The 114,342-nt window shown below is 68.7% G+C and carries 105 protein-coding genes (2 of these 105 running past the window's edge); 68 read left to right on the top strand and 37 right to left on the bottom strand.

The features are described from left to right. The 4 genes from ABD648_RS11140 to ABD648_RS11125 all read left to right on the top strand — a co-directional run. On the top strand, window positions 1–63 hold the final stretch of the coding sequence (locus ABD648_RS11140; RefSeq protein WP_282215024.1) for an ABC1 kinase family protein. Its footprint begins 1,719 nt before the window's first position; 63 of the gene's 1,782 nt are visible here — the last part of the coding sequence; its start codon lies beyond the left edge, outside the window; it ends in the stop codon at window positions 61–63. Window positions 64–372: 309 nt separating this feature from the next. Continuing rightward, entirely contained in the window at window positions 373–2,133 is a 1,761-nt protein-coding gene (locus ABD648_RS11135) for a BCCT family transporter (protein ID WP_282215023.1), read from the top strand. 187 nt (window positions 2,134–2,320) lie between these two features. Beyond that, entirely contained in the window at window positions 2,321–2,776 is a 456-nt protein-coding gene (locus ABD648_RS11130) for a nucleotidyltransferase domain-containing protein (RefSeq protein ID WP_282215022.1), read from the top strand. Next, window positions 2,773–3,138, top strand: coding sequence for a HepT-like ribonuclease domain-containing protein (locus ABD648_RS11125; RefSeq protein ID WP_282215021.1), 366 nt, complete (start codon window positions 2,773–2,775; stop codon window positions 3,136–3,138). The genes ABD648_RS11130 and ABD648_RS11125 overlap by 4 nt, the downstream gene beginning before the upstream one ends. Here ABD648_RS11125 and ABD648_RS11120 read toward each other — a convergent pair. Beyond that, a complete protein-coding gene (locus ABD648_RS11120; RefSeq protein WP_282215020.1) occupies window positions 3,101–4,660 on the bottom strand; it encodes an SDR family oxidoreductase in 1,560 nt (519 codons plus the stop codon). The two genes, ABD648_RS11125 and ABD648_RS11120, sit on opposite strands and share 38 nt — an antisense overlap. Window positions 4,661–4,843: 183 nt before the next feature. On the opposite strand from ABD648_RS11120, the gene ABD648_RS11115 reads away from it, so the two are divergent. The 7 genes from ABD648_RS11115 (at window position 4,844) to ABD648_RS11085 (ending at window position 10,931) form a co-directional block, all read left to right on the top strand. Further along, on the top strand, window positions 4,844–5,332 hold the full coding sequence (locus ABD648_RS11115) for an SRPBCC domain-containing protein (protein ID WP_282215019.1): 489 nt from the start codon (window positions 4,844–4,846) through the stop codon (window positions 5,330–5,332). Then, window positions 5,329–5,646, top strand: coding sequence for an ArsR/SmtB family transcription factor (locus ABD648_RS11110; RefSeq protein ID WP_282215018.1), 318 nt, complete (start codon window positions 5,329–5,331; stop codon window positions 5,644–5,646). Before ABD648_RS11115 ends, ABD648_RS11110 begins: the two co-directional genes overlap by 4 nt. 55 nt (window positions 5,647–5,701) lie before the next feature. Next, window positions 5,702–6,940: an MFS transporter gene (locus ABD648_RS11105; RefSeq protein WP_282215017.1), complete on the top strand. Its 1,239-nt coding sequence runs from the start codon at window positions 5,702–5,704 to the stop codon at window positions 6,938–6,940. A gap of 143 nt (window positions 6,941–7,083) precedes the next feature. Further along, window positions 7,084–8,391, top strand: a complete 1,308-nt coding sequence (locus ABD648_RS11100) for an ABC transporter substrate-binding protein (protein WP_282215016.1) — start codon at window positions 7,084–7,086, stop codon at window positions 8,389–8,391. Window positions 8,392–8,462: 71 nt separating this feature from the next. Further along, a complete protein-coding gene (locus ABD648_RS11095; RefSeq protein ID WP_116636121.1) occupies window positions 8,463–9,335 on the top strand; it encodes a carbohydrate ABC transporter permease in 873 nt (290 codons plus the stop codon). Further along, complete coding sequence (locus tag ABD648_RS11090) at window positions 9,332–10,225, top strand: carbohydrate ABC transporter permease (RefSeq protein ID WP_282215015.1); 894 nt, start codon at window positions 9,332–9,334, stop codon at window positions 10,223–10,225. Before ABD648_RS11095 ends, ABD648_RS11090 begins: the two co-directional genes overlap by 4 nt. Before the next feature lies 1 nt (window position 10,226). After that, complete coding sequence (locus ABD648_RS11085; RefSeq protein WP_282215014.1) at window positions 10,227–10,931, top strand: alpha/beta fold hydrolase; 705 nt, start codon at window positions 10,227–10,229, stop codon at window positions 10,929–10,931. 91 nt (window positions 10,932–11,022) lie between these two features. Here the strand turns inward: ABD648_RS11085 and ABD648_RS11080 are convergent, their stop codons facing one another. The 3 genes from ABD648_RS11080 to hisD (ABD648_RS11070) are packed head-to-tail and all read right to left on the bottom strand — an operon-like array spanning window position 11,023 to window position 13,849. Then, window positions 11,023–11,766 carry an HpcH/HpaI aldolase family protein gene (locus ABD648_RS11080; RefSeq protein ID WP_282215013.1) on the bottom strand — a complete coding sequence of 248 codons (744 nt, stop codon included), beginning with the start codon at window positions 11,764–11,766 and terminating at the stop codon, window positions 11,023–11,025. Beyond that, window positions 11,766–12,524 (bottom strand): SDR family NAD(P)-dependent oxidoreductase, encoded by a 759-nt coding sequence (locus ABD648_RS11075; RefSeq protein ID WP_344709073.1) that lies wholly within the window; start codon window positions 12,522–12,524, stop codon window positions 11,766–11,768. The genes ABD648_RS11080 and ABD648_RS11075 overlap by 1 nt, the downstream gene beginning before the upstream one ends. Then, window positions 12,521–13,849, bottom strand: coding sequence for a histidinol dehydrogenase (gene hisD, locus ABD648_RS11070; protein ID WP_282215011.1), 1,329 nt, complete (start codon window positions 13,847–13,849; stop codon window positions 12,521–12,523). Before hisD (ABD648_RS11070) ends, ABD648_RS11075 begins: the two co-directional genes overlap by 4 nt. Before the next feature lie 100 nt (window positions 13,850–13,949). Here hisD (ABD648_RS11070) and ABD648_RS11065 point away from each other — a divergent pair, with 100 nt between their 5' ends. From ABD648_RS11065 to ABD648_RS11050, 4 genes are all read left to right on the top strand, one after another. Further along, the gene (locus ABD648_RS11065; RefSeq protein ID WP_282215010.1) at window positions 13,950–14,954 is read left to right on the top strand and encodes a LacI family DNA-binding transcriptional regulator; all 1,005 of its coding nucleotides are present in this window, start codon (window positions 13,950–13,952) and stop codon (window positions 14,952–14,954) included. 133 nt (window positions 14,955–15,087) lie between these two features. Next, the gene (locus ABD648_RS11060) at window positions 15,088–16,068 is read left to right on the top strand and encodes a nuclear transport factor 2 family protein (protein WP_282215009.1); all 981 of its coding nucleotides are present in this window, start codon (window positions 15,088–15,090) and stop codon (window positions 16,066–16,068) included. A gap of 41 nt (window positions 16,069–16,109) precedes the next feature. Continuing rightward, window positions 16,110–17,279: a cupin domain-containing protein gene (locus ABD648_RS11055; RefSeq protein ID WP_282215008.1), complete on the top strand. Its 1,170-nt coding sequence runs from the start codon at window positions 16,110–16,112 to the stop codon at window positions 17,277–17,279. Window positions 17,280–17,346: 67 nt separating this feature from the next. Beyond that, on the top strand, window positions 17,347–18,156 hold the full coding sequence (locus ABD648_RS11050) for a nitrilase-related carbon-nitrogen hydrolase (RefSeq protein ID WP_282215007.1): 810 nt from the start codon (window positions 17,347–17,349) through the stop codon (window positions 18,154–18,156). A gap of 49 nt (window positions 18,157–18,205) precedes the next feature. Here the strand turns inward: ABD648_RS11050 and ABD648_RS11045 are convergent, their stop codons facing one another. Then, window positions 18,206–19,132: a LysR family transcriptional regulator gene (locus tag ABD648_RS11045; RefSeq protein WP_282215006.1), complete on the bottom strand. Its 927-nt coding sequence runs from the start codon at window positions 19,130–19,132 to the stop codon at window positions 18,206–18,208. 76 nt (window positions 19,133–19,208) lie between these two features. Here ABD648_RS11045 and hisD (ABD648_RS11040) point away from each other — a divergent pair, with 76 nt between their 5' ends. The 3 genes from hisD (ABD648_RS11040) (at window position 19,209) to ABD648_RS11030 (ending at window position 27,388) form a co-directional block, all read left to right on the top strand. Next, on the top strand, window positions 19,209–20,525 hold the full coding sequence (gene hisD / locus ABD648_RS11040) for a histidinol dehydrogenase (RefSeq protein ID WP_282215005.1): 1,317 nt from the start codon (window positions 19,209–19,211) through the stop codon (window positions 20,523–20,525). Between the two features lie 216 nt (window positions 20,526–20,741). Further along, window positions 20,742–25,571 carry a DUF7507 domain-containing protein gene (locus ABD648_RS11035; RefSeq protein ID WP_344709066.1) on the top strand — a complete coding sequence of 1,610 codons (4,830 nt, stop codon included), beginning with the start codon at window positions 20,742–20,744 and terminating at the stop codon, window positions 25,569–25,571. Next, a complete protein-coding gene (locus ABD648_RS11030) occupies window positions 25,568–27,388 on the top strand; it encodes an Ig-like domain-containing protein (RefSeq protein ID WP_282215003.1) in 1,821 nt (606 codons plus the stop codon). Before ABD648_RS11035 ends, ABD648_RS11030 begins: the two co-directional genes overlap by 4 nt. Window positions 27,389–27,412: 24 nt before the next feature. Here the strand turns inward: ABD648_RS11030 and ABD648_RS11025 are convergent, their stop codons facing one another. Beyond that, on the bottom strand, window positions 27,413–29,182 hold the full coding sequence (locus ABD648_RS11025; RefSeq protein ID WP_282215002.1) for a family 43 glycosylhydrolase: 1,770 nt from the start codon (window positions 29,180–29,182) through the stop codon (window positions 27,413–27,415). Window positions 29,183–29,265: 83 nt separating this feature from the next. Between ABD648_RS11025 and ABD648_RS11020 the strand changes: the two genes are divergently transcribed. The 7 genes from ABD648_RS11020 to ABD648_RS10990 all read left to right on the top strand — a co-directional run bounded on the left by ABD648_RS11020 (window position 29,266) and on the right by ABD648_RS10990 (window position 36,173). Beyond that, the gene (locus ABD648_RS11020) at window positions 29,266–29,871 is read left to right on the top strand and encodes a helix-turn-helix transcriptional regulator (protein ID WP_282215001.1); all 606 of its coding nucleotides are present in this window, start codon (window positions 29,266–29,268) and stop codon (window positions 29,869–29,871) included. 2 nt (window positions 29,872–29,873) lie between these two features. Continuing rightward, on the top strand, window positions 29,874–31,631 hold the full coding sequence (locus tag ABD648_RS11015; protein ID WP_282215000.1) for a sulfatase: 1,758 nt from the start codon (window positions 29,874–29,876) through the stop codon (window positions 31,629–31,631). A gap of 62 nt (window positions 31,632–31,693) precedes the next feature. Next, on the top strand, window positions 31,694–33,070 hold the full coding sequence (locus ABD648_RS11010) for an MFS transporter (RefSeq protein ID WP_282214999.1): 1,377 nt from the start codon (window positions 31,694–31,696) through the stop codon (window positions 33,068–33,070). Continuing rightward, window positions 33,067–34,446: a M28 family peptidase gene (locus ABD648_RS11005; protein ID WP_282214998.1), complete on the top strand. Its 1,380-nt coding sequence runs from the start codon at window positions 33,067–33,069 to the stop codon at window positions 34,444–34,446. Before ABD648_RS11010 ends, ABD648_RS11005 begins: the two co-directional genes overlap by 4 nt. After that, window positions 34,443–34,805 (top strand): YidH family protein, encoded by a 363-nt coding sequence (locus tag ABD648_RS11000; RefSeq protein ID WP_282214997.1) that lies wholly within the window; start codon window positions 34,443–34,445, stop codon window positions 34,803–34,805. Before ABD648_RS11005 ends, ABD648_RS11000 begins: the two co-directional genes overlap by 4 nt. After that, window positions 34,802–35,149 carry a DUF202 domain-containing protein gene (locus tag ABD648_RS10995; protein WP_282214996.1) on the top strand — a complete coding sequence of 116 codons (348 nt, stop codon included), beginning with the start codon at window positions 34,802–34,804 and terminating at the stop codon, window positions 35,147–35,149. Before ABD648_RS11000 ends, ABD648_RS10995 begins: the two co-directional genes overlap by 4 nt. Window positions 35,150–35,189: 40 nt before the next feature. After that, a complete protein-coding gene (locus tag ABD648_RS10990; RefSeq protein WP_425561706.1) occupies window positions 35,190–36,173 on the top strand; it encodes a formylglycine-generating enzyme family protein in 984 nt (327 codons plus the stop codon). A gap of 87 nt (window positions 36,174–36,260) precedes the next feature. On the opposite strand, the gene ABD648_RS10985 is transcribed toward ABD648_RS10990, so the two are convergent. From ABD648_RS10985 to ABD648_RS10970, 4 genes are read right to left on the bottom strand one after another with little or no spacing between them, the layout of a single operon-like run. Beyond that, window positions 36,261–37,166, bottom strand: a complete 906-nt coding sequence (locus ABD648_RS10985; protein ID WP_282214994.1) for a proline iminopeptidase-family hydrolase — start codon at window positions 37,164–37,166, stop codon at window positions 36,261–36,263. Window positions 37,167–37,185: 19 nt separating this feature from the next. Continuing rightward, complete coding sequence (locus ABD648_RS10980) at window positions 37,186–38,628, bottom strand: amidase (protein ID WP_282214993.1); 1,443 nt, start codon at window positions 38,626–38,628, stop codon at window positions 37,186–37,188. Further along, window positions 38,625–39,989 carry a DUF3089 domain-containing protein gene (locus tag ABD648_RS10975; RefSeq protein WP_282214992.1) on the bottom strand — a complete coding sequence of 455 codons (1,365 nt, stop codon included), beginning with the start codon at window positions 39,987–39,989 and terminating at the stop codon, window positions 38,625–38,627. Before ABD648_RS10975 ends, ABD648_RS10980 begins: the two co-directional genes overlap by 4 nt. Beyond that, complete coding sequence (locus tag ABD648_RS10970) at window positions 39,986–41,269, bottom strand: MFS transporter (RefSeq protein WP_282214991.1); 1,284 nt, start codon at window positions 41,267–41,269, stop codon at window positions 39,986–39,988. The genes ABD648_RS10975 and ABD648_RS10970 overlap by 4 nt, the downstream gene beginning before the upstream one ends. A gap of 112 nt (window positions 41,270–41,381) precedes the next feature. On the opposite strand from ABD648_RS10970, the gene ABD648_RS10965 reads away from it, so the two are divergent. The 4 genes from ABD648_RS10965 to ABD648_RS10950 all read left to right on the top strand — a co-directional run bounded on the left by ABD648_RS10965 (window position 41,382) and on the right by ABD648_RS10950 (window position 44,952). Next, window positions 41,382–41,993, top strand: a complete 612-nt coding sequence (locus ABD648_RS10965; RefSeq protein ID WP_282214990.1) for a TetR/AcrR family transcriptional regulator — start codon at window positions 41,382–41,384, stop codon at window positions 41,991–41,993. A gap of 63 nt (window positions 41,994–42,056) precedes the next feature. Further along, on the top strand, window positions 42,057–42,458 hold the full coding sequence (locus ABD648_RS10960) for an ArsR/SmtB family transcription factor (RefSeq protein WP_282214989.1): 402 nt from the start codon (window positions 42,057–42,059) through the stop codon (window positions 42,456–42,458). Window positions 42,459–42,460: 2 nt separating this feature from the next. Continuing rightward, window positions 42,461–43,438, top strand: a complete 978-nt coding sequence (locus ABD648_RS10955; RefSeq protein WP_282214988.1) for an SRPBCC family protein — start codon at window positions 42,461–42,463, stop codon at window positions 43,436–43,438. A gap of 158 nt (window positions 43,439–43,596) precedes the next feature. Beyond that, window positions 43,597–44,952 carry a flavin monoamine oxidase family protein gene (locus ABD648_RS10950; RefSeq protein WP_282214987.1) on the top strand — a complete coding sequence of 452 codons (1,356 nt, stop codon included), beginning with the start codon at window positions 43,597–43,599 and terminating at the stop codon, window positions 44,950–44,952. On the opposite strand, the gene ABD648_RS10945 is transcribed toward ABD648_RS10950, so the two are convergent. From ABD648_RS10945 to ABD648_RS10915, 7 genes are all read right to left on the bottom strand, one after another. After that, window positions 44,940–45,671, bottom strand: coding sequence for a Pr6Pr family membrane protein (locus ABD648_RS10945; protein ID WP_282214986.1), 732 nt, complete (start codon window positions 45,669–45,671; stop codon window positions 44,940–44,942). The genes ABD648_RS10950 and ABD648_RS10945 overlap by 13 nt on opposite strands. Before the next feature lie 144 nt (window positions 45,672–45,815). Further along, entirely contained in the window at window positions 45,816–46,205 is a 390-nt protein-coding gene (locus ABD648_RS10940) for a DoxX family protein (protein ID WP_282214985.1), read from the bottom strand. 30 nt (window positions 46,206–46,235) lie between these two features. After that, window positions 46,236–46,964, bottom strand: a complete 729-nt coding sequence (locus ABD648_RS10935) for a ribonuclease H family protein (protein ID WP_282214984.1) — start codon at window positions 46,962–46,964, stop codon at window positions 46,236–46,238. A gap of 42 nt (window positions 46,965–47,006) precedes the next feature. Continuing rightward, window positions 47,007–47,696 (bottom strand): hypothetical protein, encoded by a 690-nt coding sequence (locus ABD648_RS10930; protein WP_282214983.1) that lies wholly within the window; start codon window positions 47,694–47,696, stop codon window positions 47,007–47,009. Continuing rightward, window positions 47,686–47,934, bottom strand: coding sequence for a hypothetical protein (locus ABD648_RS10925; RefSeq protein WP_282214982.1), 249 nt, complete (start codon window positions 47,932–47,934; stop codon window positions 47,686–47,688). Before ABD648_RS10925 ends, ABD648_RS10930 begins: the two co-directional genes overlap by 11 nt. Before the next feature lie 88 nt (window positions 47,935–48,022). Next, window positions 48,023–48,337, bottom strand: a complete 315-nt coding sequence (locus ABD648_RS10920; RefSeq protein WP_282214981.1) for a protealysin inhibitor emfourin — start codon at window positions 48,335–48,337, stop codon at window positions 48,023–48,025. After that, window positions 48,312–49,382 carry a M4 family metallopeptidase gene (locus ABD648_RS10915; RefSeq protein ID WP_282214980.1) on the bottom strand — a complete coding sequence of 357 codons (1,071 nt, stop codon included), beginning with the start codon at window positions 49,380–49,382 and terminating at the stop codon, window positions 48,312–48,314. Before ABD648_RS10915 ends, ABD648_RS10920 begins: the two co-directional genes overlap by 26 nt. Before the next feature lie 142 nt (window positions 49,383–49,524). Here ABD648_RS10915 and ABD648_RS10910 point away from each other — a divergent pair, with 142 nt between their 5' ends. Further along, window positions 49,525–50,754, top strand: coding sequence for a hypothetical protein (locus tag ABD648_RS10910; RefSeq protein ID WP_282214979.1), 1,230 nt, complete (start codon window positions 49,525–49,527; stop codon window positions 50,752–50,754). A 66-nt stretch (window positions 50,755–50,820) separates the two neighbouring features. Next, window positions 50,821–52,029, top strand: a complete 1,209-nt coding sequence (locus ABD648_RS10905; protein ID WP_282214978.1) for a hypothetical protein — start codon at window positions 50,821–50,823, stop codon at window positions 52,027–52,029. Between the two features lie 54 nt (window positions 52,030–52,083). Here the strand turns inward: ABD648_RS10905 and ABD648_RS10900 are convergent, their stop codons facing one another. Then, on the bottom strand, window positions 52,084–52,536 hold the full coding sequence (locus ABD648_RS10900) for a hypothetical protein (protein ID WP_282214977.1): 453 nt from the start codon (window positions 52,534–52,536) through the stop codon (window positions 52,084–52,086). A gap of 240 nt (window positions 52,537–52,776) precedes the next feature. On the opposite strand from ABD648_RS10900, the gene ABD648_RS10895 reads away from it, so the two are divergent. Genes ABD648_RS10895 through ABD648_RS10880 form a run of 4 tightly spaced genes read left to right on the top strand, consistent with a single transcriptional unit; the run spans window position 52,777 to window position 57,693 of the window. After that, on the top strand, window positions 52,777–54,087 hold the full coding sequence (locus ABD648_RS10895) for an ABC transporter substrate-binding protein (RefSeq protein ID WP_282214976.1): 1,311 nt from the start codon (window positions 52,777–52,779) through the stop codon (window positions 54,085–54,087). A gap of 2 nt (window positions 54,088–54,089) precedes the next feature. After that, window positions 54,090–55,052, top strand: a complete 963-nt coding sequence (locus ABD648_RS10890; RefSeq protein WP_282214975.1) for a carbohydrate ABC transporter permease — start codon at window positions 54,090–54,092, stop codon at window positions 55,050–55,052. Further along, window positions 55,049–55,993, top strand: a complete 945-nt coding sequence (locus tag ABD648_RS10885; protein WP_282214974.1) for a carbohydrate ABC transporter permease — start codon at window positions 55,049–55,051, stop codon at window positions 55,991–55,993. Before ABD648_RS10890 ends, ABD648_RS10885 begins: the two co-directional genes overlap by 4 nt. Then, a complete protein-coding gene (locus ABD648_RS10880; protein WP_282214973.1) occupies window positions 55,993–57,693 on the top strand; it encodes an amylo-alpha-1,6-glucosidase in 1,701 nt (566 codons plus the stop codon). The genes ABD648_RS10885 and ABD648_RS10880 overlap by 1 nt, the downstream gene beginning before the upstream one ends. A 3-nt stretch (window positions 57,694–57,696) precedes the next feature. On the opposite strand, the gene ABD648_RS10875 is transcribed toward ABD648_RS10880, so the two are convergent. The 7 genes from ABD648_RS10875 to chvE all read right to left on the bottom strand — a co-directional run bounded on the left by ABD648_RS10875 (window position 57,697) and on the right by chvE (window position 65,704). Beyond that, window positions 57,697–58,041 carry a UBP-type zinc finger domain-containing protein gene (locus ABD648_RS10875; RefSeq protein WP_282214972.1) on the bottom strand — a complete coding sequence of 115 codons (345 nt, stop codon included), beginning with the start codon at window positions 58,039–58,041 and terminating at the stop codon, window positions 57,697–57,699. Window positions 58,042–58,050: 9 nt separating this feature from the next. After that, window positions 58,051–59,715 carry an FAD-dependent oxidoreductase gene (locus ABD648_RS10870; RefSeq protein WP_282214971.1) on the bottom strand — a complete coding sequence of 555 codons (1,665 nt, stop codon included), beginning with the start codon at window positions 59,713–59,715 and terminating at the stop codon, window positions 58,051–58,053. 67 nt (window positions 59,716–59,782) lie between these two features. After that, window positions 59,783–60,553 carry an ATP-binding cassette domain-containing protein gene (locus ABD648_RS10865; protein ID WP_282214970.1) on the bottom strand — a complete coding sequence of 257 codons (771 nt, stop codon included), beginning with the start codon at window positions 60,551–60,553 and terminating at the stop codon, window positions 59,783–59,785. Next, window positions 60,550–61,728, bottom strand: a complete 1,179-nt coding sequence (locus ABD648_RS10860) for an ROK family transcriptional regulator (RefSeq protein WP_282214969.1) — start codon at window positions 61,726–61,728, stop codon at window positions 60,550–60,552. Before ABD648_RS10860 ends, ABD648_RS10865 begins: the two co-directional genes overlap by 4 nt. Before the next feature lie 37 nt (window positions 61,729–61,765). Next, the gene (gene mmsB, locus ABD648_RS10855) at window positions 61,766–62,944 is read right to left on the bottom strand and encodes a multiple monosaccharide ABC transporter permease (RefSeq protein ID WP_282214968.1); all 1,179 of its coding nucleotides are present in this window, start codon (window positions 62,942–62,944) and stop codon (window positions 61,766–61,768) included. Then, complete coding sequence (gene mmsA / locus ABD648_RS10850) at window positions 62,941–64,482, bottom strand: multiple monosaccharide ABC transporter ATP-binding protein (RefSeq protein ID WP_282214967.1); 1,542 nt, start codon at window positions 64,480–64,482, stop codon at window positions 62,941–62,943. Before mmsA ends, mmsB begins: the two co-directional genes overlap by 4 nt. 67 nt (window positions 64,483–64,549) lie before the next feature. Continuing rightward, a complete protein-coding gene (gene chvE / locus ABD648_RS10845) occupies window positions 64,550–65,704 on the bottom strand; it encodes a multiple monosaccharide ABC transporter substrate-binding protein (protein ID WP_282214966.1) in 1,155 nt (384 codons plus the stop codon). A 517-nt stretch (window positions 65,705–66,221) separates the two neighbouring features. Here chvE and ABD648_RS10840 point away from each other — a divergent pair. The 5 genes from ABD648_RS10840 to ABD648_RS10820 all read left to right on the top strand — a co-directional run bounded on the left by ABD648_RS10840 (window position 66,222) and on the right by ABD648_RS10820 (window position 69,229). Continuing rightward, on the top strand, window positions 66,222–66,461 hold the full coding sequence (locus ABD648_RS10840) for a hypothetical protein (RefSeq protein ID WP_282214965.1): 240 nt from the start codon (window positions 66,222–66,224) through the stop codon (window positions 66,459–66,461). A 348-nt stretch (window positions 66,462–66,809) separates the two neighbouring features. Further along, window positions 66,810–67,268 carry a hypothetical protein gene (locus tag ABD648_RS10835; RefSeq protein ID WP_282214964.1) on the top strand — a complete coding sequence of 153 codons (459 nt, stop codon included), beginning with the start codon at window positions 66,810–66,812 and terminating at the stop codon, window positions 67,266–67,268. A 333-nt stretch (window positions 67,269–67,601) separates the two neighbouring features. Beyond that, window positions 67,602–68,237, top strand: coding sequence for a hypothetical protein (locus ABD648_RS10830; protein WP_282214963.1), 636 nt, complete (start codon window positions 67,602–67,604; stop codon window positions 68,235–68,237). 132 nt (window positions 68,238–68,369) lie between these two features. After that, window positions 68,370–68,816: a hypothetical protein gene (locus ABD648_RS10825; RefSeq protein WP_282214962.1), complete on the top strand. Its 447-nt coding sequence runs from the start codon at window positions 68,370–68,372 to the stop codon at window positions 68,814–68,816. A gap of 257 nt (window positions 68,817–69,073) precedes the next feature. Continuing rightward, the gene (locus ABD648_RS10820; protein ID WP_282214961.1) at window positions 69,074–69,229 is read left to right on the top strand and encodes a hypothetical protein; all 156 of its coding nucleotides are present in this window, start codon (window positions 69,074–69,076) and stop codon (window positions 69,227–69,229) included. On the opposite strand, the gene ABD648_RS10815 is transcribed toward ABD648_RS10820, so the two are convergent. Continuing rightward, on the bottom strand, window positions 69,219–69,875 hold the full coding sequence (locus ABD648_RS10815; protein WP_282214960.1) for a GntR family transcriptional regulator: 657 nt from the start codon (window positions 69,873–69,875) through the stop codon (window positions 69,219–69,221). The two genes, ABD648_RS10820 and ABD648_RS10815, sit on opposite strands and share 11 nt — an antisense overlap. A 148-nt stretch (window positions 69,876–70,023) precedes the next feature. Between ABD648_RS10815 and ABD648_RS10810 the strand changes: the two genes are divergently transcribed. The 15 genes from ABD648_RS10810 (at window position 70,024) to ABD648_RS10740 (ending at window position 89,520) form a co-directional block, all read left to right on the top strand. Beyond that, entirely contained in the window at window positions 70,024–72,123 is a 2,100-nt protein-coding gene (locus ABD648_RS10810) for a beta-galactosidase (protein ID WP_282214959.1), read from the top strand. Next, a complete protein-coding gene (gene gcvPA, locus ABD648_RS10805) occupies window positions 72,120–73,499 on the top strand; it encodes an aminomethyl-transferring glycine dehydrogenase subunit GcvPA (RefSeq protein WP_282214958.1) in 1,380 nt (459 codons plus the stop codon). The genes ABD648_RS10810 and gcvPA overlap by 4 nt, the downstream gene beginning before the upstream one ends. Continuing rightward, complete coding sequence (gene gcvPB / locus ABD648_RS10800) at window positions 73,496–75,112, top strand: aminomethyl-transferring glycine dehydrogenase subunit GcvPB (protein WP_282214957.1); 1,617 nt, start codon at window positions 73,496–73,498, stop codon at window positions 75,110–75,112. The genes gcvPA and gcvPB overlap by 4 nt, the downstream gene beginning before the upstream one ends. Beyond that, window positions 75,109–76,452 carry an ATP-NAD kinase family protein gene (locus ABD648_RS10795; protein WP_282214956.1) on the top strand — a complete coding sequence of 448 codons (1,344 nt, stop codon included), beginning with the start codon at window positions 75,109–75,111 and terminating at the stop codon, window positions 76,450–76,452. The genes gcvPB and ABD648_RS10795 overlap by 4 nt, the downstream gene beginning before the upstream one ends. Before the next feature lie 21 nt (window positions 76,453–76,473). Further along, complete coding sequence (locus ABD648_RS10790; protein ID WP_282214955.1) at window positions 76,474–77,232, top strand: SDR family NAD(P)-dependent oxidoreductase; 759 nt, start codon at window positions 76,474–76,476, stop codon at window positions 77,230–77,232. Window positions 77,233–77,332: 100 nt separating this feature from the next. Then, entirely contained in the window at window positions 77,333–78,520 is a 1,188-nt protein-coding gene (locus tag ABD648_RS10785) for an ROK family transcriptional regulator (protein ID WP_282214954.1), read from the top strand. A 61-nt stretch (window positions 78,521–78,581) separates the two neighbouring features. Next, a complete protein-coding gene (locus ABD648_RS10780) occupies window positions 78,582–80,069 on the top strand; it encodes a M81 family metallopeptidase (RefSeq protein WP_282214953.1) in 1,488 nt (495 codons plus the stop codon). A 157-nt stretch (window positions 80,070–80,226) separates the two neighbouring features. After that, window positions 80,227–82,035 carry a peptide ABC transporter substrate-binding protein gene (locus ABD648_RS10775; RefSeq protein WP_282214952.1) on the top strand — a complete coding sequence of 603 codons (1,809 nt, stop codon included), beginning with the start codon at window positions 80,227–80,229 and terminating at the stop codon, window positions 82,033–82,035. A gap of 34 nt (window positions 82,036–82,069) precedes the next feature. Further along, a complete protein-coding gene (locus ABD648_RS10770; protein ID WP_282214951.1) occupies window positions 82,070–83,086 on the top strand; it encodes an ABC transporter permease in 1,017 nt (338 codons plus the stop codon). Then, window positions 83,083–83,961 (top strand): ABC transporter permease, encoded by an 879-nt coding sequence (locus ABD648_RS10765; protein ID WP_282214950.1) that lies wholly within the window; start codon window positions 83,083–83,085, stop codon window positions 83,959–83,961. Before ABD648_RS10770 ends, ABD648_RS10765 begins: the two co-directional genes overlap by 4 nt. Further along, the gene (locus tag ABD648_RS10760) at window positions 83,958–85,625 is read left to right on the top strand and encodes an ABC transporter ATP-binding protein (protein ID WP_282214949.1); all 1,668 of its coding nucleotides are present in this window, start codon (window positions 83,958–83,960) and stop codon (window positions 85,623–85,625) included. The genes ABD648_RS10765 and ABD648_RS10760 overlap by 4 nt, the downstream gene beginning before the upstream one ends. Next, window positions 85,622–86,611 (top strand): ROK family protein, encoded by a 990-nt coding sequence (locus tag ABD648_RS10755; RefSeq protein ID WP_282214948.1) that lies wholly within the window; start codon window positions 85,622–85,624, stop codon window positions 86,609–86,611. Before ABD648_RS10760 ends, ABD648_RS10755 begins: the two co-directional genes overlap by 4 nt. Before the next feature lie 10 nt (window positions 86,612–86,621). Further along, window positions 86,622–88,175: an SDR family NAD(P)-dependent oxidoreductase gene (locus ABD648_RS10750; RefSeq protein ID WP_282214947.1), complete on the top strand. Its 1,554-nt coding sequence runs from the start codon at window positions 86,622–86,624 to the stop codon at window positions 88,173–88,175. Between the two features lie 86 nt (window positions 88,176–88,261). Next, on the top strand, window positions 88,262–88,705 hold the full coding sequence (locus ABD648_RS10745) for a GyrI-like domain-containing protein (RefSeq protein ID WP_282214946.1): 444 nt from the start codon (window positions 88,262–88,264) through the stop codon (window positions 88,703–88,705). After that, on the top strand, window positions 88,702–89,520 hold the full coding sequence (locus ABD648_RS10740) for an AraC family transcriptional regulator (protein ID WP_282214945.1): 819 nt from the start codon (window positions 88,702–88,704) through the stop codon (window positions 89,518–89,520). The genes ABD648_RS10745 and ABD648_RS10740 overlap by 4 nt, the downstream gene beginning before the upstream one ends. A 34-nt stretch (window positions 89,521–89,554) precedes the next feature. Here the strand turns inward: ABD648_RS10740 and ABD648_RS10735 are convergent, their stop codons facing one another. Beyond that, window positions 89,555–89,893: a winged helix-turn-helix transcriptional regulator gene (locus ABD648_RS10735; protein WP_282214944.1), complete on the bottom strand. Its 339-nt coding sequence runs from the start codon at window positions 89,891–89,893 to the stop codon at window positions 89,555–89,557. Between the two features lie 76 nt (window positions 89,894–89,969). Here ABD648_RS10735 and ABD648_RS10730 point away from each other — a divergent pair, with 76 nt between their 5' ends. After that, entirely contained in the window at window positions 89,970–90,626 is a 657-nt protein-coding gene (locus ABD648_RS10730) for an FMN-dependent NADH-azoreductase (protein WP_282214943.1), read from the top strand. 272 nt (window positions 90,627–90,898) lie between these two features. Here the strand turns inward: ABD648_RS10730 and ABD648_RS10725 are convergent, their stop codons facing one another. Together ABD648_RS10725 and ABD648_RS10720 are read right to left on the bottom strand one after the other, a co-directional pair. Beyond that, complete coding sequence (locus ABD648_RS10725) at window positions 90,899–91,975, bottom strand: sensor histidine kinase (RefSeq protein WP_282214942.1); 1,077 nt, start codon at window positions 91,973–91,975, stop codon at window positions 90,899–90,901. 10 nt (window positions 91,976–91,985) lie between these two features. Next, entirely contained in the window at window positions 91,986–92,657 is a 672-nt protein-coding gene (locus tag ABD648_RS10720) for a response regulator transcription factor (protein WP_282214941.1), read from the bottom strand. 87 nt (window positions 92,658–92,744) lie between these two features. Here ABD648_RS10720 and ABD648_RS10715 point away from each other — a divergent pair, with 87 nt between their 5' ends. Genes ABD648_RS10715 through ABD648_RS10700 form a run of 4 tightly spaced genes read left to right on the top strand, consistent with a single transcriptional unit; the run spans window position 92,745 to window position 96,098 of the window. Continuing rightward, on the top strand, window positions 92,745–93,413 hold the full coding sequence (locus tag ABD648_RS10715; RefSeq protein ID WP_282214940.1) for a M15 family metallopeptidase: 669 nt from the start codon (window positions 92,745–92,747) through the stop codon (window positions 93,411–93,413). Then, window positions 93,410–94,534, top strand: a complete 1,125-nt coding sequence (gene alr, locus ABD648_RS10710; RefSeq protein WP_282214939.1) for an alanine racemase — start codon at window positions 93,410–93,412, stop codon at window positions 94,532–94,534. The genes ABD648_RS10715 and alr overlap by 4 nt, the downstream gene beginning before the upstream one ends. Further along, window positions 94,531–95,529, top strand: coding sequence for a D-alanine--D-alanine ligase family protein (locus tag ABD648_RS10705; RefSeq protein ID WP_282214938.1), 999 nt, complete (start codon window positions 94,531–94,533; stop codon window positions 95,527–95,529). The genes alr and ABD648_RS10705 overlap by 4 nt, the downstream gene beginning before the upstream one ends. A 5-nt stretch (window positions 95,530–95,534) precedes the next feature. Further along, window positions 95,535–96,098, top strand: coding sequence for a GNAT family N-acetyltransferase (locus ABD648_RS10700; RefSeq protein ID WP_282214937.1), 564 nt, complete (start codon window positions 95,535–95,537; stop codon window positions 96,096–96,098). Here the strand turns inward: ABD648_RS10700 and ABD648_RS10695 are convergent. The 7 genes from ABD648_RS10695 to ABD648_RS10665 form a co-directional block, all read right to left on the bottom strand. Beyond that, on the bottom strand, window positions 96,095–98,662 hold the full coding sequence (locus ABD648_RS10695; protein ID WP_282214936.1) for a DEAD/DEAH box helicase: 2,568 nt from the start codon (window positions 98,660–98,662) through the stop codon (window positions 96,095–96,097). The two genes, ABD648_RS10700 and ABD648_RS10695, sit on opposite strands and share 4 nt — an antisense overlap. Window positions 98,663–98,939: 277 nt before the next feature. Then, window positions 98,940–99,653, bottom strand: coding sequence for a purine-nucleoside phosphorylase (gene deoD, locus ABD648_RS10690; protein ID WP_282214935.1), 714 nt, complete (start codon window positions 99,651–99,653; stop codon window positions 98,940–98,942). Between the two features lie 14 nt (window positions 99,654–99,667). Then, the gene (locus tag ABD648_RS10685) at window positions 99,668–100,336 is read right to left on the bottom strand and encodes a DNA alkylation repair protein (protein ID WP_282214934.1); all 669 of its coding nucleotides are present in this window, start codon (window positions 100,334–100,336) and stop codon (window positions 99,668–99,670) included. Between the two features lie 54 nt (window positions 100,337–100,390). Then, window positions 100,391–101,428 (bottom strand): FUSC family protein, encoded by a 1,038-nt coding sequence (locus ABD648_RS10680; protein WP_282214933.1) that lies wholly within the window; start codon window positions 101,426–101,428, stop codon window positions 100,391–100,393. A gap of 45 nt (window positions 101,429–101,473) precedes the next feature. Then, window positions 101,474–102,115: a hypothetical protein gene (locus tag ABD648_RS10675; protein WP_282214932.1), complete on the bottom strand. Its 642-nt coding sequence runs from the start codon at window positions 102,113–102,115 to the stop codon at window positions 101,474–101,476. 52 nt (window positions 102,116–102,167) lie between these two features. Beyond that, window positions 102,168–103,466 (bottom strand): glycoside hydrolase family 16 protein, encoded by a 1,299-nt coding sequence (locus tag ABD648_RS10670; protein WP_282214931.1) that lies wholly within the window; start codon window positions 103,464–103,466, stop codon window positions 102,168–102,170. 94 nt (window positions 103,467–103,560) lie between these two features. Beyond that, window positions 103,561–104,667, bottom strand: coding sequence for an ROK family transcriptional regulator (locus ABD648_RS10665; RefSeq protein ID WP_282214930.1), 1,107 nt, complete (start codon window positions 104,665–104,667; stop codon window positions 103,561–103,563). Between the two features lie 123 nt (window positions 104,668–104,790). Between ABD648_RS10665 and ABD648_RS10660 the strand changes: the two genes are divergently transcribed. The 8 genes from ABD648_RS10660 to ABD648_RS10625 all read left to right on the top strand — a co-directional run bounded on the left by ABD648_RS10660 (window position 104,791) and on the right by ABD648_RS10625 (window position 113,932). Further along, window positions 104,791–106,113: an ABC transporter substrate-binding protein gene (locus tag ABD648_RS10660; RefSeq protein WP_344709031.1), complete on the top strand. Its 1,323-nt coding sequence runs from the start codon at window positions 104,791–104,793 to the stop codon at window positions 106,111–106,113. A 3-nt stretch (window positions 106,114–106,116) separates the two neighbouring features. Then, entirely contained in the window at window positions 106,117–107,040 is a 924-nt protein-coding gene (locus ABD648_RS10655; RefSeq protein ID WP_282214928.1) for a carbohydrate ABC transporter permease, read from the top strand. Then, window positions 107,037–107,855: a carbohydrate ABC transporter permease gene (locus ABD648_RS10650; protein ID WP_282214927.1), complete on the top strand. Its 819-nt coding sequence runs from the start codon at window positions 107,037–107,039 to the stop codon at window positions 107,853–107,855. Before ABD648_RS10655 ends, ABD648_RS10650 begins: the two co-directional genes overlap by 4 nt. Continuing rightward, window positions 107,852–109,123 carry a Gfo/Idh/MocA family protein gene (locus tag ABD648_RS10645; RefSeq protein WP_282214926.1) on the top strand — a complete coding sequence of 424 codons (1,272 nt, stop codon included), beginning with the start codon at window positions 107,852–107,854 and terminating at the stop codon, window positions 109,121–109,123. Before ABD648_RS10650 ends, ABD648_RS10645 begins: the two co-directional genes overlap by 4 nt. An 87-nt stretch (window positions 109,124–109,210) precedes the next feature. Next, a complete protein-coding gene (locus tag ABD648_RS10640) occupies window positions 109,211–109,789 on the top strand; it encodes a TetR/AcrR family transcriptional regulator (RefSeq protein ID WP_282214925.1) in 579 nt (192 codons plus the stop codon). A gap of 86 nt (window positions 109,790–109,875) precedes the next feature. Next, window positions 109,876–111,237 (top strand): cytosine permease, encoded by a 1,362-nt coding sequence (locus tag ABD648_RS10635; protein ID WP_282214924.1) that lies wholly within the window; start codon window positions 109,876–109,878, stop codon window positions 111,235–111,237. Further along, the gene (locus tag ABD648_RS10630) at window positions 111,234–112,385 is read left to right on the top strand and encodes an S-methyl thiohydantoin desulfurase family protein (protein WP_282214923.1); all 1,152 of its coding nucleotides are present in this window, start codon (window positions 111,234–111,236) and stop codon (window positions 112,383–112,385) included. The genes ABD648_RS10635 and ABD648_RS10630 overlap by 4 nt, the downstream gene beginning before the upstream one ends. Next, window positions 112,385–113,932: a hydantoinase/oxoprolinase N-terminal domain-containing protein gene (locus tag ABD648_RS10625; RefSeq protein WP_282214922.1), complete on the top strand. Its 1,548-nt coding sequence runs from the start codon at window positions 112,385–112,387 to the stop codon at window positions 113,930–113,932. The genes ABD648_RS10630 and ABD648_RS10625 overlap by 1 nt, the downstream gene beginning before the upstream one ends. Here ABD648_RS10625 and ABD648_RS10620 read toward each other — a convergent pair. Further along, window positions 113,895–114,342 carry the end of an alpha/beta fold hydrolase gene (locus ABD648_RS10620; RefSeq protein WP_282214921.1) on the bottom strand. 455 nt of this gene lie beyond the right edge of the window, so only the last 448 of its 903 coding nucleotides appear in the window; the start codon falls outside the window, past its right edge; it ends in the stop codon at window positions 113,895–113,897. The two genes, ABD648_RS10625 and ABD648_RS10620, sit on opposite strands and share 38 nt — an antisense overlap.

The following is a 114,342-nucleotide window of genomic DNA, read 5'->3' as shown; positions in this document are numbered from 1 at the left end:
GTCTCGGCGCTGCCTCTGCTGCACGCGGTCTTCGCGGGAGTCGGGCGGCGCGGGCCGCGCTGACGCGCTTCCCCAGACTCAGCGCCTCAGGGCTGGGTCCCTGAGCCTGTCGAAGGGGCATGGGAGAATGGTCTTCCATGGAGACCCCTGACGAGAAGCCCGCCGCACGCTCCGAAGGACCACCGCCGGGAACGGGCATCGTCCCGACCGCGAAGAAGATCGTCCGCGACATCGCCGCGGTTCCGCCGCGCAGCGTGCACCCGGCGCTCGTGCCCGGCGTCTCGGTCGAGGAGACCGGCCGCTCGTACCGCACGGATCCGCTCGTCTTCGGCATCGCGGTCGCTCTGACCGTCGCCTTCATCGCCTGGGGGGGTGTTCGCGGGCGACAACCTCGCCGGAACCACCCGGACCGTCCTCGACGCCGTCGTCGAGTACACCGGCTTCTTCTTCACGACCATTGCCACGGTCATCCTGGTGTTCATGCTCTTCATCGGCTTCAGCCGCTACGGTCGCATCCCGCTCGGCCGCGACGACGAAGAGCCCGAATTCTCGATGTTCTCGTGGATCTCGATGCTGTTCGCGGCCGGCATGGGCATCGGGCTCGTGTTCTGGGGCGCGGCCGAGCCCCTCACCTTCTTCGAGAACCCGCCGCCTGGAACCGTCGAGGCGAACACCCTCGAGGCGATGCACACCGCGCAGGCGCAGGTGCTCTACCACTGGGGTCCGCAGGCCTGGGCCTTCTACGCGCTCGTCGGAGGGGCCATCGCCTACGGCGCCTTCCGCCGCGGCCGCACCCCGCTCATCTCCTCGATCTTCGCGCCGCTCCTCGGCGAGCACCGCACCACGGGACCCCTCGGCCGCACGATCGATGTCTTCTCGATCATCGTGACGCTGTTCGGCACCGCGGCATCCCTCGGGCTCGGCGCCCTGCAGATCGGGCACGGCGTCGAGATCGTCACCGGGATCGGCGAGCTGGGCAACGGCATCCTCGTCGCGGCGATCGCCGTGCTGACCGCCTGCTTCATCGCGTCGGCGGTCTCGGGCGTCTCCAAGGGCATCCGCGCGCTGTCGAACATCAACGCGGTCGCCGCGCTCATCCTGGCGTTCTTCGTGTTCTTCGTCGGTCCGACGCTGCTCATCCTCAACGTGATCCCGTCGGTCGCGGTGCAGTTCCTCGGCGACCTGCCGACGATGATCGCCCGCTCGGCCTCGCAGGGTGACGAGGCCCAGGCGTTCCTGTCGACCTGGACGATCTTCTACTGGGCGTGGTGGATCTCGTGGTCGCCGTTCGTCGGCATGTTCATCGCGAAGATCTCGCGCGGACGCTCCCTCCGCCAGTTCGTGTCGGTCGTCATCGTCGTGCCCTCGGCCATCTCGCTGGTGTGGTTCTCGATCTTCGGCACGACGGCCATCCAGCAGCAGATGGACGGCGCCGGACTGAACGTCGACCCGCCGGAGGAGGTGCTCTTCGGTGTACTCGGGAATCTCCCGCTCCCGCTGGTCACCAGCATCCTGCTGATCCTGCTGATCTCGATCTTCTTCATCACCGGCGCGGATTCCGCCTCGCTGGTGATGGGCACGCTGTCGCAGCAGGGCCGACCCGAGCCCGCGCGCTGGGTGACGGTCACCTGGGGCGTGCTGGTCGGTGTGATCGCCGCGGTGCTGCTCATCTCGGGTGAGGAGGGGAGCGGACTCCGTTCACTGCAGAACGTGACGATCATCGCCGCGCTGCCCTTCGCGGTGATCATGGCGTTCATGATGGTCGCGTTCATGAAGGATCTGCGGCGCGATCCGCTGATCCTCCGCGACCGCTACGCCCGGATGGCCGTGCGCCATAGCGTCATGGCCGGACTCGAGGAGTACGGCGACGACTTCGCCCTCGTGCCGGTCGAGTACGACCACTCCGAGGACGACCTCGCCTGGATCGACGAGGACTCGGTCGACGACACCCTCGCCGAGGTCTACGAGGCCGCCACCGAGGCGATCGACATCGTCCCGACAGCGGATGCCGAACCGGATCCCGACGCAGGAGCCTCCCTCGACGGGCTCGCCGAGGAGACTGCGGAGTCGGCGGGCACCCAGGGCGCGGTGCTGGGAGAGCATCCGCGGTCGAGTGAGCGTCCGATCGACTGAGGCTCGACCCGCGGGAGGGTCGCGCCGCATCAGGCGATCACGCGGATTCAGGCAGTTTCTCGTCGCAACGGCCTGATTCCGCGCGTCCGCCTGATTCCGCGCGCTCGCCCGCCGTCGCAACGCCGCATCCTCCGCATTCGGATGCTCATTCTGTACAATCTTCTGTACAGAAGGTGAAGGAGTCGTGATGCAGGTGACCTCGGTCTCGGATGCGCGGGCGGGCCTCTCGCGCATCATCGGATCGTTTCGCGACGGATCCGACGAGCCGGTGATCATCGGGTCTCACCGTCGGCCGCAAGCGGTGCTCCTCCCGTACGACCGCTTTCTCGCGTTGACGGAGGCGGGTCCGGCGAAGATCGGTCTGGATCGGCTGCGTGCACAGCGCGCGCTCATCGAACGCCTGGCCGCGCTCTCCCATCTGGGCGATGTGCAGGTCTACGGATCCATCGCCCGCGGAGACCAGACCGAGCTCAGCGACGTGGATCTGCTGGTCACGCCGCATGCCGACGCGACACTTTTCGATGTCGCCCAGTTCGAGATCGACATGGAGGCTCTGCTCGGAGTTCCGGTGTCCGTCGTGAGCGCGGCGGCGCTGAATCCTGAGCATGATGCGATGATCCTGCGTGAAGCCGTGCGGTTGTGAATTCCGCCGATCGTGTGGATCGATGGCTCGCCGATCTTCGAGACGCCCTCGCTCGAGCCGCGGACCTCGCTGAGCGCGGTCGAGAGGCCTTCGACGTCGACCCTGCGCTGCCGCTGGCATTCGAAGCGCTCTCGAATCGCATCGGTGATCTCTCGAAGCGGCTCGTGCACGCCGATGAGGCGCGCTTCTCCGATCCCGTCTGGCGTCAGGCAGCGCGCAACCGCGACTTCGTCGTCCATCACTACGACCGCATCGACAGGGATCTGCTCTGGCGCACGGTGACCACGGCCTTTCCCGCACTCGAGGCTCACGTGCAGGCGGCGATCACGTCTGGGGCGGGAGCCCCTCGGCCGCGGCCGTGATGCGTGCCGCCATGCCCGCGAAGATGAAGCCGTGGAAGGGCAGCACCGCCAACCAGTACAGCCGTCCGCCCAGGCCGCGCGGGAAGAACACCGCGCGCTGCTCGTAACGGGCGCCCCCGCCGTCGGCGATCGCCCGCAGCTCGAGCCAAGCTTCGCCCGGCACCTTCATCTCGGCGCGCAGGCGCAGCAGCCCGGCATCCTCTTCCCCTGAATGCGGCTGCGACACCGCCTCGACGCGCCAGAAGTCGATCGCGTCGCCGATGCGCGCCGCCGTGCGGCTGCGTCGACCGCGGCGCAGACCCACGCCGCCGACCAGCCGATCCATCACGCCGCGCACCGCCCAGAGGAACGGTGACGAGTACCAGCCGTTCTCTCCGCCGATCCCGATGATCACGCGCCACAGGTCGTCGACGGATGCCCTCGTCTCGAGCGATCGGGCATCGGTGAAGACCGTCCGTCCCGCCCAGTCGGGGTCGCTCGGCAGCGGATCGCTCGGAGCGCCCGAGACCTCGGCATCCTGCCAGCTGGTCTCGATCGTGTCGGCGCCGAGGCGTCCGAGCGCGAGGGCGACCGCTCGGCGGTACGGCGTGAGCCCGTCGGCGGGCGGCGGGATGAGCTCGTCGACCGAGCGATCCTTGACGACGCACTCGTTCTGCAGCGAGGCCACGAGCGGTCGCGCGATCGATCGCGGCACGGGCGTCACGAGGTTCACCCAGTGCGACGCGAGCCAGGGGGTCAGCACCGGCAGCGAGGCGATCGCCCGCTGCGGGAGACCGGCCTCGACCGCGTAGCCGTTCATCATCTGCCCGTACCGCAGCACGTCGGGTCCGCCGATGTCGACCGCACGGTTCACGCTCTCGTCGACCCGGGCCGCCCCGAGCAGATAGTGCAGCACGTCGCGCACGGCGATCGGCTGGATGCGGTTGCGCACCCACTTCGGCGCGGGCATGTAGGGCAGCACATCGGTCAGGTGACGGATCATCTCGAACGACGCCGAGCCCGATCCGATGACGACGCCGGCCTGGAGGACGAGCGTCGGCACTCCGGAGTGCAGGAACGTCTCGCCGACCTCCACGCGCGAGCGCAGATGCGGCGACAGCTTCACGTCGTCGGGGTGCAGGCCGCCGAGGTACACGAGTCGGTGCACGTCGGCAGAGGCCGCGGCCTCCGCCACCGTCGTCGCGGCGCGATGGTCGCTCTCCTCGAACCCCTTGCCCGCGGTCATCGAGTGGATCAGGTAGTAGACGACGTCGACGTCGGTCATGGCCTCGGCCACGGCATCCGCATCGTCGGCCGATCCCTCGACGATCTCGCAGTCGGGACCCCAGGGGAAGGATGCCGCGCGCACGGCGTCGCGGGCCAGCACGCGCACCCGGTAGCCGGCGTTGAGCAGGCGCGGGGTGAGGCGGCCGCCGATGTAGCCGGTCGCCCCGAGTACCAGGGCACGGGGCGCCGTGCCGTCTTCGCGGGGGACGGCGCGCAGTGCTTCTTCGCGTCCGGTGGGCTGGGTGAGCTCGGTCATGGGTCGAGCGTATGCCGGAGGGATGACGCGGTGAAGCGGGTGGCGCACGGGAGGGCGGGCATGTATGGGAGCTGCAGTAAATGCAACTCAGGGGTTGCAGCATCCGAGATAATGTGCAACTCTGTAATTGCAGGTGAGTGGCGATCCGGCCGCTCCGCGAAGAAAGGACGCATCATGGTGAACATGACGGAGAACACTGGTTCCGTGATCGACGAGGACACCTTCTCGGTCCGGCGCACGATCCGCATCGCGGCATCCATCGACAAGGTCTGGCGCGCGGTCGCCGAGCCGGAGCACATCTCGCGCTGGTTCGGGCGCACGGTGCTCGACGGCACAGGGGTCGGAGCGACCGGCACGATGACGTTCCCCGACTACGACGTCATCCCCCTCCGGATCGAGGCTCGCGACGAGCCGCACCTCATCAGCTACCGCTGGAACAACGACGACGCGCTCGGCGAGCTCCCGGATGCGGTCGACGAGAGCACCTCGACCGTCTTCACCTTCACGCTCGACGAGATCGACGGCGGCACGCAGCTCACCGTGGTCGAGAGCGGCTTCGAGCGCACCTCCGCGCCCCTGGAGAACCTCGAGAGCCACCGCACCGGCTGGGACCTGGAACTCGACAAGATGGTCGCGCTGGTGGAATCCGAAGCAGCCGAGAGCGACGCATGACCACCGGAACGCTGATCCCGATGTTCTCGGCGCTCGCCGACGAGACGCGGTGGAGCATCCTGACGGCTCTCGGCGAGGGCGACGCTTCGGCATCCGCTCTCGCCGGGCGTCTGCCGGTCAGCCGTCAGGCCATCGCCAAGCACCTCGCGGTGCTCCAGGAGGTCGGGCTGGTCGAGCCAGTACCGGTCGGTCGCGAACTGCGGTACCGCGTGATCGGCACCGAGCTCGCCGCCACCGCGGCGAAGCTGGACGCGATCGGGCGCGAGTGGGACCGTCGCCTCGCCGCGATCAAGGAGATCGCCGAAGGCCTCTGACCGCCGACGTCTGCGAGGTCGGGGTGAGCGGAGCGCTCATGGAAAGATGGGCGCGATGGACGAGCCGAACGACGAGACGGTCACGGCCGCGCGACCCGGCCCGGATGCCGCGGCCCGGCGCGCGCGCATCGCCGTCTCCGCCCTGTTCCTGACGAACGGCGCGCTGTTCGCCAACATCCTCCCGCGCTACCCCGAGATCAAGGCGGCGCTCGGCCTCGACAACACCGCCTACGGGCTGTCGATCGCTGCGCTCCCCGCCGGGGCGATCGTCGCGGGCCTCGCCGCCGCCGTGCTGATCCGTCGCTTCGGCTCCGCGCGCCTCGCCGTGTTCGGCACCGCGCTGACGAGCATCGGCTACCTGCTCGCCGGGCTCTCGCCGACAGCCCTCCTGTTCGCGGGAGCCCTCTTCCTGACCGGCGCCTGCGATGCGATCACCGACGTCGCGCAGAACGCCCACGGCCTGCGCGTGCAGCGGCGCTACGGCCGCTCGGTTATCAACTCCTTCCACGCGATCTGGTCGATCGGCGCCGTGCTCGGCGGTGCGATGGCCGCGGTCGCGATCGCGACCGGGCTGCCCGTCGGCATCCATCTCGCGATCTCCACCACGGTGTTCGCCGCCGTCGCCGTCGGTGCGCTGCGCTTCTGCCTACCGGGGCGCGACGACGAGGCCGAGGAGGATGCTGTCGCGGCGGGTGCTGAGATCCGCCAGGCCGCGCGGCGCGGACCGGAGCTGCGCACCATCCTCGTGCTCGCGGCCCTCACCCTCATCGCGATGGCCGGGGCGGTGGGTGAGGATGCCGGCAACTCCTGGGCGACGCTATACCTCGGGGACTCGCTCGACGCGGCCGCCGCGATCGCTCCGCTCGGCTTCATCGCGCTCATGCTCGCCCAGTTCATCGGCCGCATCCTCGGGGACGGGTTGACCGACCGGTTCGGCCAGCGCCTCGTCGCCGGTGCCGGTGGGCTGATCGCCGCGGTGGGCATGGGGCTCGCGCTCGCCTTCCCCAGCGTGCCGGGGACGATCCTCGGATTCGCCGCCCTCGGCTTCGGCATCGCGACGCTGATCCCCGCGGCCATGCACGCCGCCGACGAGCTGCCGGGGCTGCCACAGGGTGTCGGGCTCACCGTGCTGTCGTGGCTCCTGCGCGTCGGATTCCTGCTGTCGCCGCCGTTCGTCGGCTTCATCGCCGACAACGAGAGCCTGCGCGCGGGGCTCCTCATCGCCCCTGTGGCCGGGCTCGTAGCCGTCCTGCTCTGCGGTGCGCTCGAGAAGCGGCGCCCACGCTCCGACTGAGCGCTGGCGGGCGTTCTCCGCCCGCCGTGCCACCGCCTTCCGCAAGGGCGGACGGGGAATCGTTACGTATACGTATTCAGTGGGAATACATTCCTAAAAAATAGGCTTCCCTAAGTTGACTGCATACGTATACCATCACCCATATGGGACTCAACAAGCATCGGGCATTGCCGGTTCTCGCACTCGCAGCCGTGGGCATCGTCGCCCTCACCAGCTGCGGCGCGGGCTCCCGCACCGACAACGAAAACTCGACGACAGTGTCATGTGACTACAAGGCACCCGAAGGCAAGACGACGGTCAACGTCCTCGCCTACAACTCCTCGGCGATCGACCCCTTCACCGACACGATGGTGTCGAGCTGCACGACCAAGGACGTCACGCTCAAGCACGACCCGATCGACTTCGGCGGACAGGTCACCAAGACCACGGCCACCCTCGCGGGCGACACCGGCACCTACGACATCATCGAGACGTACGGCTTCGTCATCCCGGGCTTCGGCGAGGAGGAGAAGCTCGTTCCGCTGAACGACCTCTGGGACAAGTACGCCGGCGATTACGGTCTCGACGAGATCAGCAAGTCCATGGTCGAGGGCATGTCGTACGACGGCGAGATCTACGCGATCCCGATGCAGGCGCAGATGTTTGTGATGGCGTACCGCACTGACGTCTTCGAGGACCTCGGCCTCGAGGTCCCCACCACCTTCGACGAGATGATCGACGCCGCCGAGGCCATCAAGGGCGCCGGGCTCATGGACTACCCGATCGCGCTGCCCTGGCTCGCGACCGCCGACGTCACCACCGGCTTCGAGGGCGCGATGAACTCTCTCGGCGCCGACTTTGTCAGCAAGGACGGCGAGGTCACGCTCGACACTCCCGAGGCCAAGCAGGCTGTCGAGGCGATGCTCTCGCTGAAGCCCTACATGGACCCGCAGGTGACGACCTTCGACCAGCCCAAGGTGCAGCAGCAGATGTTCAACGGGACGGCGGCCATGTCGATCATGTTCTCCGGCCGCATGTTCGACCTGACGCTTCCGGCCAACTCCAAACTGTCCGACTCGTTCGGCTTCGCGGGTGCGCCGAAGGTCACCGACGACGCGCAGTACTCGTACAACCGCCTCTCGATCGACGGCTGGTCCATCCCGTTCAACACGAAGCTCGACCATGACATGCTGTTCAACATGATGGCGTCCGCGGTGAGCGAAGACGCCTCCAAGGCATCCGTCCCCGCGGCCTACCCGGCCCGCGAGGGAATGGTGACGGAGAAGAACTCTCCCTACGGTGCTGCGGCCAACGACTCGATCGCGAGTGCGATGCCGCCCATCGTGTCGCCGGTCATCGCCGACATCACGAACGAGATCCGTCCGATCCTGGTCTCGATCCTCAACGGCCAGGTGTCCGTCGACGACGGACTCGCCCAGATGCAGGCCGCCGGCGAGAAGGTCGCCGGCTGACCACGGACCGACGTCCATGACTGTGGCCTGAGCGCGAGTTCAGGCCACAGTCCGTCCAAGGGAGGACGCACATGAAGGCACGCGAATTCTGGCTGCTCTTCGCTCCGAGCCTGCTGGTGATGGGTGCACTCCTCGTGCTCCCCCTGGTGCGCACGGTGCAGTGGAGCTTCGAACAGGTCCGCTACGGCACACCGGGCACGTTCGTCGGGTTGGAGAACTTCACCGACGCCCTGACCGATCCCCGGTTCCACAAGGCGGTGCTCTTCACGGTGGCCGTCACGGTCGTCACCACCGCCATCCTGCTGGTGTTCGGGTACATCATCGCCACCGGCATCAACCGCATCACCACATCCCGCCCGCTGGTCCTCGGCATCATGCTCGTCTCGTACGTGCTGCCGAACCTCGTCGGCGCCGTCGCGTTCTCGTGGCTCTTCGACGACAACTTCGGCGGGGTCGTGAACCGGCTGATCGGCTTCTTCGGCGGCTCGCAGGTGCTCTGGTTCACAGACCAGGTCCCGAACGCGATCCTCGTCATCGCGAACACGGTGTGGCACATGCTGCCGTTCGCGATGCTCATCATCCTCGCGGGCCTCCAGGGCGTGCCCAACGAGCTGAAGGAGGCCGCGAAGATCGACGGCGCCAACGGCTTCCAGACGCACATCAACGTGATCATCCCGACCATCCGGGGCGTGCTCGGCTTCGTGACGCTGATCACGATCATGGACGTGCTGCGCATGTTCGACAACCTGATCCCGCTGTCGCCGCAGGCGCAGAACATCGGGAACGAGTCGATCATGCTCTACGTCTACTCGGTGGCGTTCGCCGACGGGGCCGAGAACCTCGGTCTCGGCAGTGCGATCAACGTGCTCACCATCCTCCTGATCCTCATCATGCTGATCCCGTTCATCCGGGGCATCTTCAAGGAAGCGAAGGCCGAACGATGAGTCTCACCTCCGCAGAGCTCTCGACGAGGGCCATCGTCACGAAGGGCGCACCGAAGCGCAAGCGTCGCGGTCAGAACCGCCCGCCGTACATCACCGGTCTGCTGCTCGGCATCCTCTGCGTGGTCGTGCTGAGCCCGTTCATCTGGATGACGCTGTCGGTGACCAAGCCCACCGACGTCGCCTTCTCCAACCCGCCGGTGCTCTGGGACTACCAGCCGACGTTGCAGGCGTTCGTCGACCTGTGGCAGACGACCTACTTCGCGGACTACCTCGTGAACACCGTGGTCGTCGCCATCGTGTCGACCGTGATCGCGCTGGTCATCGGCATCCCGGCGGCCTATGCGCTGTCGCGGTTCCCGAGCTACGTCTCGGCCATCCTGCTGGTGCTCGCGCTGATCTTCCGTGCGCTGCCGCGGTTCGCGGTCGTGCTGCCGATGTACGACATCAGCCGCGCGCTGGGCATCTACGACACCACGTTCGCGCTCGCGATCGCTCTGGTCGCGATCAACCAGCCGTTCACGATCTGGCTGCTGCGCAACTTCTTCGCCGAGATCCCCAAGGAGCTCGACGAGGCGGCCATGATCGACGGCTGCACGAGGATCGGAATGCTGCGCCGTGTCATGATCCCGCTGATGGGCCCCGGCATCCTCACCGCCGGCATCTTCGTGTTCCTGTTCGCGTTCCAGGAGTACCTCACCGCCCTCGTGCTCACCGACACCTCGTCGAAGACGGTGCCGGTGTTCATCGCCACGCAGCTCGGGCAGACCCTGCCGATGCTGCAACAGGCGGGAGCCGCGTCGATGCTGCTTACGATCCCCGTGTTCGTGATCGCGTTCATCGCCCAGAAGTATCTCGTCGCGGGACTCAGCGACGGCGCCGTCAAGGGCTGACGTGTCGTCGCTGGTCCTGCTCGCCGGCATGAACTGCACCGCCGATCTGTGGGCGGATGCCGGACTCGACGGGGCGATCCAGCCGGCGCTGGATCGCCCCTCCATCCCCGACCAGGTCGAGGCGCTGCTGGCGGAGCTGCCGGAGCGCTTCGTGCTCGTCGGGCACTCGCTCGGGGCGATCGTCGCGATGTCGCTCGCGCTGGCGGCGCCCGAGCGAGTGGTCGGGCTGTGCCTGGTCTCGACCAACGCGAAGGCGCCAACAGATGCGCAGCGCGACGGCTGGCGGGAATGGCTCGCCGCGCTCGACGCTGGAACGGATGCCCGGGAGCTGCAGCGCCGCATCCTGCCGGCACTGCTCGGTGCTGCGGCGGTGCGCGATCGGCCGGACCTGGTCGAGCGGACGCTCGCGATGGGCACGGCGACGGGTGCTGTACGGTTGCGCGCCCAATTGGAGCTGCAGTTCGACCGTGGCGATCTGCTCGCACGGCTGCCTGCGCTGCGGGTTCCGACGCTCGTCGTGTCGGGGCTCGACGACGCGATCTGCCCGCCGCACTTCCACACCGAGATCGTGACGCGCATGTCCGACGCCCGGCTCGTCACCCTCGACGCCGGGCACCTGCTGCCGCTCGAGCGCGGGGAGGCCTTCGGTGCGCTGCTGCGTTCGTGGCAGGGTCAGCTGGCGGATGCCGGGGCCCGCGCGTTATGAAGGAGATCTCGCGGGATGAAGGGCGGATGCTGCGAGAGCATCCTGCATTCAGGGAGATCTCCTTCATCGCGCGTGAGCGGATGCCGGCGACTCAGCGCGCCGGCGAGGCCAGGTCGCGCAGGTGCTGCATGAGGGATGAGGCCAGGTTGTAGATGACGAGGTCGGCGCCGCCGGCGAAGGACGCTTCGGCCGCGGCACGAGTGCCGACGATGTCCATGCGCAGCGAACCCGCCGCAGCCAGGGCGCCGTGCACCGCGGCGATGGCGTCGGCCAGCGGCAGGTCGTCGGGGCCGGAACTCGCGGCCAGGTCGGCAGGGCCCACCAGGATGCCGTCGAGGCGCGGCGTCGCGACGATGCCCTCGACGTTCCGCACACCGCCCGGCGACTCGATCATGCCGAGCACCAGCGTGTTCTCGAGCCACCAGTCAAGGTGCTCGGCGGGCGGCGTCTCGCCGAAGCGACCCGCACGACTGTAGGTCGCGAAGCCACGGTGACCGACCGGCGGATACAGCGAGGCGTCGACGAGAGCGGCGGCATCCGCTGCGGTGTCGAGGTGCGGCGCGAGGATGCCCTCGGCGCCCTGGTCGAGCACCCGCAGGATCTGGCCGCGGTCGTTCTCGCCGACCCGCACGATCACGGGCACGCCGTGCACGGCCGCGAGGGCGATGTGGTTCCGCAGCGCCGTGATGTCGGCGGGGCCGTGCTCGCAGTCGATCAGCACGAAGTCGAACTCCGCGACCGCGAGCATCTCGACGAGCTCCTCCGACGGCATCCGCAGCAGAGCGCCGAGCAGCTTCTCGCCCGCTCGTGCGCGCGCCCGCAATGACGAAGCCATCAGGCGACCATGCCCGCCGACAGGTCGACGTCGGCCCCGCACATGCCCGGCATCGCCAGCATCGCGAGGACCGCGGCGCCGACCTCTTCCTCGGTGACCATGCGTCCGAGCGCGGCGCGCGAGACGAACACCTGCTCGGCGTCGTCGACCGTGGTGCCGGATCGTTCGGCCTCGAGGCGGAAGTTCCGCTCCATCCGCGGCCCCTGCACCGGGCCGGGCGAGAGCGAGTTCACCCGCACGCCCGCGGGGCCGACCTCGAACGCGAGCGTCGAGGTGAGGCCGATCACGGCCATCTTCGACGCGCAGTACGGGGTGCGGTGTGCGAGCGGGCGCTTGCCCGACACCGACGCGATGTTGATGACATCGCCGTCGCCGCGCGCGATCATGCCGGGCAGCAGCGCCTTGCAGAGCAGGTAGGTTCCGCGCACGTTCACGGCGAACACCTCGTCCCAGTCGTCGACGCCGATGTCGGTGAGCGCCGCGACCGGACCGGGGATGCCGGCGTTGTTCACGAGGATCGACACCTCGGTGTCGCCGAGCGCTTCACGCAGAGCCTCGACGGATGCCGCGTCCGACACGTCGCACGCGAGCCCGCGTGCCCGCGACCCGAGAGCGGATGCCGTTGCGGCGAGCTTCGTCTCGTCACGGCCGACGAGCACGACGTCGGCGCCGGCGGCGAGCAGCGAGCGGGCGATGGCCGCCCCGAGCCCGCTGCCGCCGCCGGTCACCACGGCTGTGCGCCCCGTGAGGTCGGTCATCGCGCTGCCGCGACGGCCTTGTGGCTGTCTTCGATCCAGTCGAACTCCGTGCCGGCATGGCGCCAGGCGCGGGCGTCGCCGGAGCGGGCGTGACCCTCGAAGAGCTCCACGCGGGCGGCGCGGCCGCACACGGCGCCGAGCTCGGCGGACGACTCCGTGTTCTGCACCTCCTGGTACGTGACCGTGCGCAGGTACTTGCCGACCCAGAGGCCGCCGGTGTACCGGGCAGCGCCGAGCGTCGGCAGCACGTGGTTGGTGCCGATGACCTTGTCGCCGTAAGAGACACAGGTGTTCTCACCGAGGAACAGCGCGCCGTAGTCGTGCATCTTTGTCAGGGCCTCGCGGGGGTTCTCGGTGAAGATCTGCACGTGCTCGAAGGCGAAGTCGTCGGCGATGCGGTAGGCCTCGTCGAGGTCGTCGGCGACGATGACCTGACCCCAGTCGCGCCAGGCGGGCCCGGCGTAGTCGCGCGTCGGCATGCCGGGGAGGATCTTCTCGATCCAGTCCATGACCTCTTCCGCGAGCGGCTGCGAGGTCGTCACGAGCACCGCGGGGGAGTCCGGGCCGTGCTCGGCCTGGGAGAGCAGGTCGACGGCGGTGAAGAACGGGTCGGCGTGCTCGTCGGCGACGATGAGGATCTCGGTGGGCCCGGCGAACAGGTCGATGCCGACCTCGCCGAAGAGCTGGCGCTTCGCCTCGGCGACATAGGCGTTGCCGGGGCCGGCGATCATGTTGACCGGCTCGATCGACTCGGTGCCGACGGCCATCGCGGCCACGGCCTGCACGCCGCCGAGGAGGTAGATCTCGTCCGCGCCCGCCATCTTCATGGCGGCGACCGTGGCGGCGGGGATCTCGCCGCGGATCGGCGGGGTGCACGCGACGACGCGAGGGACGCCCGCGACCTTCGCGGTGATGATCGTCATGTGCGCGGATGCCGTGAGCGGGTACTTTCCGCCCGGGATGTACGCACCGGCCGCCTGCACGGGGACGTGCTTCTGGCCCAGGAAGACGCCGGGGAGGGTCTCGACCTCGATGTCGACGAGGGAGTCGCGCTGCGCCTGGGCGAAGCGGCGGACCTGCGTCTGCACGAACTCGATGTCCTGGATCACCTGCGGCGAGAGCGTGCCGATGATCTGCTCGATCTCGGCATCCGACAGCCGGTAGGACTCCGGGCTCCAGTTGTCGAACTGCTCGGCATACCGCCGGACGGCGGCGTCGCCGTTCTCGCGGATGTCGCCGATGATCCCTCGGACCCGTTCGGCGACGTCCTGCTGTGCGGTGTCCGCGAACGTCTTCGTCGGCGCGGACTTCAGATGCAGGGGCATGGCCCATCCTTTCGTTGCATACGTATGCTCTGATTATGACCGCGTATGCACGGACGCGTCAAGGCGCTAGAATTTCCCCGCGTTGAGGGGGAGGCATCACATGGTCGTCACGAGTCGCGATGTCGCGCGGTTGGCAGGGGTGTCGCAACCCACGGTCTCGCGGGCCCTGCGCGACGACTCCCGGGTGTCGGATGCGACCAAGGTGCGCGTGCGCGAGGCGGCCCAGCTGCTCGGCTACGTCCCCAGCGAAGCGGGACGCGCGCTCTCATCGGGGCGCACCCGGCGCATCGGACTGCTGCTGACCGACCTCGACAACCAGTTCTACTCGCACATCATCGCGCCCGTGCACCGGGAGCTCGAGGCCCTCGGGTATCAGCTCATGCTGCACACCGAGACCGCCGACAACGACACGATCGTCGAGCGTCTGCTGGCGAACGGTCTCGACGGCCTGATCCTCGCCACCACGACGGTCGAGTCCGCGGCGCCGCTGCGTCTCAAGGACCGCGGTCTGCCGTTCGTGTACTTCAACCGGATCGGGTCGCTGATCGAAGCGGATGCCACGGTGGTCGATCCGGTGGACGGCTACAAGCAGGCGGTCGACCGTGCCGTCGAGCTGGGGCACCGTCGCATCGGGGCCGTGCTCGGCCCCACGAACACGAGCACGGCGCAGGCGCGCGAATCCGCGCTGCGCGACGCGGTCCTCTCGCACGGGCTCACGCTCGCCGAGGCGGACACGCGCAAGGTCTCCCGGTTCAGCGCCGACGAGGGCGAGGCTGCGGCGGCATCGCTCCTGAGCGCGCCCGATCGCCCGACCGTGCTCTTCTGCGGCAACGACGTGGTCGCCTACGGCGTGCTGAACGCCGCACACCGCGCGGGACTCCGCGTGCCCGAGGATCTGTCGGTCGTCGGCTTCGACGATCTGCCCGAGGCCGCCTGGCCCATCGTGGATCTCGCCACGGTCCGCTACGACATCATCGGGATGGCCGAGGCTGCGGCCGACCTCATCGTGCGCCGCATCGAGAACCGCGAGGCCCCGATCGAGAACGTGCGCTTCGCGTCGTCGTTCGTGCCCCGTCGCACGCTCGCCGCCGCGCAGGCCGGTTGACGCGGCATCCGCCTCTGACACCCGTGTGTCAGGAAAGTCTCTCTTGCACTCGTTTGTGCATACGCATACACTGACGAAGGAAGCCCGCGATCACCGACGAAACGCGGACTCATCTTCTAAGGAGTGAAACAGCGTGCCTCTCGATCCGGTCGCCTATCTGCCGTACAAGGACCCCGATGACTTCATCCGTGAGGTCACCGACCTGATCTGGGTCGATCGGTCGATCCACTACATCCGCGAGAACTACGAGCCCGACTCGATCGTGCACGGCGGTCTCGGCACCTCCTCGAACCGCGACGAGGTCATCGAGGGTTCGCTCATGCGCATCTCGGCGACCCCCGACCGCACCGGGCAGGCCGAAGACGTCATCTGGGAGGCGCGCGGCGATGACGCGTTCCTCAGCTCGCACCTCGTGCTCTCCGGTCACCTGCAGACCTCCGAGTTCAGCCGCACGATCGCCAACTGCCTCTACCGGCGCGGCCGCATGGTCGAGGAGTGGGTCGTCCGTGACACTCTCGCGGGGCCCCTCGCACGCGGCGAGGACCTCGACGAGGTCGCCAGCGCACAGACCTTCCGCGGCTTCTCCGGATCCTGGAACGAGCCGGCGCCCGCCGACCCCATCGCGAAGGGCGACTCCGGAGAGCGCCCCGACGAGTACCGCGCCGAGGTCGAGAAGGTCATCGACCTGATCAAGACCGTCTGGAACGACCGCGATCTGCAGAAGGTCGAGAAGTTCTTCGAGCGCGACCTCGTGCTCCTGACGGTCGGCAACCGCCTCGTCATCCGTCCGGAGGGCTACCGTCGCGCACTGCTGCGCTTCCTCGAGTCGTTCCCCGGCGGTCAGTTCGAGATCCGCGACATCCAGACCAACTACGACGTGCGGTACGCGGGTCTCCGCGTGGCCGTCGTGTGGAAGTTCGTCGGCGACTACAACGGCGTCCCGAACTACGGACCGCTCACGGGCAAGCCGGTCGACGTGCTGGGCATCTCGCAGTTCACCTTCCACAACGGCGCCCTCGTGAAAGAGGTCCGTCTGTGGGACGACATCGCGCTTCGCGCGCAGATCCAAGGCCAGCGAGGCGACGAGCCCGTCGCCTTCGCCAACATCTACTGATCACCAGCTGATCGACACGCTTGGAACGAGGAGAAGAAGAAATGAGCAACGCCATCGTCGACGCGACCGACGTCATCGTCGACGCCAACGAGATCGAACGCCGGACCATCCGTCGCTCCGACTGGGTGCCGTGCAACTCGGCGTTCATCGACTGCCGCACCCCGGGCTCCGACCGCAAGGAGAACTACTCCTTCATCGGCGCCGGAGTCTCGCAGAACGCGAGCCAGTACGTGAACCTCGAGGTCAACCACGGGTTCAACACCGGTGCCGCCGGCATGCCCAACGGCATCTCGAACAACCTGCACCTGCACTTCACGGCCGAGGTGTTCATCAACCTCGGCGGCGAGTTCCGGCTCCGCTGGGGCGTGGACGGCAAGCAGGGCGAGTACATCAGCCATGACGGCGACATCGTCACCATCCCGACCTGGATCTTCCGCGGCTTCACGAACGAGGGGCCGGACGACGGCATCCTCTACACGGTGCTCGGACGCGACGACAACGGCGGCATCATCTGGGGCCCTTCGGTCCTGCGCGAGGCCGAGTCCTACGGGCTCCACCTCACGGCCGACAACAAGCTGATCGACACGGTCGCCGGCGACGTGCTCCCCGACGACGTGCCCCTCATCACCCCGATGAAGCAGCACTACATCGACGAGCTCACGACGTACACGGTCGAAGACATGCGCTCGCGCGTCATCCAGCCGGGCGACCGCAAGTACTCGTCCGCGGCGCTGCTGACCTCGGCCGTCGAGGGCGGCCGCGTCGAGCTCGCCACCGTGATCGGCTACGGCATGTCGGAGAACCGCCGCCAGGTGCCGAACGTGACCGAGCCCCACTCGTTCAACCTCGCGTGGGTCAAGGCCGAGGCCGGCCAGGGCGTGCTGCGTCACCGCCACGGCAAGACGCAGGCGCTGCTGTTCAAGACCGGCCGCTGGGAGGTCACCCTCAACGGCGACCCGTCGACGACCGTGAACCTCGGCGCCGGAGACACCTTCTCCGTTCCCGAGGGGGCCTGGCGCTCGTACGTGTGCGTCGAGGGCGACGAGACCGGCTCCGGCACGGTGCTCGTGATCAACGGCGGCGACGACCGCGTCTACCTTGAGTGGGCACCGGAGGTCGTCGAGGCGGCAGCCGCGGCCGACTGGACGATCGATCCCAACGGCTACCTCGCTCCGCTCGGAGTGATGGTCACCGCGACCGAAGACGACTGATACCGACGAAGCGCGAGGGGCCGACGGCTCCTCGCGCTTCGGCGTCTCCGAAGGGAAGATGAGAGTCATGCCTGCCGCTGTCGATGAACTGCGCGTCGCCGCACTGTCGCCCGAGATCGTGATCGGCGACGTCGACGCGAACCTCGAACGCATCCGAGAGGCGATCATCGCCGCGGGGCGTCGCGATGCGCGTCTGATCGTGCTCCCCGAGCTCGCCACGAGCGGGTACGTCTTCGAAGATCGTGCCGAGGCCGAGAAGACGGCGCTCACCGCCGACGATGCGCGGTGGGATGCCGTGCGCGAGGTGATCCCTGCGGATGCCGTGGTGGTGGTCGGCTACGCCGAGGCCGCCGGCTCGCAGCTGTTCAACACCGCGGCCGTGCTGACACGTGATGCGCGGCTGGCCGACTACCGCAAGTCCCACCTCTGGGGTGCCGAGAAGCTCGTCTTCGACGTCGGCGCCGAGGCCGGACTCGTCGTCGACACCTCGTTCGGACGCCTCGGTGTCGCGATCTGCTACGACAACGAGTTCCCCGAGGTGCCGCGCCGTCTGGCGCTCGCCGGAGCCGACGTGCTGGCGCTGCCGGTCAACTGGCCCCTGGTGCCGCGGCCCGAGGGCGAGCACGCCCCCGAGCTGATCCAGGCCATGGCATCCGCCCGCTCCTCCCGCCTGCCGGTGGTCATCGCCGATCGATGGGGCTCCGAGCGCGGGGTGGACTGGACCGACGGCACTGCGATCATCGACGAGCAGGGCTGGATCGTCTCGTTCCGTGCCGTGATGGGCGCGACCGCCGTGCTGTCTCTCGCCGCCGTACGCGAGAAGTCTCTGCCGCCGCACAACCACCTGTTCGACGACCGGCGGGGCGACCTGTACTGAGTCAGGGCGTTTCGTCTCGCTTCGCTCGCTCAACGACCGGGGTGGCAGTTCAGTCGAGCGGGGTGCGCCCCTCGTGCTCGGGCAGCCTCTCGCGCAGCATCCGCTCCGCCAGTTCCGCGAGCCGCTGGGTCGCCGGCGACAGCAGCATCCCCTCGCGCTTCACCAGCGCGATCGTGTCGTGCATCGGCTCGGCGAAGGGGAAGGTGCGGATGCCGGTGGCGAAGCCCTCGGCTTCGGTGATCGACCGCGACACGATGGTGTCGGCGGCCCCCGCCGCGACGAGGCTCAGCGCGGTCTCGACGTTCTCGACCTCGACCGCGGGCTCGATCGACAGGCCGCGCAGCCGTGCGCGCTCGAGCAGCTGGCGCCGGGTCGGATCGTCCCACCCGGCGAAGGCGTCGTAGAGCACGAGCTTGGCCGCCGCGACCTCGTCGATCGTGACGGGCCCGGCGTCGGCCGGGCGGGTGGCCGAGGCGTAGAGCACCTCGTCGCGGAAGAGCGGGCGCACCTCCAGTCCATCCTCGTCGACGGGCAGCACGAGCAGGCCGGCCTCGAGTTCTCCGCTCGCGATCGATCGGGCGACGTGCGCGGAGTTGATGCCCACGAGGCGCAGCCGCACGTTCGGATGCCGGTGGTGGAAGGTCTCGGCGAGATCGGCGAGCGCGTAGTACGCCGCGTTGCGGAGCACCCCGAAGGTGCAGGTGCCGCGGTCGAGCGAGGTCAGCGCCTGGATCGTGTCGATGCCGTTCTGCACCGCGCTCACCGCCTGGGTCGCGTGCGGCCGAAGCTCGAGCGCGGCCGCCGTGGGCACGAGGCGCCGGCTGCCGCGCGTGAACAGGGTGACGCCGAGCTCGCGTTCCAGGCGGGCGACGAGCTCCGACACCGAGGCCTGCGTCATCGACAGATTCGCCGCGGCAGCAGTGAAGGAACCGTGCTCCAGAGCGGCGAGGAAGGCGGTCAGCTGGGTGATGGTCACACCCAATGGTAAACCCGATGCAATACCTCGGACCATCAGGCTTGTCGGATGGATGGGATCGATCTAGCCTTCCACCATGCGTTACTCCTCACCCGTGCTCGCCCGCCTCGACGGCGCGTTCCACCACCTCAAGACCCCGCTCATCGACGCACCGGCCGCTCAGCGCGATCCCGCCGTGATCGAGACCGTGACGAACATGCTCGCCGACATCCGCGAGCGCGGTCTCGACGCTGTGCTCGACTACGCGCGCAAGCTCGACAACTACCAGGGCACCGACATCGAGCTCACCGCCGAGCAGATCGCGACGAGCGGTGACCGCCTCGCTCCCGACCTCCGCGCCGCCATCGAACTCGGCGCGGCGCGCACCCAGGCGTTCGCGAAGGAGTCGCGCGCGCACCTGAGCGACTTCGAGACCGAGCTGGTCCCCGGCATCGTGACCGGCGCGAAGTACATCCCGGTGTCCCGCGTCGGCGCCTACCTGCCCGCCGGGCGCTTCCCGCTCACCGCGAGCGCGTTCATGACGGTCGGCGTCGCGAAGGCCGCCGGAGTTCCCACCGTGATCGCGTGCACGCCCCCGCAGCCCGACGGCAACGCGAACGACGCCGTCGTCTACGCCGCGCACCTCTCGGGTGTCGACCGCGTGTTCGTGATCGGCGGCGTGCAGGCGCTCGCCGCCATGGCGTACGGCCTGCTCGGCGAACTGCCCGTCGACATGCTCGTGGGTGCCGGCAACGCGTTCGTCGCGGAGGCGAAGCGTCAGCTCTTCGGCACCGTCGCGATCGACCTGCTCGCCGGCCCCAGCGAGGTCGCCGTGATCTCCGACGAGACCGCCGACCCCGAGATCGTCGCCGCCGACCTGCTGGGTCAGGCCGAGCACGGCCCGAACTCCCCGGCCGCCCTCGTCACGACATCCGAAGAGCATGGCCGCGCAGTGATCGCCGCCGTGGAGCGTCAACTCGAGACGCTGGCCACCGCGGAGATCTGCGGTCCGGCGTGGCGCGACTATGGCGTCGTCACCGTCGCGAAGGACCGTGAGACCGCCGCCGCCCTCATGGACGACCTCGCGCCGGAGCACCTCGAACTCATCACGGCCGACGACGACTGGTACCACGAGAACCTCCGCAACTACGGCTCGCTGTTCATCGGTCCGTGGAGCACGGTCGCCTACTCCGACAAGGGCATGGCGGGCACGAACCATGTGCTGCCGACCGCCGGCGGTGCCAAGCACAGCGCCGGTCTGTCGGTCTCGCGCTTCCTCAAGCCCCTGACCTACCAGCGCATCGCGCGCGAGGCGACGCCCGAGCTGGCGAACGCCGTGCAGGTCATCTCCGACTCCGAGGGCATGGCCGCGCACAGCGCGACCGCGACCATGAGGCTCGCCACCTACGAGTGAGCCCGCGTTCCGAAGTGCCCGTCGCCGAGAGGCGGCGGGCACTTCGTCGTTCTCGGCCCGCGGTGGGCAACACGCGGCGCAGATGGTACATAAATCATTTTTCTTGTGCGCCGGAAAGCGACGGGAGAGCCTAAGGATGTCACGCGTCAAAGTGCTGATCCGCTGAGAGTCGATCGTCTCTGGTGCCATCAGAGGGGGATGTCGATGCGTCTTCGGATGTCGGGTCGAGAGCGCATCGTCGGGCGCGCGCAGCATCGGAACACGTTCCGGCGCATTGCAGCGCTCATCCTGGCGGCAGCGGTCGTCGTCGGCGGTCTGATCGTCTTCGATGCGCCGGCGCCGGCCGAAGCGGCGGTGCGGGGAATGAGCGTGCGCTACAGCGACAACCTCGAGGGCGGAACGATCCGCGTGCTCGGCAACGCCTGGTCGACCTGCAGCACGACGGTGGGCTGGGCGACGAGCTCGTGTGCGAGCGCACGGAACTACGGAGTCACCACCGGGGACCTCACGTTCAACTCGAACAGCCCCGCGGGCGGCTCACGGAACACGATCGATGTCGACGTCGACGGGGTGAACGTCGGCACCAACCTCTCGTCATCATCGGACCTCCAGCTCCCGGCCGGTGCCCAGGTCGCCTGGGCGGGCGCGTACTGGACGTCATACCCCTCGGCGATTCCCCGCATCTCGATCGATGGGCCGGGCTCCGCGGGCATCGCGTACGAGGCATTCCCCGCGACGACGACGGATTCGGCGCCGCTCGGCGGCAACGCCGCCCTGTTCAGCCACTTCGCCGACGTGACGGCTCTCGTTCAGGCGCAGGGATCCGGCACCTACACGGCATCGCCCAGCGCGCGCGGCATGGACATCTACGGTGTGGCGGGCTGGTCGATGATGGTCGTGTATTCCGTCCCCGGCGACGTCAACCGCCAGGTCGTGATCAACGACGGCCTCGTCGCGCAGCAGACGGGAGGGACGACGGCGATCACGTTCGGCGGATTCCGCACTCCGCCCGTCGGGAACGTGCGGGCCGACATCGCCACCGTGATCTATGACGCGGACGCCGGGTTCACCGACTCGGTCTCGGTCGGGAACACGCTCGCCTCCCAGACGAAGATCGCCAACCCCGGTCCTATCGCGAACGACTACGCCAATGCGAGCATCCGCGACCTGGGCGTGCACCCGCCGAGCAATCCGGCCTACGCGAACAACTTCTCCGTCGACGCCAAGGTGACATCGACGCGCAATGCCATCGGCAACAGTCAGACCTCGGCCGTCGCCGTGTTCGATACCCGCGGCTCGAACGAGTTCGAGTTCCCGGCGGTCATCGGCATCGCGGTCGACAACTACCTCGCATCCGTCACGGCCGACAAGACCGTCACGGATGAGAATGGCGGCGCCGTCCGACCCGGCGACTTCCTGACGTATCGGCTCGCGGTGCAGTCGACCGGGTCCGAAGCCAGCACCCTCAGCATCCTCCGTGATCGGCTTCCGACGGGCGTCGTGTACGTCCCGGGCAGCCTGAGCATCACGCAGGGGGCCAACCCGGGCGCGAAGACCGATGCGGCAGGCGACGACCAGGCGGAGTACGACGCGGCGACCCGCGAGGTCAGCGTCCGGCTCGGAGTGGGAGCCACGGCGACGACCGGCGGCGTGCTTCCGCCGCGGCCGAACAGCCCGGTGCAGGAGGTGACGTTCCGGACGCGGATCAGCGACACCCAGAGCGGTGCGCCCATCGTCAACACCGCGGTCCTCAGCGGCACCGGCGGCGAGACGAGTCTGCCCTTCACGGAGCCGAGCACCCCGGCCGGCGTCACTCCGGTGCTCAGCCCGGCGATCGCGATCGACAAGGCGGCGATGCTCGACGACGCCGACCGCGATGGTGCCGCGGACCCCGGCGACAGCATCACCTACGGATTCACCGTCACGAACACCGGCGACGTGGTTCTCAGCGCCGTCGCCGTTGCCGACCCCGCCCTCGGCGCCGTGACCTGTGCGGTGTCGACCCTCGCGCCCGCGCAGAGCACCACGTGCTCCGCGCCACCGCGTTCCGTGTCGCAGGCGGATCTCGATGCCGGGGCGCCGCTCACGAACACCGCGACCGCCACCGCCACCGCGTCGAACGGCGCGAGGGTGAGCGCCGCCGACGGCACGTCGACCCCGATCGCCGACGCTGCGCCCCAGCTGGAGCTCCGCAAGGTCGCCGGCTTCTCCGACGACGACGGCGACGGCGCTCTCGACGTCGGCGAGACGATCCGATGGTCCTTCGTCGTCAGGAACACCGGCGAGGCGACGGCCCGGGATCTCGCGATCGCGGATCCGCTCGCCGGCCCCGTCTCCTGTCCCGTCGCCGAACTCTCCCGGGGCGTGACCACGCAGTGCGTGGCCGACGGTCCGTACGCCATCACCGACGACGACGTCTTCGCGGGCGCCGTGCGCAACACGGCCACCGCGACGGCGATCAACCCTCGCAGCGGGGCGACGGTGGTCTCGAACGCGTCGTCGACGCAGACGCCGACGATCGCGCAGCCCTCGATCGACATCGCCAAGACCGCGACGGTCGATCCCGCGGAGCGCCAGGGCGGGGCGGCCGCCGGCGATGCGATCACGTACACGTTCGTCGTCACGAACACCGGCAACGTCCCCCTCGGCGCCATCGTGGTCGACGACCCGGATGTGGGCGCGGTCACGTGCGCGCTCACGACTCTCCGCGCCGGCGAGAGCACGAACTGCACGGCCGCGCTCGTGCGCACCGTGACCCAGGCCGATGTGGACACCGGGGCGGGTCTGAGCAACACGGCCGAGGTCACGGGTGCATCCGTGGTCGACGGGCAGGTCGTCAGCGATTCCGACACTGCGCTGGTCCCGGTCGTCGCTCCCACCCCCGCGCTCGCGATCGAGAAGACCGCGGTGCTGGACGACGCCGACGGCGACGGAGTGATGGATGTCGGCGAGACCATCGCGTACCGCTTCGACGTGACGAACACCGGCAACATCTCCGTCGACGACGTCGGTGTCGCGGACGACTTCATCGGAGACGTGGAGTGCGACATCGACGACCTGGCGCCGCGCGAGACGACGGCCTGCGAATCCCTGTCTCCGCATCTCGTGACGCAGGGCGATGTCGATGCGGGCGTGGTGACGAACACCGCGACCGCGATCGGGACATCGCCCCGCAGCGGCACTCCCGTGGTCTCGGCGCCCGACACGGCCGAGGTGCGGGGAGTGCCGGAGCCGGCGATCGCCCTCGACAAGGTGGCGACGGTGACCCCGGCCGAGAATCAGGATGCCGCAGAGACGGGTGACAGCATCCGCTACACGTTCACCGTCACCAACGCCGGGAACACGAGCCTGACGGATGTGGCGGTATCTGATCCGACGCTGGGTGCTGTGGTGTGCGCGAGCTCGGCGCTCCTTCCCGGCGACAGCACGCTGTGCACGTCCGACCGGGTGGTCGTGGTCACCCAGGCCGATGCCGTGGCCGGTGCGCCGATCTCGAACACCGCCTCGGTCACGGGGCAGGCGATCGTGGGCGGACCGATCCGGGACAGCGACACCGCCGTCGTCGAGGTCGCCCGGATCATTCCGCCCGCGGCCGTCGACGATGCCGCGGAGACCCGGCAGGGCGTGCCGGTGACCATCGACGTGCTGGCCGACGACGAGAAGGGAACGTATCCCCTCAACCTGGACTCGCTGGCGATCGTCGCTCCCGACGGATCCGTGGTGCCGCGGCTGACCACGGCGGAGGGCACGTTCCAGGTCGTCGACGGGAAGATCCGCTTCACACCGCTGCCGACCTACGTCGGAGCGACTCCGGCGATCACCTACAGCGTGGCGGACGCGGCGCCGACGCCGATCCGCACCACCGCCGATGTCGTCGTGACGGTGACGCCGGCGGACCTCCCGGTCGCGTCCCCGGATGCGGAGTTCACGCCGTTCGAGAAGCCGATCATCGTCGACGTGCTGGGAGATGACGACCCCGGTCCCGACAACGCGACGTTCGACCCGGGCACGCTGCACCTGGTCGGGCCGGCAGGTCCGGTGACCGCGCTGGTCCTCCCCGATGGCACGTTCGAGGTCGTCGGCGGGCAGGTGCGGTTCACGCCGGCGGCAGGGTTCCGCGGGGCGGTGCCGCCGGTCGAGTACACCGCCTCGACCGATCTCGGGACCACCGTGAGCTCGACGATCGACATCACCGTCGGCGCTCCGGTCGTCGCCGAGGATGACATCGCGCGCACCCCCGCGGGCATGACTGTCGAGATCCCGGTGCTCCGCAACGACACTGCCGACCCTTCGACCGCGCTCGACGCCGCCGGCGTCGTTTTCCCTGCCGCCGGGCAGCCGTCGGGTGCGACGGTCTCGGCCGACGGGAAGACGCTGACCGTCCCCCGAGAGGGCGTCTACATCGTGGGCGTGGACGGATCGGTCGCCTTCACCCCTGACCCGCGGTTCTCCGGGTCTACGACGACGCCGGTGACGTATCAGGCGAGCGATGCCGACGGGCTCACGGACACCGCGCAGATCACCGTCGTGGTCGGCGACGGGCCGGCAGCGACGTCGACTCCGGATGTGGGACGCACTGCGGCGGGTCGGCCGGTGACCGTGCCCGTCCTCGACAACGATCGCCCGTCGCCGGGGGCCGAGTGGGTCCCGTCGAGCGTCGTGTTCCCGACGGCGGGTCAGCCCTCGGGGGCGACCGTGTCCGCCGAGGGGAAGACCCTGACTGTTCCCGGTGAGGGAGTCCACCGGGTCGAGGGCGACGGCTCGATCACGTTCACCCCGGATCCGGCGTTCACCGGTCAGACGACGCCGATCGCTTACCGTGCGACCGACTCGGCAAGGGTGACCGTGACGAGCACGCTGACGCTCATCGTGACGGGAGACCCCGCGCCGCCGCCCACCACGCCGCCACCGACCACTCCGCCTGTGTGGGGGCTGCCGCAGACCGGTGGCGTCCTCCCGATCGGTGCCGCCGCGCTCGCGGTTCTCCTGCTCGGCCTCGGAGCCGTCGGGATCGCTCGCCGACGCAACACGAAGGAAGATTCATGAGAAACCACCGCCCCCTCGCCGTCGCCGTGGCGATAGCCGCGTTCGCGACGATGCTGCTCCCCGGACTGGGGTGGTCGGCACCCGCGGCCGAGGCTGCCGAGCCGGGCTCTCCCACCGATCATCCGATCACGGTCGTGCTCGCCCTGGGCGACTCGACGCCGATCACCAGCAGCCCGGACGAGCTGATGGCTCTCGCGGAGACCCAGATCGCGGAGCTGCGCCAGTACTGGCTGGACATGAGCGGCGGGGTCGTCGACCTGCGGCTCGAGTCGATTCAATGGGCGGACACCGATGACGACGGCATCACCGATCAGGCGCGATGCTCGCCACGGAGCAACCGCGGCGAGCGCATCGCGGCCGTGAAGGAGGATCTCGGGTACGTCGGATCGCCGCGCTCGCACCTGTTCTACTTCATCGTCGCCGGGTGCAGCTTCGGAGGCGTGGGAGTGCAGACCGGATCCATCGACTCGAGCACCTGGCTCGACGTGGAGCAGGGCGGCGGCAACCCCCGGCAGGATGCACCGATCGCGCACGAGCTCGGCCACAATCTCTCCCTCGGTCACGCGGGTGCGTACGTGTGCGCCGACGGCAGCGTCTACGGCCCGCTGGTCGCCGACGGCGGCTCGTGCGTCTGGTACGAATACAGCGACTCCGTGTCGATGATGGGAGCGGCCGTCCCGCGCGCGCAGGGATCGCTGCCCGTGCCGCGCGCCATCCAACTCGGCTTCCTGACGGCGGCGGACTACACCGATGTCACGGGTGACTTCTCCGGTGAGGTGACGCTGCAGTCGCGCGATCTGCTCACGGGGATGCGGGCGGCGCAGATCACCGACCCGATCACCGGCGAGAAGTTCTGGATCGAGTACGCGACCGAGGACCGCTACAGCGTCGGGAACTGGAACGCCCGATCCAGCGTGGACTGGGACGGCACCACCTACCGTCGCGGCTACGGCGTGCGGGTGCTCGTCGAACAGCCCTCGAACGGCACGGGCGTCCTCGCTTCACCCGCGGGAGCCGACGGAATGCGAGCCCTCTACTGGAACCCGGGCCAGACGTTCACGTCTCCCAGCGGCGGGATCTCGGTCGAGGTGCTGGCGACGTCACGCACGACCGCGACCCTCTCGATCGTCACGCGCGCCGACGTCATCGCTCCCGCGCAGCCGAGCAGCCTCGCCTCGGACGGCTTCACCGTCACCGGAGCGGCCGAGCCGGGTGCCGTCGTGACGATCACCGCGGTAGACGGCACCGTGCTCGGATCGGCGACCGCTGGGGCCGACGGTCTGTTCGAGGCGCCGCTCTCTCCCGCGCAGCTGAACGGCGCCGTGCTGGCGGCGACCGCGACGGATCAGACGGGCAACGTGTCGCCCGCGGCATCCGTCACCGTGGCGCGCGCCCCGCTGACGGCGGTCGCACAGCGGTCGTCCGTGGCGACGGACGAGACGCAGACCGTCGTCGGCACGGGCTTCGCTCCCGGTGAGCCGGTGCAGGCCCGCTTCGGTGACGCCGGCCAGCCATTCGACACGCAGGTCGCTGATTCCTCGGGCGCTGTCACCTTCACGTTCGCCCTTCCGTCGGCGACGCCCGCGGGCCCCGTGCAGGTCGTGCTGATCGGGGCGGCCTCCGGCCAGGTCGCTGTCTCGTTCGAGGTGCGGGCGTCGGCCGCTCCGGGGACCGGCTCGGGAGCCGGCGGGCCTGGCGGATCCGGCACGACGAGACTGCCGGCCACGGGCGGGGACGCGACGCCATGGGCTGTCGTCGCGTTCGCGATCGTCGGGATGCTCGGAGGAGCTGCCCTGCTGCGGCGGCGACGAGTCTGAGGTGGGATCAGGACTGTCCGGGAGTCATCGGAGGGGCCACGGTTCGACAGCCACGGGTTCCCCCCGGGTGACGCCGCCGGTGTTGAACGAGTCGACCGCCACCCAATACGCGACGCCGGCGGTGAGCGCACCGACGTCGAGGCTCGCGGTGTCCCGCACCTGCCAGCAGGAGTACAGCTTGTCGGGCGCGAGACCCCAGCGGACGTTGTAGCCGTGCGTGTCGCCGACGTGATTCCACGTGACCCGGACGTCCGTGGGGCCGAGCCTCTCCGGCTGCCCGATCCTCGGGCTGGGGAGGGGTTCTGCGCCCCGGCCGAACACGCGAAGAGCGCTGACGGCGAACGGTGATCCGTACGGTTGCTCATACCCGGTGAGGCGGACCGATCGAAGCGCCTGCGGCTGCTCCAGTGGGAAATACGCGTGCGACCGGCTGGCGTCGTCGAGCCGTGTGTCCGCTATCACGGTCCAGGTCTGTCCGTCGGTGCTGCCCTCCAGCAGGAACGGCGTGGAAAGCGGATCCGCATGCAATGAGCGCCGCTGCCAGAGGCGCACCACTTGGTCCTTCCGACGCGGTCGCGGCTTGGATTCCTCCCATCGATGCTCGGCGAGGTTCACTTGGATGCTGTCGACGAGACATCCTTCCGGCAGAGTCAGTTCGAGCCTCTCTCCAGACCGAGAGCTGCCTGCGACCCACCAGTCGCGCACGTCCTCGTTGGTGATGAGCTCCGGCCCATGCCCGGCGAGGGAGGAGGTCGCCGTCACGGCGGCGCCGTGCGAGAGCAGCATGCTGCTCCCGACGAGAGATCGCGGCTCCGCCGGCCCGTCCGGCATCCGAATGGGGTAGTCGGCGAACTCCTGGCAGGAGAAGAGCGTGCCGTCGGCGTCGAAGCCGGCAGGAAAGATCCCGATCCGGCGTTCGAAGATGTCGTTGACCGAGATCCGCATGCTCGCCGCGTGCCACCAGTTCCCGTGTCGATCCTGAAACGTCGATCCGTGGCCGGCGCCGGTGATGAATCCACCGGGCTTCAGAGAGAACGGCGAACTCGGCGCATACTCGAACGGCCCGAGCGGCGACTTCCCCACGTAGTACCCGTCTGCGTAGGTGTTCAGCCGCGTGCCCGGGGCCGAGTACTGAAGGTAGTAGACGCCGTCGTGCTTCGTCATCCATGGACCCTCGATGTACGGGCCTGTGCCGAGTCGCCACTTCAGAAGCGGATGGTCGCGGATGGTCGACGCGTCGTAGCTCTCGCCTCGGCGCTCCCAGCCTCGGGTGCTGATGTCGCTCGATATCACGGGGATCGGCTCCTCGAGGGGTGCGAATGTCGAGCGATCGACTTCGACGGCGTCGATCGGCGTTCGAGAGGAGCATCCCTGGTAGAGATACACACGGCCGTCGTCGTCCTGGAAGAGGTGCGGATCCCAGAACCCGCGAGTACCGGGGATCTCGGTCCATCGCCCGCCGAGCGGATCCTCGGAGTGATAGAACGATGCGGGGGAGCTCCGGCGCGACGCGCACATCACGACGCGATCGTCGATCACTCGCACGTCCGGCGCGTAGTCGTAGACGGGAAGTTCGGGCGTCGGCATGAATTCCCACCCGGCGAGGTCTTCCGAGTGCCAGAAGCCACCGGACATCGATGCGAACAGGTAGAAGCGGTCTCGGAAGAGGACCACCGATGGGTCGGCAGCCTCCCGGTTGACCCGGCGCCGGAACGGGCCGAATGACTGATCCTGCACCGCGTATGCCAGGTCCAGGGGGTTGGCGAAGCGCGTGGGCGCGGCTGCTCGGGTCATCGTGGTCTCCTCGTTGACGGACTATTCCACTTGTGTCATCATGTGTGAAAGCACTCTACTTGTGGAATCGATCGGATGCGACAATGAAGTTGGAATACCTGCTCCTCGGGCTGTTGGGCGAGAATCCCGGCACCGGGTACGAGATCAAGAAGTTCCTCGACGTGCACGGCCGATTCCTGCGGTCCAACACCACCATGAGCCAGGTCTACCGAAGCCTGTCCACCATGGGGGACCGAGGCTGGGTGAGCTACACCACGGACACCCGGCCCGGTGCCCAGGACGCCAAGATCTACCAGGTGACGCCGGAGGGGATGACCGTCTTCCTCGATTGGCTCACCGGCGACTACTCACCGCCGTCGCGTTTCCAGGATCCGGACCTCGCCGTGCGGCTTCGATTCGCAGGGTTCATGTCGCGTGCGCAGATCCTCCGGCTCATCGACATCGAACTCGATGCTCGTCGTGAGCAGGTCGCCCTGTACCGATTCCGCGATCGGTCCCGGAACGTCGGCTCGGACGTGGCGTTCGACCTGGAGCTCGCCGAAGCGATCGGCGAGCGGTTGCATGAGTGGGGCGCCAGCCAGGTGGACGCATACATCACGGCGCTGGAGACGCTCCGCGGCGACCTCCTCGACAACCGCATCGCACCGACCACGCGCGAGCAGGCGGCTGCCGAGAGCATGGCCGACTGATCATGCGCGCGATCATGGTCATGTTCGACAGCCTCAACCGGCACATGCTTCCGCCCTACGGCTCCGACGAGATCATCGCGCCGAACTTCAGGCGCCTCGCGCAGCACACGGTGACGTTCGACAACTTCTACGCGGGGTCGATGCCATGCATGCCGGCGAGGCGGGAGCTGCACACCGGCCGGCACAACTTCCTGCATCGCAGTTGGGGCCCGCTCGAGCCGTTCGACGACTCGATGCCCGAGATGCTGAAGCAGGCGGGAGTGCACACGCACCTCGCGAGCGATCATCCGCACTACTGGGAAGACGGCGGGGCGACCTACCACCCTCGATACTCGACCTGGGAGTTCTTCCGAGGGCAGGAGGGCGACCCGTGGAAGGGGGTCGTCGGCGACCCCGCACGTGGTGAGCGCGGTGGACCCAGCCGCCGTCAGGACGACATCAATCGCAGCTATCTCGCCGACGAGGCGGACCATCCGCAGACGCGGACCTTCGACGCCGGGGTCCACTTCATCGAGACCAACAAGGATGCCGATCGGTGGTTCGTCCAGATCGAGTGCTTCGATCCTCACGAGCCGTTCTTCAGCTACGACGACCACAAGGCGCTGTATCCGCACGACTACGAGGGCCCGCGATTCGACTGGCCTCCCTATGCGAAGGTGACGGAACCGGCGGCGCAGGTCGAGCACGCCCGGAACGAGTACAAGGCGCTCGTGTCGATGTGCGACCGATCCCTCGGGCGCATCCTCGATCTGATGGATGAGCACGACATGTGGGACGACACCATGCTCATCGTCAACACCGACCACGGCTTCCTCCTCGGAGAGCACGGCTGGTGGGCCAAGAGCGTGCAGCCGTGGTTCAACGAACTCGCCCACCTCCCCGCTTTCATCTGGGATCCGCGGACGCGATCGGCCGGCACCCGCAGCGAGGCACTGGTGCAGACGATCGACATCGCGCCGACGATCCTCGAATACTTCGCGGTCGCTCCGACGGCGGACATGTCGGGATCGGCCATCACCGCCGATGCCGATGGTGCCGGCGACGAGCCGCGACCAGGGGCGCTGTTCGGGATCCACGGAGGTCACGTCAACGTCACCGATGGTCGCTTCGTCTACATGCGCGCGTGCGCCACGCCCTCCAACGAGCCGCTCGAGGAGTACACGCTTATGCCGACCCACATGCGGCAGAGATTCCGCCCCGCCGAGCTGCTCGATCTCGAGTTGGCCGCACCCTTCTCGTTCACGAAGGGCGTTCGCACGCTGCGGATGCCGGGCCGCGCGCAGATCAATCCGCACGTGTTCGGCACACTGCTCTTCGACCTCGAGGACGATCCTGCCCAGGAGAACCCGCTCGATGATCCCGAACAGGAATTGCGGATGCTGCGCCTCCTGGCCGAACTGCTGCACGAGCACGATGCTCCCGACAGCCAATTCGAGCGTCTCGGCATTCCCACGAATGCGCCGCCGGATGCTTCGCATCTGCTGGTGCGGGCACAGAGTGCGCGCGCGGAGGCGGCGGCTGCGCCGCTGCCTCCGTTGAGCGACTTCGCGCACAGCCAGGGTCTGCACCTCGGCTCGCCCGTCGTCGAACTGCTCGCGGATCAGCGCACGCACGGCATCCTCGAACGCCATCTGCCCGCTCTCACCCAGAGCGAGATGCTCGGCCTGCTCGGCGACACCAGCCTCTACAAGCTCGCTGCGACCATCACCATCCCCGCAGCCAAGCTGCGACAGATCGCTGACGACCTCAGCCTGATCTGATCCGGGCGACCCGGCATCCACACCCCTCCCCTCCGATCAACGACGATTCCTGGAGATACTCCATGCCCCCCACTCCTGTGACCGAAACGATCTCGGCCGATGGCGTCGCTGAAGCGACCCCGACGGCGACGCTGCGCGCTGCCCGAGCCACGCGCACACCGCACCGGTGGCGGAACCTCTTCACCCTGACCGGTGTGACCGTCATCGACAACGCGGAGTCCGGACTCACCGAGACTCTGTTCCCCGCCATTGCACAGGCGCTTCAGCTCAGCAACAGTCATCTCGGAATCCTGTCGGCGGTGGGCAAGCTGGCAGCGATGCCGTTCGGGCCCGGTTGGGTCTGGCTGGCATCGCGGACATCCCGGAGATTCGTCCTGTCGATGACCACGGCGCTGGCGGGTGCGTTCGGCATCGCTGCGGGATTCTCGCAGGGCTTCGCGATGCTGCTCGTCTTCAACGTGCTCATGTCGGTCGTCCTCGTGGGCGGCCACCCGATCGCCAACGCCGTGATCTCCGATTCCTTCGACGACCGCAACCGCGGAAAGGCCGTCGGACTCTTCTATGGCGGAATCGCTCTGTGCTCGGCGATGCTCGGCCCGCTCATCGCCCAGTTCACTCACCTCGAGGACGGTTGGAGGTGGGGCATGTGGGTGCTGGGCGCCCTGTGCTTCCTCGCCTCGGCCGCGGTGTTCGTCTTCTTCAAGGATCCCGGAGTGGGAGCCTCGGAGCCGCAGCTCGTCGACCTCACGGCGGAGCAGCGGGCCAGCCGCCGCCCGACCCTCCGAGCGGTCATGTCGCTGTTCCGCACGCCCACCTTCACGATCATGCTCCTGTCGCGCCTGTTGTCCGGGCACCTGCTGATCATCGTGTTCGGCGTGCAGTTCCTGGTCACGGAGCGAGGGTTCTCCACCGCCGTCGCCGCGATCGTGCTCCTGCCCTTCGGCGTCTCCTATCTCGTGGGCACCGTGGGCGGCGGCATGATCGCCTCGCTGCTGGACCGTGTCGTGCGGGATCGTGGTCGTGTCATCATCTTGCAGACCGCCCAGATCATGTTCGCCGTCGCGGCATTCTTCGGCACGCAGTTCGACCACGCGAACATCGGGATCTACGCCGCGTTCTGGGCGGTGCTGGGCTTCTCCCAGGGGCTCAACCCCGGAGTGAACCGGCCGATCATCATGGCTGTGACGCTGCCCGAACTCCGCGGACAGGCTCTGGCGATCTACCTCACCATCTTCGAGGCGATCGGATGGGCGATCTTCACGCTCACCGCCGGCGCCCTCGCCGACCTGGTGGGACTGCAAGCGGTCTTCCTCTGGCTCATGGTGGCGCTCATGCTCGTCAACGCGGTCGTGCTCACCAGCCTCTACTTCACGTACCCACGGGACGTGCGTCGCGTCGACGCCATCCTCGAGCAACGACGACAGGAGCAGATCGGATGACGGAACCACTGGGCGCAAGCGCGCTCATCGACGACGTCCGAACGATCGTCGGATTCGGATGGCGGAGGAACGGCTGTCCGGCAGCGCGAACAGCGGCGGAGTTCATGCGTACGCGGTTCGAGAGCGCCGGTCTGGAGACGAGTGTCGAGACCTGGCCGTTCAACATGTACTACCCCCGCGAGTGGTCGGTCGGTGTTGCGGGCACCGACGAGGAGGCGAACTCGATCCCGATCTGGTACTCGGCCGCCGGCGCAGTCGAGGGGCCCGCGCTCCACATCGACGCCCGCAGAGGAGTGCCGGATCTCTCGGGCATCGACCTGTCGGGCCGGATCCTGCTCGTCGACGTGGACTACGTCGGGAACTTCCTGCCGACCGACGGCAGTTCCTCGGCCGACGCCGGACTGTACGGCGCGGCCGTGCGAGCGGGAGCCATCGGGTACATCCGCCGCGCGGGTGCCCCGGGCAACAGCGTGATGCTGATGCACCTCGCTCAGAACTTCGCCACGCATGCCGCGCCGGCTCGGCTGGGCGGCATCCCTGCGCTGACCGTGGGGAGCGCCGACTTCACGCGGCTCGTCGAGAAGGTTGCCGATGGCGCGGACATCCGGCTGAACATCGCCCTCTGCGAGGTGCCGAAGGGGGGAGACCTCCTGGTCGACGGGGGTGCGCTGGGCCCGGGCTCGCATCTGCTGCGTGCGACGGTCGACGACGTGATCGGTGTGCTTCCCGGATGCTCGGACGAGGTCATCGTGATCGCCGCGCACTACGACTCCACGTTCGACGGGGCCGTCGACAATGCGACCGGATGCGCCGTCCTGCTGGGCCTGCTGGGGCACTTTGCCGCGCTGGACCGCAGCGATCGTCCGAAGACGCTCGTGTTCCTCGCCAGCGGAGCGCATGACACGGGCGACTTCGACCTGTACCACTTCGTCGAGCGGCACCGGGAGGACATCCTGGCTCGAACCGTCGCCTTCAACTGGCTCGACCACATGGCCGCAGACGCCGCCGAAGCAGCGCCGGGGAACACCGTCGCACACGGGGTGCTCGCATCTGAGAACGCCGTGCTCCGATCGCACGTGGTCGACCACCTCGAGAGCGCCGGCATCCCGATCCATCCGCTTCTCGGACCGGCATCGACGATCGGCCACCTGCCGCCGGAGGTCCCCAGCTACAACATCACGCTCGCCCCGTCGTGGTATCACTCGCCGGAGGACACGGTCGAGAAGGTTCCCGCCGCCGCGTTGGCGACCATGGCGGCCGCTCAACTGCGCATCGTGCAGGAGCTGATGGTGAGCGACGGTGCCGAACTCCGTGCCGCCAACCGGGAGCCGCAGGACTCCGCCGCGGCCGCTCTCGCTGCCGCAGTCGCATCATGAGTCCCTGGGGCTCGGGGTGGGTCTACCGAAGGGGAACCGAGCCGGACCCGCGCTTCACGCTCGCCAACGAACGCACCTTTCTGGCCTGGATGCGTACCGCGATCGCGCTCATCGCGGCGGGCGTCGCGCTCGAGGCGCTGGCTCTGCCGCTCCACCCGGTTCTGCGCATGATCGCCTCTCTCCTCCTGCTGGTGGTGGGCGTCGCGCTTCCTCTCGTCGCGTGGATCGGGTGGGGCCGCGCTGAGCGCGCACTCCGGCGGGAGGCGCCGCTCCCTGCCTCGGTGCTCGCGCTTCCGCTCGCAGTGACGTTGTCTGCCGTGGCACTCCTGATCGCACTCGGCCTCTGCCTCGGCCCATGACTCCGCCGGTGATCTTCGACGCAGGGCTCCAGCCGGAGAGGACCCTCCTCGCGTGGCGACGGACTCTTCTTTCTCTTGCGGTGGCCGGTCTCGTGGGTCTCCGGCTGCTGCCGGGGCGGCTCGGATCCGCGTCAGCTCTTCTCTCCCTCGCCGTGCTGGGAAGTGCGCTGCTGCTGCAGCTGTTTGCCGAACGTCGCTCACGACGCACGTACGCCGAGCTCCTGGCAGGGCGATCCGTTCCTCCGGCGGGGGGACTGCTGCTGGCAGTCGCGGCTCTCGTCGCCCTCTGTGGGTTCGGTGCCGCCTGGTGGGTCATCGCCTCCGGAACGCGAGCCGCCACATGATCGCCGCCGGTCGCCCTCGATCGCGAGCGGGCTCCACATCATGACGGAGTCCTGTGGTTCCGAGTGCTCCTGCGCAGCGCCGAGTCGCGGGAGCTACCTCCCGCTGCCATCCATCCGCCCCGACGTGGCACCCGTCATCGAGCGCGGGCATCATCCGATCGAGCAGGTGCGCATTCCCGCGGGTGAGTTCATGATGGGAGATTCGTCCGGAGACGAGAATCCCGGAGACGGGGAGACTCCGGTGCATCGTGTGCAGCTGTCGGCGTTCCTCATCGATGCGACATGTGTGACCAACGCCGTGTTCGCCGAGTTCGCCGACGCCACCGGGTACGTGACGGATGCGGAGAGATTTGGCCTCTCCGCGGTGTTCCACCTCGCCCTCGCTGCGCCGTCGGGTGACGTGATCGGGCGGTCACCGACGACTCCCTGGTGGCTCGGAGTTCGGGGCGCTGACTGGCGTCACCCCGGCGGGCGGAGATCTTCCGTCGACGAGATCATGGATCACCCTGCCGTTCATCTGAGCTTCCACGATGCCCTTGCGTACTGTCGCTGGGCAGGACGCGCTCTCCCTTCCGAAGCGCAGTGGGAGTATGCCGCACGCGGCGGCCTCGATTCCCGCAGGTATCCCTGGGGAGATGAGGACCCCTATGCCGGTGGGTGGCGCACGAACATCTGGCAGGGCGAGTTCCCGCGGGTGAACACTTCGCAGGACGGATATGCGACGACCTCGCCCGTGCGCGCCTTTGCTCCGAACGGCTATGGGCTCTGGCAGCCCGTCGGCAACGTCTGGGAGTGGTGCTCCGACTGGTTCGACGCCGGCTACTACGCGGAGTCGCCCCGAGTCGATCCGACGGGGCCGTCGAAGGGTTCGCTGCGTGTGCTGCGGGGAGGGAGCTATCTCTGCCATGACTCGTACTGCAACCGCTACCGCAACTCCGCGCGGTCACGGAACACCCCGGACTCCTCCATGGGCAATGCCGGGTTCCGGACCGTCGGGGCCGCGGCCATCGACCCGAGGGCGTGACTCGCCAGGACGGGGACCGCGCCTGAGCTGGTCTGAGGTGGGAGTGCCGAGGCTGGCCGGCACGGAACGGAGTGTGCGGTCGTCTCCTCAGGGTGAGGTGAGGGACGCGAGGTAGGTCTGCACGAGGTGTCGGAAGCGCTCCGGCTCCTCCAGATGGGGCATGTGGCTCGAGTGCGGGAGCACCGCACCGCGGACCCGGGGAATGTGCTCCAGGAACGGACGGACCGTCTCCGGAGTCGCCTCGTCGTATCGGCCGGTGATGACGAGGGCCGGCGCGGCGATGGAGTGCAGACGATCGATGACGCTCCAGTCGCGGAGCGAGCCGGTCACGTGGAACTCCGACGGGCCGTTCATGGTGTGGTAGACCGTCGGGTCGGCATCGATCGCTGCGAGCGTCGCCTCGAGTTCGGCCGGCCAGGGATCGGTCCGGCACACGTGGCGTCGATAGTAGACGTGCATCGCCTCGACGTACTCCGGACTGTCGGTCGTGCCCGCGGCCTCGTGGGAGACCAGCGTGCGCTGCACGTCTTCGGGGAGTGCGGACCGCAACTCCTCGGCGGCGCGCATCCAGAGCGGCATGGATGCCGGTGAGTTCGCGATGATCAGGCCCTTGAGCCCTGCCGGTCGCCGAACGGCGTGCTCTGCCGCGAGGATCCCTCCCCAGGACTGCCCCAACAGGACGTGGTTCTCGCGGATCCCCAACTCGTCGAGCAGCTGGTCGAGCTCGTCGAGGAAGCGGGTCACAGTCCACGACGACGGTGGCGCGTCCGGCAGATGCGACGATCGTCCGCTCCCCACCTGGTCGTACAGGACCACGGCACGCCCGGGAGCGGCGAGCGCTTCCAGAGGCAGCAGATAGTCGTGCGTCGCACCCGGTCCGCCGTGCAGCACGACCACCGTCGGCTGATCTCCGATCTCTCCGGTCACCCGGTACCAGGTGTGCTCGTCCCCTCGGGTGAGGAAGCCTTCTCTGCGCTGTCGTGTCAACGGCATCGTGTCGTCCCTCGTCATCTCATTCCCCCCACACTGGCGGATGCCGCTGGGCCCACCCGATCTGTTCCTCCAGCTGCGCCGCCACACTGAGCAGCATCGGGTCGGATCCGATCGCCGCCCCCGTGAGCTGCACGCCGAGCGGGAGGCCGTCGGCCGTCACATGACTCGGTATCGAGATCGCCGGAAGGCCGCTCAAGTTCTGCACCGGGGTGTAGGCCGACCACTCGAGCATCCGATACGGCGCATCTCCGCTCTGCCCGCGGTGGAAAGAGCCGAGCGGAACCGCGACCCCGGCCGAGACGGGGGAGACGGCGAGGTCGTACGACGCCAGCTTCGCGATGAACCGGTCGGCGAAGGCGGCGAGTGCCGTCGTGGACTTCACGAAGTCCGCGGCTCCGAGCCGATCGCCGCGCTGCTTCATCCACCGGGTGTCCTCCTCCAGTGCTTGTGCGTGCGCGGGCGGAAGGCCGGCGAGCAGTCCCGACACGACGCCTCCGATGTAGTCGAAGAACGCCTGCACGAGATCCGTATCCCAGGGCGCCGGGTTGGCGACCTCGACGACCTCGTGTCCGAGACCCTCGAGCATCAGGGCGATCCGATCGACCGCTGCGGTGTTCTCGGGATGGACAGCGCCGAAACCGCTGTCGGTCCAGACGGCGACACGGAGGCGGCGTGTCGCTCGGCGACGGGATGCCGCGACGAAGGACGCCGGCGCAGCGAGCTCGTGGAGCCCCCGGGGCGTTCTGACCGCCATCGCATCCAGCAGCAGTGCCGCGTCCTCGACGTTGCGCGCGAGCGGTCCGTCGGTGCTGAAGCCGAAGAACGACGAGGCGGGGGCTGCGCTCACCACGCCCCGGCTCGGCTTCACGCCGACCAGGCCGCACACCGCCGCGGGGGTCCGGATCGATCCCGCCCCGTCGCTGCCGTGCCCCACGGGAATGAGCCCGGCGGCGATCGCTGCGGCGGCCCCGCCGCTCGATCCGCTGGCCGAGCGACCGAGATCGTAGGGAGTGACCGCGGGGCGGCCGACGACGGTCGTGTCGGTGTAACAGGGGATGCCGAGCTCGGGCGCGTGCGTCGTGCCGAGCGTGACCGCCCCGGCGGCCCGGATGAGTCCGACCGCCTCCGCGTCGTGCTCGGCCGTCACGGCGGGGAGCACCGCGCTGCCGTTGGTCACCGGTACTCCGGCGATGGGCTGCAGATCTTTGAAGGCGATGGGCAGCCCCTGCAGCGGCCGGTGCGCGTCGTCCCCGCGCGCGAACCGACGATCGGCTTCCGCGGCTTCGCGCAGGGCGAGCTCCGGTGTCGTCACGACGAAGGCGCCCAGCCGCTCGCCCAGCCGATCGATGCGATCGAGATAGTGCTCCGTGAGCTCGACCGCGCTCACGGTGCGGTCGCGGAGCGCCGCGCACTGCTCGACCGCCGTGAGGTCGTGCAGGACCGTGGCCGTGGACGCGCTCATCGATCCGCCGTCCACTGCGCCGACTGCAGACCGGCGAGCTCGACGAGATCGCCGAGCGCGACGTTGTAGTCGACCACGTGCAGTCCCAGCGTGGAGGTGCTGCTCCCGGCAGGGAACAGGGAGCCACCCCCGTCGACCTGCAGCCAGCTGGCTGTGCCGGCGGCATCCGTCTGCGTTCTGCACTGGCCGGTGAGCGTGGCCTCTCGGCGCACGAAACCCGCCGGTCTGTTCTCGAGCGCGAACCCGGAGAGCACGACCGAGAGGTGACCGTTCGGCAGCACGACCGTGCCCTCGAGCAGGCGATTGGTCGGCAGGTAGGCGTCCAGAGGCGTTGCGGCGCCCGCGGCGACTCCGGCGATCAGGGCCGCCGGGTTGACGCAGAGGATGCGATGCGCGGCGTCGACGCTGCGTCCGAACTCGGCATCGGCGGCGGGGGCGGAGCCCCCGGCCATCGCGTAGCTCGAGTACCCCACCAGGCATCCGGTGGGCATCGATGCCGCTGCCGAAGTGCGCGTGCAGACCGGCATCCCCGGGATCGTCTCGTGATCGGCCGGCCCGGTGCCGTCCGCCACCTGCACGTCGCCGCCGAGCAGGTAGGCGGCGATGAGCTGCTCGCGGGGAGCCGAGCCCGCGTCGAACTCCTCCTGCAGCAGCGTGACGAGGTCCGCCGTGCCCTGCGAGTGCCCGAGCAGGACGACACCGCGCCGCTGACCCGTCACCGGGTCGATGTTGTCGTTCTCCCAGTAGTCCGCCCACGCACCGGCGACGTCCATCGCACCGGTCGTGTAGTCGGCGTCCGTGCCGGTGAGCACACCTCCGACCAGGCTGAGCAGCGGCGCCTGACGGTACACCGGCACGAAGAGTCGGCAGGTGCTCGCGAACCGGCCCACCTGCGTGAGCGTGACGGCGAGGTGGGTGTCCTGCGGCTGCGGGGGGAGCGATCCGATCTGCAGCACCGGGTTGGGCGTGAGGTCGACGGTCGGATAGACGGAGAAGCAGTCGACGGCGGGGGCTGCCGGGCGCGGAAACGACTCGTGCGTGGGCGTGCTGGTCACGTTGATCGCGTCGAGCGTGACATCCGCACCGCTGCCCAGGTAGCGGGCGGTGAACTCCGCCCCCGCGGCTCCCCGCTGCGGCGAGCCCACGGCATCCTGATTGCAGGGGTTGGCGGGGGTGCCGGGACGACACAGCCACACCGTGTCGGCGAGGGGCGCGGCCACGGTCCCCGCCACGGAGGAGGACTCCTCGAGGGGAGCCGGTGTCGCCGCGGCCCGGTCGGCGATGACCCCGGTGGCGATGACGGCGAGCGCGGTCACCACCGCCGCCATCCCGCGCCGCGCATGCACCCGCGACGCGCTCAACGGACGCCTCGGATCGGCTGGATCGCGAGCGCGCCCAGCAGGCTGAACGCCGCAGCGCCGATGAACAGCGCCGTGTAGTTGCCGCCGGAGCCGATCGCGAGGAAGAGGGGAGCGATCGCAGGTGCGACCATCTGCGGCACCGCGTTGGCGATGTTGAAGACCCCGAGATCCTTGGCGGCGGTGGCGCCGCCGTTCGGGAGGACCTGGGCGACCAGCGCGAGGTCGACGGCCAAGTAGGTGCCGAGCGCGAGTCCGCCGATCACGATGCCGACGAGGAAGGTCTCCCAGGTCTGCGCCGTGGCCACGACGATCATGGCCACGCCGTACAGTGCCGCCGAGCCGAGCACGAAGATCTTGCGACGACGCAGCCGGTCGGAGAGCCAGCCGCAACCGACCGAGCTGACGACCACGGCGGCGGTCAGCAGGAGGGTCGACTGGAGGACGAGCCCCGGGATCGCTGCGGCATCGAAGCCGAGCTGATCGGAGAGGTAGTACACCTGGTACGTCTGCAGGATCGCGAAGCCCGTCATCATCAGGAACCGTCCGAGCCAGGCCCAGCCGAACGCACGGTGCCGCAGCGGGTTCACCCAGAAGCTGCGCGCGAAGGCGCGGAAGTCGTAGCGGCTGCGGTCGGCAGGGTCCAGCCGGCGGTCGCGAAGAACCAGGGACAGTGCGATCACGGTGGCGGCCGCGAGCGCTCCGGGCACGAGGAACATCAGCGCCACCGAGGTGCCCACGAGCTGGACGAGGAAGACGCCGGTGACGACGCCCACGGCCTGGCACATGCCGACGAGGCCGGAGACCTTGCCCCGCTGCAGCTCGGGGACGTGGTCGATGAGCAGTGCGGCGAGCGCGGCGTTGAGGGCGCTGAAGCCCAGCTGCGTGATGCACCAGCCGAGGAGCATCATCGGGATGGACGCGCTCATCGAGAGGATGACGAGCCCGATGAGCCCGACCAGCAGTCCGCCCAAGAGCCAGGGTCGGCGCATGCCCCAGCGGCTCGTGGTGCGGTCGCTGAGCTGACCGAAGAAGGGGCCGGAGAGCAGAGCGACCACGGCGGCGACGCCGAGGACGAGCGAGAGGCTCGCCGGGGCGTTCTCGGGGTCGAGCTGCTGGATGCGCAGAGCGAGGGTGACTGAGAGTGGAGCGAGGGTCGCGACCGCGACCCCGAGCACGGCGGCGACGAACGCCGTGATGAATCCCGCGCTCGCAGGGGGAGCGGTGCGCGGCGGTGCGGGATCCTGTGCGGTGGCGATCGGGCCGTCAGCGTTGGTCGTCATATCTGAACCTCCTCATGGGGTCGTGCCGGATGGGTGAGTGAATTTTACTAACAACTCAGTAAAAAACGCTAGCGAAACTGACAACTCGTTCAGATACGGATACGATCGCACCGTGCCCCCGCAGACTCGACGCATCGCCACGTCCGCCCGGGGCGCCCGCCGCAAGGAGCAGATCGTGAGTGCGGCGCTCGAACTCTTCGCGAGCGGCGGCTACCGCGGCACCGGCATCACCGAGGTCGCCGATCAGGTCGGCATCACGGAACCCGCCGTCCTCTACCACTTCGGAACGAAGGTCGGACTGCTGCGCGCTGTCGTCGAGCAGCACGCCGGCGTCAGTCGCTCCTTCGCCGCCGACGTCGCCGACCTCGGTGGTCTCGCCGGACTCCGCGAGATCCCCGGGTTCACGCGGCGCAGCATCGAGGAGCCCGCGCTGATCAAGCTCTTCGCCGTGCTCCTCGCCGAGAACTTCGAATCCGATGCGCCGGCGCACGACTTCTTCGTGGAGCACTACCGTGCGCTCCGCGTCAGTGTCGCAGCCCTCATCGAGGCCGGTCAGGAGCGCGGCGAGATCCGCAGCGATGTGGACCCGACGCTGAAGGCGATCGAGATCCTCGGCGCCCTCGACGGCATCGCGAACCAGTGGCTGCTCGACCCCGACGAGGTCGACTTCGCCGCCTGTATCGACTCCTACGTCACCGCACTGGAGCGCGACCTGACCCGCTGAGTCCGGGTGATCCCGCCCGGAACCTCTTGACACGCCCTCCGCAACGTTCTAACGTACAACCAAATGGTTGCACAAAGAGAATTGAGCGAAGCGGAGGTCGACCGTGTGTTCCACGCATTGGCGACGTCGACCCGGCGTGACATCCTGCGCCGGACGATCGAGCGGGAGCAGTCCGTCTCGACCCTCGCCTCCGAATACGAGATGTCGTTCGCCGCGGTACAGAAGCACGTCGCCGTGCTCGAAGCCGCGAACCTCATCGTCAAGCGCGCCGAGGGACGCGAGCGGCTCGTCCGCGCGAACCCCGAGATGATCGCCCGTGCCAGGGCGCTCCTCGCCCGATACGAAGAGCTGTGGCGGTCGCGCATCGCCCGACTCGACGACCTGCTGGCGTCCCCTTCGACAAGCTCAGGGACCCAGCGAGAAGACACCCACAAGAAGAACGACCGACCTGAGGAAAGAGACTGACAATGCCTGTCACCGACGTCATCACCGACACCGACAACCTGACCATGACGGTCGTGGCCGATTTCGCCGCCCCCGTCGAGCGGGTCTGGAGCGCCTACAGCGACCCGCGCCAGCTCGAGCGCTTCTGGGGCCCTCCCGGATGGCCGGCGACCTTCGGCGAATGGGATCACACGGTCGGCGGGCACGCCGTCTACACGATGAACGGCCCGCGCGGCGAGCGTTCATCGGGATCATGGGAGTTCCTCGCGATCGAGGCGCCGCACCGCTTCGAGGTGCTCGACTCGTTCGTCGACGAGGATGGCAAGCCGCTCGAGGGATTCCCGGCACAGCGGATGTCGTTCGACTTCGAGTCGACCGCCGAGGGCACCCGCATGGTGACGACGAGCCACTTCGCGTCGGTCGAGGCCATCGAGCAGGTCGTCTCCATGGGCCAGGTCGAGGGCATCAAGATGGCGATGTCGCAGCTCGACGCCGTGCTGGAGGACCTCCGCGACTACGCGCAGGGCAAGGGCACGAACGTTGAGCTCCTCGACGACACCCATGTCCGCATCACCCGCCTGGTCGAAGGACCGCGCGAACTGGTCTGGCGAGCCCACAATGAGCCCGAGCTCATGAAGCAGTGGCTGCTCGGCCCCGACGGCTGGGAGATGACGGAGTGCGTCGTCGCCACCGAGGTCGGCCAGACCTACCGCACCTCGTGGGCTCCGATCGGCGACACCGAGGGCCAGGCGTTCGGGTTCGAGGGCGAAGCGCTGCTGATCGACGGTCCGCGAAGGTCGGTGCAGACTGAGCGGATGGTCGGGATGCCGGTCGAGACGCTCAACGACCTCAACCTGTACGAGGAGGACGGCGCGACGCTCATCACACTCTTCATCGAGTACCCCGACAAGGAGACGCGCGACATGATCCTCGCCACCGGCATGGCCGACGGCATGGAGACCTCGTACGCGCGACTCGAGAAGGAGCTGCTCGCCGTCTGAGCGTGCACGATTCAGTCAAAACCGGCCGATCCGTTCGCGGATCGGCCGGTTCTCGCGTTCAGCGCGGCGTTCTTCCTGAATTGTGGACGGCCGTCGAGCGCGCCTGCGACCCGGATGCTGTCGCTCGATCCACCCGGGCGGGATAAAGTGGCGACACGATGAGGATCACGCGCCGCACTCTGCTCATGGGCGCCGGAGTCGGCGCCGTCTCGGTGCTCCTGGCGTCGTGCACACCCGATCCGGAGCCGACGCCGACCCCGACGCCGACCCGCGAGCCGCAACCGCAACCGGGTGTGCCGGAGCCTTCCGCCCGCCTCCGCAGTTCCTGGACCACCGATCCGTTCTCCTACGGCGCCGTGAGCTTCACCCCGGTCGGCGTGCTCGCCGAGACCCGGTCGCAGCTCGCCCGTCCGGTCGTCGATCGCGTGTTCTTCGCCGGCGAGGCCACGGATGTCGACGAGCCCGGCACGATGCGCGGTGCGATCCGCTCGGGTGCTCGGGCGGCGGATGAGGTCGAAGACCTTGCGGAGGCAGGCGAACGCATCGCCGTCATCGGCGCGGGCCTCGCGGGTGCGACGGTGGCAGCGCGTCTCGCGGCGGCTGACATGCAGGTCACGGTCTTCGAGGCGCGGGATCGCATCGGCGGCCGGGTCCATTCGGTTGTCGACGACTCCTGGCCGATGCCCGTGCAGCTCGGCGCATGGCTCTTCGGCGAGGGCGACGACGACCTCCGCGAGCGCATGGAGGCGTGGGAGATCGGGACCGTCGATCTCGCCCCCGAGCAGTGGCATACCCCCGACGGTGATGCCGATCCGGTGGATCCGCAACCGCTGCAGGCAGCGATCGCAGCGGCGCAGGCCGCGCCCGCCGATGTCGCGCTGTCCGACGCGCTCGTCGAGGCGGGCGCAGACCCCGAGGACCCGTCGACGGCGGCGCTCCTCGCCTACCTCGCGACAAGGGCGGGCGCGGATGCCGCAGAGCTCTCCAGCTGGTTCCCGCCGCTGCTGCCTGCGGCTCCCGTGGCGGGTGCGCGCGATGATCTCACTCCTCTCGTCGAGGATGCCCTCGACGGAGTCGAGGTCTCGCTCTCCTCGCCGATCAGCCGGCTCGCCTACGACGACGCCGGGGTCAGTGTGCGGCTCGGCACGGGGGAGGCGCTGTCCTTCGACCGCGTGATCGTCACGGTGCCGCTCGGCGTGCTGCAGGAGCAGGACCTCGAGTTCGACCCTCCGCTCCCGTTCGTCAACCGCACCGCGATCGGCACCCTCGGTATGGGGCGCATCGAGACCATCTGGCTGCAGTTCGACGAGCCGTTCTGGGACACGGAAGCCGCGATCTGGCACACGGTGGGCGCCGACGTCGGCATCCGCACCTGGATCAATCTGCGTCCCGCGACGGGCGAGAACATCCTCGTCGGGATCGTCGGTGGCGCGGCGGCGGAGGAGTTCGCCGACCTCGACGACACCGAGGCTCTCGAGTCGGCGATGGAATCGCTCGCGATCTACGCGCCCTGACGCGCGCTCAGCGCCAGCTCGCCGCGATCGCCGTCCGCGTGCTCACCCGCATCGTCGGGAGCGGGATCGCGCCACTCCTTCCGTGTCGGCATCCGGCTGATCAGCACGAGTCCCGAGGCGACCAGCGCGAAGACCGCGAGCGCCACGGCGGAGAAGGTGAGGAACTCCACGGGCCCACTGACCTGCCGCGGGTCGAGGAAGTAGTACGGGTACCAGCCGATCAGGGGGCCGCGCCAGAGGGTGAACGCACCCCAGAGGAGCGGGTAGGCCAGGGCGATCGGCACGACCCGCCACGGCACGGAGCGATGACCGGGCGCCAGCGCCCAGGCCGCGATCGTGCACGCCGGAAGCCAGAAGTGCAGCACCTGATCCGACCACGGCACGTCGATGCGGATGCCGCGCTCGCCGCCCTGCCAGACCATCACGGCGAACACGATGCCGGCGGTGATCGTCCAGGAGAGCACCAGCGCGAGCGCGACCGTGAGCCAGCGCGGGTCCTCCGTGCGCCGCAGCGCGATCACGCCCGCGATGATCAGCAGCACCACGAAGGCGATGTTCGACTGGTTCGTCAGGTAGGCGAAGAAGTTCTGACTGGCGATCGTGTTCGACGCGAGACCCCAGCTCAGTCGGTGGATCAACGAGATCAGGCAGATGGCGGCCGCACCGAGGCGGAGCACGCCGAAGACCGTGCGGGCCTTCACCGTCGCGTCACCGTCCATGCCATCAGCCGAGTCTACGGATCGGAGCCCGGAGAGCCGCTGACCCACGTCGGATCAGGCGATCGCGCGGAATCAGGAGGTTACCTCGCGAAACGGCCTGATTCCGCGCGTCAGCCTGATTCCGCGCGGCCAGGTCGCCCAGCCTCAGCGGCGGGGGCTGCGGGTCGACCAGAGTGCCAGCACGACGAGCACGGGCTGGAAGAACAGGCGCACGAAGCGCTTCATCTCGGTGTCGAGCCCGAAGCCGTCGCGGTGATGCATCCACTGGGCAAGGTTGCCCGGGAACACGGCGACGAAGAACAGGGCGGCGATGACGCCGACCAGGCCGCGGCGGCGGCGCGCGAGCAGCAGGGCCGAACCCAGCGCGATCTCGACGACACCCGAGGCCACCACGGTCACGTCGGGGTCGAGCGGCAGCGACTCGGGCACCTGCGCCTGGAACTCCTCACGAGCGACCGTCAGGTGCGAGACCCCGGCGAAGACGAGGGACGAACCCAGGAAGATGCGGCCGATGGTGCGGGCGGGAGTCGACATGGTGCGAGTGTACGCCGCGGCATCCGCTGGTCAGATGAGGCGGCGGAGCGCCTCTTCGAGAGAGACGCCCTGCGCCTCTGCGCGATCGCGCAGGCGGGCGTGCTCGTCGCCGGAGAGTGCGAGTCGCACCTCGATCGGGTCGTCGACGGGGGCGTCGAGACCGTCGAGCAGATCGGATGCCTCGGCCCAGAGGGGCTCAGCAGCAGCGGGTGCCGCAGGAGCCGCCGGGGCAGCCGGGGGCGCCGCGCTCGCCGCGATCGGTGCGGATGCCGCGACAGCCGCCCCGGCTTCCGATGCGCGGGTGAATCCCGGGCCGCGGCGCGGCTCCTGCTTGTTCTTGTACGCGGTCGCCGCAGCGTTCGCCCGTTCGTCTGCGGCCTCGTTCAGATCGTCGCCCGCGTGGCCCTTCACCCAGGAGAACTGCACGTCGCGTCCGCGCATGGCCTCATCGATGCCTTCGAGCAGATCGCGGTTGAGGACGGGCCCGCCGTCGGACTTGCGCCATCCCTTGCGCTTCCACCCGGGCATCCACTTCGTCACCGAGTCGATCACGTAGCGGCTGTCGCACCAGATATGCAGCTTCTCGTCGGTGCCGGCGGTCGCCTTCAGCAGCTCGAGTACGGCCTGCAGCTCGCCCTGGTTGTTCGTGCCGTGCGGTGAACCACCCGCCGCCCAGTTGTCGTCGTCGATGTACCAGGCCCACCCGTTGGGGCCGGGATTGCCCAGGGCGGAGCCGTCTGCGGCGGCGGTGATCGTCATCCCTCAACCGTAGCCGGGGGCGATGACGCCGCCGGACGAACGTCAGCCCTGCGGAGCGCGCCGGGCATCGGCGGCATCGAGCCCGCGCCGCATCTCCTCCCGGGCCTCGGCCGCCCACGGACCGGACCAGGTGAGGGGGATCTCGGTCATGAACCGTCGCTCCTCGGCGGGGATCCTCGCCACCACGGCATCCGGATCCGAGGCGGCCGTCTCGTAGAGCGCCGGACCGTCGGCGTAGTAGGGGTCGGTGAGCACCAGCCGGTCATCCCCGCCGCGCATCACATTCGACGGGTTCTCATCCAGCGGGCCGCACCAGGGCAGCTCGGCCTGCGCCCGCGTGTGGATCCGGCGGATGCTGTCCACCAGCGTCGCGACCTCGGGCGTGCCGTCGGCGATCAGCGCGTGGAAGGCGACGGCATCCGCTTCGTCGGCCTCGCGCAGCCACTCCATGATCTGCAAGTCGCCCCCGCCGGCGAGGCGCTGGTGCGCGAACAGCGTCGGGACCTGACCGGTTCCTGCCGCGTCCCGGTACAGCTCTGCCGTGTACGGACCGGTCGGATCGAAGGGGCTGATCCGTGCGACGACCTCTCCATCGGGAGAGCGTAGGGCGATGGCCCAGTCCCCCGCGCCGCACGGCTGCCACCCGGCTTCCCGGAACAGCCGGTCCGCATCGCGGTGATCGGCGTCCGGTTCGAGCTGCGACAGGAGAAACGCGGCGGGGTCAGTCGCCATCGGATTCGGGTTCGTCGTCCGGCTCGGTTCCCGGTTCGCGGCTCTCGATCGAGTCGGCGGCGGGAGGAACAGGGGCGACCGGGAACACGATCGAACTCACGTCGACTCCGAGTCCGAGCGCCATCGGGTCGACCGACGGCACCTCCTCGAGGACGTCCGCACCCTCGCGGAGGAGCGGCTCGGACGGAAGCGTCCACTGGTTCTCTTCTTCATCCTTGCGGTGCTGGAACAGTCCCATGAGTCCTATTCTCGCGCCGTCCGCCGGCCGCGAGCACCGATTCACACCGGATTGATCGGATGCCGCATCGGCCGAGTCGCGCCCGGCGTCATTCGGTGCGCTTGGACGCTTCGCGCACGGCGTCGACCAGAGCCCGCCACGGGCCGTCGACCTCGGCGTCGCTCAGGTCGCGCTCTCGTCGTTCGGAGGGAGTGCGCGCGCGGATGGTCCACACGAAGCAGTCAGCGCCGGGTGCGGCATCCGTTTCCTGATCCCAGGGGCAGCGGTCGATGAGGGCGATCCAGTCGTCAGCGTCTGGTGCCTCGGCCTCGACCCGCCATTGGCGACGGATGCCGGCGATGCCGCCGGAGCGCACGATCGCGATCACGACGCGGACATCAGTCGGAGGAGGGGACTCGCTCATCTTCATAGACTCCCACGGTGCTCCACGCGCGTCGAGCGGCTGTGGCGGTCTCTTCGCCCAGCTCGGTCGCCGCGGCCACGGTGGCGTCGGCGAATTCGGTGAAGGTCGCGGTGCTCGAGAGCCCGCCGGTGAGGGCGTTGTACCAGACGGTGCCCGCGGCCTCCCAGGCGTTGCCGCCGAGATCGATCGCGAACAGCGCGAACGCCCGGTTGGGGATGCCGGAGTTGATGTGCACCCCGCCGTTGTCTTCCGTGGTGCGGACGAAGCCGCTCATATGCGCCGGCTGCGGATCCTTGCCCAGCTCGTCGTCGTCATAGGCCGTGCCGGGCTCGATCATCGAGCGCAGCGCCTTGCCCTCGACGGCATCCGTGAAGATCTCGGCGCCGATGAGCCAGGTCGCCTTGTCGGCCGTCTGCCCCAGGGAGTACTGCTCGGTCAGGGCGCCGAACACGTCGGCGATGGATTCGTTGAGCGCACCGGGCTGCCCCTGGTACTCGAGGTTCGCGGTGTGCTGCACGACGCCGTGGGCGAGCTCGTGCCCGATGACCGTCGTGGAACCGGTGAAGTCCTGGAACACCTCTCCGTCGCCGTCGCCGAAGACCATGCGCTCGCCGTCCCAGAACGCGTTGTCGTAGTCGACGCCGTAGTGCACGGTCGCGTCGAGGGGAGCACCGGCGTCGTCGAGGGAGTTGCGGCCGAACGCGGAGAGGAGCATCTCGAACGTCGCCCCGAGACCGTCGAAGGCCTCGTTCACGGCGGCGTCGTCGACGGAGCCGTCGTCTTCCGTGCGCACGACGGCGCCGGGGAGCTGCTGCGTGTTGCCCGCGTCGCTGATCGTGCGATTCGGCGCGTCGGAGAGCTGCGCGACGAGGGCGCCGTTCTCGTCGATCGAGAGGTCGATGCGCGCACGGAACGGCGGCCTTCCGGCGGTGAGCGTCTGCCGCGCGGCGGCGGCGGCCTTGGGGAAGCGACCCGACTCGGCCAGGCGCGCGAGCAGATAGGAGGGGACGACCCCGTGACGTTCGAAGGATGCTGTGCTGCTCATGGTGCGACCCTACGCCGGGGCGCCGACGTTCAGCATCGGACGTTCGGCCACAGCCGGGTTCCGGATGGTGTCGGATGCCGTCGCCCACACCTCCCAGACCTGATTTGAGATTGAGAATCGTTATCAATAGGGTGTAAAGCCTATGGATTCCTCCTCTCACCATGGCCGTCGTGCCGTGCCCCTGGCTGCACTGGCGCTCGCCCTGCTCGTTCTCCCTGCCTGCGCCGTGCCAGCGTCTTCGTCACCGGTTGCCGCGCCCTCCGCGGCAACCGACGGTCACGGCATCCAGGCCGGCGCGGCCGCCGAGGTCGCCTCTCCGGCCCGCGCGCTGGTGATCGCCGACGACGAGGGCGAGGTCACGCTGCTCGATCTCGAGTCCGAGGAGCGCGCGGTGATCTCGCCCGCGGCGTCCGATGTCGAGCGGATCGACGCCGATGGGCGCCTCGTCTACGTCGCGCATCGCGACGGGGAGCGGACGAGCGTCGATGTCGTCGACACCGCGCGCTGGACCGTGCCGCACGGCGACCACACGCACTCGTTCCTCGGGGAACCGCACCTCGTGGGGACCATCGACGGTGCTGGCGAGGCGCGCGTGACCGCCGGTGCGCAGCGTGCGACCGTGCAGTTCTCGGGCGGCGAGGTCGTGGACCTCCCGCACGAAGACCTCGCCGACGGACTCGACGGCGTACCGCGCGTGACGATCGCCTCCGCTGGTCCCGTCGTCTCCTTCGCCGCGCACCTGCTCGTCGCGAGCTCTGCCGACACGGTCGAGATCCTCGACGCCGAGGGCGCTCCCGTCGACGGCGGAACGACTCCCTGCACCGCCGCGTCAGATGCCGACATCACGCGTGTCGGCGCCGTCTTCACCTGCGCGGAGGGGGCCGTGCTGTTCACCCGCGAGGTCGGCGGGGCGATCGCGACGGAGTCCCTCCCCCTCCCCGCCGGCGCGCCGGCTGCCGTGGACCTCTCCGGACGCGCCGATCGCCCCGACCTCGCCGGTGTCGCGGGTGAACAGGGGGCGTGGCTGCTCGACGTGCGTGCCCGGCAGTGGACGCTGCTCTCCTCCGACGTGCCCCTCCTGCGTGCTGTCGCCGTCGGCGACGACGACAGCCGGACCGTCGTGCTCGACGCCGACGGCCGGGTGCGGGTGCTCGCCGCCGACGGCACCGTGCTCGCCCGCACCGAGCCGCTGCTCGCGGCATCCGTCGCCGACCCCGTGCTCCGCGATCGCGTGCATCTCGTTGTCGACGCGGAGCACGCCTACGTCTCCGACCCCGCAGCCGGCGCCGTGCACGAGATCGACCATGCCGACGGCATCGTCACCCGCACGTTCACCGACCTCGATCCCCGATTCCTCAGCCAGGTCGGCTGACCCGGCCCACAAGCAACCACACACAAGCAACACCTCGCAGCACCACACCCAAGAAAGAGAGACACCATGTCCCGACCTGTCCGCCGCCGCCTCGCGGCCGGCGCGCTGACCGCCCTCGCGGTCGCCGCGCTCGCCGGATGCGCGACCGCCTCGCCCACGGCATCCGGTGGTTCCGCCGCCCCCGAAGAGAAGCACGAGGCCGACACCCGCGTGGCCGTCACCCATGACGGGGGCGTGGTCGTGCTCGACGGCGAGACCCTCGAGCAGATCGACCAGGTCGAGCTCGGCGGCTTCCTCCGCGTCAACGGCGCCGGCGACCACGACGGACACGTCTTCGTCACCGCGGAGGACGGCTTCCACGTGCTCGACACCGGTCTCGCCTCCGACACCGTCGAGTTCACCGGCGAGGTCTTCGAGGCCGTCGCCGCCGGTCACGCCACCCCGCATGCCGGGCGCACCGCCCTGTTCGACGACGGCACCGGAGAGATCCGGATCTTCGACACGGACGCCGTCGGCGCCGGCACGCTCCCGGAGATCGACACGATCACCTCGGCTGCCGCGCACCACGGCGTCGCGATCGAACTGTCCGACGGCACCGCGCTGGCGACGATCGGCACGGAGGAGGCCCGCACCGGTGTGCGGCATCTCGCGGCCGACGGCACGGAGCTGGCCCGCAACGAGGAGTGCCCGAGCGTGCACGGCGAGGGCGCGCTGAAGGGCGAGGCCGTCATGTTCGGCTGCGAGGACGGCGTGCTGCTGTTCGCCGACGGCGCCTTCACCAAGCTCGATGCGCCGGATGAGTTCGGCCGCACCGGTAACGCGTACGTGACCGACACGAGCACGATCGCCTTCGGCGACTACAAGACCGACCCGGATGCCGAGGGCTACCTGCTGTCGAAGCTCGTGCGCATCGACACCGAGACTGAGGAGCTCTCGGTCATCGACCTGCCCGAGGGCGTCGAGTACACCTGGCGCGGAGTCGGACGCGACGGACACGACAACGTCGTGGTGCTGAGCGCCGACGGCAGCCTGTACCTGCTCGACGAAGACGGCGAGGTCATCGACCAGTGGAGCGTCATCGAGCCGTGGGAGAGCCCCGCGGAGTGGCAGCAGCCGCACCCGGGTCTGCGTGTCGTGGGTGACATCGCCTACGTGACGGAGCCCGCGTCGGACAAGATCCTGGCGATCGACCTGCACTCGGGTGAGGTGTCGGCATCCGCTGTTCTCGACGTCGTGCCGAACGAGTTCGTCGTGGTCGGCGCCGCCGGTCACTGAGAGGAGTCCGAAGGGCGGGTCCGCGGGTGGCGGGTCCGCCCTTCGGCGTGTGCCTCAGGCAGTTCCCTCGGGCTCGATGCTGAGCACGGTGGTCCGCATGCCGTCGGACTCGTACAGCACCGGCATGCCGGGGTGCGCGATCGAGAACCAGAAGACGCCGTCTTCGGTGTCGTACTTCCGGCAGGTGAGCTCGCCCAGGGGCGACGACAGGGACACGGTCGACACGCTCGTCGTACCGGCGTCGAAGGCCGCGTGGCCCTGCAGCTCGGCCCAGGTCACGCGGCTGGATACGACCGCCTTCGGGTCCTCGGCATCCCAGCGGTCGAGCGTGGCGCCCTCGGCATCCGTCTCGCTGAATCGGTTGACGTGCTCGCCCAGCGGTCCGTCCGGTCCTTCGAGGAGCAGCCGGATCACCTTGCCGGATCCGGTCGCGTCGCGGATCTCGTCGGCCGTGAAGGGCGTCGGCAGCAGTCCGGGTCCGAGCAGGTGCGGGTCAGGAGTGTCCATCCGGCCATTCTCCGTCCTCGCGGCAGGGTCCATGTGCCCAACTCAGCAAGAACGTCGCGCATCGGCTCGAAATCGGGTCGGTTCCGGTGCCGAGCCCACTTTCTGACTGAATTGTGCACACCCGGTCGCCGACCGCCCCTCTCGACCGCATCTTGACAGGATTGCGTTCTGTATACAGAATACGAGGGAGCCCTCAGAGGCTTCCCGACACGATCTTCCGATGATGAAAGAGGTAGCGAGATGGCACGTGCGAACGTGACGCGGTATCTGGCACTGGGTGCTGCCGGCGCTCTGGCACTGGGACTCGCCGCATGCAGCGGCGGTGGCGGAGGCGGCGGCGTGGATGCCGACGGCAAGGCCACGGTCGTCTGGTCCACCTGGGGCACCGCCGACGAGCTCACCCGCTACGAGGAGTTCAACAAGGACTTCATGGAGCGGCACCCCGACATCACCGTCAAGCTCCAGCCGGTCGCCGACTACGGCGACTACCACTCCAAGCTGCTCGCACAGCTCACCAGCAACACCGCCCCCGACGTCTTCTACGTCGGCGACGACAAGATCGGCCAGTTCGTCGACTCGAAGCGGCTGATGCCGCTGAACGAGCTGATGGACTCGAAGGACAGCCAGACCAAGAAGGACGACTTCTTCCCCGGCCTCTTCGGCGCCGCCGAGAACGACGGCGAGGTCTACGCCGCCCCCAACGACTCGAACCCCGACGTCTTCTGGTACGACAAGCAGGCGCTCGCCGCCGCCGGCATCACCGAGGACCCCGCGACCCTGGCCGAGAACGGCGAGTGGACCACCGACAAGTTCCTCGAGATGAACGCGAAGCTGCACGACGCGGGCCTCACCGGCACCATGTACTGGAACTACTGGGCCACCCACTGGAGCTGGCTGTCGTCGCAGGGCCTGGACGCTCCGTACGACGACTCGGGCGCCTTCGTCGCGAACAAGGATGCCGACACGGTCGAGGCCGTGCGGCAGCTCGGCGACCTCTTCGAGGACGGCACGTTCGTCGTCGCCGACTCCCTCCCGGACGGCGCCGGAGCCGACAGCGTCTTCGTCACGCACAAGGCCGGCTTCTTCGTGCAGGGTCGCTACACGATCGGCACGGTCGACGCGACGGGCGAGCAGGACAGCTACGACATCGTGCAGTGGCCGACCCCCGACGGCGAGGCCGCACCCACCGGAGTGGCGACGAGCTTCCTCGCGATCAACGGCAAGACCAAGGTGAAGGACGCGGCGTTCACCTTCTGGACCGAGTTCCTCTCCGCCGAGGGGCAGACCTTCCGCCTCGAGGGCGGCGGCAACGCGGTCCCGTCGATCAAGGGCGCCGACGACGTGGTGCTCGAGGGCGACTACCCCGCTCACGCGCAGACGTTCCTCGACATGCGCGACATCGGCTTCGAGGACTACCCGGCCGAGGCGATGGTCCCGGGCCTCCCGACCGCGATCGCGGATGAGTTCCTGAAGCTCTACGAGGGCAAGGCGGATGCCCAGGCGACGCTGGACACCATCGCCGACGTGATCAAGGACCGGTCGGAGAAGTAGGAGTGACCACTCTCACCGAGAACGGACGGATGCCGCAGGCCACGCCTGCGGCATCCGTCCCGCCCCTGCGCAAGGAGGCACCCTGGCGTCGACGCGATCGCCTCTGGGGCTATGTCTTCGTCGGCCCGCAGATGATCGGGATGGGCCTGTTCGTCGTGCTCCCCTTCGCCGCCAGCCTCGTGCTCGCGTTCGCGGACTGGGACGGCCTGACCGACCTGACCTGGGTGGGCTTCGCCAACTTCGCCGACCAGCTGCAGGACCCGCTGCTGGGCCGCGCCATCATCAACACGCTGATCATCGCCGTCGTCACGGTGCCGATCGGTCTCGGCCTCTCGGTGATCGTCGCGGTCGCGCTCGAGAAGCTGAAGACGCGCACGCTCTACCTGATCCTCTTCTTCGCCCCCGTCGTCACCTCGACGGTCGCGGTGGCGATGATCTGGCAGCAGATGTTCCGCTCAGACGGCCTGCTGTCGGTCACGATCTCGAAGATCTTCGGCATCACCCCGCCCGACTGGCTGCAGGATCCGAAGCTCGCCCTCCTCGCCGTCTGCATCGTCACCATCTGGTCGTCGATGGGCCTCAACGTGGTGATCTTCCTCGCCGGGCTGCAGAACATCTCGCCCTCGGTGATCGAAGCAGCGCGCATCGACGGCGCCGGCCCCTGGCGCCTGTTCACCAGCATCCGTCTGCCGCTGCTCTCGCCGATCGTCTTCTTCTCGTCGGTCGTGGCGTTCATCTCGTCGCTGCAGACCTTCGACACGGTCTACGTGCTCGTGCAGAACGCGGGTCCCGACAACGCGACCCGCACGATCGTCTACCACATCTTCGATCTGGGCTTCGGGCGCTTCGAGTTCGGCCCGTCGAGTGCGGCGAGCATCATCCTGCTCGCGCTCACGCTCGTCATCACCCTGGTGCAGTTCGGCGCACAGAAGAAGTTCGTCCACTACGAGGATGACCCCGCATGAGCATCCAGACCCCGCCCCTGACCGGTCCTGCTCCGGCGACCGACTCGACCATCGCGCTCACCGCCCCCGGGTACCGCCGGCGCGGTCGCGGAGGCCCCGGTACCGATCGAACCCGTCGGCGCCTCGGATCCACCGCCCTGCACGTCGTGCTCGTCGTCGCCGGCATCGCGATGGTGTTCCCGTTCGTGTGGATGCTGCTCACGTCGTTCAAGACGCTGCCGCAGCTGCTGAAGAATCCACTCGAGTTCCTGCCGAACCCCTGGACCTTCGACAACTACGCCGAGGCCTGGAACGCCGTGCCGTTCGCGCAGGCGTACCTCAACAGCGGGTACATCGCCCTGCTCGTCGTCGTCGGCACGCTGATCACCGCCTCGATGGCCGGCTACGCGTTCGCACGCATCCGCTTCCGTGGCAGCCGGGTGCTGTTCATCGTGTTCCTCGCGACGCAGATGATCCCGAAGCAGGTGACGCTCATCCCGTTCTACCTGCTCATGTCGAACCTCGGATGGGTGGACTCGCACCTCGCGCTGATCGTGCCGGGCATCATCGCGAACCCGTTCGCCGTGTTCCTGATGCGCCAGTTCGTGCTGGCTCTGCCGCGCGAGCTCGAGGAGGCCGCGATCGTCGACGGCGCCGGACGCTGGCGCATCTTCTGGAGCGTCGTTCTCCCGAACCTCAAGCCGGGGCTCGCCGCGCTCAGCATCATCGTCGCGCTCGACGTGTGGAACGCGTTCCTCTTCCCGCTGGTGCTGCTGAACTCGCCCGACCTCTTCACGGTGCCGCTGCTGCTGAACGCCTTCGAGAGCCAGCAGGGATCGGTCAACTACGGCCTGGTCATGGCGGCCTCCGCGATCGCGACCGTGCCGATGCTGATCGTGTTCGTGATCGGGCAGCGCAAGATCCTCAACAGCATGGCCGCCTCGGGCCTCGGAGGACGTTGATGACGGATGCCGTAGCGCTCGCCGCCCTTGCCGGACGGCACCTCGATCTGGTGTCTGCGCCGTTCACGCTGCCACGGTCGCGGGTGCTCGTGTTCCGCGAGGGTGATGGCGTGCGGGTGCACACCTCGGAGTACGAGCGGCGGCTCTCGGAGTGCCGGGTGCTCGATCGGCTGACGGTGGTGGATGCCGCGGGCGTCGCGCTGCCGCTGGCGGATGTGCTGCCCGGGAAGGTGACGTTCGGGGGCCCCTCGACAGGCTCAGGGACCCAGGAAGGTTGGGTCGCTGAGCTTGTCGAAGCGTCCCGGCCGACCGCCACGCTCACCTTCGCCGACCCGTCGACGCTGAGTCTGGGCGGGGCCGCTGGGCTGACGCTGCACCTCGAGCTCCCGGACGGCAGCGTGCAGCGGCATCCGCTCGGCGACGGCATCCGGATCCGCATCGCCGCCGACCGCTCCGTGACGGTCGAGCCGGGCGATCACGCGGCCGCGCTCGCCGCGACCGAGCGCATCTGGGCGGACTGGTTCGCGAAGTGCCCGATCGTGCGCGACGACCTGCAGGAGATGACGGCGTTCTGCTGGTGGGTCCTGGGCGCGAACATCGTCGAGCTGCCGTCGCTGGGCGATGCGCGCGCGATCGTCCCGTCGAAGATCGGCTACGTCGGCCTCTGGCAGTGGGACGCGTACTTCATCGCGGTCGGACTGCGGCACGGCGACCCGGAACTCGCGCGCGAGCAGCTGGAGATCGCCTTCCGGTTCCCGCAGCCCGACGGTCAGCTGCCGGATGTCGTGCATGAAGAGGGTGTGCTCGCCACGAGCGACGACCTCCCGGAGAGCGACCGGGCGAACCTGCGTCGCGCCGGCTCGCAGATCGCTGATCCGAGTGCGCCGGTGCCGCTGACGAAGCCGCCGCTCGCGGCGTGGGCGCTGCGCAAGGTGCTCGAGGTCGAGGATGCCCCGGACTGGGCGCGGGAGCAGCTGGCCCGCGTCATCCGCTCGCAGGACTGGTGGTTCGCGGGCAGCGACCTCGACCACGACGGGATGCCGGAGTACGGGCATCCGTACTCGTCCGGACTCGACGACAGCCCCATCTTCGACGGCCCGCTGCCGACGGCTGCGCCCGACCTCGGCGCGTACCTCGTGCGGCAGGACCTCGAGATCGCCGAGCTCCTCGCGCGGTACGAGCCGGGCGCCGACGCGTCCCGGTTCGGCGAGCGGGCGGCTGCCACCCGTACCCTGCTGCTGGACATGTGGGATGCCGAGCGCGGCAGGTTCCTCGCGTTCGGCGGGGGCGAGACGCAGCTCAGCGACACCGTCGTCGGGCTGATGCCGCTGCTCACGGGCACGCTGCCGCAGCCGATCGCGGCGGCGCTGCGCGCGGCCGTCGACGACCCCGAGAGGTTCGGCCTCGAGTGGGGTCTGCCGACCGTCGCGGCATCCGATCCCGACTTCTCGGACGAGCGGATGTGGCGGGGACCGATCTGGGTGAACACGAGCATGCTCGTCGCCGAAGGGCTCGAAGCTTCCGGATACGCCGATCGGGCACGGGCGCTCCGCGAGCAGACCGTGGCGCTGGTGATCCACGGCGGCGGACCGCACGAGTACTTCAACCCGCGCACCGGGCAGAAGGCCCGCACCGCGACCACCGCTTTCGGCTGGTCGGCCGCGCTGTTCATCGACCTCGCGGTGACGCTTTCGGGGTAGGCCTCAGGTGTGGATGAGCTGCTGCCAGTTGCCCGGCACGCGGCCCGCCGGGCCCGGCACGGGCTGATCGGCGGGATGGCTGGTCGGTGCAGCCAGCTCCGGTCCTTCGAAAGTGGACTCGTCGACGTAGTCCCAGTACCAGTCCTCGCCCGGCTCGAAGCTCTGGATGAGCCGGTGCCCTGTCTCGCGGTAGTGGGCTGTGGCGTGCTGGCCAGGTGAGGTGTCGCAGCATCCGACGTGTCCGCAGGCGGCGCAGCGGCGCAGGTGCACCCAGAATCCGCCGTCCGCGTCGCATTCCACGCACCCGGTCCCGGACGGTGCGGCATTCGTATCGATGTCGGAACTCATGTCTTCCTCTCAGAACGCCAGTGCGCGATGGACGGATGCCACGGCGCTCGATCCTTCGCCGACGGCGGCGGCGACCCGCTTCATCGACCCTCGTCGCACGTCTCCGGCGGCGAACACCCGCGGCGCCGAGGTCTCGAACGGCAGCGGCTCGCGCCCGAGGCCCTGCCACAGTTCCAGCGTCTGCACACCCACGTCGGTTCCGGTGCGGATGAACCCCTCCGCGTCGCGGTCCAGCGTCGGCAGCCACGAGGTCGCCGGGGTCGCGCCGATGAAGCAGAACAGGCCGCGGGCGTCGACCTCGCCGACGGTGTCGATGCGCACCGACTCGAGCGTGCCATCGCCGTCGAGGCCGACGACGTTCGACGAGGTGTGCACCCGCACGCGCGGATCGTCGGCGAGACGGTCGGCCAGGTAGCTCGACATCCGCGTGCTCAGGTCGGCGCCGCGCACCACGAGATGTACCGGTGAGCCGTGGGCCGAGAGGTAGAGCGCCGCCTGTCCGGCGGAGTTCGCGCCGCCGACGACCACGACGGGCTTGCCCTGCACCTGACGCAGCTCGAGCGGTGTCGCGGCGTAGTACACGCCGGACCGCTCGAAGTCCTCCCACCGGTCGAGCTCGAGACGGCGGTACGCCGCTCCCGACGTGACGATCGTGCTGCGCGTGCGGATCAGGCGGCCGTCGGACAGGGCGACGTCGAGCAGGTCGGGGCCGACGCGCGTGAGCCCGACGGCTTCGCACGGCGCATAGACCCGCACACCGAACTTCAGCGCCTGCAGGATCGCCTGGCCGATCAGGTCGCCTCCGCTGACGCCGAACGGGAATCCGAGGAAGTTCTCGATACGCGACGTCGCTGCGGCCTGGCCGCCGGGGGCGACGGCATCCAGCAGCACGGTGCTCAGGCCCTCGGAGGCGCCGTAGATGGCAGCCGCGAGCCCGGCGGGACCGCCGCCGACCACGACCAGATCGACGATCTCGTCGGCCTGCGCCTGGTAGCTGAGCCCGAGCCGCTCGGCGACGAGTCCTGGTGTCGCGCGGACGAGCGGCTCGCCCTGGATGAAGGCGACCGGAAGGTCGTCGATCGTGAAGTCGTGCGCGTCGAGAGCGCCGAGACTGTCGAGCTCTGCGGGCGACAGGGCCACCGCCTTGTGCACCAGGTCGAGGCGCTCGGCGAAACGGCGCAGCGCCAGGAAGTCGCTCGACGTCGTCGTCCCCAGGAACTTCAGGGTCATGGCGGCGGGCCCCGTGCGGAGGGACTCCCTGCGCGCCCAGAGAGCGTGCAGGATCACGTCGCACAGCTCGTCGTCCTCGTTCATCAGCGTCCGCAGTTCCGCCCGTGTCACACGGTGGATCCGCCCGGCCTTCGTCACGCGTGCGGAGAGGAACGCCCCCTGGCCGTTCAGCAGCCCGAGCTCGCCGGCGAACGTGCGCGGCCCCATCGTCGTGATGATGACCTCGCCCATCCAGGGCAGCGCGTCGCGGAGCACCTCGACCTCACCGGACTCGATCACGATGAGGTCGTACCGGGAATCACCGGTGCGGAAGACGTAGTCCCCGGCGGCGACGTCTTCCGGGGTACCGGCCGCGACGAGACGCTCCCACTGGTCGTCGGTCAGCGTCGGCGACATGATCGGATCCATCTCGACCGGTTCGGTCTGCTCTTCGATTCCGCCCACGCGCCTGCCCTTCGTTGCTCGTGGCGTCAAAGGTATCTCGCAGGAGCCGCGGACTCCACTGTTCGGCTCAGACCGGCGGGCGTGCGCCTCGCGAGGTTCCGATGATGGCCGCGATCAGGTCGGAGTGCTGGACCTCGGGTCCGCTGAACGAGCCGTTGTTCCTGCCGTGGCGGAGCACCTCGACGCGGTCGGACACGGCCTGGATGTCGCCCAGGTTGTGGCTGATGAAGATCACGCCCAGACCCAGATCGCGCAGACGCTGGATATGCGTGAGCACATCCGCCGTCTGGGCGACGCTGAGCGATGCGGTGGGCTCGTCGAGCACGACCAGGCGCGGGTGACTGATCAGGGTGCGGGCGATCGCGACCGCCTGGCGCTGCCCGCCCGAGAGGGTGCTCAGCGGCACGCGGATCGAAGGGATGCTGGCGCCGAGGTCGTCGATCGCCTGACGTGTCGCCGACTCCATGTCCGCCTCGCGCAGCATGCCCTTCGAGGTGCGGAGCTCTCGCCCGAGGAAGACGTTGGCGGTCACGTCGAGGTTCTCGCAGACCGCCAGGTCCTGGAACACCGTGGCGATGCCGAGCGCGTGCGCGTCGGCGGGGGAGCCGATGTCGACGCGCTCGCCGTTCAACCGGATCTCGCCGTCGGTCGGGTCCAGCGCCCCGGAGATGATCTTCGCGAGTGTGGACTTGCCGGCGGCGTTGTCGCCGATGAGTCCGACGACCTCGCGCGCGTTGACGGTGAAGTCGACGTCGACGAGGGCCTCCACAGCGCCGAAGCGCTTCGTGACGCCGCGCATGGTGAGCAGCGGTTCCGCCTGTGATGCGCTGATGCTCATGTGCGGTCCTCGAGCAGCTGCGACGGATCGGTCGCCTGGAGGATGTGGATCGTCGCGCCGACGAGCACCGCATCCTTGCCGAAGGAGGTGGGCACCGGGTCCCGACGAGCGGCCCGGCTCTGCGGCGCATGCTCGCGGACGGCCGAGGCGAAGGGGAGGAGGAAGATCGGTCCGGCATCCACCAGCTCTCCGCCGACAGTGATGACCTCGGGGGCGACCGACTGGCAGACGCCCGCGACGACGCGACCGAGGAGTGTGGCGGCATCCGCGATCACACGCGCGCACCCCGGGTCGCCCGATGCTGCCTGCGCGATCACGTCGCGGAAGGTGACCTGGCCGTAGGTCGCGCGCAGCGGTGCGGTGATGGCTTCGGCCCCGACGAGGGTCTCGAGGCAGCCGCGCTGCCCGCAGGTGCAGATGGAGCCGGACGGATCGACCTGCACGTGCCCGATCTCGCCCGCGGTGCCCGAGCCTCCGCGGTAGAGGCGAGACCCCAGCACGATGCCGGCGCTCGTCGTGTACGAGGCATGCACGAACAGGCTGTCCTCGACGTCGCGTGCTGTGCCGAGGGTGGCCTCGGCGAGGGCGGCGAGGTTCGCATCCTTCTCGACGAGCACCGGACAGCCGAGCCGCTGCTGCACGACCTCGGCGACCGGCTGATCCTCCCACCGGCGCATCACGCCGCGGTAGGCGATGAGGCCGGACTCGGGGTCGATCGGCGCGGGCACCGCGATGCACACGCCGACCAGGTCCTCGGCATCCGCCGCGATCATGGTGAGCATGTCGATGAGGAGCAGGGTGATGCGATCGAGCACCGTGTCTTCGGCGTGGTCGGCCGGAAGGGGCATCGAGCGATCGGCGAGGACGTCCTGTCCGACGTCGCTGAGTCGCACCCGCATGCTGCGGCTGCCGATCTGCACCGCTGCCACGAGTCCGGCGCGACGGGCGATCGTGACGAGCTGTGCTCGTCGTCCGCTCCGTGAGGTGGGGTGCGTCTCGACCAGACCGGTCTGCGAGAGCTCCTTCACGATCGCCGACACCGTGGCCGTCGACAGGCGCGTCGCTTCGGCGAGCTCTACCTGAGTGAGCCCGCCGAAGCGCTTGACCGCATCGACGATCTTCGCCGTGTTGGCCTCGCGCAGTCCCGACTGGGAACCGCCGGGCCATCTGCTCATAGCGGGAGCCTATCGCGCAGCGCCGTCGTCGCCGAGGTCAGCGCGCGGCTCCGGCGCGACGCTTGTTCCAGACGTCGAACGCCACGGCGATCAGGAGCACGAGACCCTTCACGACCTGCTGCGTCGCCTGGTCGAGGCCCATGAGCTGCATGCCGTTGCTCATCACGGCCATGATGAGTCCGCCGATGATCGCTCCGCCGACGCGGCCGACGCCACCGGTCACCGCGGCGCCGCCGATGAAGCAGGCCGCGATCGCATCGAGCTCGAACATGTTGCCGGCACCCGGCTGCGCGCCGTTGGTGCGAGATGAGAAGACGACACCCGCGACACCGGCGAGCATGCCCATGTTGACGAAGATCCAGAAGTTGATCTTCCGCACGTTCACACCGCTGAGCAGCGCCGCGTGCAGGTTGCCGCCGATCGCGTACACATGGCGGCCGAACACGCTCTTCTGCGTGATCACCGAGTAAGCGATGATCAGCACGGCCAGGATGATCAGGACGAACGGCAGACCGCGGCTGACCGAGAGCTGGTATCCGAACCACATCACGACGGCGGCGACGAGGGCGATCTTGACGATGAACCAGGGCAGCGCCTCGATCGTCTGCTGATGCGCGATCTTGGAACGCCGTGAGCGCACCTGCCAGACCGCGTACCCCACGACACCGAACGCGAAGATGGCGAGCGTGAACACGTCGACGCCGTAGCCGCCGAAGAGTCCGTTGATGAATCCGTTCGCGATCTGGTAATACGTGCCGCCGAAGGGCGAGAGCGAGACGTTCTGGAGCACCAGGAACGTGAGTCCGCGGAACAGCAGCATGCCGGCGAGCGTCACGATGAACGCCGGGATGCCGACGAAGGCGACCCAGAAGCCCTGCCAGGCTCCGACGAGCAGGCCGACGGCGATCGCCGCGATCACGCCGACCCACCACGGGTACTGTCCGCGGATCACGACGACCGCGGCGACCGCGCCCGTCAGCGCCACCACGGAGCCGACCGAGAGGTCGATGTGCCCGGCGATGATGATGATCACCATGCCGATCGCGAGGATCAGGATGTAGGAGTACTGCAGGATGATGTTGGTGATGTTGCCGGGGGAGAGGAACGTCGGGTTCAGGATCGCGAAGAAGGCGACGATCGCGACGAACGCGACGAGGATGCCGCTCTGACGCAGATTCCGCGTCGCGAGACTCATCAGGTTGCTGACGCCGTTCATGATGCGGCCGTCCTTTCGACAGTCATGAGGTGCATGAGGTTCTCCTGGGTTGCCTGGGCGATCGGCACTTCGCCGGTGATCCTGCCGAAAGCCAGTGTGTAGATGCGGTCGCAGATGCCGAGGAGCTCCGGTAGCTCGGACGAGATGACCAGCACGCCCTTTCCTTCGGCGACCAGTCGATTGATGATCGTGTAGATCTCGTACTTCGCCCCGACATCGATCCCGCGGGTCGGCTCATCGAGGATGAGCACGTCGGGTCCGGTCTGGATCCACTTGCTCAGCACGACCTTCTGCTGGTTGCCGCCCGAGAGGTTGCCGACCATCTGGAGGACCGTGGGCGACTTGATGTTGAGCTCGGCCTTGTACTGCTCGGCGACCTTGAGCTCGCGGTTGGCATCGATCCAGCCGCCGGGGCTGATCATGCGCAGCGACGCCATCGTGATGTTGTGGCGGATGTCGTCGATGAGGTTGAGACCGAACTTCTTCCGGTCCTCCGTGGCATAGGCGATGCCGGCGCGGATCGCGGCGCTCGTGGTCGACGTGTCGACCTGCTTGCCGCGCACGAACACCTTGCCACTGGCGTTCCGTCCGTAGGTGCGGCCGAAGACGCTCATCGCCAGCTCGGTGCGTCCGGCGCCCATGAGGCCGGCGATGCCGACGACCTCTCCGGCGCGCACGGTCAGCGACGCGTCGTCGACCATGACGCGGCCGGGCTGCGTGGGGTGGTGCACGGTCCAGTGCTCGATGCGGAGGACCTCGTCGCCGATGTCCGGCGTGCGCTCGGGGTAGCGGTTGGCGAGGTCGCGGCCGACCATCGCGCGGATGATCGTCTCCTGCGTCGACTCCGGGTCGCTCATGTCGAGAGTCACGATCGTCTTGCCGTCGCGGATGACCGTCGTGCGGTCGGCGATCGCGGCGATCTCGTTGAGCTTGTGCGAGATGATGATCGACGTCATCCCCTCGTCGCGCAGGCGCCGGAGCAGGTCGAGCAGGTGCGCCGAGTCGGTGTCGTTCAGCGCCGCCGTCGGCTCGTCGAGGATGAGCAGGCGCACGTTCTTCGAGAGAGCCTTCGCGATCTCGATGAGCTGCTGCTTGCCGACGCCGAGCTGCGACACCGGGGCCGTCGGGTCCTCGTCGAGGCCGACCTGGGCCATCAGGCGGGAGGCCTCGGAGTTGGCGCGGTCCCAGTCGATCAGTCCGCCCCGACCCCGGCGTTCGTTGCCGAGGAAGATGTTCTCGGCGACGCTGAGGTGGGGGATGAGGGCGAGCTCCTGATGGATGATCACGATGCCGACGCTCTCGGAATCGTTGATCGAGCCGAAGGTCGCCTCCTCGCCCTCGTAGACGATCTCCCCCTCGTAGCTGCCGTGGGGGTAGACGCCCGAGAGGACCTTCATGAGCGTGGACTTCCCCGCGCCGTTCTCTCCGCAGATCGCGAGGATCTCGCCGGGCTTCACATCGAGGTCGACGCCTTGGAGGGCCTTCACCCCCGGGAAGCTCTTCTCGATGTTGCGCATCTCCAGGATGGCTGTCGTCATGGACGGTGTCCTTCCGATCGAGCTGTGGGGCGCGCGGCCGTCCGGCCGCGCGCCCCACGGTCAGGGACTATTCGGCGACGCCCGAGTCGACCTCGGCCTGGGTCCAGTAACCGGAATCGACGAGGAGCGACGTGATGTTGTCCTTGTAGACGATGTCCGACTGGAGCAGGTACGACGGGACGACCTTCACGCCGTTGTCGTAGGTCTTCGTGTCGTTGGCCTCAGGCTCATCGCCCTGGAGCATGGCCTCGGCGACCACGACCGACTGCTCGGCGAGCTTGCGCGTGTCCTTGAAGATCGACGCGAACTGCACGCCCTGGTTGATCAGGCTGACCGAGCCGATCTCGGCATCCTGACCGGTGACGATCGGAAGGCCGGCCTCGATGTTCGCGCCGAGTCCGCCGGTGCCCTGCAGCGCCGTGATGATGCCTCGCGAGAGGCCGTCGTACGGCGAGAGGACTCCGTCGAGCTTGGTGCCGTTGCCGTAGGTCGAGGTCAGCAGGTCTTCCATGCGCTTCTGCGCCGTCTCCTGCTGCCAGCGCAGGATCGCCGCCTGCTCGATGTCGGTCTGCCCGGACGGCACGGCGAGCACGCCGTCGTCGAGGAACGGCTGCAGCGTGTCCATCGCGCCCTGCCAGAAGAAGTGCGCGTTGTTGTCATCGAGCGATCCGGCGAAGAGCTCGATGTTGAACGGGCCCTTGACGTCGGTCTCCTTGCCGTCCGCGTCGAGCACGCCGAGGCCCACGAGCAGCGAGGTCGCCTGCTGGACGCCGACCTTGTAGTTGTCGAACGTGACGTAGAAGTCGACGTTCTCGCTGTCACGGATCAGTCGGTCGTACGAGATGACCGGGATGTTGGCGGCCGCCGCGGCGTCGAGCTGCGAGGAGAGCGCGGTGCCGTCGATGGCCGCGATGATCAGGAGATCCGCGCCCTTGGTGATCATCTGGTCGATCTGCTGGCCCTGGGTGGGGATGTCGTCGCCGGCGTACTGCAGGTCGACCTGGTAGCCGGAGTCCTCGAGGCCCGCCTCGACGGCGCTGCCGTCGGCGATCCAGCGCTCGGAGGTCTGCGTGGGCATGGACACGCCGATCAGGAGGTCGCCCTTGTCGACCGAGCCCTTGTCGTCGCCGCCGCCCGCTGAGCCGGCGCCGCCACCACCGCATCCTGCGAGGGCGAGAGCCCCCACCAGGCCGAGTGCGGCCAGTGCATACTTCTTCTTCATTCCGAGCTCCTTCGCTGTGAACGGCGGCGTCTCTCTCGACGCCCGCGAACCCGCTTCGGTGAAGGTTCGCTTGACACACTTTCTTGAGTTCGAGACTCGAAGTCAAGCGGCTGTGATGGTTTCGTTACTTTCGCGAGATCATCGATCGATCGTTGAAATCTCGGGAAAGGCCTGTTTGCGCAGAGTTCGAGACGTGAAGACACGCGGTTCGCCGCACCGCGCGCGGGCACGTCTTCCCCGCCATCGTATGTTGACGTCGACATGTTGGGCAACGACGGTTGCGGATGCTCTCGTGGCGGCGAGATCGCGTATGACGTCCGCGGGAGCACGAAGCGTCTCGGGGATGCGCAGTTCTCCTATGCCGCAGTCGGGGCATCGCAACGCGACTCCGTGTAGCGCTGGGCGTCCCATGTGGGTCGCACGGCGTGTCAGCGGTTTCGAAGAGGTTCGGCTGCTCGCATCCGCAGGTGCAAATTAGAGTTGCCTTCGACATCAGTTCGAGACTCGAGGGAGAATCGTGCCCAACGTTGTGACCGTGATACTCGGGATTCTCAGTCTGCTCGCGCTGGCCGCGGGCGTCACCTCGGTCGTCGCGCGACGTCGAATGTCGTCGAACATGATTCAAGCGGGGATCCTGCGTGGACCGAATGCCAATGCGGCGTTGTACGTCCTTTTGCTCGGGGTTCTGCAGATAGTAGTCGGGGTCGTGCTGATGGGCCTGGCGATTGTCTTGCCCGAAAGAATCGGTGAGTTCTGAACCGATGCCGCAATTGGCGCCTTCAAGCCGCACATCCTGGACTCAAGTGGGATGTGACTCACTCGCGGAGGGCGCCAGATGCTCACAAGGCCTGGCGCGCCGCGATTTCGTATGGATCGTCGAGAACGATGCACCGCAGGTCATTTACCAGGACGATCTTTAGATTCTTAAAGCATTGGGGCTCGGATGACGGACTATGTGGAGATCGTGTTGCGGCGGAATCGGGGGTGGCCGTGGCCCGAGGATTCGTGGGGCCTGACTCCGATGTACGGGGAAGATGGTTGGTGCCGTGTGTGCGGGGTGCCGCAACATCCGCAGTCCGGCTCGATCGTTCTGCAGAGTCGCGGGTTGACCGTGTCCGGCGGCTGGGTGCCGTTCTGGCAGTATGACGTCTACTGCATGGAGTCGCAGTTCCGAGCGCGAGCTGAATCTGAATTCGGTTTGACGTTCCGCCCAGTCCGCGCTCCGAAGGGTGAGCTTGACGCGGTGCAAGTGGTTGTTGATTCCAGCCCGGCCAGCTGGTTCGAGCCGGACGACCTGGAGAAGCTGATCACCCCGATACACGGTGAGGCCGCTGAGGAGTGTGCCGTGTGCGGGGTCGTGAGGTGGATGCCGGTGGGGATGGACGTCTTGCCGCCGCCGGCGCCCGCGGTTCTCGCTCTGGAGCGCCCCGTGGTGGCAAGTCCCGAGTGGTTTGGCGCTGGATACCAGTCGTTTCGGCAGATCGTCTGGCGGCGCGACGTGGCGGAGTTCCTATTGAGTGTCGGGCCGAAGGACTTCCGAATTCAAGAGCTCCGAGACCGATAGTCCGTCGGATGTTCGAGTGACAGGTGATGGACTCGCGATCCGCCACCGGCAGGCTGTCTCCTGACGCCCGGGATGTCGGGACGGCGGCACCACTGTGCAGATCGTGCGGGATGCGTCGGGGCGGATCGTGTCGCGGACGATGGATCCGGCGGGTTCTGCTCCGGCCGTGACGACGAAGTATCTGCAAGCCGCTGGCGGTGACGTGGCGTGGGGGCAGAAGATCGCAGAGGGAACGGTCAATAGTGTCAAGTGGCTGTTCACTCGTAGTCCCACAACCGACCGCGTCGGCCCGAGCGGTCCGCTAGCCGAGTGCCTGACAAAGAATGGAATCACATGGCAAGTCGTGCCATAGAAAGCTGGGCGTCATACCCGCTGAACGAACAAGATCCATACTGGATTTTGCAAGAGCTGCCGCGGACTGAGGCCCGTGCTCAGTTCGAGCGTACGATGACCTCAAAGTCGGACCGGATCGTCGCACTGCGCAATTTGCTTGAGCCTGTGGGGAACTCGCTCGACGGTAGCGATCGGGATGTGCAACTACTGAACGACTGGTTTGTGGAGGCGATGAGTCCACTCTCAGGTACCGACACTCCGGACGGCGTATCGCTCTCGGTCTGCGAAGACGTCGCGCTTTACCTTGGTGATTTGATGATTTCTCGTCATCCCGAACTGTATTGGGAGTTCTTCACGTGGGGGAAGAAAAACGTCTCGTATCAGTGTCATGTAATCATGGGTTTTCCCTTTGACGGACCTGCGCTGCATGCAAACTTGGATCTCGCCAGAATCGTTCACAGCTACGGAGTCCATGTGCTGGAAGCCCGAAGCGGTTCGCCAACAATTCTTGAGTTGCCCGAGGGGCACCCATTGAACCAATTTAGATTGGACCCTGTGCCCTTGAAAGCACAGAACTTTGTGGAGTTGCTCGACAAGACGAGTCGGCGTTTCATCCCGAAGAACCGGTCGGACTAGCAGTACTGACCGGATCGCAGCAGGTTCCCAAAGGCAAGCGGGTCAATGCGCCGGTGGGGAGGGGCGCATTCTGGATTCGGCTGGATCACTACGAGTTCATACAGACGGCCTTTCCATTCGAAAGAGAGCGGAATGATCGAATTAGACTTCGCCATCCATCGTGATTCATCGCTTACTGATGTCGTGTGGCACGAAGTCGGGGAGGTCTCTCTCCGGTATGATTGCTTTCTCGGTGACATCATATTCAAGGTCGCCAGCGTAGACATTAGTGCGCAGTGGGGTTGGGTTCCCATTCTAGACTTTGCAATCTGTATGCGAATGATTGGAGACACCTTGAGTCTCGGGCGGCCCGACGTATTCGACTTTACGGAATCGGGTGTCATTATTGACTTCATTCCGCGCGGGAATGAAGTTGTCATCACGCCCGAATATGCGCCGGGGGCTTCGGTCGTATTGATGTCCGAATTCCAGAACGCTGCCGAGCAAATGTTGTCCCAGGTCAGGGCGCGCATCGAAGCTGATCATCCTGACCTTCGCGAGAATCCTCATTATAGAAACGCGCTTCGAGGTTACTGGTAAATCCGGTTTCGTTCACGACCCACCGGCGACGCACCCTCCGTGTTGAAGGGCGCCAGGAGCAGGCTGTGCGGCCCCGCCGCGACGCTCGGCCGAACCGGGGCGCCTCAGCGGCGGCGGTAACGTCGCGGAACCGCGCCGCTGGTGTTCGCGGCGCGTTCGCGTTCATGCAGGCGCAATTTGCTGCTCGTGACGGGGAGCAGAGGCAGGGCACCAGCGCCGGCTGGGTGACTATTTCAGATCGGGGGGAGGCCACGAGCATGTCCTATGCCGCCCTCGTTCTGTCGCTCACCGAGTCGGATGAAGAGATCTCGCTGACTCTGGTTCCTCGCAACGGATCGGGGCTGCGCGGCCCTCGCGAAGACGAGATCGATGCGGCGATCGCCGACATCCGCGCGGCGATCGCTACGCGGTGAAGTAGCTGCTCGTCGCGTTGTCGAGGATGCGCTGCATGCCGTGCAGCCAGTTGAGCTTCAGCGCCTCGACGGCGCCGGGGATGTCGCCCGCGGCCAGGCGGCGGGCGATCTCGGCGTGCTCGGCGGCCACGCGCTCGACCTTCACGTCTTCCGGAACGAGCAGTGACTCGTAGCGGTGGAACGAGCTGCGCACGCTCTCGATGACCGCGAGCAGACGCGTGTTCGGGCAGGCCGACAGCATGACGCTGTGCCACTCGTCGTCCTTGGTGATGACGAGCTGGTGCTCGACGAGCTCGTCGGCGAAGGCATCCGCCATCTCCTTCAGACGGATGCCGATCTCGCGCAGCTCGTCGGGAGGACTGAGCTCGAGGGCGAGGCTCTCCAGGGTGGCCATGACGGGAGCGAGGTCTCGGAACTCCGAGGCGCTGAGCGGCACGAACCGGAAGCCCTTGCCGTTCTCGCTCTCGATCTGCCCCTCGGATTCCAGGGCGATGAGTGCTTCGCGGAGGGGTGTGCGGCTGACGCCGAGCTCGGTGGCCAGCTGCACCTCGTTGATGCCCTCGCCGGGCTGAACGAGGCCGGCTCGCATCCGCTCCAGAAGCTCCGCACGCACCTGCGAGCGCAGGTTCCTGCGTTCGATCGCCATGCCTCTCCCGTTCTGCCGCCTGCCCGTCAGCCTATGGGTTGACGGCCTCTGGACGACGTCCTAGTGTGTGTATACAGAATACAACCGGTTCCGGAAAAGCGCCAGAGCGACACCGCGACCGCAGGGGAGAACTCAGAGAGGAGCCGTCGTGCCCGCATCCGCAGCCGACCAGCCGATCCGGCGCGTCCGCCTCGACGCGCTCGCCTACGGCGGCGACTACAACCCCGACCAGTGGTCGGAGGAGACCTGGCACGAAGACATCCGTCTGATGCGCGAAGCGGGCGTCAACATGGTCAGCCTGCCGATCTTCAGCTGGCCGCAGCTCGAGCCCGAACCCGGCGTCTACGACTGGGGCTGGCTCGACCGCATCATCGACCTGCTGTGGGATGCCGGCATCGCGATCGACCTCGCCACCGCCACCGCGACCCCGCCCTCGTGGCTGCTGCGAGCGCACCCCGAGATGGCGCCGTGGGATGCCGACGGGCACCGGCTCGAGTTCGGCTCTCGGCAGACCTACTGCCCCTCCTCGCCGATCTGGCGCGAGAACGTCGCACGCATGACCCGCGCCATGGCCGAGCGCTACGGCGCGCACCCGGGGCTGGCGATGTGGCACATCTCGAACGAGTACGGCGACCACACCTCCCGGTGCTGGTGCCCCGAGTCGGCACGGCATTTCCGCCGCTGGCTGCAGAACCGCTACGGCGACCTCGACGGGCTCAACGAAGCCTGGGGCGTCAACGTGTGGGGCCAGCGCTACACCTCGTGGGAGCACATCGAGACGCCGAAGAAGGCGCCCGGTCCGGTCAACCCGACCAAGCTGCTCGACTTCGAGCGGTTCTCGTCCGATGCGCTGCTCGAGCTGTTCCAGGTCGAGATCGACGTGCTCCGCGAGGTCACGCCCGACATCGCGGTCACCACGAACTTCATGAGCATGTTCCGCGACCTCGACTACTGGGACTTCGCGGCGGTCGAAGACGTCGTCACCGACGACGCCTACCCCGAGCCCGCCGATCCGTCCTCGCACGTCGGCGCCGCGCTCAACTACGGACTCATGCGCTCGCTCAAGGGCGGGCAGCCCTGGCTGCTGCTCGAATCGTCGGCGAGCGCCACGAGCTGGCGCGACGTGAACGTGCCGAAGGCGCCGGGCAAGATCCGCGTCGAGAGCCTGCAGGCTGTCGCGCACGGATCGGATGCCGTGATGTTCTTCCAGTGGCGCCAGGCCCGGTACGGGCAGGAGAAGTTCCACTCGTCGATGCTCGGCCACCGCGGCGAGCGGTCGCGCAGCTTCCAGGAGACCAAGGCGCTCGGACTCGAGCTGAAGAAGCTCGAGCCGGTGCGCGGCAGCAGGGTGCGCTCGCGCGTGGCGCTGGTCGTCGACTGGGACTCCTGGTGGGGCATCAGCGCCGTCGAGTCGCTGCCGTCGCAGCGACTGCAGTGGGCGCAGCAGGCCCGCGCCTGGCACCGGGCGCTGTACACGCTCGGTCAGCCGACGGATGCCGTGCGCGCCACGGGCCCCTTCGACGCGTACGACGTGGTCGTGGTGCCGAACCTCTACATCGTCGAGCAGCCGCAGGCCGATGCGCTCCGTGCGTTCGTCGAGCGCGGCGGGCACCTGGTTGTCGGGCCGTTCTCTGGCGTCGTTGACGCGACCGAGAAGGTGCACGAGGGCGGAGCGCCCGGTCTGCTGCGCGACCTCCTCGGCATCGAGGTAGACGAGCAGTGGCCGATCGCCGACGGACTGACCTCGGTCATCGACTACGCGGGTGAGAGCCTCACCGTGCCGCAGTGGAGCGAGTGGCTCGAGGTCGACGACGACGTCGAGGTGCGCGGGACGTATGCCGGCGGCGAGCTCGACAGCCTTCCCGCCGTGACGCGCCGCGCGGTCGGTACCGGCTCCGCCTGGTACCTGAGCGCGATCGTCGAACCCGAGGGGATGCTGCCGATCTTCCGGGATGTGCTGCGCACGGCCGGACTCCCCGCCCGCGATGGCACCGACGTCGACGTCGAGGTCGTCACCCGTGCCGACCTCGACACCGACTACACGTTCTACCTGAACCACGGACGCGCTCCGGTGTCGTTCGAGATCGCCGATGCGGGCACCGATCTGCTCACCGGCATCCGTCATTCCGGGCGTCTGGATCTCGACCGCTACGGCGTCGCGGTCCTCGCGTCGCCTCGGTCCGATGCCATCCCGTTCGCCACTCTGGCCCCGCCTCTGCACGACCACGATCCGAAGGAGGAAGCATGACGACGTTCGTGCATCCGTACATCCCCAACACGGCACCCGAATCGCGCGCGGCGATGCTCGCCGCCGTCGGTGCAGAATCCGTCGAGGAGTTCTACGCCGACGTGCCGGAGTCGCTGCGCCTGCAGCGCGCGCTCGACCTGCCCACGCCGCTCGTCGCCGAGCAGGATCTCGCGCGTCACGTGCGCGGCATCCTCGCGACGAACCGCTCGACCGAGGAGCGTCTGAGCTTCCTCGGCGCCGGCACCTACAACCACTACGTCCCCGCCGTCGTCGACGAGGTGATCCGCCGCAGCGAGTTCCTCACCGCCTACGCCGGCGAGCCCTACGAGGACCACGGACGCTTCCAGGCGCTGTTCGAGTACCAGTCGCTGATGGCCGAGCTGCTCGCGATGGATGTCGTGAACGTGCCGACCTACGACGGGTACCAGGCGACGGCCACGGGTCTCGCGATGGCCGGACGCCTCACCGGCCGCGGCCGTGTGCTGGCGCTGAGCGACGTCCTGCCGGAGAAGCTCTCGAAGGTGCACGACTACATCCGCACGAGCCTCGCGATCGAACAGGTCGCGCCGGCCGACGGCACCGCCGACCTCGACGCCTTCCGCGAGCAGCTCGATGACGGAGTCGCCGCCGTCTGGATCGAGACGCCCAGCGCCACCGGCGCCGTCGAGACCCGGCTGGCAGAGATCGCCGAGGCCGCTCACGCGGTGGGTGCGATCGTCGTGGTCGGCACCGACCCGATCGGCTACGGGGTGCTGACGCCGCCGTCGATGCAGGGCGCCGACATCGTCACCGGCGACATCCAGTCGCTGGGGCTGCACCAGTGGTTCGGCGGCGCCCACGCCGGATTCATCGCCGTGCATGACGACGAGCGGTTCGTGATGGAGATGCCCTCGCGTCTGTTCGGGCTGGAGTCCACGGACGTGCCGGGCGAGTACGGCTTCGGCGACGTCGCCTACGAGCGCACCTCCTTCGCGCAGCGGGAAGAAGGCAAGGAATGGGTCGGCACCGCCGCCGCGCTGTGGGGCATCGCCACCGGCGTGTACCTCTCGCTGATGGGCCCCGCCGGCATGGCCGAGCTGGGCGAGCTGCTGCTGGCCCGCACGCGCCATGCGCAGCAGAAGCTCGCGGCGATCCCGGGCGTGGAGCTCGGCGACACCGCGCTGCACCTGCGCGAGTTCACGGTCAGGTTCGCCCCCGCGCGTGCCGCCGACGTCGTCACCGCGCTGCGCGCCCAGGGCATCGAGCCCGGGGTCGTGCTCGACGAGCGGACGCTGCTGGTCTGCGTGACCGAGGCCACCTCGGCCGCCGACATCGACCGTCTTGCCGACGCCGTTTCCGCATTCGTTTCCGATGACTCCAAGGAGCACGGCGCATGAGCCTCCCCATCGCCCCCACCACCGGCCCGCGCCGCTTCCACCAGGCCAGCTGGAACGAGCCGATCGTCTTCGAGCTGTCGACGCCGGGCGAGCGCGGAGTGTCGATCACCCCCGTCGAGCTGACGGTGCGCGACGCGGTCGGCGACGTGCTCGCCGACCTGCCCGAGGGGATGCGGCGGGCCGCCCCGCCCGCGCTGCCCGAGATCGCGCAGATGCGCGTGCTCAAGCACTACCTGCGACTGTCGCAGGAGAACCTCGGCTCCGACTTGAACGTCGACATCGGCCAGGGCACCTGCACCATCAAGTACTCGCCGAAGATCAACGACCAGCTCATCGAGGTGCCGCAGCTGCGGGCGCTGCATCCGGCGCAGAACCCCGACGACACCCAGGGCGCTCTGGAGCTGATCTGGCGGCTCGAGCAGATGATGCAGGAGATCTCGGGGATGGATGCCGTCTCGCTCGCGTCTCCCGGCGGATCGGCCGGCATCTGGACGAACATCGCGATGATCCGGGCGTGCCACGAGTCCCGCGGCGAGGGGGATCAGCGCGACGAGGTCATCACGACGATCTTCAGCCACCCGTCCAACGCCGCCGCCGCCAAGGTCGCCGGGTACAAGATCATCACGATCTACCCGGATGCCGACGGCTACCCCGACCTGGACGCGCTGAAGGCCGCGCTCTCCGAGCGCACCGCGGCGATCATGGTGACCAACCCCGAGGACACCGGCATCTACAACCCGGCCATCCGGGAGTGGGTCGACGCCGCGCACGCGGTGGGCGCCCTCGCCTCGTACGACCAGGCCAACGCCGCCGGCATCCTCGGCATCACCCGCGCCCGCGACGCCGGCTTCGACGTCTGCCAGTTCAACCTGCACAAGACGTTCTCGGCTCCGCACGGCAGCGGTGGCCCTGGCGCTGCGGCGAACGCGGTCTCCGCGGCGCTGGCGCCCTTCCTTCCCGGGCAGCGGGTCGAGAAGATCGACGGCCGCTTCGTGGTCCGCGAACCCGGTGAGCTCTCGATCGGGCACGTCGCGCCGGCGCACGGCGTGATCCTGCACGTGGTGCGCGCGTACGCGTGGATCATGGCGCTCGGCGCGGAAGGCCTGCTGACCGCGTCGCAGATCGCCGTGCTGAACAACAACTACCTGCTGTCTCGCGTGCTCGAGATCCCGGGCGCCTCGGCGCCCTACGCGACCGGCCGACGCCGCATCGAGCAGGTGCGGTACTCGTGGCAGGAGTTGTTCGAGGACACCGGCATCACGTCGGAGGAGATCGGCATACGCATGGCCGACTACGGCTTCCACTACTGGACGAGCCACCACCCCTACGTGGTGCCGCAGCCGTTCACGCTGGAGCCCACCGAGTGCTACTCGAAGACCGAGATCGACGAGTACGTCACCGCGCTCGCCCGGGTGGCGCAGGAAGCGCGCGAGGATCCGGAGCTCGTGCGCACGGCCCCGCACAACCAGACCGTGCACCACACGCACCATGATTCCCTGGACGACCCGGCGCTCTGGGCCGTCACCTGGCGCGCGTACCGTCGCAAGTACTTCGGCGAAGTGCCGGCGGACGCCGCCGGGCCGTCGGTCCTCGAGGAGTCCATCGCCTCGTGATCGGACTGGTCGTCAACCCTGTCGCCGGAGTCGGCGGGCCTGCGGGCCTGGCCGGCTCCGACGGCGCGGACGTGCAGCGTCTCGCGGTCTCGCGCGGCGCGCGTTCGCGCGTGCAGGAGCGGGCGGCCCTGGCGTTGACGGTGCTGGCGGCGCAGCATCCGGGTCTCGTCGTCGTGACTGCGGCTGGCGAGATGGGAGCGGATGCCGTGCGCGCAGCGGGCCTCGTGCCGTGCGTCGCGTATGCGCCGTCCCGTGCGTCTCGCGAGCGCGCCGAATCAGGCGAACACGTGGAATCAGGCCGTTTCCCGCTGAATCTGCCTGATCCGGCGCGCTCGCCTGATTCGGTGCGGGCGACGGATGCCGTTGACACGACGCGCGCCGTCGCCGCAGTCACCGCGGCCGGGGCAGACCTGATCCTGGTGGTCGGCGGTGACGGGACGCTGCGGGATGCGGCGGCCGGGCTCGGTGCGGCCGGTGCCGCGTTCACAATTCAGCAAGAGTCGGCGGATTCGACCCCTTCAGGGGCATCCGGGGGTCTCCTCGGCGAATCCTTGCTGAATTGCGAACCGACGGACCGGGAGCCCGAGCCCCGGATGCCGGCGATCCTCGGCATCCCGGCCGGCGTGAAGATGTACTCCCCTGTCTTCGCGGTCAGTCCGCGGGCGGCAGGAGCGCTCGCCGCGGACTGGGTGACGCGCGGCGGGCTGCCCACCGACGACCGCGAAGTGCTCGACATCGACGAGGCCGCAATGCGCCGGGCGCGGGTCGAACCCACTCTCCACGCGATGCTGCAGGTGCCGTACCTCGCCGGTCGCACCCAGGCGCGGAAAGCCGCGACACCGGCATCCGAAGCCGCCGCCGTCGCGTCCGCCGCGCGCGGAGCAGTCGCCCGGATGCGGCCCGGCATCCGGTACCTGCTCGGCCCCGGCGGCACCACGGCCGAGATCGCCCGGCAGCTCGGTGTCGACGGCAGCCCGCTCGGCGTCGACGTGATCCTCGACGGCGCGGTCGTCGTGCGCGGCGCGAGCGAGCAGCATCTCCTCGCCGAGATCGCCCGGGGGCCCGCTCAGGCCGTCGTCACGGTCATCGGCGGGCAGGGCTTCCTGCTGGGGCGCGGCAACCAGCAGCTCTCGGCACCCGTGCTCCGCGCCCTCGGCGACGACCCCCTGCTCGTCGTCGCCCCTGAACAGAAGCTCATCGACCTGCACGGTCGACCCCTGCTGGTCGACACCGGCGATCTCGAACTCGACGCGCAGCTCGCCGGACACGTGCGCATCATCACCGGCATCGGCACGAGCAGCCTGTACGCCGTGACCGCCCCCGAACTCACCCCCGTCTGAAAGAACCCGAAAGGAACCCCCATGCGACTCGAGAACAAGAAGGCCATCGTCACCGGCGGCGCCGGCGGCATCGGCCGCGCCACGTCGATCGCGCTCGCCGCGGAGGGCGCTGCGGTCGCCGTCGTCGACCTGAACGTCGAAGCCGCCGAGGCCGTCGCGGCCGAGATCCGCGAGGCGGGCGGCACGGCCGTCGCGATCTCCGCCGACGTCTCCAGCGAGCCCGACATCGAGCGGGTCATCGCGACCGCCGTGGCCGAGTTCGGCGGTGTGGACGTCGTCTTCAACAATGCGGGCATCATCCGCCGCACGACCGCCGTCGAGACGACCGTCGAGGAGTGGGACCGCGTCTTCGGCGTGAACGTGCGCTCGATCTTCCTCATGTGCAAGCACATCGTGCCGATCATGGAGGCCGCGGGCGGCGGCTCGATCATCAACACCGGATCCGGCTGGGGGCTCAAGGGCGGCGGCCAGGCCATCTCGTACTGCGCCTCGAAGGGCGCCGTGGTGAACATGACCCGTGCGCTGGCGATCGACCACGGGCCGGCCGGCATCCGCGTCAACTCGGTCAATCCGGGCGACGTCAACACCGGGATGCTGCGCGAAGAGGCCCGTCAGCTGGCGCAGGACACGAACGCGTTCCTCGCCGAGGCCGCCGACCGTCCGCTGCGTCGGATGGGCGAGCCGCACGAGGTCGCGCAGGCCGTGGTCTGGCTCGCGAGCGACGACTCGTCCTACGTCACGGGCTCGGCGCTCGTGGTCGACGGCGGCGGGATCGCGTAGCGCCGGAGGTCGCGCGTCCGCCGGTGTCACGCGGGGTGACATTGCTCCACCTGGGCAGTATCTTTGTTTGACCACCGAAACAAGATGAGTCGAGGACAGCGTGACACCGGCGGCACACACCTCACATTCCGCGGGAGACCTCTTCCGTCTCGTGCGCGCCGGCAGGGCGCAATCGCGAGCGGATCTCGCCCGTCTGACCGGCCTCTCCGCCTCGACCGTCGCGCTGCGCATCGAGGAGCTCATCTCCCACGGCTACGTCGAGGAGACCGGGCAGGGCGAGTCGCGCGGCGGCCGCCGGCCTCGGGTTCTCGCGGTCAAGGCCGGAGGCACGATCGTCGCCGGAGTCGACCTCGGCGAGCGGCACGCGACGATCGCGCTGCTCGACCGTCGCGGCGAGATCGTCGCGTCGACCATCGACCAGGTCTCGCTCCTCGACGGCGTGGAGAGCGTGGTCAGCGAGGTGTGGGAGAGCGCCCAGCGCCTCGCCGAGGAAGCAGGCGGGCTGAAGATCGAGGGCATCGCGATGAGCCTGCCCGGGCCCGTCGACTCGAGGACATCGCGATTGCTCGCACCGATGCGGATGCCGGGATGGAACGGCGTCGATGTGGGCGAGGTCCTCGGCTCCGTCACCTCGCTGCCCTACCTGATCGACAACGACGCCAACGCGATGGCCGTGGGTGAGTTCCTCGAGCGCGGTGGCGGCACCGAGCAGCTCGTGTTCGTCAAGGCGGGCAGCGGCATCGGCTGCGGCATCATCCTGGACGGTGCTGTCTACCGCGGGTTCCGCGGGGTCGCGGGCGACATCAGCCACGTCGCGCTGCACAACGCTCCTCCGGTGATCTGCTCGTGCGGGCGGATCGGGTGCCTCGACGTGGTGGCCAGCGGTGCGGCGATCGTCGACGCGCTCAAGGAGGCGGGGGCGTCGGTCGAGACGCTCGACGATGTCCTGGCGCTCGCGCAGAACGCGCATCCGAAGGCGACGGCGCTGCTCCGCGAGGCCGGGGCCCGCACCGGCGAGGTGCTCGCCACGATCATCAACTTCTTCAACCCGCAGACCCTCGCGCTCGGCGGGCGGCTGGCCTCGGCCGATGCCTTCGTGGCCGGCGTGCGACAGGCGCTCTTCACGCTGTGCCTGCCGATGTCGACCGACTCGCTGGAGATCGACGTGAGCCGGGCGGGTGCTCTTGCCGGGGCGCGTGGCGTGGGCTGGGAGATGCTCGAGAGCATTCTGGATCCGGCGCGGATCGACGCTGAGCTCCGATCCGAGGAAACTACGATTTCGGCCTAAGTACTGCTGCAGGCGAAGGAACTGGCTCGGTTTCCTTCGATCTGACGTCTAAGCTTTTGGCATGGCTGAAACCTCTGCGCTTCCCCGAATCGCCATCGCCGGCATGGCGATCGAGTCCAGCACCTTCTCGCCGCACCGCGCGGGCGAACGCGACTTCCAGCGTGTGGAGGGGGCAGAGCTCACGGGTCGCTACGACGCGATCCGCAACGGCGAACTGACCGACCGCGCCGAATGGCTGCCGGTCTACTACGCCCGCTCGATCCCCGGCGGCGCCGTCCTGCCCGAGGTCTACGAGAGCATCAAGAAGCGGATCTGCGAGGGGCTCGCCGCCCTCGTCGCCGACGGCGGCGCACTGGACGGCCTGTTCTTCGACATCCACGGCGCCATGAGCGTGGTCGGCATGGACGACGCCGAAGGCGACCTCATCACCGCGATCCGCGAGGTCATCGGCTCGGACGTCGTCGTCTCGGCGTCGATGGACCTGCACGGCAACGTCTCGCGCACCCTGATCGAGAACGTCGACCTCATCACCTGCTATCGTCTCGCCCCGCACGAGGACACCTGGGAGACGCGCGACCGCGCGATCCGCAACCTGGTCGAGGCGCTCGAGAGCGGCACCACGCCGCATCGTGCCTGGGTGCGGGTTCCGATCCTGCTGCCGGGCGAGAAGACCAGCACGAGGGTCGAGCCGGCGAAGAGCCTCTACGCCCGCATCCCCGAGATCGAGGCGCGACCCGGTGTGACGGATGCGGCGATCTGGATCGGGTACGCGTGGGCCGACGAACCCCGCTGCCACGCGACGGTGGTCGTCACCGGCACCGATGAAGCCGCCACCGCCGCGGCGGCCGAAGAGCTGGGCCGGGCGTTCTGGGATGTGCGCGACGACTTCGAGTTCGTGGGCCCTCCCGGAACCCTCGATGAGGGCGTCGCGGCGGGGCTCGCGGCGACCGACACCCCGTACTTCATCAGCGACTCGGGCGACAACCCCGGGGCCGGCGGCACGGGCGACGTCACGTGGACGCTCGCGCAGCTGCTGCAGAAGCCGGAGCTCACCTCCGACGATGCGCCGGTCACCCTGTGCGCCTCGGTGTTCGACAAGGGTGCGCTCGACATCCTCCGCAGGCATGCGATCGGGGACGAGGTCTCGGTCGAGGTCGGTGCTCGTGTCGACGACGGCCCGCACGGCCCGGTGCGAGTCGATGCGGTGCTGCACAGCCTGCACGAAGGCGATGTGGATGCCGGGGGAGTCGCGGTCCTGCGCCGCGGCGGCTTGCACATCATCGTCACGGAGTTCCGCAAGGCGTACCACGCGATCACCGATTTCACCGCGATCGGACTCGATCCGGCATCCGCGCAGATCGTGGTCACCAAGATCGGCTATCTCGAGCCCGAGCTCTTCGCCGCCATGCGCGGCTGGACGCTGGCCCTGACCCCCGGCGGGGTGGACCAGGACCTCGACCGTCTGGGACATCACCGCATCCTGCGTCCGATGCATCCGTTCGATGTCTTCGCCGTGGACCCCGACCTGGCCGCAGAGATCGTCCGCTGAGCGCGCGACGCCGCGTTTATCCATAATCGAAGCAAGTAAGTTACATAACCGTAACGCAACCGGCTATTTCGGGATACTTGCTTCGGGCATGATTCAAAGTGCGTCGCACACCGGACGAACTCGTCCTTCAGTGCGGCATCGGAACAAGGAGGTTACATTGCGTACTCAGACGCTGCGTCGCCGGATGCTCGCCCCGCTGGGCGCACTCGCCGTCGCGACGCTCGCCCTCACGGCGTGCGGAGCCGGAACGGGCGGGAACGAATCCGCCGCCGAGAAGGACACCGTGAGCTTCGCGCTGCAGGTCGGCACCGGGCCCAACTGGATCCTGCCGATCTCGACGCCCGACAAGATGGCGACGCACAACAGCGCGATCAAGGCGACCATGTGGCCGCGCCTGTTCGAATACAACGGCGTGGACGGCGAGATGGGCTGGGACGAGACGGCCTCCGCCGCGAAGTCCTACGAGTTCTCCGAGGACCAGAAGACCATCACGATCACGCTCAACGACCTCGACTGGTCGGACGGCGAGCCCGTCACGTCCCGCGATGTCGAGTTCTGGTACAACCTGGTCCGCTTCAACGGCGAGAAGACCGGTGGCTACTCGGCCGGCCTGATGCCCGACAACGTGACCGCGTTCACCACCATCGACGACAAGACGTTCTCGCTGACGATGGACAAGGTCTACAACGAGGAGTTCCTCCTCGGCAATCAGCTCAGCCTGATCTACCCGATGCCGCAGCACGTCTGGGACAAGACCAGTGCCGACGGCGAGGTCGGCGACCTCGACCGCGACGCCGCAGGCGCGACGCAGGTGCTCGACTACCTCTACTCCGAGGCCGAGGACATGAAGACCTACGCGACCAACGACCTGTGGAAGACCGTCGCCGGTCCGTACACGGTGAAGAGCTGGTCGGACTCGGGTCTGGTGGAGCTCACCGAGAACAAGAAGTACACCGGTGAGGACAAGCCGAGCATCCCGAACGTCAGGTTCCTGCCGTTCACGTCGGCGGATGCCGAGATGAACGTCGTGCGCTCCGGCGAGGTCGACTACGGCTACGTCACCAGCTCGCAGCTGACGAACGAGAAGCAGTTCACCGACCTCGGATACAGCATCGAGCCGTGGGCCGGCTGGTCGATCACGTACATGCCGTACAACTTCGCCAACCCGGAGAAGGGCGCGTTCTACAAGCAGCTCTACGTGCGTCAGGCGCTGCAGCACGCCATCGACCAGGAGACCATCTCCGAGGTCGTCTGGCACGGCGCCGCGACCCCCGACTACGGGCCGATCCCGCAGACGGCCGACTCGAACGGCCTCTCCGACGTCCAGAAGAACAACCCGTACCCCTTCGACCTGAAGGCCGCGGAGAAGCTCTTCACCGACAACGGCTGGGAGAAGGACTCCGACGGGAACCTCTCGTGCGTCGACGCCGGAACGGATGCCGGCCAGTGCGGCGAGGGCATCGCCGCGGGTGAGAAGGCGGAGATCGTCGTCACCACGCAGAACGGCTCGCAGGAGACCGACAACATGATGGCGGAGATCCAGTCGTCGCTCGGCAAGATCGGCGTCAAGATGACGATCGACTCCAAGCCGCTGGACACCGTCCTCACGCAGGCGCAGGAGTGCAAGACCGGCAGCGCGTGCACGTGGGAGCTCGTCTTCTTCGGCACCGCGGGCAGCTGGTACTTCCCGCCGTACGCCACGGGTGAGCGCGTCTTCGCGAAGGACACCAAGTGGAACGCCGGACAGTACGACAACCCCCAGGCCGAGGAGCTCGTGCAGGCCATGGCCTTCTCGACCGACCCGGAGATCGCCAAGAAGTACTCGGAGTTCCTCGCCACCGACCTGCCCGTCATGTGGATGCCGAACCCGGTGTACCAGGTCTCGGTCGTGCGCGACGGACTCGACATCGCCCACCAGGACCCGGGCGCGTCGTTCCTTCCGCAGCGCTGGTCCTGGACCAAGTGATCCGTCCCGGATCGAGTGACAAGAGGTAGATGACATGAGTGTGGTGGAAGCAGCGCAGAGCGCGCAGAAGAAGGAGAGGCCCGGCGGCGGCCGGTTCTGGTGGTACCTGCTGAGGCGGGTCGGCCAGGGCGGCATCGTCATCCTCATCGTGACGCTGATCGTGTTCGCGCTGCTCCACCTCGCCATGCCGAACGGCCCGGCTGCCGGCATCCTCGGCATGCAGGCCTCGCAGGAGCAGATCGAAGCCTTCAACCGTGAGAACGGCTTCGATCTGCCTCTGTGGCAGCAGTACTTCAACTTCCTGGGCCAGCTGCTCCAGGGAGACCTCGGCGATTCGTTCAAGCTGAATCGCCCGGTGGCGGATGCCATCGGCCAGCGTCTCCCGAAGACGCTGATCCTCGCCCTGATCTCGATGCTGATCGCCCTCGCGATCGCGATCCCGATGGGCATCTTCCAGGCGGTGCGCCGCGGCAAGGCCGCCGACTACATCCTGACGACGTGGAACTTCATCGTCTACTCCACGCCCTCGTTCTTCCTCGGGCTCATCCTCGTGATCGTGTTCGCGCAGTGGCTGCGGCTCGTCCCCGCCCAGGCGCCGCAGGGCGAGACCGTCGGCGACGTGCTGGCCAACCCCGCCGGCCTCGTCCTCCCCGTGCTGACCGCGGCGGCCGGCATCATCGCCACGTTCTCGCGGTACATGCGCTCCGCGACCATCGACAACCTCTCCGAGGACTACGTCCGCACCGCCAGGGCGAAGGGCACGTCGGTCTCGGTCGTGATCACCCGCCACGTCGTGCGCAACTCGCTCACCCCGGTCATCGCGATGCTCGGCTACTACCTGCCGGTCATGTTCGGCGGCATGATCGTCGTCGAGTCGCTCTTCAACTACCCCGGCATGGGGCTGCTGTTCTGGACATCGGCGCAGACCTCCGACTACCCCGTCCTGCTCGGCTGCATCCTGGTCATCGCGCTCGCGACCGTCATCGGCTCGCTGCTCGCCGACATCATCCAGGCGCTGCTCGACCCGCGCACCCGTGAGGAGCTCTCGTGAGCACGACGACCATCCTGACCCGCACGCTGACCCCGCGTCAGCGCGGCATGCGCCGATTCCTGCAGAACAAGCTCGCCGTGTTCGGAATCGTCACGATCGCGCTCTTCCTCCTGTTCTGCTTCGTCGGGCCGCTGATCCACCCGACGGATCAGATCCACACCGACCTGCGCAGCACGATGCTGCCGCCGGGCAGCCCGGGCCACCCGCTCGGCACCGACGACGTCGGATACGACGTGCTCGGTCGGCTCATGATGGGTGGGCAGATCTCGATTCTCATCGGTCTGGCCGCCGGCATCCTGGCCACCGTCATCGGCACCCTCTGGGGCGCCATCGCCGGCTACGTCGGCGGTGTCGTCGACACGGTGATGATGCGCGTCGTCGACGCGGGCATCGCGATCCCGGCGACCTTCCTGCTGCTGATCCTCTCGGCGATCCTGCGGCCCAGCGTGCCGCTGATGATCTGCGTGATCGGCCTCGTCTCCTGGCTCGTGCCCGCCCGTCTCGTGCGTGCCGAGTCGATCTCGCTGAAGTCGCGCGAATACGTGCTCGCGCTCCGCGCCATGGGCGGAACCCACTCGCGGGCCGTGCTCAAGCACATCGTGCCGAACACCGTCGGCACGATCGTGGTGAACGCCACGTTCCAGGTCGCCGACGCGATCCTGCTCGTCGCCTACATCTCCTTCCTCGGGATGGGGCTGCAGAAGCCGGCGACCGACTGGGGCGCCATGCTCACCAGCGGCATCACGTACACGTACGCCGGAGCCTGGTGGCTCATCTTCCCCGCCGGCTTCTGCATCGTCCTCACGGTCTGCGCGTTCAACAGCATCGGCGACGGCCTCCGTGACTTCTTCGACGTGAAGGGACGTGCCGCATGAGCGACGCGCTGCTGTCGATCACCGACCTCGCCGTCACGTTCCGCACCGAGGACGGTCCGGTCGAGGCCGTCAAGGGCATCGACCTCGAGGTGCGCACGGGCGAGGTGCTGGCGCTGGTCGGCGAGTCCGGCTCGGGCAAGTCCGTCACCGCGATGGCCGTGCTGGGGCTCCTGCCGCGATCGGCGACCGTCACGGGATCGATCCGGCTCGGCGGGCGCGAGCTGCTCGCGCTGCCGGAATCCGAGATGAACAAGGTGCGCGGCGCCGAGATCTCGATGGTGTTCCAGGAGCCGATGACCGCGCTCAACCCGAGCATGCGGATCGGCGACCAGATCACCGAAGCCATCCTCAACCACGGCGGCGTCTCGAAGGCGGATGCCTGGAAGCGCGCGGTCGCGCTGCTGCAGCGCGTCGGCATCCCCGAACCCGAACGTCGGGCGAAGAGCTACCCGCACGAGCTGTCGGGTGGTCAGCGCCAGCGCGTTGTCATCGCGATCGCCCTCGCCTGCGAACCCCAGCTGATCATCGCCGACGAGCCGACGACCGCGCTCGACGTGACCGTGCAGGCCGAGATCCTCGACCTCATCCGACGCCTCGCCGCCGACACCGGGACCGCCTTTCTGCTGGTCACCCACAACATGGGCGTCGTCGCCGACATCGCCGACCGCGTGGCCGTGATGCTCCGCGGCACGATGGTCGAGGTCGGCGACACGCGTGGTGTGCTCACCGCCCCGCGCGAGGACTACACGAAGAAGCTGCTCAGCGCCGTGCCCTCGCTGCCGGACCTCGCGACCGTCGTCGAGCGCGTGGAGGAGGAGGCGCGACCGGACGCCGTGCTCGAGCTCTCCGGCGCCAGCGTCACCTACCGCCGCGGTGGGCGCTCCTTCCTCGCGCTCGACAGCGTCGACCTGCAGATCGCTCCGGGGGAGATCCTCGGTCTGGTCGGCGAGTCCGGCTCCGGGAAGTCCACGCTCGGCCGGGCGGCCCTGGGCCTGCTGCCGCTCTCGGACGGATCGATCACCCTGTTCGGCGAGAAGGTCGGGCGCGGCGGTGTCGGTCGCCGGCGCGAGCGCGTGCTGCGCGGACGCGTCGGTGCGATCTTCCAGGACCCTGGGTCCAGCCTCGACCCGCGGATGACGGTCGGCGAGGCGATCTCCGAGCCGATGCTCGTGCAGCGTCGCAAGCTCCCGACCACCGCGGCGCAGCGCCGAGCGCGCGTTGCCGAACTGCTCGAGGCGGTCGAGCTGCCGGCGAACTACGCCACCCGGTACCCGCACGAGCTCTCCGGAGGGCAGCGTCAGCGCATCGGTCTGGCGCGGGCCATCGCCCTCGAACCCGAGCTGATCATCGCCGACGAGCCGACCTCGGCGCTCGACGTCTCGGTGCAGGCTGCCGTGCTCGAGGTGCTGCGCTCGCTGCAGGAGCGGATGCACTTCGCCTGCCTGTTCATCAGCCACGACCTCGCCGTGGTGCACCAGATCTCCGACCGCGTGGCCGTGATGCTCAAGGGCGAGATCGTCGAGACCGGCTCCGCCGACGACGTGCTCCTCGCGCCGCAGCATCCGTACAGCCGGCGTCTGCTCGCCTCCGTCCCGGTCCCCGACCCCGACAAGCAGGCGCTGCGACGGGAGGCCCGCGCGGCCGCCCGGGTGATGGCTCCGTGACGGCGCTCGCGTCGGACACGACGAGGGACTCGGATGCAGCGACGGGCGGCGACGTCTCGGTCGTGCTCGGAATCGACGTCGGCGGGTCCAGCGTCAAGCACCTTCTCGCTCGCTCGGACTCGTCGACTGCGCGGCCTCCGACCCCGCTCGCGCGCGGCCGGAACGCGACTCCCACCTCGTCGCCCGCGAACGGCCTCGCCGAGATCGTCGAACGGGTGCGGGGCGACCGCACGCTGACACGGCTCGTTCTCTCGATCCCCGGCATCGTCGACGAGCAGAACGGCGTCGTGGTGCGCTCGGCCAACATCCCCGCGCTCGACGGGACGCCGCTCGGACGCCAGCTGGCGGATGCTCTCGGGGTGCCGGTCGACGTGATCAACGACGGGCACGCCGCCGCGGTGGCAGAGGCCTCCTGGGGCGCGGGCGCCGGCATCGACGACGTGTTCGTCCTCGCGCTGGGCACCGGCATCGCGGGGGCGCACGTGATCGACGGACGCGTCGTCTCCGGTGCGCACGGCTCGGCGGGCGAACTCGGCCACATCACGATCGACCCGAACGGCCGGGACTGCTCGTGCGGACGGCGCGGATGCCTCGAGACCATCATCGGAGCGCCGGCCCTCCACGCGGCGTGGGCGGATGCCGGTGGCAAGGGTGGACCCGAGGAGCTTCTCGAAGCCTTCGCGTCGGGTGACGGGACCGCGACGGCCATCGTGCGGCGCGCAGCCTCGGCGCTGGCGGAGGCTCTGCTCACGCTGTGCGCGCTGGTGGATCCCGGAGCGATCGTGATCGGCGGGGGCCTCGCGCAGGCGCCGCACCACCTGGTGATGCTGGCCGAGCGGTACGTGCGCGAGCGGGCGACCTTCCACCGGGTGCCCCCGATCGTGCCGGCGACGCTCGGGGGCTGGGCCGGTGCGAACGGCACCGTGCTCACCGCGCTCCTGCGGCAGCACGCTGCGGCGCACCGAACCCCCAGGACAGTCGCGTAAAATCAGCACAATGACCGACGCACCTGGACCCTTCGACGAGCTCGGAGACCCGGGAACAGGGCTCGAGAACCCCGAGTTCGGTGCCGGTGTCGACCCCGACGATCTCGCCACGACCCTGCGGGTGCTGTCGCAGCTGCATGAGATCGACAACGAGCATCCGGACTTCGTCGCCGTACGCCACGCCACCGCGGCGATGTTCAAGGCCGTCAAGCGCGTGCGCCGCAAGGAGATCCGCGACGCGATCGCCGAGGCCGACAAGGCCGTCGTCGCCCGCACCGCGACCGGCGCTCCCGACCGCATCGACGACGAGACGCGTGGGCACGACCTCGCGACGAGCGTGGTGGATGCCCCGATCGCGGGCGAGCTGCTGAAGCCCCGCAACTGCTACATCTGCAAGCAGCCGTACACGGTGGTCGACGCGTTCTACCACCAGCTGTGCCCCGACTGCGCGCGCTTCAGCCACGGCAAGCGCAACGCCCGCACCAACCTCACCGGCAAGCGCGCCCTGCTCACCGGAGGTCGCGCCAAGATCGGCATGCACATCGCGCTGCGGCTGCTGCGCGACGGCGCGCACACCACGATCACGACGCGCTTCCCGCGCGATGCGGTGCGCCGGTTCTCGGCCCTCCCCGACTCAGCCGACTGGCTGCACCGGCTGCGCGTGGTCGGCATCGACCTGCGCGACCCCGCCCAGGTGATCGGGCTCGCCGACTCGGTCGCCGCACAGGGACCGCTCGACATCCTCATCAACAACGCGGCGCAGACCGTGCGGCGTTCGCCGGGCTCGTACTCGCTGCTGGCGGATGCCGAGCTGCAGCCGCTGCCCGACGGTCCGCTGCCTGAGATGGAGACCTTCGGGCACACCGCCGACCCGCACCCGCAGGCGCTGCAGGCCTCGGTCGACGCGCATCCGCTGCTGTCGGTCGCCGCGCTCGGCGGCACGGTCGCCGAGCAGGGCGGTCAGGCGCTCACCGCGGAGGACCTCGCACGTCTCGCCATGGCCCCGGGGTCGTCTTCGCTCGAGAAGCACGCCGACGGCACGGCGATCGACGCGGGCGGACTGGTCCCGGATGTCAACCGCACCAACAGCTGGGTGCAGTCGATCGATCAGGTCGATCCGCTCGAGATGCTCGAGGTGCAGCTCGCCAACACCACGGCGCCGTTCCTGCTGATCAGCCGGCTGCGCGCGTCGATGGCGGCATCCGATTCCCACCGCAAATACGTCGTGAACGTGTCGGCGATGGAGGGGCAGTTCTCCCGCCGGTACAAGGGGCCGGGGCATCCGCACACGAACATGGCGAAGGCCGCGCTGAACATGCTCACGCGCACCAGCGCCGGCGAGATGCTCGAGACCGATGGCATCCTGATGACCGCCGTCGACACCGGCTGGATCACCGACGAACGCCCGCACTACACGAAGGTGCGGCTCGCCGAAGAGGGCTTCCACGCCCCGCTCGACCTGGTCGACGGCGCGGCCCGCGTGTACGACCCGATCGTGCGCGGCGAGGCGGGCGAAGACATCCACGGCGTGTTCCTGAAGGACTACGAGCCCAGCCCCTGGTGAGTCGACGGGGGCGCCGTCGAGGAAACGGCGGATGCCGCATCGCGACAGCGCAAGAATCGTCAAGCGGTCGTGGGCAGGCTGGAACCATGCGAACCACACAGGAAGAATTCACCGTCGTCGGACTGCCGCTGCGCACGAGCAACCGGGAAGCGGCGACGACCATCCCGCCGCACTGGGAAGCCTTCCAGCGGGCTGACCTCGCGGGGCGACTGCGTGCCGACGGCGACCTGTATGCCGTCTACGCCGAGCATGAGCACGCCGGCATCGACAACCTCGGCGACTACACGCTGGTCATCGGGTATCGCGTGGATGATCCGGCGACGATCCCGGCCGACCTCACTGCTGTCGTCGTGCCGGCATCCGCGCGCGAGATCGTGTCGCTCGAACCCGGCCGTCCCGATCTCGTCGGCGCCGCCTGGCAGGAGATCTGGTCCCGGAGCGATCTCGACCTGAGCTACCTCGCCGATTTCGAGCGATATGCGGCCGACGGCACCATCGAGATCTCGCTCGGACTACGCTCTGCTTCGTGAAGGCCGCTCAGTATCAGCAGCAGCTCGATGCCGTGACCGCGTACATCTACGACCATCTCGACGACGATCTCGACCTCGACATCCTCGCCGGGGTCGCGCGCTTCTCCGCCTTCCATTGGCACCGCCTCTACCGCGCTGCGCGAGGGGAGACCGCCGCGCAGACCGTGCACCGACTGCGCCTGGAGCGGGCGGCGGCACTCCTCGTGGAGACGGATCTGCCGATTGCGCGCATCGCCCGCCGGTCGGGGTTCTCGGGGACGGAGACGTTCACCCGTGCCCTGACCCGTGCCTACGGAATGCCTCCGAGAAGGTTCCGCGAGAGCGGTGCGCACGTGCAGTTCCGCCGGCAGAGCGACCAGGCGCTGTCGGCGCACCCCGTGGAGATCCGCGTTCTGCCGGCGACCACGCTCGCGATGTCCGACCACCGCGGCGCCTACATCGACATCGGCAGGGCGTTCGCTCGCGTCCGCGATCGGATGGGTCCTGCCGGACGGATGATCGCGATCTACGAAGACGATGCGGATGCCGTTCCTGCCGGTGCGCTCCGCTCCTCGGCGGGCGTGGTCATCCACGCGGATGCCGTGGTGCCGGAGCCCCTGCACGCACGGACGATCCCCGCCGGACGGCACGCGGTGCTGCGCTACGTCGGGCCGTACTCGTCGATGCACCGCGCCTACCGGTGGCTCTACGGAGTCTGGCTGCCGTCGTCCGGGGAGGAACCGCGCGATCATCCTGTGTTCGAGGAGTACCTCACGGATCCGGCCGACACGGCGCCGACGGCATCCGTGACGGAGATCATCCTGCCGCTCGTATGACCCGACGCGGCGGCTGTGTGGCCTCGCCGAGGGTTCAGACCTCGCGCCGCTCCAGGTTCGCCGAGGCCCACTCGCCGAGCTGATCGAGTATCGGGAGCAGTCCCCGTCCGCTCGCGGTGAGTGCGTACGACACGGTGACCGGGGGTCCCGCGTCGACCGTGCGGGCCACGAGCCCGGTTTCGGCGAGCTCGGCGAGGCGGTCGGAGAGGACCGTGTCGCTGATTCCGGCGACCGCGCGGCGTAGGGCGACGAAGGTCGAGGGGCCGGCGCCGAGCGAGGCCACGATCATGCCGTTCCACCGTTTGCCGAGCACGCTGAAGGCCAGTGTGACGGCGGCGTCGCACCGTTGCACCGCCTCCTCGATCTCGGGCATGCCCCCATCCTACTCGTGCTACGTTAACCACTGCCGCTAAGAAAAACCTAGCGCCTACGAAAACGAGAGGTTCGACATGTCCCTGTTCCGCCTGGATGCCAGCATCCTTCCCGCGTCGTCCGCCAGCCGCGCACTCGCCGACCTCGTCGAGGCCGAGTGGACGGCATCCCACCCCGACTCGACGGTCACGCGTCGCGACCTCGCGGCCGACCCGGTGCCCGCGACGGCCTGGGCGGATGCCGTCACCGGCGGCTTCGTCGACGCGGCACAGCGCACTCCGGCGCAGAACGAGGCCCGCGCGCTCGCGACGAGCTTCGCCGACGAGCTGATCGGCGCCGACGCGCTGCTGTTCGCCGTGCCGCTCTACAACTACGGCGTCTCGCAGCACTTCAAGACCTGGTTCGACCTCGCCTACACGGACCCGCGGATCGACCCGACGGGCACTGCGCTCCGGGGTAAGCCGGCGACCCTGGTCACGGTGCTCGGCGGAAACTACGCCCCCGGCACGCCCAAGGACGGCTGGGACCACTCGACCGGCTGGCTGCGCCGCGTGCTGGCAGACGTCTGGGGCCTCGACCTGCGCGTCGTGCAGCGTCCCTTCACGCTCGTGGGCGTGAACCCGGCACTCGACGCGTTCGCCGACACCGCGCAGGAGCTCAAGGAGGCCGCCGAGACCGACGCGGTCACGTACGGCCGCGAGGTCGCCGCGCTGCGGGGCTCGCAGGTCGCCTGAGTTCTGGCGCACGGTCGCCAGGCCACAACTTCTGCGGCCATCTGCACCTTCTGCGGCCCGAATCGGGGGAGCGGGCCGCAGAAGTTCGGGATGGCCGCAGAACCTGTTGCGAGCGGCAGAGCCGCCGCCCCGGCATCCGCTGCTCCCGGCATCCGCTCGGCACGCTTTGCAGGTCGAAATCACGGATGCAGGTCCGGAAGGGCATTCTGGACCTGCATCCGTGAAACGGCCCGACAACTGTCCCGGCGGCCTACCCGATCGGCGGGGAACCGTCAGCCGAGCGGCGACGGGTACGGATGCGGCAGCCACACCGTCACGATCAGACCGCCGTCCGCCCGCGGAGTGAGCACGAGGGAACCGCCGTGGGCCTGGGTGATGCGCTGCGCGATCGCGAGTCCGAGCCCGACCCCGGCGTGGTCCTCGTCACGCGTGCGCTCGGCACCCCGCTGGAACGGCTCCGTGAGCGTCGCCACGCGATAGGCCGGCAGCACCTCGCCGGTGTTCTCGACCACCAGCGCCACGGCGTGCGGCGTCGCGTGCGTGCGCACCGCCACCGCACCTCCGGCCGGCAGGTTGTGCACGATCGCATTCAGCACGAGGTTCGTGACCAGCTGCTGCAGAAGTGCGGACGACCCCAGCACCGGAGCGGCGGCACCGCCCACCTCGACGGCGACACCGCGTCGGTCCGCGAGAGGCAGGAGCGCCTCGACGGCCTCCTCGGCCAGGAGCGACAGATCGACGACCTCCCGGGTGAATGACCGGCGCTCGGCACGGCTGAGCAGGAGCAGCGCCTCGGTGAGCTCGATCGCGCGGGCGTTGACCTCCTGCAGGCGGGAGATCAGCGCGTCGACATCGCGGTCGGGGTCGGTGCGGGCGACCTCCAGCATCGTCTGCGAGATCGCCAGCGGGGTGCGCAGCTCGTGCGAGGCGTTCGCGGCGAAGCGCTGCTGCTCGGCAACCTGCGCCTCGAGCTGCTCGAGCATCGAGTCGAAGACGTCGGCGAGGTCGCGGAACTCGTCGCGCGGACCCTCGAGCGCGACGCGATGCGACAGCGAACCCTGCGTCGCGAGCTTCGCCGCGTCGCTGATCCGGTCGAGCGGCGCCAGCATCCGTCCCGCGAGAAGCCAGCCGCCGCCGAGTCCCAGGGCGATCAGCACGACCATCACGGCACCCGCAACGGGCACGAAGGCGCGCAGCAGATCCGAGCGGTTGGGAACGAAGATGTCGGCCACGATCTGCGCGTCCGGCACGTAGCGCAGCAGGAAGAGGCCGACGGCGGCGAGAAGCAGGATGCCGGAGAAGACGACGATCCCCGCGTAGCTCAGCGTGAGCTTGAGTCGGGCGCTCATCCCGGCCCGCCTAGGCATCGGCATCCGTCCCGATGCGGTACCCGACGCCGGGCACGGTGAGGATCAGCCAGGGCTCCCCGAGCCGCTTCCGCAGCGACGACACCGTGATGCGCACGGCGTTCGTGAACGGGTCCGCGTTCTCATCCCACGCGCGCTCGAGCAGTTCCTCGGCGCTCACCACTCCGCCACCGGCGTCGACGAGCACCTCGAGCACCGCGAACTGCTTGCGGGTGAGGGCGACGTAGCGTTCGTCGCGGTACACCTCGCGGCGGAACGGATCGAGGCGGAGACCCGCGACCTCGAGCACCGGCGGCCGTGCGCGCTGCCGGCGGCGGTCGAGAGCGCGCAGCCGCAGCACCAGCTCCCGCAGCTCGAACGGCTTGGTCAGGTAGTCGTCGGCGCCGATCTCGAACCCCGACGCCTTGTCGTCGAGCCGGTCCGCGGCGGTCAGCATGAGGATCGGGATGCCGCTGCCCGAGGCCACGATCCACCGCGCGATGTCGTCGCCGGAGGGGCCGGGCACATCGCGGTCGAGGACCGCGATGTCGTAGGCGTTGATGCTCAGCAGCTCGAGAGCCGTGTCGCCGTCGCCCGCGATGTCTGCGGCGATCGCCTCCAGGCGCAGCCCGTCGCGGACCGCCTCGGCGAGGTAGGGCTCGTCCTCGACGATCAGCACACGCATGGCTGCGATCCTACGCACCCGGACATATCGGGAGCGTATGGAAAAGCGCATACGACCGGGCAACAGCCGTCCTTCTTCACTGGAGACATGAACAGCAGCACCAGCCATCCCCGCCGCCGCATCCGCCGCCGCCGACTCCTCGTCGCGGCGATCGCGCTCGCCGCGGTCCTGATCCTCGCGTTCGCCGTGCAGCAGTCGCTGGTCGCGGCATCCGCCTCGGTCTCCTCGCAGGAGAACGCGACGGGCGAGACCGCCGGGCCCCCTCCGCAGGACGTCACCGGCTCGGTCGTCGCCCCGAGCGATGCCGACGGCGTGATCCGCGACGGCGACGAGCCCACCGTGTTCGACACCGCAGGAGTCGCGATCGCCAACCTCGACCCGGCCCTGCTCGACGCGCTGCAGCGTGCCGCGAACGACGCCGCGGCCGACGGACTCGAGTTCCGAGTGAACAGCGGGTGGCGTTCGGCGGCGCTGCAGGAGCGGATGATGCAGGATGCGATCGTCCAGTACGGCTCGGAGGCCGAGGCGGCGCGCTGGGTCGCCACTCCGCAGACGTCGGCCCACGTGTCCGGTGATGCCGTCGACATGGGCCCGCTCCCCACCCTCGACTGGCTCGCGCAGTTCGGTGCGGACTACGGGCTGTGCCAGACCTACGCCAATGAGCCCTGGCACTACGAGCTGCGACCGGATGCCGTCACCGAGGGGTGTCCCGAGATGTACTCCGACCCCACCGAAGACCCGAGGATGCAGCCATGACCGCCCTGCTCGCCGCGGAGCGCACCACGCTCTCGCTGCTCCCCGCGCCCCTGCTCCGCACCTTGCCCGCCGCCGTTGCGGAGAACGTGCGCCGCGTGCGGGTCGGAACCGACGCCCGCATCATGGCCGTGGTGAAAGCCGACGGCTACGGACACGGCGCGGTCGCCGTGGCGCGGGCGGCGGTGGGCGCCGGCGCGGAGTGGCTCGGGGTCACCGATGTCGCGGAGGCCGTCGCGCTGCGGGAGGCCGGTCTCACGGAGCCGATCCTGTCGTGGCTGAACCCTGCAGGGGTGGACGCGGTCGAGGCGGCGGCGCACGGCGTCGACATCGCGGTCGGATCGGTCGAGGAGCTGCGCCGACTGGTCGTGGACGCGGACTCCCCGCTGCGGGTGCACCTGCACCTGGACACCGGCATGTCGCGAGAAGGATGCCCGCTCGACGACTGGCCCGAGCTGCTTCGGGTCGCGAGGCAGGGGAGGGGGCGCGTCGAGATCGTGGGGGTGATGGGGCATCTGCCGTGCGCCGATGAGGGCGACCCCCGCGCGAACGAGGCGGCGGTGCTGCGGATGCGGCAGGCGCGTGATGCGGTGCTGAGGGCGGGGTTCGGGCCCCTGCTCGTGCACCTGGCCGCGACCGCGGGCGCGCTGACCGATCCGGCGACGCACTTCGACCTCGTACGCATCGGCGCGGGAATCGTGGGCATCGACCCCTCGGAGTCGATCGCGCTGACGGGCGCATCGCGGTTCACGGCGTCGGTCGTGCACAGCTCGTCCGTGCCGGCCGGCACACCCATCGGGTACGGCGGGACGCACCTGACGACACGGCCGACGGGCCTCGCCGTCATCGGTGTGGGCTACGCCGACGGCATCCCCCGGGAGGTCGGCGAGGGCGCGTCCGTGGAGATCGGCGGGGCGCGGCATCCGCTGGTCGGGAGGGTGTCGATGGACCAGATCGTCGTCGACACGGGGGATGCGCTGTTCCCGCGCGGCACGACGGCGACCGTGTTCGGTCCGGAGGCTGGCGCGGTGCCTTCGGTGCAGGAGTGGGCGCGGTGGGCTGGCACCATCCCGCACACGATCGTGACCCGCGTCGGTGCGCGGGTGCAGCGGAGCATCGCATGACGCCGCGCGTGCTGGTCATCGGGGGAGGGCAGAACGCCGAGCACGAGGTGTCGCTGGCGTCGGCCGCCGCGGTCGCCGCGGCACTGCGGCTCAGCGGCCACACCGTGAGCACGCTGACCATCGACCGCGAGGGGATCTGGCGGGCGGACGGCCTTCCTCCATGCGCGTCGCCGATTGAGTCGCTCGGTCTCGCGCTGCCGCTGATCGCCGAGGCCGACGTCATATTCCCTGCCGTGCATGGATCGCTCGGCGAGGACGGCGCCCTCGCCGCGCTGGCCGCGCTCGTCGGCGCGCGGATCGTGGGATCGGACCTGCACGCGGGAGCGATCGGCATGGACAAGTGGGCGACGAAACTGGTGGCGGATGCCGTCGGCGTCCGCACCGCTCGCGGCAGGGTCATCTCGGTCGAGGACATCGGCGACGCGGAGTTCGAGTGCGAGGTGGTCGTCAAGCCGGTGTCGGCCGGTTCGAGCTACGGTGTGAGCCTCGTCACGGAGGAGTCGGAGCTGCTCGACGCACTGCGCACCGCGGCACGGTTCGATCGACGCATCCTCGTGGAGGAGGTCGTGCGGGCGCGCGAGATCGACGTCGCCGTGCTCCGTGAAGCGGGCGGCATCCGCTGGGCGGCACCGCCGCTGGAGATCCATGCATCCGGGCTCTTCGACACCGCGACGAAGTACGACGGGAGTGCGCGGTTCACCGTTCCTGCACAGCTCGACGCCGCGGAGACATCGGCTCTCCAGCGTGCGGCCATCGCCGTGTTCGACGCGCTCGGCTGCGCGGGCGTCGCACGGATGGACTTCTTCCTCACCGACGACGGCCCGGTGCTCAACGAGGTCAACACCATGCCAGGACTGACCGCGGCATCGCAGGTGCCGCGGATGTTCGCGGGGGCGGGCGTCGAGTACACCGACCTCGTGGGGCGGCTGGTCGCAGGTGCCCGCGTTCCCGGGGCGGCGAACTCGACCTACGGTTTCGCGGGAGTGGGATCCTAGGAAGCATGGCCGGCCCACACATCACCTGGCGTCCCGTCGTGGAGAGCGACTTCGGGCTGCTCGCGGACTGGCTGTCGCGGCCGCACGTGCACCGGTACTGGCACCACGACTTCTCGCCGGAGGGTGTGGCGCGCGATTTCGGTCCGGGCACGCGCGGCGAGGAGGCGGGGGAGGATCTGGTCGTGTCGTTCGACGGCGTGCCGGGGGCGCTGGTGCAGCGCTCGCGCATCGCGGACTACGCCGAGGACTTCGAGGAGCTCTCGGCGATCGTCGACGTCCCCGAGGAAGCGGTGACGATCGACTATCTGATCGCGGATCTCGGGAACACCGGGCGCGGCCTCGGCACGGCTCTCATCCGCGCCGTCGTCGCCGAGACCTGGGAGCGGTACCCGCTCGCCCCGGCGATCATCGTGCCGGTCGTCGCGGGGAACGTCGGCTCGTGGCGCGCGCTCGAGAAGGCCGGATTCCGCCGGGTGGGCGAGGGGGACATGGAGCCGGACAACCCGATCGATCCGCCGCTGCACGTGGTGTCGCGCATCGATCGGCCGGTTACCCGGCGGACCACCTAGAGCCGGTCGACCCCGGTCACGGTGAGCACGGCTTCGCCGGCCTCGTCGGATGCCGCCAGGTCTACGGTCGCGGAGATGCCCCAGTCGTGATCGCCGGCAGGGTCGTCGAGGATCTGACGCGCAGTCCACTGCGCGCTGCCCTGCTCGAGGATCAGGAGCTTCGAGCTGCGCGCGTCCGCCCCGGTGAGGATCTCGTCGTGGTCGTCGAAGTAGCCGTCGAGCGCTGCCGACCACGCGTCGGCGCCGAACGCCGGGTCGAGTTCGGCGAGGGCATCCACGTCTTCGCGAGCGGCCAGCTGCACGCGCCGGAACAGCTCGTTGCGCACCAGGATGCGGAAGGCGCGCACGTTGCTCGTGAGGCGCTTGGGTGCGGGCGGCACGATCGGCTCGTCGCCCTTCGACAGGCTCAGGGACCCATCGTCGAAGCGGCCGTTGTCGATACCGGCCCGCAGCTCTTCCCACTCGTCGAGCAGGCTCGAGTCGACCTGCCGCACGAGCTCGCCGAGCCACTCGATGAGGTCGCGGAGATCCTCGTCCTTCAGCTCTTCGGGGATGGTCTGCGAGGCCGCGCGGTAGGCGTCGGAGAGGTAACGGAGCACGACGCCCTCGGAACGGGCGATCTTGTAGTAGGCGACATATTCCCCGAACGACATGGCTCGTTCGTACATGTCGCGCACCACGGACTTGGGGTGCAGCTCGAAGTCGCGGATCCACGGCTGGGCCGCACTGAAGGTCTCGAACGCGGCCGTGAGGAGCTCGTCGAGGGGCTTCGGATACGTGACCTGCTCGAGCAGCTCCATCCGCTCGTCGTATTCGATCCCCTCGGACTTCATCGCGGCGACGGCCTCACCGCGAGCCAGGAACTCCTGCTGGCTCAGCACGGCGCGCGGATCGTCGAGCGTCGCCTCCACGATCGAGATCATGTCGAGGGCGTAGTTCCCTGTTCCCACACCGTTCTGGGCCGCTGAGCCTGTCGAAGCATCCGGGTCGAGCAGCTCGAACGCCGCGAGGGCGAACGGCGACAACGGCTGGTTGAGGGCGAAGTTCGGCTGCAGGTCGACCGTGAGCCGGATGCCCTTCGACGAGCTCAGGGGCCCATCGTCGAAGGTCTCGACGATCCCGGATTCGCGGAGCGTGCGGTAGATGCCGATCGCCCGGATCGCGAGTTCGCGCTGGCGAGATCGCGGCTCATGGTTGTCGTATACCAGCGAGCGCATATTGGCGAACACGTCGCCGCCGCGGGCGATCACGTTGAGCATCATGGCGCTCGTGATCTGCATGTGCGAGGTCAGTGTCTCGGGCACCGCGTCGATGAGCTTGCGGAACGAGGGCTCTCCCCACGACACGAATCCGTCCGGAGCCTTCTTGCGCACGATCTTGCGCTTCTTCTTCGGGTCGTCGCCGGCCTTCTTGACCGCCGCGGCGTTCTCGCTCTCGTGCTCGGGCGCCTGCGCGACCACCGTGCCGGCGGTGTCGAAGCCCGCGCGCCCTGCTCGGCCGGCGATCTGGTGGAACTCCCGCGCGTTCAGCTGCCGCATGCGCGTGCCGTCGAACTTCGTCAGCGCCGTGAGCAGCACGGTGCGGATCGGCACGTTGATGCCGACGCCGAGGGTGTCGGTGCCGCAGATGACTCGCAGCAGTCCTCGCTGAGCGAGCTGCTCGACGAGGCGCCGGTACTTCGGCAGCATGCCGGCGTGGTGCACGCCGATGCCCGCGCGGAGGAAGCGGGAGAGCGTCTTGCCGAACGCCGTGGTGAACCGGAACTCGCCGATGAGGTCGGCGATCTGATCGCGCTGCTCGCGCGTCGCGACCTTGGTACTCGAGAGCGCCTGCGCGCGCTCCATCGCGGCCGCCTGCGAGAAGTGCACGACGTAGATCGGCGCCTGGCCGGTGTTCAGCAGATCGTCGATCGTCTCGTGGATCGGCGTCGTCTCGTAGAAGAAGTGCAGTGGCACCGGGCGCTCGACACCTGTGACGGATGCCGTCTCGCGCCCAGTGCGCCGAGTGAGGTCGGCGGCGAGCGTGGTCACATCGCCGAGAGTGGCCGACATCAGGATGAACTGCGCCTGCGGCAGGTCGAGCAGCGGAACCTGCCATGCCCAGCCGCGCTCCGGGTCGGCGTAGAAGTGGAACTCGTCCATGACGACCTGGCCGACGTTCATGTCGGTGCCCTGGCGCAGCGCGAGGTTCGCGAGGATCTCGGCGGTGCAGCAGATGATCGGTGCATCCGCGTTCACCGAGGAGTCGCCGGTGATCATGCCGACGTTCTGTGCGCCGAACACGTCGACCAGGGCGAAGAACTTCTCGCTCACCAGCGCCTTGATCGGCGCGGTGTAGAACGACCGCCGTCCGGCGACCAGCGCGGCGAAGTGCGCACCGACCGCGACGAGCGACTTCCCCGTGCCGGTCGGCGTCGACAGGATCAGGTTGTTGCCCGAGACGATCTCGATGACCGCCTCGTCCTGGGCGGGGTAGAGGCGGATGCCGGTTGACTCCGCCCACTCGACGAACGCCAGGTAGACGGCATCCGGGTCGGATCCGTCGGGGAGCGCATCGAGGAGCATCCTTCGATCATCCCCTACCGGGCGCCGGCCGCGCGCCGTGCCGGAACAGGCCATCACGCGGAATCAGGCCGTTCTGTCGAGAAACGGCCTGATGCGCCGTGTTCGCCTGATTCCGCGCGCCGCGGTCAACCCGGCAGGGGCTTCCTGCCGACGCCCGGTCATAACTCAGCCAGGATCGGGCGCAGCGGCCGGACAACGGGTGATCACGGCCACTTCCGGAGAAAAATGGCTGAGTTGTGAACGGCTCACCAGGCCAACCCCGCGGCCGCGCCCCCGCTCAGCCCGCGGTCGCGGCCCGCAGCGCGATGCGGATCATGTCGCCGAAGGTCTGCTCGCGCTCCTGTGCCGTGGTCTGCTCGCCGGTCACGATGTGATCGGAGACCGTGCAGATGCTGAGCGCCCGTCGCCCGTAGTACGCGGCGAGAGTGTAGAGACCGCTCGTCTCCATCTCGACCCCCAGCACGCCGTGCTGCACGAACGGCTCGTTGAGCTCGGGACGTGTGCTGTAGAACTGGTCGCTCGACAGCAGCAGGCCCACGTGGACAGCGGATGCCGGTGGCTCCGACTCGCTCGCCTCGACGGCCGCGCGCAGCAGCGAGAAATCGGCGACGGGCGCGTAGTCCAATCCGTGGAAGCGCACGCGGTTGATGCCGGAGTCGGTGCAGGCGCCGTTCGCGATGATGATGTCGCGCACGGCCAGCTTCTCAGTCAGCGCACCGCACGAACCCACGCGCACCACCGTCTGCACGTCGTACGACTCGAACAGCTCGTTCGCGTAGATCGCCATCGACGGCTGGCCCATGCCCGAGCCCTGCACCGAGATCCGTTGTCCCTCCCAGGTGCCGGTGAAGCCCAGCATCCCGCGGGTCTCGGTGTACAGCTCGGCGTCGTCGAGGAAGGTCTCCGCGATCCACTTCGCCCGCAGCGGGTCACCGGGGAACAGGACGACGGGGGCGATCTGGCCGGTCTCGGCGGCGATGTGCGTGCTCATGACATCAGGCTAGGTCAGCCTTCGCGGCGCCGCACGATCTCGCCGATCCACAGGGGCGCGAACGGCGAGGTGCACCCGGGCGGGGTGGGGTAGTCGGCCAGCACCTGCAGGCGCTCGCCGATCTCCAGGGCGCGAACGCGGAGCGGCGGATGGTGGATGCCGATGTTGGCGAGCGTCTCGTTCATCGACCACTGCAGCCGCGACGGCGCATCCTTCATGTCGCGCTCGATCAGGTCGAGAAGGTGGGGGAGGTCGAGGCCGTCGGGGTTCTTGACGACACGCTCCGTCGTCAGCGACCAGGCGGCCGCGGCGACCGTCGGATCGGCGTCGTCGAACCAGCGCAGCCGCATCTCTTCGGCGAGCGGGGTCTTCTTCGCGACGTAGTTCACGAACCAGTCGTTGACCTTCGGCGGACGCGTCTCGCGGAGCATCGCGTCGAGCTCGTCTGCGGTGAAGTCGCGTGGCCGGCAGATCAGCAGGGCGAGCAGCCGGGCAGCGGTCTCACCGGTCCCCCACAGCTCCTGCGCGAGCGGCTGATCGGTCTTGATCTTCTTCGCCACCGCGCGCATCCTGCTGAGGTTGATGCCGTGGTCGTCGCCGCGCTTCTCGTTCGCCGCGCGCATCTTGGGGTCTTCGAGCGCGGCCAGCTCGCCGAGGGCTTCCGCGAGTGTCGTGTCGGGCATGGAATCAAGAGTAAGCCTGGCCCCTCCTGCGCGAGCGGGTCGGCACTTCCCACGTCAGTCCTCGTCGAGCAGCCCGCCGTGGATGCGGCGCAGGTCCTCCATGAGCGAACCGATGAGGATCCAGTGCTGCGACGACGGCGGGCGGACCACCAGCGGTGCGGTCAGGGCCGGGATCGCCGAGGTGAGCGCTTCCGGCTCCGGTGCGATGTCGGCGATCTGCACGGCCAGGCGCACGTCGTGCCCTGCCCGGCGCAGCTGATCCGCGATGGCGGCGACCACGGGCTCCTCGCCGATGGAGTCGTCGTAGTGGTCGAAGTACGCGCGCGTCATGCCGATCGTCTGCGTCACGATCGGCGACAGTCGATCGAGGAGCTGCCTCATCTCGCGCAACTCCGCCCGGTGCGTGGAGCGGCGCGGGTTCAGGGTGAGCGACTCCTCGCCGGCGACGATGGATGCCTCGGCGGCGTTCTTCATCGGGCGCAGCAGACGCACCTCGAGCATCAGCTCCTGCAGCCGCGCGGGAGTCTGCGGCTCGGGAAGCGCGTCGGCCAGGCGGTCCAGACTCGCGGCGAGTTCCTTCCCGAGCAGGCCGAGGTCGCGCCGCGCGGGTGCGACCAGCACCGGCGGCACGATGAGCGCGTTCACGACGAGCCCGATCGCGACGCCGATCAGTGTCTCGACGATGCGGGCGAACGCATACTCCGGACTGGACGAGCCGAGCGCGAGCACGAGCATCGCCGAGATCGCGATCTGGTTGCCGGTGCCCGGAGAGGTGCGCAGGAGCCAGGCGACGAGCATCGCTACCACGATCGCGAGCAGCACGACCCAGCTCGACGACCCGAGCAGCAGCCCGAGCGCCACGGCGATCAGCACGCCGGCGATCACGCCGATGCTGCGCTCGAGCGCCTTCGACAGTGACTGGTTCACACTCGGCTGCACGACCAGCAGCGCAGCGATCGCGGCGAACACCGGCAGCTGGGCGGGGAACACCCACCCCGCGATGAGCCAGGCGCCGATCGTCGCCGCCGCCGACTTCCCCACCTGCAGCAGCGGGGAGCGCTGCGAGGCGCGGATGGCGGCGGGGATGCGCATGTCGTCCACGGTAGTCCTGCGCCGCCGCTCGCCGTCGCTGCGTCGTCAGGGGGTGGGTTCCGCAGACTTGCGGAGCGGTCCCTTCGAGATGTCGTCGATGAGCCAGACGCCGTCCACTTTCGTCAGCGAGTACTCACGCGGTTGGGCGAACTCCGCTCCGGGGTCGACGTCGAGCTCGTGCAGGTATCCCTCCGAGGCCTCGACGATGGCGAAGAGCGACTCGAAGCCCACGGTCGCGTGCAGGCGATCGGCGTCGATCGTCGATTGCAGCCACGCCACCCCGGTCTGCTCGATAGTCAGGTCGGCGTCGTCGTACATCGCGACCACGGCATCGCGGTATCCCTGCGCGGCGAGCTTCTCGCTGAACAGCGGCGTGAAGTACATCTCCTCTGCGGTCACCGACTCCGCGACCGTCGCGGGGGAGCGGTTGTCGGATGCGCCGGAATGCAGCGCCACGACCTGTTGGAGCGCCTGCACATCCGGATCGTCGAGACCCAGGGCCTCCTCGGTCGATGAGATGCTCCAGAGGGTCGCGTCGGGGTCGAATCGCGGTGTCGCTGAGGCGCTCGGTGCCGGGCTCGCCGCCTCGGTCCCCGCGGGTTCCGCACAACCGGTGAGTACGGTCGTCACGATGAGCGCCAACGCCAAGGACAGGGCGGCGGTGGTGCGGCGGCGAGTGGGAATCATCACGTCTCCTTTCGTGGGAGGGGTCTCAAGCGCCCCTCCCAGGGATGTCGTCTCAGTTGGCGGGCGCCGCGTTCAACTGCCAGTGAGAAGACCACCAGGAGCTCGACACGTTGCCGAACTCGACCTTTCCGGTGCCGTTCTCCACGTGCAGTGCTCCGGAGGCGTTCTGGATGCGGACGTACCCGCTGCCCGCCGACGGCGTCGACCATTCCGCGGCGGTTCCGGCCGTCGCTGCTGTGCCGTGTCGCACCGTCGAGCCGCTCGTGTACAGGTACTGGTTCGTCCACCGGTTGCGGTACTTGGTCGCGCCGGACGAGGTCGTCTCGGGCACCCACTGTGCGCTCCAATACGTGCTCGGAACGTCGCCGAATCGGACGAGGCCGTCGTTCGGCTCGACGTTGACCGCGCCGGAGCGGTGGCGGTTGTTGATGAGCTTCCACGTCGGCGACACGGCCTCGGAGTATCCGGCGTTGTCCTTGAACACCCGCAGGTAGTCGACCTCCCACTGCTTCGGCCAGACGCTGTTCGGCTGGCCGGAGCCCGCGCCGGTGTAGATGTTCATGATGATGCCCATCGCGGTGTTCGGAGCATCGTTGAGCGTCTTCACGAGTTGGCCGTCGTAGTAGAACTTCAGCTCGGTGGGCGTCCAGTTCATCGCGTAGACATGGAACTCGGTCGTGGGCGATCCGGACACCGGCACCGTGTCGAGGGACCAGGAACCGAGGAAGTTGGGGTCTCCCCAGCCATATGCGGCGATGCGCCAGCTGTTCGGCGTGCTGAAGAACGTCTCGATCATGTCGATCTCGGACTGCCCGCCGGTCGTGTTGGTCCCGACCAGCCAGAGCGCCTGGTGGCCGCCGCCGCCGGCGTTCGAGTTCTTCGCCCTGACCTCGACGTACCCGTACTTGGTGGAATAGCCGTTGAACGTCGGCAGGCTGTTGCGGTTGACCGCCGAGGAGTTGAACGGGTGCCAGTTGTTCTGGTTGTAGGTCTGGATGGCCGACGAGACCACCGTTCCGTCCTGATCCGGGTTCCACGGCGGCTGGTTCTGCTCGACGCGCAGCTTGATGGTGCCGTCGGAGATCGTGTAGCGCGCGGCGGTGTCTGCGAAGTCTTCGGCGGGGACCCAGTGCGGCAGGTAGTTCGGCATCCACTTGTCGGTGTTCAGGGTCGTCCCGGAGAACTCTTCGGCGAAGTCCAGGGTGTAGCCCGGCTTCGAGTCCGGGTTCGGTGGCGTGTCCGCCGCCCAGGCGGCTGGTCCAGACAGGACCAGCGCGCCCACGGTCGTCGCGATGATGGTGGATGCGGCGAGTCTGCGGGTGCGGATACGGGCAGGGTTTCGGCGGGTCACGGGGGCTCCTCGGGATCGACTCTGATCGTGGATCTGGTCGCGAAGAACACTCATCGACCAGCGAGGACAATTAACCCGGACTCTGACGTAATTGTCAATACTCTTGCGAGAACAACCGCTTTCGCGCCGAGACGCTGCTGACGGCCAGGGCGCCGAGGCAGGGGGCGGCTGCTCCAAGCGACGAGGTGCGGAGCTCGGGCACGAAGAGTGCCCGTCCGGCGAGTTCGGAGCGCAGGGCATCGGCGAGTCGATCGGATGCCTCGGGAATGCTGCTGCTCACGACGACCGCGTGCGGGTCGATGGCGAGCACGAGCGCACCCAGGCCGTCGGCGATCCCGGCGGCGAACTCGGCGATCGCCTCGTCGCTGCCGCCGTGCCGGCGGAACAGGAGCTCCAGACCGTCCTCGGCTCGGGCGGACAGGCGCTGCTGCGCCTGTGGCCAGGCCACCCGTTGTAGAGCGCCGATCTCACCGGCAGCTCCGTGCGCCCCTCGAGCCACCCTTCCCTCGACGACCGACGCGGCGGAGATCCGATTCCCGATGCGCAGCAGCACGGCAGTCTCGTCGGCGCCGATCGCACCGTTCTCGATCTCGGCGAACGCGGCGAGCTTGGTGTCGTTGTCGAAGGCGATCGTGGCGCCGGGGAACATCCGCCGCAGGTGCGCATCGATGTCGACAGCCAACCAGTCGGGAACCACCGTCGTCTTCACGGGGTGACCGTCGGCGTCGACGATGCCGGGGATCCCGACGGTGAGCGCCGCCAGTTCACGGGGCGACGCTGTCGACTCCTCGAGCAGCGCTTCGACGATCTCGGTGATGGCCGTGACGGCGTCTGCGCCGCCGGAGAGATCCTGTTCGATGCGTCTGTGCGGTGCGGTGACCGTGCCTCGCAGGTCGCCCGCGATCCCGGCGATCCCGTGCGGGCCGATGTCGATCCCGACGGACACGCCCCGGTCCGCAGCCAGCCGGTATCCGCGTGCGGGTCGCCCCGCCCCTCGTGGCCGCAGCTGCTCGGAGCGGATCAGGTCGGCATCGAGCAGCTCGGCGAGGACGGCTTCGACCGTGGTGCGGGAGAGCTCGGTCGACGCGGCGAGGCGGCTCGCGGTGAGTGGGCCGCCCTCATCCCAGAGCGTGGTCAACACGGCCTGACCGTTGAGTCGCCGCATGGCGGCGAGATCGGTTCCGAGTGCGGGTGAGGTCACGTGTCCTGACTACCACATCCGCTGACGGTGCGGCTTGACACGATCGGACCACTGACCTATCTTTGGGAATTACCACGGAGAGTTGCAAAATAGAATCTCTCCTCCACCCGAAAGCGACACTCCATGCAAAGACGCACGCGACTCGTCCTCGCCCCTCTGGCGGCGGGCGCCCTCCTCGGCCTTGCTCTCACGGCCTGCACGCCCGGCGCGACCACGACCGGCGCCGGCGCCGCCCCCGACGCCAGCACCGAGCTGACGACCGACGACATCACGCTCACCCTGATGTCCACGCCGGAATCCGGTGCGGCCACCGAAGCGACGATCGCTGCGTTCGAGACCGAGCATCCCAACATCACCATCGAGTACTCGCAGACCAACTACGAGGACTACAACCAGAGCGTCAATCTCAACCTCTCCAGCGATCAGTCGCCCGACATCGTGCTCCTGAACGCGGTCGCCAACACGGTCAAGAACAAGCTCGTCCTGCCGCTCGACGACTACGCCGACCTCTACGGCTGGAATGACTTCTTCCCCGCCAACCAGCTCAACCAGTGGCGCGTCGCCGATAACGGGACGACCCTCGGCGATGGGGGAGCGCTCTACGCGGCCCCCGCCGGGTTCTCGCTCGTCGGCACCTATTACAACAAGGCGATCGCCGCCGAACTGGGCATCGACGCGCCGACGTCGCTGACCGAGTTCGAGGCGGCTCTGAAGACCGCGAACGCGGCCGGCGCGCTTCCGGTGCAGGTCGGAAACGCCGAGGGGCACGCCGCCTTCGTCGTCCAGCTGCTGGGACAGGGCGCGTCGGGAGCCGACACGGCCAATGCCTGGGCCTTCGGGCATGCGGGTGCGACCTTCGACACCGAGGCGAACCACGATGCCGCACAGACTCTCGCGGACTGGCAGACGGCCGGCTACCTGGGCGACCCGACGACCGTGAACGGCACCGACCTCCAGGGCGCGGTGGACAACTTCATCGGCGGCAAGGGCCTCTTCCTGGTGGACGGCATCTGGGATGCCGGCAAGATCGGTGAGGGTTTGGGCGATGACGCTGGTTTCCTCCCGTTCCCGGGTGAGAACATCACCGGGATCGGCACGTCGGTCGCCTATGCGATCTCGACGCAGAGCGAGCACCCGAACGAGGCCGCGGCCTTCCTCGACTTCCTCCGCTCGCCGGAGGCGAGTGAGCAGCAGTTCGCGCAGGGGTTCATGCCCGACGACCCAACGGTCGCCGTCGCAGAGGAAGGGACCCTCCAGGGCGACATCGTCGCCGCCTGGGCGGAGATCGCCGAAGCCGACGGTCTCGTCGCATTCAACAACAACGCGACAGCGACGATGAACGATGCCCTCAAGGCGGGCACGCAGCAGCTCATCGCCGGGCAGATGTCGGTGGGCGACTTCATCGCTTCGATCCAGGCCGACTGGGCCGCAGCGCACGCCGGCTGATCCATGACCGAACCGCTGACCCGCACACGGGGGGAGTCCGGTCGTGTGACCGGCTCCTCCCGGCGGACGCGACGGGGCTGGAGCTCACTGCTCTACCTGGTTCCCGCCTTCGTCTTCTACGGGACCTTCACGATCGCGCCGTGGGTCCAGAGCGTCTGGCTCTCCTTCTGGGAGTGGGACGGCATCGGGGCCGCGACCTGGGCCGGGTTCGAGAACTACATCAAGGTCGCCACCGACGAGCGGCTCGTCGTGGCACTGCGCAACGGTCTCGGCTTCATCGTGTTCTACACGGTCTTCCCGGTCATCCTCGGGCTTCTCGTCGCCGCGGTGATCGCGGCGCGTCCGCGCCGCGGATCGGGATTCGTGCGGACGGTGCTCTTCCTTCCGCAGATCCTGCCTCTCGTCGCCGTCGGCGTCGTGTGGCGCTACCTGTATGCGGCAGACGGGCCCATCAATCAGGTGCTGCGTGCTGTGGGGTTGGGAGATGTGGCCAGGGCGTGGCTCGGCGACTTCACCTGGGCGTATCCCGCGGTCGGCGTGATCGGCACCTGGGTGACGACCGGACTGTGCATGATGCTCCTGCTCGCCGGCATCCAGAAGATCGATCCCTCGCTCTACGAAGCCGCACGTCTCGACCGCTGCGGCCCGGTGCGCCAGTTCTGGCATGTCACGGTTCCCGGGGTGCGGGCGGAGATCGTCGTGGCCGTCACCGTCACCCTCATCTCCGCACTCGCGAGCTTCGACATCGTCTACGTGACGACCGGAGGCGGTCCCGGCTACCAGACCATCGTCCCCGGCGTGCTGATCTACAAGCTCGTCTTCACCTCGAACGAAGTCGGGCTCGCATGTGCGCTGGCCACCGTGCTGAGCGCGATCATCCTCGTCTTCGTCGCCGTGATCGGCCGAATCGGAAGGCGAGGCGCATGAGATCCGCCGGCTCCCGCATCCTGTCCGCTGCGTTCCTTCTGGTCGCAGTGCTCAGCGTCATCGTGCCTTTCTTCGCGCTCGTCTCGGCTGCGCTGCAGCCGGCCGACACCCTGGCGCCGACGCTCACCTGGCCGACCGATCCGCAATGGAGCAACTTCGCGACGGCGTGGAGCATGGCCGGATTCGGTTCGCTGCTCGCCTCCAGCGCGATCATCGCCCTCGTCGTCGTGCCTGTCTCCGTGGTCTGCGCCACGCTCGCCGGCTACGCGATGGGCACGATGCGGATGCCGGCGAAGGGGTTCCTCTTCGCGTTCTTTCTGGCGGGACTCACGCTCCCCTACGAGGCGATCGTCATCCCGCTCTACTTCGCCATGCGATCGACGGGTCTGATCGACACCTACTGGGCGGTCATCCTCCCGCTGGCGGGCGCGTTCATGCCCTTCGGGATCTTCTGGATGCGCACGCACTTCGAGTCCGTCCCGACGGAGTTGATCGAAGCCGCCCAACTCGACGGCGCCGGCCGGTTCCGCACGCTGGTGCAGATCCTCGTTCCGGGGGCCAAGCCCGCGATCATCACCTACGCCCTGCTGACGTTCATGTGGGCGTGGAACCAGTTCCTGCTCGCGCTCATCCTCATCCGTGATCCCTCCCGGCGCACGGCACCGTCCGGTCTGGGGACGTTCGTGCAGCAGTACGGCGAGAACATCCCCCTCCTGGCGGCAGGAACGATCATCGTGATCGCTCCGATCGTGATCCTCTACTTCATCTTCCAGCGCAAGTTCGTCGCCGGCCTCGTCCAAGGAGCACTCAAATGACCCTCTCGAATCCCGTCCGCCTCGCTGTGATCGGGGCCGGATCGCGGGGGACCGGCTATGCGCGGCGCGCGGTGGCACAGGGCGCGGCCATCACGGCGGTCGTCGAGCCCGACCGATCGCGACGAGACGCCTTCCTGGCCGAGTTCGCCGGGCAGCGGATCGAGTGCTTCGCGACGTGGGAGGACATCGTCGCGCAAGGCGAGCGAGTCGCCGACGCGGCAGTCGTGTCCACTCCCGATCGTCTGCATGCCGACCCCGCGATCGGTCTCGCCAGCGCCGGCTATCACCTGTTGTTGGAGAAGCCGATCGCGCCGACCGAGGAGGAGTCCGCCCGAATCGTCGAGGCCGCCGAATCCGCGGGTGTCATGCTCGCGGTGTGTCACGTGATGCGGTACTCGGGCTATTCGCGCACGCTCAAGCGGCTGCTGGACGACGGTGTGATCGGTCGTCTGGTCTCTGTCGAGCATCTGGAGCCGATCGGGTGGTGGCACTTCGCTCACTCCTACGTCCGCGGGAACTGGGCGCGAGAGGCCGATTCCGGTCCGATGCTGCTCACCAAGAGCAGTCATGACATCGATTGGCTGTCCTACATCATCGGTCTCCCGGCGGAACGCGTCTCTTCTTTCGGGAGCCTGCTGCACTTCCGGCCGGAGAGCAAGCCCGTCGGCGCCACCGACCGCTGCCTCGACTGCCCGCTGCAGAACACCTGCGCGTACTCCGCGACACGGATCTATCGCGGCTTCCTCGGCGACGAGACATTCGAGCGCTGGCCGCTCGCCGTGCTGACGACGGACGTCTCCGCGGAGGGCGTGGACCGCGCGCTACGCGAAGGTCCGTACGGACGCTGCGTCTTCGACGGTCAGAACGACGTCGTGGATCACCAGGTCGTCAACATCGAGTACCAGGGCGGAGTGACGGCATCCTTCACCGTCACGGCGTTCACAGAACTCGACTTCCGCAAAACGCGTCTGTTCGGGACCGACGGCAGCATCGAGGGCGACGGACGTGGTTTCGTGGTGCACGATTTCGCTCGGGACGAGAAGTACGACGTCGTCCCCGAGTCCCGAGGCAACGCGAGCGCGGCCGACGGGCATGGGGGCGCGGATGACGCACTCGTCGAGGCGTTCCTCGAGGCGGTGCGCACCGGCGACCGTTCCGGCCTGTTGTCCGGACCACAGGAGAGCCTGGCGACGCACCGGATCGTCTGGCTCGCTGAGGAGGCGCGGAGGAGCAACGCCGTGGTGCCCATCCCTGCTCCTCTGCACTGACGAGAGATTGGCCGCGTAGCTCAGGGGTCTTGCGCGATACCGAGAACCGGGGATACTCTCTGCCTAACTAATAGTCGTTAGGCAATCATGACCCGAGCAACGATCCTCGCCGAGGCCCGCACGATCTTCGCGCGCCAGGGCTACGCCGAGGCGAGCCTGCGCGAGATCGCCGAGGCCGTCGGCATCAAGACGCCCTCCCTCTACGCGCACTTCTCCAGCAAGGAGGCGCTGTACCAGGCGGTGTACGCCGAGGTCGCCATCGAGCACACGGCGTTCTTCGACGATCTGGCTCGCAGCAGCGGCGAACTCGAGCCACTGGCCCGCCTGCGCCACCTGCTCGGCGGCATCGAGGCGTACTACCGCGACCGCCCCGACCTGGCCGAGTTCAGTCTGCGCGCCGCCGTCACGGAGTACGGCCCGGCCGGCCGGCAGCTGCGCGAGATCTTCCTCGACTCGGAATCGAAGCTCGCCGCCGCCGTGCGCCAGACCTACGACGACGGCGTCGCCTCCGGAAGCTTCATCGACGGAGACGCCGACGGTTTCATCGCGCTCGTCTTCGTCTTCATGGACGGCCTCTTCCTGCAGCTCACGCACTACGCACCCGAAGTGTACGGCGAGCGCTTCGAGCAGGCCTGGCGTCACCTCGCCACGATCCTCTCCCGCTGAACAAGCCCGCCCTGCGGGGCCCTCCGCATCTTGGGAACCCGAATCCCGCGGACGGCCCCGCACGGCTACTCCTGAAAGAGCAGATGATGACCACCACCGACTACGAGCACGGCGTCGTGCCCCAGGACCAGCGCAAGAGCTGGCTGTCGATCGCGACTGTCTGGATCGCGATAGGCATCGATCTCTCCGGCGCCTTCCTGGGTGTCGCACTGGCCTCCGGCATGGCGTTCTGGCCCGCGATCGCCGCCACCGTGCTGGGCTCGCTCCTGCTGGGGCTGCTCGCCATGGGGTGCGCCTACGTCGGCGCGTCGACAGGGCTCAGCAGCGCCATGATCTCGAGGGCGGTCTTCGGGAAGGTCGGCGGCGCGATCCTCGCCCTCGCCATCTCCGTCAGCCTGATCGGCTGGTTCGCCGTGCAGGCCGGATTCTTCGGCGCGAACGCACAGATCGCGTTCGCCGAGTTCACCGGCATCGATGTCCCCGTGCAGATCTTCACGGGCGTCGGCGCCGTCCTCATGGCGCTCACCGCGTTCTGGGGCTACCGCGCCATCAACCGTCTGAGCGCCCTGGCCGTGCCGCTGCTCCTCCTGCTCCTGCTGGTCGGGGTCATCGTCGCGTTCGCCGTGAACGGGGCGTCCGGGCTCGACGCTCCCGTCGAGCAGACGATCACGTTCGGCGGCGCCGTCTCGCTCGTCATGGGCATCTTCATCCTGGGCGTGGTGCTCGCACCCGACATGGCCCGCTGGGCCCGCACGCCGAAGCAGGCGATGATCGCCGGTTTCGTCGGATTCTTCTTCGGCAACTCGATCATCATCGTCGTCTCGATCCTGCTGGCGCGGATCATGGACGGCACCGAGCTCATGGCCATCTTCTTCGCGCTCGGTCTCGGCGGCGTCGCCGTGGTCGTGCTGATCCTCGCGCAGTGGACGACCAACACCACGAACCTCTACTCGGCCGGGCTCTCGTTCGCCGCGATCAGCAAGCGGTTCGACCGCCGCATGGTCACCGCCGTGCTCGGCGTCATCGGCATCATCATCGGAGTGATCGGCGCCGCCGACTACTTCGTGCCCTTCATCCTCGTGATCGGCATCATCATCGCGCCGTACGGCGGCGTCTACCTCGCGGCGTTCTTCACCGGCCGCCGCGGTCCGCGCTGGGCGCACGGAGCCGCGGTCCCCACGGCCGACGGCTGGTCGATCGCGGCCTGGGTGGTCGGCATCCTCGTGGCGGTGGCCACGACGAATCCCGCCGACGGGCCGGGCTTCGGGTGGTTCACCCTCACCACGATCTCCGCACTCGACGGTCTGATCGTCGGCTTCCTCGTCTACCTCGCGCTGGTGCCGCTGCGTCGCAAGGTGGAGCCGGATGCCGCGGCATCCGCTCCCGCCTCGGCGGAGCCCTCGCGTCTCGACGACCCCGCTCGCCTCGACGATGGAGTGAGCGCATGACCGGCGCGCAGCTGACAGAGGCGGACATCGACGAGATCGCCCTCGGCGCCGCGGTGCTGGGTACGGGTGGCGGCGGAGATCCGCACGTCGGCTCGCTGATGGCGAAGCGCCTCATCCGCCTGCACGGTCCGGTCGCGCTGCGAGGGGTCGACGACCTGACCGACGACGACTTCGTCATCCCGATCGGCGGCATCGGCGCCCCCTCGGTGAGCGTCGAACGCATCCAGGCCGAATCCGAGCTGCTCGCGGCTCTCGCCGCCATCGAGCGCGCGGTCGGTCGCCGCCCCACGGCGGTGATGCCGATCGAGGTCGGCGGCGGCAACTCCATGATCCCGATCGCCACGGCCGCCCTCGCGGGGCTCCCCGTGGTCGACGGCGACGCCATGGGCCGAGCCTTCCCCGAGGCGCAGATGGTGACCTTCCACCTCGCGGGCTACGGCCCCGGTGCCACCGTGATGGTCGACCACCACGGCAACGAGGTCGTCAGCCGTCCCGTCGACGGCGCGTGGTCGGAGCGCATCGCCCGCGCCGTGACCGTCGAGATGGGCGGCGGGGCGACGATGATCGACTACGCCTACGGTGGCGACGTCGTGCGCGAGTGTGCGATCCCCGGCACACTCACCCTGGCGAAGCGCATCGGGCGCATCCTGCGCGGACGGGATGCCGCCGGCAGAGAGCTCCGCGATGACGAGCGCATCGACGCCCTGTGCGCCGACCTCGACGCGGTGCGCCTGTTCGAGGGCAAGGTCGCCGACCTGCAGCGGGCGGTCGACGGTGGCTTCACCCGCGGGGCGGCCGAGCTCGATGGTGTCGGAGCCGACCGGGGGAGCGCGTTCCGCCTCGACTTCCAGAACGAGATGCTGCTGGCCCGCCGTGATGGAGCGCTCGCCGCGGTGACGCCCGACCTCATCTCTGTGCTCGACCTCGCCACCGGGATGCCGATCACGACAGAGTCGCTCCGCTACGGCGCGCGCGTCGCGGTGATCGCGATCCCCTGTCATGAGAAGTGGCGCACGCCGATGGGGCTCCTCACGGCGGGGCCCGCGCACTTCGGGTACGACGTCGACTGGGTCCCCGTCGAAGACATCCCGCGCGAGCGCCGTGCGCTTCCGGACAGCGCGCGGACCACCGAGGGGAAGGCTGCCTGATGGCCGGTTACCGTATCGGGATCGATGTCGGGGGAACGAACACGGATGCCGTGATCCTCGACGACCGTCTCGCCGTCGTGGCCTCCGTGAAGCGGCCCACGACGCGCGACACCGGAGACGGGGTCGCCGATGCGATCGACGCCGTGCTCGCGGCATCCGGTGTCGACCCTGCTCTCGTGTCGCACGCGATGCTCGGCACCACGCACTGCACCAACGCCATTGTCGAGCGCCGCGGGCTGGGGCGCGTCGGCATCCTGCGACTCGGAGCTCCGGCGACGACGGCCGTTCCGCCGCTCGAGGGCTGGCCCGACGACCTGCGGCGCGCGATCGGCGATCATGCGTACCTGCTGCCCGGCGGATTCGAGGTCGACGGCCGCCTGCTGGCGCCGATCGACGAGCAGGCCGTGCGCGAGGCGTGCGATCGCATGCGCGGTGAGGTCGACGCCGTGGCCGTCGTCGGCGTGTTCTCGCCCATCGACGAGAGCCAGGAGGAGCGCGTCGCCGAGATCGTCGCGGACGAACTCGGCCTGCCGGTGTCGCGGTCGGCGCGCATCGGCTCGCTCGGACTTCTGGAGCGTGAGAACGCGACCGTCCTCAACGCGGCCCTGATGCAGACGCTGACGCAGATGGCCCGCGGCTTCGTCGCCGCGCTTCGTGCTCGGGGTATCCCGGCGACCCCGTACTTCGGTCAGAACGACGGCACGCTCATGCAGCTCGAGTACGCGCTGGAGTTCCCGGTGCTGACGATCGGCTGCGGTCCGACGAACTCCATCCGCGGGGCGGCGCATCTCTCCGGGGCGACCGACGCCCTCGTCGTCGACATCGGCGGCACGACGACCGACATCGGCGTGCTCGTCGACGGTTTCCCGCGGCAGTCCGCGCACGCCGTGGAGATCGGCGGCATCCGCACGAACTTCCGGATGCCCGACGTGCTCTCGGTCGGTCTCGGCGGCGGCACGATCATCCGTCCATCCGGCGACGGGGTGACCGTCGGGCCCGACAGCGTCGGCTACCGTCTGCCGCAGGAGAGCCTCGCGTTCGGCGGCGCGACCCTCACGGCCACCGACATCGCCCTCGCCTTCGGGGGTGCGGAGATCGCCGGGCTGGCGACGCCGACCGTCGACCCCGAGCGCGGTGCGGCGGCATGGACCGCGATGCGCGCGATCCTCGAGGACTCGATCGACCGGATGAAGCCGAACGCGGCGCCGGTCCCGGTGATCCTCGTCGGTGGCGGAGGGATCATCGCTCCGGCCGAGCTCGACGGGGTGTCCTCGCTGATCCGACCGGACCACTTCGGTGCGGCGAACGCCGTCGGAGCCGCGCTCGGCGAGGTCGCGGGTCAGATCGAGAAGATCTACCGCGCCGATCCTTCGGACCGTCGTGCGTCCCGAGCGGATGCCGCGGCCGAGGCGACCGACCGGGCCCGGCTCGCCGGTGCCGACCCCGACACGATCGAGGTGGTGGCGGTCGAGGAGCTCCCCGTCGCCTACTCCGACGGCACCGCGGTGCTCATCCGCGCGAGAGCGGTGGGGCGACTGGCGGCGTGATCGCGGAGGCGCACCAGCGGAGCGCCTCGATCTCGTGATCGCGCAGCCAGTGGCCGCCACCGGGCACGATCTGCAGCTCGGCGTGCGGGAGCAGTGCGAGCCATGCCTCGCCGTGCGACACGGGAACGAGCACATCGGCCCCGCCGTAGACGAGCCTGGTGGGCGCCAGGACGGCGGCGGGGTCGAACGCCCAGGGGCGGGCGAACAGCGCGAGGTCGTCGTCGACCCAGCCGTCGATGCCGTGTGCAGCCCATTCGGTCGCCTCGACGGCTTCCTCATGCTGCACCTGATCACGGCCGAGCACTTCGCGATCGCTGGGCGGCAATCTTTCGAACCAGTCGGCCAGCGCGTCCGTGCCGTCTCCGAGCGAGGTCAGATGCGCCCACAGCGCGATCTCGCCTCGGCGCGCG

It is taken from the genome of Microbacterium luteolum (assembly GCF_039533965.1).
In the GTDB taxonomy this organism is placed as follows: Bacteria; Actinomycetota; Actinomycetes; order Actinomycetales; family Microbacteriaceae; genus Microbacterium; species Microbacterium luteolum.
The sequence above is the reverse complement of the archived record's forward strand: the minus strand, read 5'-3'. Positions and strand labels throughout refer to the sequence as shown.

Bases quoted from the DNA above. Each gene is read 5' to 3' on its own strand.
- ABD648_RS11130 (WP_282215022.1), top strand. From the start codon at position 2,321: ATGCAGGTGACCTCGGTCTCGGATGCGCGGGCGGGCCTCTCGCGCATC.
- ABD648_RS11120 (WP_282215020.1), bottom strand. From the start codon at position 4,660: ATGACCGAGCTCACCCAGCCCACCGGACGCGAAGAAGCACTGCGCGCC.
- ABD648_RS11115 (WP_282215019.1), top strand. From the start codon at position 4,844: ATGACGGAGAACACTGGTTCCGTGATCGACGAGGACACCTTCTCGGTC.
- ABD648_RS11110 (WP_282215018.1), top strand. From the start codon at position 5,329: ATGACCACCGGAACGCTGATCCCGATGTTCTCGGCGCTCGCCGACGAG.
- ABD648_RS11105 (WP_282215017.1), top strand. From the start codon at position 5,702: ATGGACGAGCCGAACGACGAGACGGTCACGGCCGCGCGACCCGGCCCG.
- ABD648_RS11100 (WP_282215016.1), top strand. From the start codon at position 7,084: ATGGGACTCAACAAGCATCGGGCATTGCCGGTTCTCGCACTCGCAGCC.
- ABD648_RS11095 (WP_116636121.1), top strand. From the start codon at position 8,463: ATGAAGGCACGCGAATTCTGGCTGCTCTTCGCTCCGAGCCTGCTGGTG.
- ABD648_RS11090 (WP_282215015.1), top strand. From the start codon at position 9,332: ATGAGTCTCACCTCCGCAGAGCTCTCGACGAGGGCCATCGTCACGAAG.
- ABD648_RS11080 (WP_282215013.1), bottom strand. From the start codon at position 11,766: ATGGCTTCGTCATTGCGGGCGCGCGCACGAGCGGGCGAGAAGCTGCTC.
- ABD648_RS11075 (WP_344709073.1), bottom strand. From the start codon at position 12,524: ATGACCGACCTCACGGGGCGCACAGCCGTGGTGACCGGCGGCGGCAGC.
- hisD (WP_282215011.1), bottom strand. From the start codon at position 13,849: ATGCCCCTGCATCTGAAGTCCGCGCCGACGAAGACGTTCGCGGACACC.
- ABD648_RS11065 (WP_282215010.1), top strand. From the start codon at position 13,950: ATGGTCGTCACGAGTCGCGATGTCGCGCGGTTGGCAGGGGTGTCGCAA.
- ABD648_RS11055 (WP_282215008.1), top strand. From the start codon at position 16,110: ATGAGCAACGCCATCGTCGACGCGACCGACGTCATCGTCGACGCCAAC.
- ABD648_RS11050 (WP_282215007.1), top strand. From the start codon at position 17,347: ATGCCTGCCGCTGTCGATGAACTGCGCGTCGCCGCACTGTCGCCCGAG.
- hisD (WP_282215005.1), top strand. From the start codon at position 19,209: ATGCGTTACTCCTCACCCGTGCTCGCCCGCCTCGACGGCGCGTTCCAC.
- ABD648_RS11035 (WP_344709066.1), top strand. From the start codon at position 20,742: ATGTCGGGTCGAGAGCGCATCGTCGGGCGCGCGCAGCATCGGAACACG.
- ABD648_RS11030 (WP_282215003.1), top strand. From the start codon at position 25,568: ATGAGAAACCACCGCCCCCTCGCCGTCGCCGTGGCGATAGCCGCGTTC.
- ABD648_RS11025 (WP_282215002.1), bottom strand. From the start codon at position 29,182: ATGACCCGAGCAGCCGCGCCCACGCGCTTCGCCAACCCCCTGGACCTG.
- ABD648_RS11020 (WP_282215001.1), top strand. From the start codon at position 29,266: ATGAAGTTGGAATACCTGCTCCTCGGGCTGTTGGGCGAGAATCCCGGC.
- ABD648_RS11015 (WP_282215000.1), top strand. From the start codon at position 29,874: ATGCGCGCGATCATGGTCATGTTCGACAGCCTCAACCGGCACATGCTT.
- ABD648_RS11010 (WP_282214999.1), top strand. From the start codon at position 31,694: ATGCCCCCCACTCCTGTGACCGAAACGATCTCGGCCGATGGCGTCGCT.
- ABD648_RS11005 (WP_282214998.1), top strand. From the start codon at position 33,067: ATGACGGAACCACTGGGCGCAAGCGCGCTCATCGACGACGTCCGAACG.
- ABD648_RS11000 (WP_282214997.1), top strand. From the start codon at position 34,443: ATGAGTCCCTGGGGCTCGGGGTGGGTCTACCGAAGGGGAACCGAGCCG.
- ABD648_RS10995 (WP_282214996.1), top strand. From the start codon at position 34,802: ATGACTCCGCCGGTGATCTTCGACGCAGGGCTCCAGCCGGAGAGGACC.
- ABD648_RS10990 (WP_425561706.1), top strand. From the start codon at position 35,190: ATGACGGAGTCCTGTGGTTCCGAGTGCTCCTGCGCAGCGCCGAGTCGC.
- ABD648_RS10985 (WP_282214994.1), bottom strand. From the start codon at position 37,166: ATGCCGTTGACACGACAGCGCAGAGAAGGCTTCCTCACCCGAGGGGAC.
- ABD648_RS10980 (WP_282214993.1), bottom strand. From the start codon at position 38,628: ATGAGCGCGTCCACGGCCACGGTCCTGCACGACCTCACGGCGGTCGAG.
- ABD648_RS10970 (WP_282214991.1), bottom strand. From the start codon at position 41,269: ATGACGACCAACGCTGACGGCCCGATCGCCACCGCACAGGATCCCGCA.
- ABD648_RS10960 (WP_282214989.1), top strand. From the start codon at position 42,057: ATGGTTGCACAAAGAGAATTGAGCGAAGCGGAGGTCGACCGTGTGTTC.
- ABD648_RS10955 (WP_282214988.1), top strand. From the start codon at position 42,461: ATGCCTGTCACCGACGTCATCACCGACACCGACAACCTGACCATGACG.
- ABD648_RS10950 (WP_282214987.1), top strand. From the start codon at position 43,597: ATGAGGATCACGCGCCGCACTCTGCTCATGGGCGCCGGAGTCGGCGCC.
- ABD648_RS10945 (WP_282214986.1), bottom strand. From the start codon at position 45,671: ATGGACGGTGACGCGACGGTGAAGGCCCGCACGGTCTTCGGCGTGCTC.
- ABD648_RS10940 (WP_282214985.1), bottom strand. From the start codon at position 46,205: ATGTCGACTCCCGCCCGCACCATCGGCCGCATCTTCCTGGGTTCGTCC.
- ABD648_RS10935 (WP_282214984.1), bottom strand. From the start codon at position 46,964: ATGACGATCACCGCCGCCGCAGACGGCTCCGCCCTGGGCAATCCCGGC.
- ABD648_RS10930 (WP_282214983.1), bottom strand. From the start codon at position 47,696: ATGGCGACTGACCCCGCCGCGTTTCTCCTGTCGCAGCTCGAACCGGAC.
- ABD648_RS10925 (WP_282214982.1), bottom strand. From the start codon at position 47,934: ATGGGACTGTTCCAGCACCGCAAGGATGAAGAAGAGAACCAGTGGACG.
- ABD648_RS10920 (WP_282214981.1), bottom strand. From the start codon at position 48,337: ATGAGCGAGTCCCCTCCTCCGACTGATGTCCGCGTCGTGATCGCGATC.
- ABD648_RS10915 (WP_282214980.1), bottom strand. From the start codon at position 49,382: ATGAGCAGCACAGCATCCTTCGAACGTCACGGGGTCGTCCCCTCCTAT.
- ABD648_RS10910 (WP_282214979.1), top strand. From the start codon at position 49,525: ATGGATTCCTCCTCTCACCATGGCCGTCGTGCCGTGCCCCTGGCTGCA.
- ABD648_RS10905 (WP_282214978.1), top strand. From the start codon at position 50,821: ATGTCCCGACCTGTCCGCCGCCGCCTCGCGGCCGGCGCGCTGACCGCC.
- ABD648_RS10900 (WP_282214977.1), bottom strand. From the start codon at position 52,536: ATGGACACTCCTGACCCGCACCTGCTCGGACCCGGACTGCTGCCGACG.
- ABD648_RS10895 (WP_282214976.1), top strand. From the start codon at position 52,777: ATGGCACGTGCGAACGTGACGCGGTATCTGGCACTGGGTGCTGCCGGC.
- ABD648_RS10885 (WP_282214974.1), top strand. From the start codon at position 55,049: ATGAGCATCCAGACCCCGCCCCTGACCGGTCCTGCTCCGGCGACCGAC.
- ABD648_RS10880 (WP_282214973.1), top strand. From the start codon at position 55,993: ATGACGGATGCCGTAGCGCTCGCCGCCCTTGCCGGACGGCACCTCGAT.
- ABD648_RS10875 (WP_282214972.1), bottom strand. From the start codon at position 58,041: ATGAGTTCCGACATCGATACGAATGCCGCACCGTCCGGGACCGGGTGC.
- ABD648_RS10865 (WP_282214970.1), bottom strand. From the start codon at position 60,553: ATGAGCATCAGCGCATCACAGGCGGAACCGCTGCTCACCATGCGCGGC.
- ABD648_RS10860 (WP_282214969.1), bottom strand. From the start codon at position 61,728: ATGAGCAGATGGCCCGGCGGTTCCCAGTCGGGACTGCGCGAGGCCAAC.
- mmsB (WP_282214968.1), bottom strand. From the start codon at position 62,944: ATGAACGGCGTCAGCAACCTGATGAGTCTCGCGACGCGGAATCTGCGT.
- mmsA (WP_282214967.1), bottom strand. From the start codon at position 64,482: ATGACGACAGCCATCCTGGAGATGCGCAACATCGAGAAGAGCTTCCCG.
- chvE (WP_282214966.1), bottom strand. From the start codon at position 65,704: ATGAAGAAGAAGTATGCACTGGCCGCACTCGGCCTGGTGGGGGCTCTC.
- ABD648_RS10830 (WP_282214963.1), top strand. From the start codon at position 67,602: ATGGCAAGTCGTGCCATAGAAAGCTGGGCGTCATACCCGCTGAACGAA.
- ABD648_RS10825 (WP_282214962.1), top strand. From the start codon at position 68,370: ATGATCGAATTAGACTTCGCCATCCATCGTGATTCATCGCTTACTGAT.
- ABD648_RS10820 (WP_282214961.1), top strand. From the start codon at position 69,074: ATGTCCTATGCCGCCCTCGTTCTGTCGCTCACCGAGTCGGATGAAGAG.
- ABD648_RS10815 (WP_282214960.1), bottom strand. From the start codon at position 69,875: ATGGCGATCGAACGCAGGAACCTGCGCTCGCAGGTGCGTGCGGAGCTT.
- gcvPA (WP_282214958.1), top strand. From the start codon at position 72,120: ATGACGACGTTCGTGCATCCGTACATCCCCAACACGGCACCCGAATCG.
- gcvPB (WP_282214957.1), top strand. From the start codon at position 73,496: ATGAGCCTCCCCATCGCCCCCACCACCGGCCCGCGCCGCTTCCACCAG.
- ABD648_RS10790 (WP_282214955.1), top strand. From the start codon at position 76,474: ATGCGACTCGAGAACAAGAAGGCCATCGTCACCGGCGGCGCCGGCGGC.
- ABD648_RS10780 (WP_282214953.1), top strand. From the start codon at position 78,582: ATGGCTGAAACCTCTGCGCTTCCCCGAATCGCCATCGCCGGCATGGCG.
- ABD648_RS10770 (WP_282214951.1), top strand. From the start codon at position 82,070: ATGAGTGTGGTGGAAGCAGCGCAGAGCGCGCAGAAGAAGGAGAGGCCC.
- ABD648_RS10760 (WP_282214949.1), top strand. From the start codon at position 83,958: ATGAGCGACGCGCTGCTGTCGATCACCGACCTCGCCGTCACGTTCCGC.
- ABD648_RS10750 (WP_282214947.1), top strand. From the start codon at position 86,622: ATGACCGACGCACCTGGACCCTTCGACGAGCTCGGAGACCCGGGAACA.
- ABD648_RS10745 (WP_282214946.1), top strand. From the start codon at position 88,262: ATGCGAACCACACAGGAAGAATTCACCGTCGTCGGACTGCCGCTGCGC.
- ABD648_RS10735 (WP_282214944.1), bottom strand. From the start codon at position 89,893: ATGCCCGAGATCGAGGAGGCGGTGCAACGGTGCGACGCCGCCGTCACA.
- ABD648_RS10730 (WP_282214943.1), top strand. From the start codon at position 89,970: ATGTCCCTGTTCCGCCTGGATGCCAGCATCCTTCCCGCGTCGTCCGCC.
- ABD648_RS10725 (WP_282214942.1), bottom strand. From the start codon at position 91,975: ATGAGCGCCCGACTCAAGCTCACGCTGAGCTACGCGGGGATCGTCGTC.
- ABD648_RS10720 (WP_282214941.1), bottom strand. From the start codon at position 92,657: ATGCGTGTGCTGATCGTCGAGGACGAGCCCTACCTCGCCGAGGCGGTC.
- ABD648_RS10715 (WP_282214940.1), top strand. From the start codon at position 92,745: ATGAACAGCAGCACCAGCCATCCCCGCCGCCGCATCCGCCGCCGCCGA.
- alr (WP_282214939.1), top strand. From the start codon at position 93,410: ATGACCGCCCTGCTCGCCGCGGAGCGCACCACGCTCTCGCTGCTCCCC.
- ABD648_RS10705 (WP_282214938.1), top strand. From the start codon at position 94,531: ATGACGCCGCGCGTGCTGGTCATCGGGGGAGGGCAGAACGCCGAGCAC.
- ABD648_RS10700 (WP_282214937.1), top strand. From the start codon at position 95,535: ATGGCCGGCCCACACATCACCTGGCGTCCCGTCGTGGAGAGCGACTTC.
- ABD648_RS10695 (WP_282214936.1), bottom strand. From the start codon at position 98,662: ATGCTCCTCGATGCGCTCCCCGACGGATCCGACCCGGATGCCGTCTAC.
- deoD (WP_282214935.1), bottom strand. From the start codon at position 99,653: ATGAGCACGCACATCGCCGCCGAGACCGGCCAGATCGCCCCCGTCGTC.
- ABD648_RS10685 (WP_282214934.1), bottom strand. From the start codon at position 100,336: ATGCCCGACACGACACTCGCGGAAGCCCTCGGCGAGCTGGCCGCGCTC.
- ABD648_RS10680 (WP_282214933.1), bottom strand. From the start codon at position 101,428: ATGCGCATCCCCGCCGCCATCCGCGCCTCGCAGCGCTCCCCGCTGCTG.
- ABD648_RS10675 (WP_282214932.1), bottom strand. From the start codon at position 102,115: ATGATTCCCACTCGCCGCCGCACCACCGCCGCCCTGTCCTTGGCGTTG.
- ABD648_RS10660 (WP_344709031.1), top strand. From the start codon at position 104,791: ATGCAAAGACGCACGCGACTCGTCCTCGCCCCTCTGGCGGCGGGCGCC.
- ABD648_RS10655 (WP_282214928.1), top strand. From the start codon at position 106,117: ATGACCGAACCGCTGACCCGCACACGGGGGGAGTCCGGTCGTGTGACC.
- ABD648_RS10650 (WP_282214927.1), top strand. From the start codon at position 107,037: ATGAGATCCGCCGGCTCCCGCATCCTGTCCGCTGCGTTCCTTCTGGTC.
- ABD648_RS10645 (WP_282214926.1), top strand. From the start codon at position 107,852: ATGACCCTCTCGAATCCCGTCCGCCTCGCTGTGATCGGGGCCGGATCG.
- ABD648_RS10640 (WP_282214925.1), top strand. From the start codon at position 109,211: ATGACCCGAGCAACGATCCTCGCCGAGGCCCGCACGATCTTCGCGCGC.
- ABD648_RS10635 (WP_282214924.1), top strand. From the start codon at position 109,876: ATGACCACCACCGACTACGAGCACGGCGTCGTGCCCCAGGACCAGCGC.
- ABD648_RS10630 (WP_282214923.1), top strand. From the start codon at position 111,234: ATGACCGGCGCGCAGCTGACAGAGGCGGACATCGACGAGATCGCCCTC.
- ABD648_RS10625 (WP_282214922.1), top strand. From the start codon at position 112,385: ATGGCCGGTTACCGTATCGGGATCGATGTCGGGGGAACGAACACGGAT.